The 115,343-nt window shown below is 59.1% G+C and carries 74 protein-coding genes, 7 tRNA genes and 13 pseudogenes; 51 read left to right on the top strand and 43 right to left on the bottom strand.

Annotated features, from left to right (window positions below):
• Positions 1 to 24 precede the first annotated feature (24 nt).
• The 3 genes from sixA to WBR25_RS11635 all read left to right on the top strand — a co-directional run bounded on the left by sixA (position 25) and on the right by WBR25_RS11635 (position 1,914).
• Positions 25 to 492: a phosphohistidine phosphatase SixA gene (sixA, locus tag WBR25_RS11645; RefSeq protein WP_021230584.1), complete on the top strand. Its 468-nt coding sequence runs from the start codon at positions 25 to 27 to the stop codon at positions 490 to 492.
• Between the two features lie 133 nt (positions 493 to 625).
• On the top strand, positions 626 to 832 hold the full coding sequence (locus tag WBR25_RS11640; protein WP_005336998.1) for a DUF1107 domain-containing protein: 207 nt from the start codon (positions 626 to 628) through the stop codon (positions 830 to 832).
• A gap of 164 nt (positions 833 to 996) precedes the next feature.
• Positions 997 to 1,914: a DMT family transporter gene (locus tag WBR25_RS11635; protein ID WP_064338113.1), complete on the top strand. Its 918-nt coding sequence runs from the start codon at positions 997 to 999 to the stop codon at positions 1,912 to 1,914.
• A 103-nt stretch (positions 1,915 to 2,017) separates the two neighbouring features.
• Here the strand turns inward: WBR25_RS11635 and WBR25_RS11630 are convergent, their stop codons facing one another.
• Entirely contained in the window at positions 2,018 to 3,634 is a 1,617-nt protein-coding gene (locus tag WBR25_RS11630; RefSeq protein WP_429106726.1) for a peptide ABC transporter substrate-binding protein, read from the bottom strand.
• A gap of 382 nt (positions 3,635 to 4,016) precedes the next feature.
• Here WBR25_RS11630 and fbp point away from each other — a divergent pair, with 382 nt between their 5' ends.
• Positions 4,017 to 5,051, top strand: a complete 1,035-nt coding sequence (gene fbp, locus WBR25_RS11625) for a class 1 fructose-bisphosphatase (protein WP_005336993.1) — start codon at positions 4,017 to 4,019, stop codon at positions 5,049 to 5,051.
• Positions 5,052 to 5,297: 246 nt separating this feature from the next.
• Here the strand turns inward: fbp and mfd are convergent, their stop codons facing one another.
• Together mfd and WBR25_RS11615 are read right to left on the bottom strand one after the other, a co-directional pair.
• A complete protein-coding gene (mfd, locus tag WBR25_RS11620; protein WP_479749908.1) occupies positions 5,298 to 8,765 on the bottom strand; it encodes a transcription-repair coupling factor in 3,468 nt (1,155 codons plus the stop codon).
• Positions 8,766 to 8,799: 34 nt separating this feature from the next.
• Entirely contained in the window at positions 8,800 to 9,375 is a 576-nt protein-coding gene (locus tag WBR25_RS11615) for a hypothetical protein (protein ID WP_005351323.1), read from the bottom strand.
• A gap of 76 nt (positions 9,376 to 9,451) precedes the next feature.
• Between WBR25_RS11615 and WBR25_RS11610 the strand changes: the two genes are divergently transcribed.
• The 3 genes and pseudogenes from WBR25_RS11610 (at position 9,452) to lolE (ending at position 12,723) form a co-directional block, all read left to right on the top strand.
• A complete protein-coding gene (locus tag WBR25_RS11610) occupies positions 9,452 to 10,687 on the top strand; it encodes a lipoprotein-releasing ABC transporter permease subunit (protein WP_005345085.1) in 1,236 nt (411 codons plus the stop codon).
• 97 nt (positions 10,688 to 10,784) lie between these two features.
• A complete protein-coding gene (lolD, locus tag WBR25_RS11605) occupies positions 10,785 to 11,483 on the top strand; it encodes a lipoprotein-releasing ABC transporter ATP-binding protein LolD (protein ID WP_005336988.1) in 699 nt (232 codons plus the stop codon).
• Positions 11,483 to 12,723, top strand: a pseudogene (gene lolE, locus WBR25_RS11600) (lipoprotein-releasing ABC transporter permease subunit LolE). The gene lolD and the pseudogene lolE overlap by 1 nt, the downstream one beginning before the upstream one ends.
• Positions 12,724 to 12,810: 87 nt before the next feature.
• On the opposite strand, the gene yfbR reads toward lolE, so the two are convergent.
• Together yfbR and WBR25_RS11590 are read right to left on the bottom strand one after the other, a co-directional pair.
• Complete coding sequence (gene yfbR / locus WBR25_RS11595) at positions 12,811 to 13,401, bottom strand: 5'-deoxynucleotidase (protein WP_429106725.1); 591 nt, start codon at positions 13,399 to 13,401, stop codon at positions 12,811 to 12,813.
• Between the two features lie 92 nt (positions 13,402 to 13,493).
• Positions 13,494 to 13,928, bottom strand: a complete 435-nt coding sequence (locus WBR25_RS11590) for a YccF domain-containing protein (protein WP_005336982.1) — start codon at positions 13,926 to 13,928, stop codon at positions 13,494 to 13,496.
• Positions 13,929 to 14,369: 441 nt separating this feature from the next.
• Between WBR25_RS11590 and tig the strand changes: the two genes are divergently transcribed.
• From tig to ppiD, 6 genes are all read left to right on the top strand, one after another.
• Positions 14,370 to 15,680: a trigger factor gene (tig, locus tag WBR25_RS11585; protein WP_005345092.1), complete on the top strand. Its 1,311-nt coding sequence runs from the start codon at positions 14,370 to 14,372 to the stop codon at positions 15,678 to 15,680.
• Positions 15,681 to 15,766: 86 nt separating this feature from the next.
• Positions 15,767 to 16,390: an ATP-dependent Clp endopeptidase proteolytic subunit ClpP gene (gene clpP / locus WBR25_RS11580; protein WP_005336979.1), complete on the top strand. Its 624-nt coding sequence runs from the start codon at positions 15,767 to 15,769 to the stop codon at positions 16,388 to 16,390.
• 70 nt (positions 16,391 to 16,460) lie between these two features.
• Entirely contained in the window at positions 16,461 to 17,735 is a 1,275-nt protein-coding gene (clpX, locus tag WBR25_RS11575; protein WP_005336977.1) for an ATP-dependent protease ATP-binding subunit ClpX, read from the top strand.
• A 141-nt stretch (positions 17,736 to 17,876) separates the two neighbouring features.
• Entirely contained in the window at positions 17,877 to 20,231 is a 2,355-nt protein-coding gene (lon, locus tag WBR25_RS11570) for an endopeptidase La (RefSeq protein WP_479747976.1), read from the top strand.
• A 240-nt stretch (positions 20,232 to 20,471) separates the two neighbouring features.
• The gene (gene hupB, locus WBR25_RS11565) at positions 20,472 to 20,744 is read left to right on the top strand and encodes a nucleoid-associated protein HU-beta (protein ID WP_005315375.1); all 273 of its coding nucleotides are present in this window, start codon (positions 20,472 to 20,474) and stop codon (positions 20,742 to 20,744) included.
• A gap of 150 nt (positions 20,745 to 20,894) precedes the next feature.
• On the top strand, positions 20,895 to 22,808 hold the full coding sequence (ppiD, locus tag WBR25_RS11560) for a peptidylprolyl isomerase (protein ID WP_479747974.1): 1,914 nt from the start codon (positions 20,895 to 20,897) through the stop codon (positions 22,806 to 22,808).
• Positions 22,809 to 23,059: 251 nt separating this feature from the next.
• Here the strand turns inward: ppiD and WBR25_RS11555 are convergent, their stop codons facing one another.
• The 5 genes from WBR25_RS11555 to WBR25_RS11535 form a co-directional block, all read right to left on the bottom strand.
• On the bottom strand, positions 23,060 to 24,652 hold the full coding sequence (locus WBR25_RS11555) for an ABC-F family ATPase (protein ID WP_479747972.1): 1,593 nt from the start codon (positions 24,650 to 24,652) through the stop codon (positions 23,060 to 23,062).
• Positions 24,653 to 24,818: 166 nt separating this feature from the next.
• Positions 24,819 to 26,471, bottom strand: coding sequence for a cation acetate symporter (locus WBR25_RS11550; RefSeq protein ID WP_069553998.1), 1,653 nt, complete (start codon positions 26,469 to 26,471; stop codon positions 24,819 to 24,821).
• 11 nt (positions 26,472 to 26,482) lie between these two features.
• Complete coding sequence (locus tag WBR25_RS11545) at positions 26,483 to 26,794, bottom strand: DUF485 domain-containing protein (protein WP_005336970.1); 312 nt, start codon at positions 26,792 to 26,794, stop codon at positions 26,483 to 26,485.
• Positions 26,795 to 26,899: 105 nt separating this feature from the next.
• On the bottom strand, positions 26,900 to 27,526 hold the full coding sequence (locus WBR25_RS11540) for a 3'-5' exonuclease (RefSeq protein ID WP_227273814.1): 627 nt from the start codon (positions 27,524 to 27,526) through the stop codon (positions 26,900 to 26,902).
• Positions 27,527 to 27,528: 2 nt separating this feature from the next.
• A complete protein-coding gene (locus WBR25_RS11535; RefSeq protein ID WP_479747970.1) occupies positions 27,529 to 29,316 on the bottom strand; it encodes a putative nucleotidyltransferase substrate binding domain-containing protein in 1,788 nt (595 codons plus the stop codon).
• Between the two features lie 168 nt (positions 29,317 to 29,484).
• Between WBR25_RS11535 and WBR25_RS11530 the strand changes: the two genes are divergently transcribed.
• Positions 29,485 to 30,291 carry a crotonase/enoyl-CoA hydratase family protein gene (locus WBR25_RS11530; protein ID WP_479747968.1) on the top strand — a complete coding sequence of 269 codons (807 nt, stop codon included), beginning with the start codon at positions 29,485 to 29,487 and terminating at the stop codon, positions 30,289 to 30,291.
• A 204-nt stretch (positions 30,292 to 30,495) separates the two neighbouring features.
• On the top strand, positions 30,496 to 30,747 hold the full coding sequence (locus WBR25_RS11525) for an Ogr/Delta-like zinc finger protein (protein WP_042067783.1): 252 nt from the start codon (positions 30,496 to 30,498) through the stop codon (positions 30,745 to 30,747).
• 137 nt (positions 30,748 to 30,884) lie between these two features.
• On the opposite strand, the gene WBR25_RS11520 is transcribed toward WBR25_RS11525, so the two are convergent.
• Positions 30,885 to 32,771, bottom strand: a complete 1,887-nt coding sequence (locus WBR25_RS11520) for a UvrD-helicase domain-containing protein (RefSeq protein WP_479749907.1) — start codon at positions 32,769 to 32,771, stop codon at positions 30,885 to 30,887.
• Between the two features lie 68 nt (positions 32,772 to 32,839).
• On the opposite strand from WBR25_RS11520, the pseudogene WBR25_RS11515 reads away from it, so the two are divergent.
• A pseudogene (locus WBR25_RS11515) lies at positions 32,840 to 34,001 on the top strand (IS3 family transposase).
• A gap of 69 nt (positions 34,002 to 34,070) precedes the next feature.
• Here the strand turns inward: WBR25_RS11515 and WBR25_RS11510 are convergent.
• The 3 genes and pseudogenes from WBR25_RS11510 to WBR25_RS11500 all read right to left on the bottom strand — a co-directional run bounded on the left by WBR25_RS11510 (position 34,071) and on the right by WBR25_RS11500 (position 39,661).
• Entirely contained in the window at positions 34,071 to 36,371 is a 2,301-nt protein-coding gene (locus WBR25_RS11510; protein ID WP_440016962.1) for an ATP-dependent nuclease, read from the bottom strand.
• Between the two features lie 240 nt (positions 36,372 to 36,611).
• Positions 36,612 to 37,871: pseudogene (locus WBR25_RS11505) on the bottom strand (replication endonuclease); the annotation flags it as partial.
• Positions 37,872 to 38,161: 290 nt separating this feature from the next.
• Positions 38,162 to 39,661 carry an alanine/glycine:cation symporter family protein gene (locus WBR25_RS11500; protein WP_005360093.1) on the bottom strand — a complete coding sequence of 500 codons (1,500 nt, stop codon included), beginning with the start codon at positions 39,659 to 39,661 and terminating at the stop codon, positions 38,162 to 38,164.
• A 348-nt stretch (positions 39,662 to 40,009) separates the two neighbouring features.
• On the opposite strand from WBR25_RS11500, the gene WBR25_RS11495 reads away from it, so the two are divergent.
• The 3 genes and pseudogenes from WBR25_RS11495 (at position 40,010) to WBR25_RS11485 (ending at position 42,455) form a co-directional block, all read left to right on the top strand.
• Positions 40,010 to 40,447: a GNAT family N-acetyltransferase gene (locus WBR25_RS11495; RefSeq protein ID WP_479747966.1), complete on the top strand. Its 438-nt coding sequence runs from the start codon at positions 40,010 to 40,012 to the stop codon at positions 40,445 to 40,447.
• A 76-nt stretch (positions 40,448 to 40,523) separates the two neighbouring features.
• The gene (locus WBR25_RS11490; RefSeq protein WP_479749906.1) at positions 40,524 to 41,285 is read left to right on the top strand and encodes a M90 family metallopeptidase; all 762 of its coding nucleotides are present in this window, start codon (positions 40,524 to 40,526) and stop codon (positions 41,283 to 41,285) included.
• A gap of 123 nt (positions 41,286 to 41,408) precedes the next feature.
• A pseudogene (locus WBR25_RS11485) lies at positions 41,409 to 42,455 on the top strand (IS481 family transposase).
• Positions 42,456 to 42,548: 93 nt separating this feature from the next.
• On the opposite strand, the gene WBR25_RS11480 reads toward WBR25_RS11485, so the two are convergent.
• From WBR25_RS11480 to phnR, 6 genes and pseudogenes are all read right to left on the bottom strand, one after another.
• Positions 42,549 to 43,613, bottom strand: a complete 1,065-nt coding sequence (locus WBR25_RS11480) for a hypothetical protein (RefSeq protein WP_479747964.1) — start codon at positions 43,611 to 43,613, stop codon at positions 42,549 to 42,551.
• Positions 43,614 to 44,176: 563 nt separating this feature from the next.
• The gene (locus WBR25_RS11475) at positions 44,177 to 45,583 is read right to left on the bottom strand and encodes an FAD-dependent oxidoreductase (RefSeq protein ID WP_479747962.1); all 1,407 of its coding nucleotides are present in this window, start codon (positions 45,581 to 45,583) and stop codon (positions 44,177 to 44,179) included.
• A gap of 18 nt (positions 45,584 to 45,601) precedes the next feature.
• Positions 45,602 to 47,337, bottom strand: a pseudogene (locus WBR25_RS11470) (putative 2-aminoethylphosphonate ABC transporter permease subunit).
• Entirely contained in the window at positions 47,334 to 48,428 is a 1,095-nt protein-coding gene (locus WBR25_RS11465) for a putative 2-aminoethylphosphonate ABC transporter ATP-binding protein (RefSeq protein ID WP_479747960.1), read from the bottom strand. Before WBR25_RS11465 ends, WBR25_RS11470 begins: the two are co-directional and overlap by 4 nt.
• A 272-nt stretch (positions 48,429 to 48,700) precedes the next feature.
• Positions 48,701 to 49,720 carry a putative 2-aminoethylphosphonate ABC transporter substrate-binding protein gene (locus tag WBR25_RS11460; protein WP_139440599.1) on the bottom strand — a complete coding sequence of 340 codons (1,020 nt, stop codon included), beginning with the start codon at positions 49,718 to 49,720 and terminating at the stop codon, positions 48,701 to 48,703.
• A gap of 120 nt (positions 49,721 to 49,840) precedes the next feature.
• Entirely contained in the window at positions 49,841 to 50,548 is a 708-nt protein-coding gene (gene phnR, locus WBR25_RS11455) for a phosphonate utilization transcriptional regulator PhnR (protein WP_479747957.1), read from the bottom strand.
• A gap of 293 nt (positions 50,549 to 50,841) precedes the next feature.
• Between phnR and phnW the strand changes: the two are divergent.
• The 4 genes and pseudogenes from phnW to phnX all read left to right on the top strand — a co-directional run bounded on the left by phnW (position 50,842) and on the right by phnX (position 54,220).
• Positions 50,842 to 51,981 (top strand): annotated as a pseudogene (gene phnW, locus WBR25_RS11450) (2-aminoethylphosphonate--pyruvate transaminase).
• Complete coding sequence (locus WBR25_RS11445; protein WP_479747955.1) at positions 51,978 to 52,793, top strand: aminotransferase class III-fold pyridoxal phosphate-dependent enzyme; 816 nt, start codon at positions 51,978 to 51,980, stop codon at positions 52,791 to 52,793. Before phnW ends, WBR25_RS11445 begins: the two are co-directional and overlap by 4 nt.
• Positions 52,757 to 53,388: pseudogene (locus WBR25_RS11440) on the top strand (aminotransferase class III-fold pyridoxal phosphate-dependent enzyme). Before WBR25_RS11445 ends, WBR25_RS11440 begins: the two are co-directional and overlap by 37 nt.
• Positions 53,381 to 54,220, top strand: coding sequence for a phosphonoacetaldehyde hydrolase (gene phnX / locus WBR25_RS11435; RefSeq protein WP_447836436.1), 840 nt, complete (start codon positions 53,381 to 53,383; stop codon positions 54,218 to 54,220). The pseudogene WBR25_RS11440 and the gene phnX overlap by 8 nt, the downstream one beginning before the upstream one ends.
• 98 nt (positions 54,221 to 54,318) lie before the next feature.
• Here phnX and WBR25_RS11430 read toward each other — a convergent pair whose 3' ends face one another.
• The 9 genes and pseudogenes from WBR25_RS11430 to nrfA all read right to left on the bottom strand — a co-directional run bounded on the left by WBR25_RS11430 (position 54,319) and on the right by nrfA (position 63,261).
• Entirely contained in the window at positions 54,319 to 54,771 is a 453-nt protein-coding gene (locus tag WBR25_RS11430) for an NUDIX hydrolase (protein WP_479747953.1), read from the bottom strand.
• A 54-nt stretch (positions 54,772 to 54,825) separates the two neighbouring features.
• The gene (locus tag WBR25_RS11425; protein ID WP_043824168.1) at positions 54,826 to 55,455 is read right to left on the bottom strand and encodes a DUF2268 domain-containing putative Zn-dependent protease; all 630 of its coding nucleotides are present in this window, start codon (positions 55,453 to 55,455) and stop codon (positions 54,826 to 54,828) included.
• 91 nt (positions 55,456 to 55,546) lie between these two features.
• Positions 55,547 to 56,746 (bottom strand): annotated as a pseudogene (gene nrfF, locus WBR25_RS11420) (heme lyase NrfEFG subunit NrfF).
• Positions 56,743 to 57,318, bottom strand: coding sequence for a DsbE family thiol:disulfide interchange protein (locus WBR25_RS11415; RefSeq protein WP_479747951.1), 576 nt, complete (start codon positions 57,316 to 57,318; stop codon positions 56,743 to 56,745). The pseudogene nrfF and the gene WBR25_RS11415 overlap by 4 nt, the downstream one beginning before the upstream one ends.
• Positions 57,315 to 59,282, bottom strand: coding sequence for a heme lyase NrfEFG subunit NrfE (gene nrfE / locus WBR25_RS11410; protein ID WP_479747949.1), 1,968 nt, complete (start codon positions 59,280 to 59,282; stop codon positions 57,315 to 57,317). Before nrfE ends, WBR25_RS11415 begins: the two co-directional genes overlap by 4 nt.
• Before the next feature lie 173 nt (positions 59,283 to 59,455).
• Positions 59,456 to 60,409, bottom strand: coding sequence for a cytochrome c nitrite reductase subunit NrfD (gene nrfD, locus WBR25_RS11405; protein ID WP_236272385.1), 954 nt, complete (start codon positions 60,407 to 60,409; stop codon positions 59,456 to 59,458).
• Positions 60,410 to 60,496: 87 nt separating this feature from the next.
• A complete protein-coding gene (nrfC, locus tag WBR25_RS11400; protein ID WP_479747946.1) occupies positions 60,497 to 61,177 on the bottom strand; it encodes a cytochrome c nitrite reductase Fe-S protein in 681 nt (226 codons plus the stop codon).
• Complete coding sequence (gene nrfB, locus WBR25_RS11395) at positions 61,174 to 61,773, bottom strand: cytochrome c nitrite reductase pentaheme subunit (protein WP_479747945.1); 600 nt, start codon at positions 61,771 to 61,773, stop codon at positions 61,174 to 61,176. Before nrfB ends, nrfC begins: the two co-directional genes overlap by 4 nt.
• A 51-nt stretch (positions 61,774 to 61,824) precedes the next feature.
• Positions 61,825 to 63,261, bottom strand: a complete 1,437-nt coding sequence (gene nrfA / locus WBR25_RS11390) for an ammonia-forming nitrite reductase cytochrome c552 subunit (protein ID WP_479747943.1) — start codon at positions 63,259 to 63,261, stop codon at positions 61,825 to 61,827.
• Between the two features lie 726 nt (positions 63,262 to 63,987).
• Here nrfA and WBR25_RS11385 point away from each other — a divergent pair.
• Positions 63,988 to 74,682, top strand: coding sequence for a retention module-containing protein (locus WBR25_RS11385; protein ID WP_479747941.1), 10,695 nt, complete (start codon positions 63,988 to 63,990; stop codon positions 74,680 to 74,682).
• A 97-nt stretch (positions 74,683 to 74,779) separates the two neighbouring features.
• Here the strand turns inward: WBR25_RS11385 and glpC are convergent, their stop codons facing one another.
• The 4 genes from glpC to WBR25_RS11365 all read right to left on the bottom strand — a co-directional run bounded on the left by glpC (position 74,780) and on the right by WBR25_RS11365 (position 79,660).
• Entirely contained in the window at positions 74,780 to 75,982 is a 1,203-nt protein-coding gene (glpC, locus tag WBR25_RS11380) for an anaerobic glycerol-3-phosphate dehydrogenase subunit GlpC (protein ID WP_075115084.1), read from the bottom strand.
• Positions 75,983 to 76,033: 51 nt separating this feature from the next.
• On the bottom strand, positions 76,034 to 77,299 hold the full coding sequence (gene glpB, locus WBR25_RS11375) for a glycerol-3-phosphate dehydrogenase subunit GlpB (protein ID WP_429107232.1): 1,266 nt from the start codon (positions 77,297 to 77,299) through the stop codon (positions 76,034 to 76,036).
• Positions 77,289 to 78,962, bottom strand: coding sequence for an anaerobic glycerol-3-phosphate dehydrogenase subunit A (glpA, locus tag WBR25_RS11370; RefSeq protein ID WP_043824090.1), 1,674 nt, complete (start codon positions 78,960 to 78,962; stop codon positions 77,289 to 77,291). The genes glpB and glpA overlap by 11 nt, the downstream gene beginning before the upstream one ends.
• Positions 78,963 to 79,204: 242 nt before the next feature.
• Positions 79,205 to 79,660 carry a YchJ family protein gene (locus WBR25_RS11365; protein ID WP_429107235.1) on the bottom strand — a complete coding sequence of 152 codons (456 nt, stop codon included), beginning with the start codon at positions 79,658 to 79,660 and terminating at the stop codon, positions 79,205 to 79,207.
• A gap of 123 nt (positions 79,661 to 79,783) precedes the next feature.
• On the opposite strand from WBR25_RS11365, the pseudogene WBR25_RS11360 reads away from it, so the two are divergent.
• From WBR25_RS11360 to WBR25_RS11345, 4 genes and pseudogenes are all read left to right on the top strand, one after another.
• Positions 79,784 to 81,450 (top strand): annotated as a pseudogene (locus WBR25_RS11360) (methyl-accepting chemotaxis protein).
• Between the two features lie 132 nt (positions 81,451 to 81,582).
• Positions 81,583 to 82,793: pseudogene (locus WBR25_RS11355) on the top strand (ROK family protein).
• 174 nt (positions 82,794 to 82,967) lie between these two features.
• Positions 82,968 to 83,723: a tRNA-uridine aminocarboxypropyltransferase gene (locus WBR25_RS11350; RefSeq protein ID WP_429107237.1), complete on the top strand. Its 756-nt coding sequence runs from the start codon at positions 82,968 to 82,970 to the stop codon at positions 83,721 to 83,723.
• A gap of 199 nt (positions 83,724 to 83,922) precedes the next feature.
• Complete coding sequence (locus WBR25_RS11345; RefSeq protein ID WP_005333472.1) at positions 83,923 to 84,699, top strand: TSUP family transporter; 777 nt, start codon at positions 83,923 to 83,925, stop codon at positions 84,697 to 84,699.
• A 76-nt stretch (positions 84,700 to 84,775) separates the two neighbouring features.
• Here WBR25_RS11345 and WBR25_RS11340 read toward each other — a convergent pair whose 3' ends face one another.
• Together WBR25_RS11340 and WBR25_RS11335 are read right to left on the bottom strand one after the other, a co-directional pair.
• Complete coding sequence (locus WBR25_RS11340; RefSeq protein WP_058058469.1) at positions 84,776 to 85,642, bottom strand: LysR family transcriptional regulator; 867 nt, start codon at positions 85,640 to 85,642, stop codon at positions 84,776 to 84,778.
• 69 nt (positions 85,643 to 85,711) lie between these two features.
• Positions 85,712 to 86,629, bottom strand: coding sequence for a DMT family transporter (locus WBR25_RS11335; RefSeq protein WP_335832394.1), 918 nt, complete (start codon positions 86,627 to 86,629; stop codon positions 85,712 to 85,714).
• A gap of 173 nt (positions 86,630 to 86,802) precedes the next feature.
• Here WBR25_RS11335 and WBR25_RS11330 point away from each other — a divergent pair, with 173 nt between their 5' ends.
• The 3 genes from WBR25_RS11330 (at position 86,803) to WBR25_RS11320 (ending at position 90,499) form a co-directional block, all read left to right on the top strand.
• Positions 86,803 to 87,681, top strand: a complete 879-nt coding sequence (locus WBR25_RS11330; protein ID WP_005352438.1) for a helix-turn-helix domain-containing protein — start codon at positions 86,803 to 86,805, stop codon at positions 87,679 to 87,681.
• A gap of 262 nt (positions 87,682 to 87,943) precedes the next feature.
• Positions 87,944 to 89,581, top strand: coding sequence for an ATP-dependent endonuclease (locus WBR25_RS11325; protein WP_069555949.1), 1,638 nt, complete (start codon positions 87,944 to 87,946; stop codon positions 89,579 to 89,581).
• A 198-nt stretch (positions 89,582 to 89,779) separates the two neighbouring features.
• Positions 89,780 to 90,499: a hypothetical protein gene (locus WBR25_RS11320; RefSeq protein WP_167556567.1), complete on the top strand. Its 720-nt coding sequence runs from the start codon at positions 89,780 to 89,782 to the stop codon at positions 90,497 to 90,499.
• Positions 90,500 to 90,593: 94 nt separating this feature from the next.
• On the opposite strand, the pseudogene glgX reads toward WBR25_RS11320, so the two are convergent.
• Positions 90,594 to 92,656: pseudogene (gene glgX, locus WBR25_RS11315) on the bottom strand (glycogen debranching protein GlgX).
• Positions 92,657 to 92,852: 196 nt separating this feature from the next.
• Here glgX and WBR25_RS11310 point away from each other — a divergent pair.
• From WBR25_RS11310 to yjjG, 9 genes are all read left to right on the top strand, one after another.
• A tRNA-Met gene (locus WBR25_RS11310) sits at positions 92,853 to 92,929 on the top strand.
• Between the two features lie 95 nt (positions 92,930 to 93,024).
• Positions 93,025 to 93,101 (top strand) — tRNA-Met (locus WBR25_RS11305).
• Positions 93,102 to 93,189: 88 nt separating this feature from the next.
• A tRNA-Met gene (locus WBR25_RS11300) sits at positions 93,190 to 93,266 on the top strand.
• 88 nt (positions 93,267 to 93,354) lie between these two features.
• Positions 93,355 to 93,431, top strand: a tRNA-Met gene (locus tag WBR25_RS11295).
• An 87-nt stretch (positions 93,432 to 93,518) separates the two neighbouring features.
• A tRNA-Met gene (locus WBR25_RS11290) sits at positions 93,519 to 93,595 on the top strand.
• A gap of 88 nt (positions 93,596 to 93,683) precedes the next feature.
• Positions 93,684 to 93,760: transfer RNA gene (locus WBR25_RS11285), tRNA-Met, on the top strand.
• An 88-nt stretch (positions 93,761 to 93,848) separates the two neighbouring features.
• Positions 93,849 to 93,925 (top strand) — tRNA-Met (locus WBR25_RS11280).
• A 171-nt stretch (positions 93,926 to 94,096) separates the two neighbouring features.
• Complete coding sequence (locus tag WBR25_RS11275) at positions 94,097 to 95,596, top strand: M17 family metallopeptidase (protein ID WP_335832404.1); 1,500 nt, start codon at positions 94,097 to 94,099, stop codon at positions 95,594 to 95,596.
• Between the two features lie 14 nt (positions 95,597 to 95,610).
• Positions 95,611 to 96,291: a pyrimidine 5'-nucleotidase gene (gene yjjG, locus WBR25_RS11270; RefSeq protein WP_005333455.1), complete on the top strand. Its 681-nt coding sequence runs from the start codon at positions 95,611 to 95,613 to the stop codon at positions 96,289 to 96,291.
• A 117-nt stretch (positions 96,292 to 96,408) separates the two neighbouring features.
• Here the strand turns inward: yjjG and WBR25_RS11265 are convergent, their stop codons facing one another.
• From WBR25_RS11265 to dusC, 3 genes and pseudogenes are all read right to left on the bottom strand, one after another.
• Positions 96,409 to 97,128, bottom strand: coding sequence for a substrate-binding periplasmic protein (locus WBR25_RS11265; protein ID WP_302245941.1), 720 nt, complete (start codon positions 97,126 to 97,128; stop codon positions 96,409 to 96,411).
• Positions 97,129 to 97,288: 160 nt separating this feature from the next.
• Positions 97,289 to 97,657 (bottom strand): TraR/DksA family transcriptional regulator, encoded by a 369-nt coding sequence (locus tag WBR25_RS11260; RefSeq protein ID WP_005333451.1) that lies wholly within the window; start codon positions 97,655 to 97,657, stop codon positions 97,289 to 97,291.
• 97 nt (positions 97,658 to 97,754) lie between these two features.
• A pseudogene (gene dusC, locus WBR25_RS11255) lies at positions 97,755 to 98,697 on the bottom strand (tRNA dihydrouridine(16) synthase DusC).
• Between the two features lie 123 nt (positions 98,698 to 98,820).
• Between dusC and WBR25_RS11250 the strand changes: the two are divergent.
• From WBR25_RS11250 to nfo, 5 genes are all read left to right on the top strand, one after another.
• On the top strand, positions 98,821 to 99,198 hold the full coding sequence (locus tag WBR25_RS11250) for a YbaN family protein (RefSeq protein ID WP_100645745.1): 378 nt from the start codon (positions 98,821 to 98,823) through the stop codon (positions 99,196 to 99,198).
• Between the two features lie 134 nt (positions 99,199 to 99,332).
• Complete coding sequence (gene apt / locus WBR25_RS11245; protein WP_005352403.1) at positions 99,333 to 99,878, top strand: adenine phosphoribosyltransferase; 546 nt, start codon at positions 99,333 to 99,335, stop codon at positions 99,876 to 99,878.
• Positions 99,879 to 100,050: 172 nt separating this feature from the next.
• On the top strand, positions 100,051 to 102,642 hold the full coding sequence (gene dnaX / locus WBR25_RS11240) for a DNA polymerase III subunit gamma/tau (RefSeq protein WP_429107290.1): 2,592 nt from the start codon (positions 100,051 to 100,053) through the stop codon (positions 102,640 to 102,642).
• A gap of 114 nt (positions 102,643 to 102,756) precedes the next feature.
• Positions 102,757 to 103,086: a YbaB/EbfC family nucleoid-associated protein gene (locus tag WBR25_RS11235; RefSeq protein ID WP_005333445.1), complete on the top strand. Its 330-nt coding sequence runs from the start codon at positions 102,757 to 102,759 to the stop codon at positions 103,084 to 103,086.
• A gap of 318 nt (positions 103,087 to 103,404) precedes the next feature.
• Positions 103,405 to 104,247, top strand: coding sequence for a deoxyribonuclease IV (nfo, locus tag WBR25_RS11230; protein WP_005333444.1), 843 nt, complete (start codon positions 103,405 to 103,407; stop codon positions 104,245 to 104,247).
• Between the two features lie 94 nt (positions 104,248 to 104,341).
• On the opposite strand, the pseudogene WBR25_RS11225 reads toward nfo, so the two are convergent.
• Positions 104,342 to 105,245, bottom strand: a pseudogene (locus WBR25_RS11225) (LysR substrate-binding domain-containing protein).
• 102 nt (positions 105,246 to 105,347) lie between these two features.
• Between WBR25_RS11225 and WBR25_RS11220 the strand changes: the two are divergent.
• From WBR25_RS11220 to WBR25_RS11205, 4 genes are all read left to right on the top strand, one after another.
• Positions 105,348 to 106,340 (top strand): TDT family transporter, encoded by a 993-nt coding sequence (locus WBR25_RS11220; RefSeq protein WP_005352390.1) that lies wholly within the window; start codon positions 105,348 to 105,350, stop codon positions 106,338 to 106,340.
• 258 nt (positions 106,341 to 106,598) lie between these two features.
• A complete protein-coding gene (gene lpxM / locus WBR25_RS11215) occupies positions 106,599 to 107,588 on the top strand; it encodes a lauroyl-Kdo(2)-lipid IV(A) myristoyltransferase (RefSeq protein WP_429107293.1) in 990 nt (329 codons plus the stop codon).
• A 150-nt stretch (positions 107,589 to 107,738) separates the two neighbouring features.
• Positions 107,739 to 108,734, top strand: coding sequence for an LpxL/LpxP family acyltransferase (locus WBR25_RS11210; protein ID WP_162515105.1), 996 nt, complete (start codon positions 107,739 to 107,741; stop codon positions 108,732 to 108,734).
• 195 nt (positions 108,735 to 108,929) lie between these two features.
• Positions 108,930 to 109,790: a PA4780 family RIO1-like protein kinase gene (locus WBR25_RS11205; protein WP_021231339.1), complete on the top strand. Its 861-nt coding sequence runs from the start codon at positions 108,930 to 108,932 to the stop codon at positions 109,788 to 109,790.
• A 60-nt stretch (positions 109,791 to 109,850) separates the two neighbouring features.
• Here the strand turns inward: WBR25_RS11205 and WBR25_RS11200 are convergent, their stop codons facing one another.
• From WBR25_RS11200 to WBR25_RS11190, 3 genes are all read right to left on the bottom strand, one after another.
• A complete protein-coding gene (locus WBR25_RS11200) occupies positions 109,851 to 110,375 on the bottom strand; it encodes a GNAT family N-acetyltransferase (RefSeq protein ID WP_479747932.1) in 525 nt (174 codons plus the stop codon).
• Positions 110,372 to 111,610, bottom strand: coding sequence for a GGDEF domain-containing protein (locus tag WBR25_RS11195; protein WP_429107297.1), 1,239 nt, complete (start codon positions 111,608 to 111,610; stop codon positions 110,372 to 110,374). Before WBR25_RS11195 ends, WBR25_RS11200 begins: the two co-directional genes overlap by 4 nt.
• Before the next feature lie 263 nt (positions 111,611 to 111,873).
• Positions 111,874 to 112,368, bottom strand: coding sequence for a prolyl-tRNA synthetase associated domain-containing protein (locus WBR25_RS11190; RefSeq protein ID WP_429107299.1), 495 nt, complete (start codon positions 112,366 to 112,368; stop codon positions 111,874 to 111,876).
• Positions 112,369 to 112,534: 166 nt separating this feature from the next.
• Here WBR25_RS11190 and WBR25_RS11185 point away from each other — a divergent pair, with 166 nt between their 5' ends.
• A complete protein-coding gene (locus WBR25_RS11185; protein ID WP_479747930.1) occupies positions 112,535 to 114,961 on the top strand; it encodes a DNA polymerase II in 2,427 nt (808 codons plus the stop codon).
• 74 nt (positions 114,962 to 115,035) lie between these two features.
• Positions 115,036 to 115,287 (top strand): DinI family protein, encoded by a 252-nt coding sequence (locus WBR25_RS11180; protein WP_005333426.1) that lies wholly within the window; start codon positions 115,036 to 115,038, stop codon positions 115,285 to 115,287.
• Positions 115,288 to 115,343 lie beyond the last annotated feature (56 nt).

The following is a 115,343-nucleotide window of genomic DNA, read 5'->3' as shown; positions in this document are numbered from 1 at the left end:
ACAGGCCCGTTGGGCGAGGTTGTAATGAAGATCTATATCATGCGTCATGGCCAGGCTGGCATGAATGCGAAAACAGATGAACAGCGTCCATTGACCGAGCAGGGTATTGAAGAGTCTATCCAGATGGCCCGCTGGCTGGCGCCTCAGCTGATTGGCCCGCTGGATCGGGTGATCCACAGCAACTATCTGCGGGCACGCCAGACCTGGCAAGCCATATGCAGTGAATTACCTGACGCAGCAGCCGTTGAAGAGAGTGGCGACATTACCCCGTACGGTGATCCCGCTTTCGTGGCCAGCTACCTCACCACTTTGGCTGAACAACATGACCAGATCCTGATGGTCAGCCATCTGCCGCTGGTGGGTTATCTGGTGCAAAGCCTCTGCCCGGCCGCAGGAGCACCCATGTTCGCCACCTCGGGGATCGCCTGTATCGAGTGGCACGATGGCAAAGGAGCCTTGCTCTGGCTCGAAGGGCCGCATACAATAGGCTAAAAGTTAATAAAAAGTTACAGATTGAATTTTTTGGGAAGAGATGGGCGAGTTTTCCGGATTTTTATAAATAATTTACGGAATTAATTCGCAGAAGCTGCTGTCATACGGATACAACTGCAAGAGGTTGCAAACGATGAGAGTGTTCAAGAAGTACCTGCCACTGATGGTGGCAAAGCATGTCAAAACCTTCTTTAAAGGTCGGATTTACATCCATGGTCGGGGGCGGTTTGATTTCCAATCCGGTTTGTTGCTGATGCCGAATCCGGCGGATATTCCCCACCGCCAGACAGTCACCGAAGTCAACGAGCTGATCTCCAGACTGCACATGGATGCCGCGTGATGCGCTTCTGAACCTGTTTCTGCACTGATATGCCCGCACTTTTGCGGGCATATTTGTTTCTGGCGACTGGCGTTCACCGCGTGGCTGTTCAGGCCCACACCTTTGTTTATCTCCCATCGCCCTCTATACTGGCCCGCTGTTGTCTCTTCGGTCTGGATCCTCTCATGCCCCTTGCCTTTCTGTTTCCCTTCTCCTGCATTGCCATCTGGGCTGGCAATGGCATCGTCAGCAAACTGGCGGTTGGTGTGTTGTCCCCCGCAGCCTTGGCCTGGTCGCGCTGGGTGGTGGCTGCGCTGGTATTAAGTCCGTTTCTGGCCCGTCGGGTATGGCGTGCGCGTGCCCGTCTGCGCGCTGGCCTTTGGCAGATCGCCATGCTGGCCTCGCTGGGCATGGTGCTCAACCAGACTTTTGGTTACTACGCGGCGCAAACCCTGGGAGCCACCGAGATGGGGTTGATGATGGGACTGACGCCGCTGCTGACCGTGTTGTTCAGCATCTGGCTGCTGCGCGAGCGGCCCACCTGGGGCGCTGTACTGGGGGCGCTGCTCTCCATCCTTGGCTTGTCTATCTTGCTGGGGCAGGGAGATCCTACCCGGCTGTTTACCCAAGGCATTCATATCGGCTCTGTCTATATGCTGATTTCGGCGGGTACTTACGCCCTTTACAGTGTGCTGCTCAAGAAGTGGGATCTTGGGCTCGACAACTGGTCGCTGCTCTACGGTCAGGTGATCTGCAGTGTGGTGATCCTGACCCCCTTCTTTTTGCTGGTGGATGGCCAGTGGCCTGATAGGCGGGCCCTGTGGCTGATCCTCTATGCGGGTATCCCCACTTCGGCGCTCTCACCCTGGCTTTGGATGCAGGGTATCGCCCTGCTCGGTGCCAACCGTACCGCCATCTTTATGAACCTGCTGCCGGTTATGACGGCTGGCCTTGCCATCACCCTGTTGGGTGAGCGGTTGACCAGCTATCACCTGATCGGGGGCGGTCTGACCCTGCTGGGTGTCTTGCTGGCACAGCTGCTGGTGCGTCCGGTGGTGATGGGTCGCCGCCGGGTGGTGCTGGCACCCTGTCCCGAAGAGTAATCTTGCGCGAAAGCGTAGAGGGGCCAAGTGGCCTGCTTGGCCGCCAATGAAAAGCGCCTGCAGCAATGCAGGCGCTTTTTTATGGTTACATCTTCCTAGCCGGTTACTGGGCAACCAGATAGAGCTCCTTGCTGTAGACCACATCCTGCGGGTTAAGGTGGGGATAGCCTTTCACGAAAGGCTTGAGCAACCTGGATTTGACCGAGAAATAGATGGGGGCGATGGGGGCATCCGCATCAATGAGTGCCTCTGCCTGTTGATACAGGGCATTGCGTTCAGCGGGATCCAGCGAGTCGTGGGCCTTGGCCAGCAGGGCGTCGTACTCCTTGTTGAACCACTTGCCGCTGTTGGCACTGCTGCTGGAGGTCATGATGTCGAGGAAGGTGGAGGCATCGTTATAATCCCCGTTCCAGCCATAGCGGCTAACCCCGAAATCCCCCTCGTTCAGTGCCGAGACCATGGTCTTCCACTCCATGTTGTTGAGGGTGGCAGTGACCCCCAGGTTGTGTTTCCACATGGAGGAGACGGCCAGCGCAATCTTTTTGTGGCTCTCGTTGGTGTTGTAGAGAATGTCCACTGTGAGTGGCTTGTCCGGGCCATAACCTGCTTCGGTCAGCAGGGCTTTGGCCTGCTTGATCCGCTCCTCTTTGCTCTGCAGCTGGCTAGCCGGTTTTTTCAATTCAAAACCGTCCACAATGGGGGGCGTGAAGCTATATGCGGCAATTTGTCCCTGCCCCAGGATCTTGTCGGTGATGGTCTCCCGGTCGATGGCGAGCGAGAGCGCCTTGCGTACTTTCGGGTCATCGAACGGTTTGCGCTGGGTATTGAAGACATAGTAATAGCTGGCCAGCGTGGGGACGCTGACCAGTTCTTCCGGGCTCTTGCTCTTGAGCTGCTTGTACTGCTCCAGCGGATAAGTGGTGTAGTGCAGTTCACCGGTGCGATAGCGGTTGTAGGCGGCGGTTTCCGAGACGATCTCCAGATAGATCACCTTGTTCAGGACGGTGTGCTGGTTGTTCCAGTAGTGGGTATTGCGCTCGGCGCTCAGCCGCTCGTTGGGGGTCCACTCCTTGAGTACAAAGGCGCCGTTGGAGACGATATTGCCCGGTTTGACCCAATCCTTACCGAATTTTTCAATGGTGGCCTTGGGGGCCGGGAACGTGGTGTAGTGGGCCAGCGTTTTTAGGAAGAAGGGAACCGGATTTTTCAGGGTGACCTGCAGGGTGTGGTCATCGAGCGCCTTGATCCCGAGCTCTGACGGGCTCTTCTTGCCCTGTGTCACCTCGCTTGCATTGACCACTCCGGTCAATTCGATAAACCAGGCGTAGTTGGAGGCGGTCTTGGGATCGGCCGCCCGTTGCCAGCCGTAGACATAATCGGCGGCGGTGACCGGTTCACCGTTTGACCACTTGGCCTCGGGCCTCAGTTTGAAGGTGTAGATGGTACCTGTCTTGTCGACGTCGTAGCTGACGGCACCTGCTGGCTTGATCTTGCCGGTATTATCCAGCTCATAGAGCCCTTCAAACAGATCGTTGACGATGGCACTACCGGCACTCTCTTCCACCAGCTGGGGGTCGATGGTGGTGGGTTCGGTGCCGATATTGGTCACGTAGATTTGTTGGGCATCCGGCAGCAGCTTGGTACCGGCAGGCACCTGGGCAGCCCAGGCGGGAAGGGCAAACAGTCCGGCTACCATGCCGGCAATGAGAGTCTTGTTCATTGATAATCCTTGAGTTTTATTTGCTTCCAAAGCGAAATCAGTGTGCTGGATTGGCGATCGGATCTCAAGAGGCAATGGCTGAGGGAACGGCAGGCCCATCAGACTCCATTTTTAATGGCTCAAGGCCAGTCAACTCATGGCTTGCAGCAGGTTATTGCCACGAATTAAGGGTCCGAAAGTTATCGAATGAAACCGAATAAAACGCGTCTTTTACCATAACGTTAGGCGAGATAGCCTATTTAATAGGCCGCTTAATTCGCTGCAAAAACAAAAAACAGACGTTACATTAGGTTACAAATCAAGGCCGCCGGTGATCGGCATTTTTTTTGCTGACGCCTGCAAACGTTTTCAATGCCAACGGATGCGATCTAAAGGAACAAAAATGCGAAACATGATCACCATGGGTGAGTTCATCGTCAAAAAGCAGGCGGATTATCCTACCGCGACCGGCGAGCTGACCTCGTTGCTCAGCTCGATCCGCCTTGCTGCCAAGGTGGTAAACCGGGAGATCAACAAGGCGGGACTGGCGGATATTATCGGTTCCATGGGCGCTGAAAACGTACAGGGCGAGGTGCAGCAGAAGCTGGATGTTTACGCCAACGAACGCTTCAAGGCGGCGCTGGAAGCGCGCGGCGAGGTGTGTGGCATGGCCTCGGAAGAGGAAGAGGACTTCGTCGCCTTTGACTCACCGCTCTCCAAAAACTCCAAGTATGTGGTGCTGATCGACCCGCTCGATGGCTCCTCCAATATCGACGTCAACGTCTCGGTCGGGACCATCTTCTCCATCTACCGCCGTTTGAGCCCGCAAGGTTCGCCGGTGACCCTGGAGGACTTCCTGCAGCCGGGCAACCGTCAGGTCGCCGCCGGTTATGTGGTTTACGGCTCCTCCACCATGCTGGTCTACACCACTGGTTTTGGCGTCAACGGCTTTACCTACGACCCCTCCATCGGCTGCTTCTGCCTCTCCCACGAGAACATCCGTATTCCGGAAGAGGGCAAGATCTACTCCATCAACGAGGGTAACTACATCAAGTTCCCGGACGGGGTGAAGAAGTACCTCAAATATTGCCAGGAGCGCGATGAGGCGACCCACAGACCCTACACTTCCCGTTATATCGGCTCCCTGGTCTCTGATTTCCATCGCAACCTGCTCAAGGGTGGCATCTACATCTATCCGTCCGGCACCAACTCGCCGAACGGCAAGCTGCGCCTGCTCTATGAGTGCAACCCGATGGCGTTTTTGGTGGAGCAGGCCGGCGGCAAGGCCTCCGACGGTTTTGGCCGGATCATGGATATCCAACCCACTGCGCTGCACCAGCGCACCCCTTACTTTGTTGGCTCGACCAAGATGGTGGAGCGGGCCGAGGCCTTTATGCGCGAGTTCTCCGCCCATGAGGATCCAGCCAACCAGGGCTGATCGTCAGAGGTGTAGGTTGGTGCTGAGCACAGCGAAGCCCAACATTTACCGGCGCGACTCCCTCTCCCCCCTGGGATAGGGCTGGGTGAGAGGAATAGTTTTCACTGTCCCCTCATCCCCGACCCTTCTCCCACAAGGGGAGAAGGGAGACGCTAGTCACCAGCCAACATAAACAAAACGGGAGCCGATTTGGCTCCCGTTTTAGTTGGCATTATCTCTCTGGCTCGCCGCCAGCGTTGCAGATATTCACAGGCTGTTGTTGGCCAGATCAGCCAGCAAGCCATCCACTAGCTTGAGGCGCATCGCACGATCCTGGGTCGGCACCTGGAAGCGCAGCCGGGTCGGCCCGTCCATCTTGTAGACCCGTGGCTGGCTGGAGAGCAGCTTGACCAGATAGGCCGGATTGACCTTGGTCTCCTGGGTGAAGTCGAGATAGCCGCCACGCTCGCTCATCTCCACCCGGCGAATGCCAAGGGCGGTGGCACGCTGGCGGAAGGCGGCCAGCTCCAGCAGGGTTTTGGTTGCCTCCGGCAAGAGGCCAAAGCGGTCGATCAGCTCCACTTTCAGCTCGCGCAGCTCCTGCTCGTCCGCCGCACTGGCGATCCGCTTGTACATGGAGAGGCGCATATTGACGTCCGGGATGTAGTCATCCGGCAGCAGTGCAGGCAGGCGCAGTTCCACCTCGGTGTGCTGGCTCATCAGCTGCTCCAGCGACGGCTCCTTGCCATTTTTCAGCGCCTCGACCGCCTGCTCCAGCATCTCCATGTAGAGGGTGAAGCCGACCGATTCGATCTGGCCGCTCTGATCGTCGCCGAGCAGTTCGCCCGCGCCACGGATCTCCAGATCGTGGGTCGCCAGCGCAAAGCCGGCGCCGAGATCTTCAAGCGAGGCGATCGCCTCCAGCCGCTTGGCCGCATCCTTGGTCATCAGCTTGGGATGGGGGGTGAGCAGGTAGGCATAGGCCTGATGGTGAGAGCGGCCAACCCGACCCCGCAGCTGGTGCAGTTGGGCCAGACCCAGGTGATCCGCCCGATCCATGATGATGGTGTTGGCGCTCGGCACGTCGATGCCGGTCTCGATAATGGTGGTGCAAACCAGGAGGTTGAAGCGCTGGTGGTAGAAGTCGGACATGATCCGCTCAAGATCACGTTCGCGCATCTGGCCGTGGGCGATGCCGATGCGGGCCTCGGGTACCAGCTCCGCCAGATCGGCGGCGCACTTCTCGATGTTCTCGACATCGTTGTGCAGGTAGTAGACCTGACCACCACGCTTCAATTCCCGCAACACCGCCTCGCGAACCACCGCCGGTTCGTGCTGGCGCACGAAGGTCTTGATGGCGAGTCGCTTGGCGGGTGGAGTCGCGATGATGGAGAGATCCCGCATGCCGGACATCGCCATATTGAGGGTGCGCGGAATGGGTGTAGCGGTGAGAGTGAGGATATCCACATCAGCCCTCAGAGCCTTGATCTTCTCCTTCTGACGCACCCCGAATCTGTGCTCCTCATCGACGATGAGCAGTCCCAGATCCTTGAAGGTGAGTTCGGAGCCGAGCAGCTTGTGGGTGCCGATGATGATGTCCACCTTGCCTTCAGCCAGCTCTTTCATCACAGCGTTCTGCTCCTTGGCGGAGCGGAAGCGGCTCAGCACCTCGACCCGCACCGGCCAGTTGGCGAAGCGGTCGCGGAAGTTGTCGTAGTGCTGTTGCGCCAGCAGGGTGGTGGGCACCAGCACGGCGACCTGTTTGCCGCCATGCACGGCCACAAACGCCGCCCGCATAGCCACTTCGGTCTTGCCGAAACCCACGTCGCCGCACACCAGTCTGTCCATGCTCTTGGCCTGACACATGTCCCCCAGCACCGCATTGATGGCGTTGAGCTGATCGTCGGTCTCCTCGAACGGGAAGCTAGCGGCAAATTGGCGATAGGCCTCTTTGTCGTGCTTGAAGGCAAACCCGGCTCGAGCGGCGCGATGAGCGTAGACATCCAGCAACTCGGCTGCCACGTCGCGCACCTTCTCCGCCGCCTTGCGCCGGGCCTTGCTCCAGGCTTCACCGCCGAGTTTGTGGCTGGGCGGGTTATCAGAACCGGTGTAGCGGCTGATAAGGTGCAAACTGGTAACCGGCACGAACAGCTTGTCGCCGCCGGCATATTCGAGAGTCAAAAACTCGGTGGGCAGACCACCGGCGTCGATGGTTTCGAGCCCCAGATAGCGGCCGACCCCGTGATCCAGATGCACCACCGGCTGGCCCTGGGTCAGCTCACCCAGGTTTCTGATCACCGCATCGGAGCTCAGGTTCTTGCTCTTCTCCCGCGCTCGCTTGCTGCGTACCTTGCCGCCCAGCAGTTCGGTCTCGGTGATCAGCGCCAGTGGATCCTGACCGACCTCCTGCCACAGGAAGCCACGCTCAAGCGGTGCAACCAGCAGGCCGTGGCGATCCGGGCTCGCCATAAAGGCGTCGAGGGAGGGGAACTCTTTAGGTTGCAGCGAGATACGCGCCAGCAGATCGCCGAGCACCTCCCGCCGTCCTTCGGACTCCACCGCAAACAGGGTGCGCCCGGCAAAACCTTGGAGGAACTGGTTGAGCGCCAGCAGGGGTTGCTCCTTGCTGTGATCGAGTTGCAGATCCGGCAGCGCCTCGATGGGCAGATCGTGCTGACCGGCATCGCCCGCGGTGGCGGCCTCTTGCAGCCGCACCGCGCCATATTGGCCCAGAGAGGCAAAGAGCTGCTCCACCGGCAGATAGAGCTGGGCCGGGGGTAGCAGGGGGCGAGTGTTGTCCCAGCGTCTGTCTTCATAGCGCTGGCCGATATCGTTCCAGAAACGCTGGGCGGCGGGGTAGATATCCCCCACAGTGAGCAGCAGGGTCTCTTCCGGCAGGTAGTCAAACAGGCTGGCGGTCTGGTTGAAGAAGAGCGGCAGATAATACTCGATGCCAGCGGGCCAGCGCCCCTTGCTCACCTCCTGATAGACGGAGCCCTCGGCCCGCGACAGCTCGAACTGCTCGCGGAACTGGCCGCGAAACAGTTCGATGGCCGCCTCGTCGGTAGGGTATTCCCTGGCGGGCAGCAGGCTGACCGTCTTGACCGGTTCGCTGGAGCGCTGGGTTTCGGGATCGAATGGGCGGATGGAGTCCACTTCATCGTCGAAGAAGTCGATGCGATAGGGGCTGCTACTGCCCATGGGGAAGAGATCGAGCAGGGAGCCGCGAGCGGCAAATTCGCCATGTTCCAGCACCTGATCCACTGCCACGTAACCCGCCTCGGCCAGCCGCCCGCGCAGCTGTTGCAGGTTGAGGCGCTGACCGGCCTTCACCATCAGGCTGTATTTGTCGAGATAGACCCGGGGGGCGCAGCGCAACATCAGGGTGGAGATGGGGACAATCAATACCCCCTTGCTCATTTGCGGCAGCTTGTAGAGGGTCTCGAGCCTTTGGGAGATGATGTCCTGATGGGGAGAGAAGGTGTCGTAGGGCAGGGTCTCCCAATCGGGGAACAGCAATACGGGGGCGGGCTGATCGGCTAGCTGCTTGTCTGCCAGCAAATACTGAAGCTCCTGCTCCAGGCGCAGGGCGCTCGGGGTATCGGCGGTGATAAGCAGTACCGGCCCCTTGGCTTCATTGGTGAGGCGGGCTGCAATCAGCGAGAGGCTGCTGCCGACCAGCTGGCCGAGCGTGATCTTTTGGCCCGCTTTGGCGGGCAAGGCGGGGAGTGTCATTGGCATGGTTCGATTCTTTTAACGTTGACGTTATCTAGCGCTGACGTTCTTGGGCGCGCAGCTTGAGCTGCTTCGATTGCACGTGGAGGCTGGCACGAACCAGCAGTTCACGGTCATCTTCGCGGATCCGCACATAGTCGAGCTGCACATGGGTGCCATGTTCACCGCCGTCGAGCTGTTTGACCTGGCCATAGCAGTAGATGGCGGCCGCCTCTTCCCGCAGGAAAATCTTGAGGCGGACGATCTGGTGCAGGTGCGGCGCATCCCCGTGATCATGATAGGGGTGCAGGTAGGTGAGCTGGCCAGCCCCGAAGCGCAGGGTGTGAAAGCGCTGCTCCGGATGGTCCTGCAGGGAGAGCACATAGCCCATGATCATGTCGATCTTGCGGGACTGCTGATTGACGATCTCGATCAGATCGTGCATCGACTCGTTCTGGTTGCGCAGCAGTCGAGTGGTCACCAGATCGATGGAGGTAATGGCCGAAGAGATCCGAAAGGGCTCCGGCAGCTCAGCGTCCAGCTCCTCCAGCGAGGGGAGGTGGAAGTCGGCCGGCATGGGGATCACATTGACCGGCGTGGCATGAGTGACGCTGAAGAACTGTTCCTGCATGGAGGCTATCCCTTGTTGTCATGGACGGTTTCCCTTTATTATCCGGTATCTTATTTTGTTGGCAACGTACATATCCTTGAAGACCGGACTTTTTCAGCCCCTTTCGCTGGCCATCGGCCTGCGTTATGCAGGCTCGAAGCGCAGCAATCGCTTCGTCTCATTTATCTCCCTGTTCTCTACCTTTGGCATCGCCATCGGGGTCGCCGCCCTGATGGTGGTCATTTCGGTGATGAACGGTTTCGAAGGGCAGCTCAAAGGGCGCATCCTCGGGGTGATCCCCCATGTGGTGGTGACCAACCAGGCTGGCCGTATTGATGCCGACCCGCAAGGTTTGCCGGATCTGGCCAAATTACCCCATGTGGTCGCCTCGGCCCCCATGCTCGACAGCGAAGGGATGCTGCAAAGCCCCGGCCAGCTGACCGGGGTGAGCGTGCAGGGGATCGACCCTGCGAAGTGGCCCAAGGATGACATCCTCCATAGCCAGATGTTGGGGGGACGCCTCGATACCCTGCAGGCGGGTCACTACCGCATCGTGCTGGGGCAGGGGGTGGCACGCCGCCTCAATGTCTCCATCGGCGATCAGGTTCGCCTGATCCTGACCGAGGGGACCCGCTTCACTCCGTTTGGTCGGGTACCGGCCCAGCGCCTCTTTACCGTCTCCGGTATCTTCGGGGTCGGCGCCGATGTGGATAACCAGATTGCGCTGATCGCGCTGGGGGATGCCCAGCGACTGCTGCGCCTGCCGCCAGAAACCGTCGGTGGCATTCGCCTTTGGCTCGATGATCCCTTTGCCGCTGACGAGGTGATCAAGACACCGTTGCCGGATGGGCTGCTGTGGCAGGATTGGCGCCGCGAGCGGGGCGAGCTGTTCCAGGCGGTCGCCATGGAAAAACGGATGATGGGGCTGATGCTGGTGCTGATCATCGCCGTCGCCACCTTCAACATCCTCTCTGCGCTGGTGATGGTGGTGACGGACAAGGAGGGCGAAGTGGCCATCCTGCGCACCATGGGCATGAGTGAATCAGGTATCGTCAAAATCTTCATGGTGCTTGGTGCCTCCAGCGGGGTGATTGGTGCCCTGTTTGGCGGGCTGGCTGGCCTTGCGCTCTCTTTGGGTCTCAACCCTCTGCTCAATGCGGTGGGGCTCAACCTCTATATGGCGGCGGGCGGCAGTGGCCTGCCGGTCATCGTCGAACCGGCTCAGGTCATCACCATCTTGCTGGGCGCCGTGCTGCTGAGCTTCAGTGCCACCCTCTATCCGGCGGCCCGCGCCGCACGGGTGAAACCGGCCGAGGCGCTGCGTTATGAGTAATGCCGTGAATAATACATCTTCTGTTGTTACCTCCGGTGCGAGTACCGGCGTTGTTACTGGTGCCTCTGTGGTCACTGGCGTAAGTGGAGCCCCTGTTATGAATGAAGCCGTATCTCGTGAACCTCTGCTGCGCTGCCAGGCGCTCAATCATGTCTATAAAGAGGGGGAGCTGGAGACTCAGGTGCTTAAGGGGATCGATCTCTGCGTCGCGCCCGGTGAAATGCTGGCGGTGGTGGGGAGCTCCGGCTCCGGCAAGACCACTCTGCTGCACCTGATGGGGGCGCTGGACAACCCTTCCAGTGGCGCTGTGTTGTTCAAGGGGGAGGATATCCACCACTGGGACAGCCGCACCCAGGCCCGTTTTCGCAACCGAGAGCTGGGCTTTGTCTATCAGTTCCACCACCTGCTCTCCGAGTTCAGTGCGCTGGAAAATGCGGCCATGCCGCTGCTGATCGCCGGTGAGTCGGTGGCGGTTGCCACCGAAAAGGCGACCAAAATGTTGGGTAGAGTGGGGCTCTCCCATCGCTTGAATCACCGTCCCTCCGAGCTCTCCGGTGGCGAACGTCAGCGGGTGGCGATCGCCCGGGCGCTGGTCAACGAACCGAGTCTGGTGCTGGCGGATGAACCTACCGGCAATCTGGATCACGCCAGTGCCACCGCGGTGTACGAACTGCTGTGTGAACTGAACCGTGAGCTGGGCACTGCGTTTGTGGTGGTGACCCACGACCTGAGCTTGGCGGCCAAGCTTCATCGCCGGGTGACCCTGGTGAGCGGCGTGATGGCGGAGGTTGCCTGATGTTCAAACCGCTGCCCCTCTTTCTGGGCCTGCGTTACAGCCGCTCCCGCCGTCGCAACGGGTTTATCGCCTTTATCTCTGCCTCTTCCCTGATCGGTATTGCCCTCGGGGTGATGGCGCTGATCCTGGGCCTCTCCGCCATGAACGGTTTCGAGCGGGAGCTTAAAGATCGGGTGCTCTCGGTCGTGCCGCAAGGTGAGCTGGACGCCGTCGAGCGGCCGCTGCCGGATTGGCCACGTCTGCGCGACTACCTGCTGGCTCAGCCGGGCGTTGAGGCGGCAGCGCCGGTCATTCGCCTTAATGGCCTGCTGGAGCATGGCTCTGCCCTCAAGGGGGTCCAACTGCGCGCTGTGCTGCCCGATCTGGAAGCCAATTTGTCGGATGCCGGCAAATACATGACGGGCCGCGGTCTGCGTGAGCTGCAACCGGGTGAACGTGGGGTGATCCTTGGCAAGACCATCGCCGACAAGTTGGGGGTCAAGGTGGGGGATTCGGTCGCCCTGCTGCTGCCGCAAGGGGTGATCAGGCGGGGATCAAGAATCCTCGGCGCGAAGCCCTGACCGTGGTGGGGCTGCTGGAAATTGGCGGTCAGCTCGACGGTCTGCTCGGCTTTATGCATCTGGCCGATGCGCAAGCGATCACCGGCATGGGCAGCGATGTGGAGGGCTTCAGCCTGCGGGTGAGCGATGTGCTCAAGGCGCAATCCATCACCGTAGCCGCGGCGCAGCAGTTCCCTCATCATGTTTACATCCGCAGCTGGATGAACAGCCAGGGCTACCTCTATCAGGACATCCAGATGGTGCGTACCGTCATGTATGTGGTGATGCTGATGGTGGTGGCCGTCGCCTGTTTCAACATCGTCTCCACTCTGGTGATGGCGGTGAACGAGAAGCGCAGCGAGATCGCCATCCTGAAGACCATGGGGGCGAGCCCCGGCCAGATCCGGCTTACCTTCGTCATTCAGGGGATGGTCAACGGCGTGGCCGGTGCCCTGCTCGGTGCCCTGCTGGGCGGGCTGCTTTCGAGCAAGCTGACCCAGCTCCTGAGCGTTGTCGAAAAGCTCATCGGCCACCGCTTCCTCAATCCGGATATCTATTTCATCGACTTCTTGCCGACCGAGTTGCATATGCAGGATCTGCTTATCGTGACGGGCGCCGCCATCCTGATGAGCCTGGTGGCTACCCTCTATCCCGCCTGGCGGGCGAGCGGTCTGGTACCGTCCCGCGAGCTGGGTCACTGATGCGCTGCATCTAATGCGCCATAAATAACGAAGGGCCCGCCGGTGCAAACCGGCGGGCCCTTCTGTTTTCAAGTCGCGTGGACTGGCTTAGTGAGCATTAAGCTCATCGAGCGGCAGGGAGAAGCTGGCCACAAAGGTGTCGATAAAGTAGCGCATCTCATCGCTCATCCGCGCTGCCAGCATGGCTTCAAGGCGCTTGCGAGCCGGTTCGAACTCCCGGTTGCCCGCGTTGATCTCCTCCAGACACTTGGTATAGGCGCAGAGGGTGTCGGCATCCTTGACCAGTCTGGCCAGTTCGCCATCCTGGGCTGCCGAATCGAGCAGGGGGCGAAAGTCATCGATCAGTTCTGGCGGCAGCATGCCAAGGAGGCGCTGCTCGGCGGCCAGTTCTATCTTCTTGTACTCGCGGGCAATTTCGGGGTTGAAGTATTTGACCGGGGTAGGCAGATCGCCGGTCAGCACCTCACTGCTGTCGTGGTAGAGGGCCATCACGGCGGCGCGGTCGGCATTCACGCTGCCGCCAAACAGCCGGTTTTTGATGATGCCGAGGGCATGGGCCACCATGGCCACCTGCAGGCTGTGCTCGGCGATGTTTTCCGGCTGGATGTTGCGCATCAGGGGCCAGCGGTAGATGAGTTTCATGCGGGCGAGATTGGCGAAAAAGTGGCTGGGTAACATGATGGCCTCAACAAAAGAGAATAAAAAAGGGCAGACTCTAGTCTGCCCTTTTTTTCGTTGCTGGGCAGCGTCTGCCCGCGCATTTCCCGTGTTTAGCGGATATAGCGGCCCGATTCAGCCTCCTGGTTGGTCACAATCATCTGGCCGATGGGCGCCAGACTGATGAGTGCCAGCTTGAGGTGCTGGATACCGAACGGGATACCGATAATGGTCACGAAGCAGGCCAGCGCGGAAGCGATGTGGCCGATGGCCAGCCAGACGCCGATCAGCACGAACCAGAGGATGTTGCCAATCAGCCCCAGAGTACCGGTGCCGATATCGCTCTGGCCAGTCATGGTCTTGCGATTAACGGCCTGCTTGCCAAACGGGAAGAAGGTAAAGGTGCCGATCACGAAGCAGGCACGTCCCCAGGGGATGCCGACCAGCGAGATAAAGCAGACAAGACCGGCCAGCCACCAGGCCAAGCCCATAAAGACACCTCCCAGTACAAACCAGAGCAGATTGAACAAGAAGCGGAAAAAGGCCATGTGAGTGACTCCAGATCATCAATTTGGTTGCCACCATAACGAGGGAGGGGTAGGGACGCAATGGTTGATTGGCCCAATCGCCATTTGGCTGGTCAAATTGAGTCGCCGCCCGCAACGGCGGGCTGTTTTTCGGCTAAAAATGGGCAATAAAGCGGCGTTCGGATGAAAAAAGGTGAGCAAACGCAAAATTATTGCCATCGGATAGTTGAAGTCGGGCACCTCTCTCCCCATATAAAGGGCAGTTTTGCACGAATTGTGCTTGCACGCCGCTCAATGTGGGGGATGTGTGGCTCGACTCGACCAAAGTGCGCCGCTATAATGCCGCGTCATATTTTCTCATCACAAAGACATATCGTTGTCTTTATAAACAGGAAGACTCCGGGCTTTGCCCAGGGGCAATAAAGGGTCAGCACACAGTGCTGAGTTGAACGAGGTAGAAGAATGCAAGTTTCTGTAGAGACAACCCAGGGTCTGGAACGCCGTCTTACCATCACTGTACCGGCCGCTACCGTAGACGCCGCTGTGCGTAAAGAATTGAATGGCCTGGCCAAAACTCGTCGCATCGACGGTTTCCGTCCTGGCAAGGCTCCGGTTGCCATCATCAAGAAGATGTTCGGCGCCATGGCTCACGCCCGCGTTGCTGATGAAATGATGCAGAGCAACTTCATCAAAGCCATCATCGAAAACAAACTGAGCCCGGCCGGTGCCCCGACCATGGATCCGAAAGAGATCAAAGAAGGTCAGGATTTCGAATTCACCGCCACTTTCGAAGTGTATCCGGAGTTCGAAGTTGCAGGTCTTGAGACCATCAAGGTCGAGAAGCCGGTTGCGACCGTGAAGGATGAAGATCTGGCCAACATGATCGACACCCTGCGCAAGCAGCACGCTACCTGGGCTGATGCCGATGTTGCCGCTGCCAATGGCATGCGTGTGACCATGGACTTCGTCGGTTCCATCGACGGTGAAGAGTTCGACGGCGGCAAAGCTGAAGGCTTCAACCTGGTGCTGGGCGCTGGCCGCATGATCCCGGGCTTCGAAGACGCCATCCTGGGCAAGAAAGCGGGCGACGAGTTCACCATCGAAGTGACCTTCCCGGCTGATTACCACGCTGAAAACCTGAAAGGCAAAGAAGCCAAGTTCGCTTCCAAGCTGATCAAGGTTGAAGAGCAGATCCTGCCTGAGCTGACCGAAGAGTTCGTGAAGCGTTTTGGTATCGAGAGCGGTTCTGTTGAAGAGCTGAAAGCCGAAGTGCGCAAGAACATGGAGCGCGAACTGGCTCAAGCCCTGAAAAACAGCGTGAAAGAGCAGGTTCTGAACGGTCTGGTTGAAGCCAACCAAATCGACCTGCCGAAAGCTGCCGTTGCTCAAGAGATCGACGCACTGCGTCAGCAGGCTCTGCAGCGTTTCGGTGGCTTCCAGGGCGGCAACGCTCCCGAGCTGCCGGCTGAACTGTTCCAGGCTCAAGCCGAGCGTCGTGTACGCGTAGGCCTGCTGCTGGGTGACGTGATCCGTACCAACGAAATCAAGGCTGACGATGCCCGTGTAAACAGCATCATCGAGTCCATGGCAACTGCCTACGAAGATCCGAAGGAAGTGATCGAGTACTATCAGAAGAACGAACAGATGCTGAACGGCGTTCGTAACCTGGCAGTAGAAGATCAAGCCATCGACCTGATCCTGTCCAAAGCGCAAGTGACCGAAAAAGAAGTTGCCTTTGACGAAGTGATCAACAAGTCTGGCGCCGCTGCCTAAGAACATTTGACTTAAGGTCAAGACTGTTAAGTATAATGGCTCGTGTGATCTCCACTCGGGCCATTTTATTTTAGGGACAATGCCTTATGTACAAGAACTATAACGATATGACCGATTCTCCCAGCAATGCGCTGGTCCCCATCGTGGTCGAACAGACTGCCAAGGGTGAACGTTCCTACGATATTTACTCCCGTCTGCTGAAAGAGCGGGTGATCTTCCTGACTGGTCAGGTTGAAGATCACATGGCCAATCTGGTGGTTGCCCAGCTGCTGTTCCTCGAGTCCGAGAATCCGGACAAGGACATCTATATTTACATCAACTCGCCGGGTGGTTCGGTGACTGCGGGCATGTCCATCTATGACACCATGCAGTTCATCAAGCCGGATGTCAGCACCGTCTGCATGGGGCAGGCCTGCTCCATGGGTGCCTTCCTGCTGGCTGGTGGCGCCAAGGGCAAGCGTTTCTGCCTGCCTAACGCCCGCGTGATGATCCACCAGCCACTGGGTGGCTTCCAGGGTCAGGCATCTGATATCCAGATCCACGCCCAGGAGATCCTGAAGATCAAAAATACCCTGAACGAGCGCCTGGCGTTCCACACCGGTCAGGACATGGCTACTATCGAGCGTGACACCGATCGTGACAACTTCATGTCCGCCGAGCAGGCCGTGGCCTATGGTCTGGTAGACGGTGTCCTGAGCCAGCGTAGCTGAGCAGGGTGTCCCGGTCTGTTGTAAACTCAACAGGCCGATCCATCCTCTATTGATAAAACGAGGTTGCTGAATGACAGAAAAACGCAAGGGTGAGGGTGATAAGCTGCTCTACTGCTCTTTTTGCGGCAAAAGCCAGCATGAAGTGCGCAAGCTGATCGCTGGCCCTTCCGTCTACATATGTGATGAGTGCGTCGAGCTGTGCAACGACATCATCCGCGAAGAGATCCGCGAGATCTCTCCCAAGCGCGATGGTAACGAGCTGCCGACCCCTCATCAGATCCGCGCTCATCTCGATGACTATGTGATCGGGCAGGAGTACGCCAAGAAGGTGTTGGCCGTTGCGGTTTACAACCACTACAAGCGTCTGCGTAACAGCGGCGAAAACAGTGGTGTGGAGCTCGGCAAATCCAACATTCTGCTGATTGGCCCGACCGGTAGCGGCAAGACCCTGCTGGCTGAGACCCTGGCTCGTCTGCTGGATGTGCCGTTTACCATGGCCGATGCGACCACTCTGACCGAAGCCGGTTATGTGGGCGAGGACGTGGAGAACATCATCCAGAAGCTGCTGCAAAAGTGCGACTACGACGTAGAGAAGGCCCAGCGTGGCATCGTCTATATCGACGAGATCGACAAGATCTCCCGCAAGTCGGACAACCCCTCCATTACCCGCGATGTCTCCGGGGAAGGGGTACAGCAGGCACTGCTCAAGCTGATCGAAGGGACCATCGCTTCCGTGCCGCCGCAAGGTGGTCGCAAGCATCCGCAGCAGGAGTTCTTGCAGGTTGATACCTCCAAGATCCTCTTCATCTGCGGCGGTGCCTTTGCCGGTCTGGACAAGGTGATCGAGCAGCGTTCCGTGAAGGGAACCGGTATCGGTTTTGGCGCCGAGGTGAAATCCAAGGATGCCAAGGCCACCCTAAGCGAGACCTTCGCCAAGGTGGAGCCGGAAGATCTGATCAAGTATGGTCTCATTCCCGAGTTCATCGGCCGTCTGCCGGTGGTCGCGACCCTGACCGAGCTGGACGAGTCTGCCCTTATCCAGATCCTGAAAGAGCCGAAAAACGCGCTGACCAAACAGTACGCGGCGTTGTTCGATCTGGAAGGTGTTGAGCTGGAGTTCCGTGACGACGCACTCAACGCCATTGCCCGCAAGGCGATGGAGCGTAAGACCGGTGCTCGTGGTCTGCGTTCCATCGTGGAAGCCGTGCTGCTGGATACCATGTATGACCTGCCTTCTCTGGAAGGGGTCAGCAAGGTGGTGATCGACGAGACCGTGATCAAAGGGGACTCCGCGCCCTTGATGATTTACGAAAATCCCGAAACCCAGGCTGCTGCATCAGAGTAAATGTCTGATTTTTAATCGAATGGAAGGGGCTTTTTGCCCCTTTCATGCTTTTTACGGTTTCGGCGATTGAATCTCATCTCTGCGCCCCCATATACTCAGCCAAGCGCTTTGCCAACGGTATAACAAGCCGAGAGGACATATATGAACCTAGAGCGTTCAGAACGCATCGAGATTCCCGTCCTGCCTCTTCGTGACGTGGTGGTTTATCCCCACATGGTCATTCCACTCTTTGTGGGGCGGGAAAAATCCATTCGCTGTCTGGAAGCGGCCATGGAGCAGGACAAGAAAGTTCTGCTGGTGGCCCAGAAGGATGCGTCAACCGATGAGCCAACGGTGGAGGAGATCTTCACCGTCGGGACAGTGGCCAATATTCTGCAGATGCTCAAGCTGCCGGACGGCACCGTCAAGGTGCTGGTAGAGGGTGGGCAGCGTGCCCGCCTGGAGCGGATGATCGACGACAAGGATTTCTTTGTCTGCGAGGCCCAGTACATCCCCTCCCAAGCCATTGAGGAGAAGGATCAGGAAGTACTGGTTCGCTCCGCCATCGGCCAGTTTGAAGGCTATATCAAGCTCAACAAGAAGATCCCGCCCGAGGTACTGACCTCGATCTCGGCGATCGATGATGCTGCGCGTCTGGCTGACACCATGGCGGCCCACATGCCGCTCAAGCTGGAAGACAAGCAGAAGGTGCTGGAGATCGTCTCGGTTTCCGAGCGCATCGAATTCCTGATGGCGATGATGGAGTCGGAAATTGACCTGCTGCAGGTCGAGAAGCGCATCCGTACTCGCGTCAAGAAGCAGATGGAAAAGAGCCAGCGCGAGTATTACCTCAACGAGCAGATGAAGGCCATCCAGAAAGAGCTGGGTGAGCTGGAAGATAGCCCGGATGAGTTTGAAGCCCTCAATGGCAAGATTGAAGAGGCTGGCATGCCGGAAGATGCCCGTGAAAAGGCCCAGGCCGAGCTTGCCAAGCTGAAGATGATGTCTCCCATGTCCGCCGAGGCTACCGTGGTACGCAGCTATGTGGACTGGATGGTACAGGTGCCGTGGAAGGCGCGCTCCAAGGTCAAGAAAGACCTTGGCAAGGCGCAAGAGGTGCTGGATGCCGATCACTATGGCCTCGAGAAGGTCAAGGATCGCATCCTCGAATATCTGGCGGTACAGGCACGGGTGAACAAGCTCAAGGGCCCCATCCTCTGTCTGGTTGGGCCTCCCGGTGTGGGCAAGACCTCGCTGGGCCAATCCATCGCCAAGGCGACAGGCCGCAAATATGTGCGGATGGCTCTGGGTGGGGTGCGTGACGAAGCGGAGATCCGCGGTCACCGCCGTACCTATATTGGTTCCATGCCCGGCAAGCTTATCCAGAAGATGGCGAAAGTCGGCGTGAAGAACCCGCTGTTCCTGCTCGACGAGATCGACAAGATGAGCTCGGACATGCGTGGCGATCCCGCATCCGCCTTGCTAGAAGTGCTGGATCCGGAACAGAACAACAGCTTCAACGATCACTATCTGGAAGTGGATTATGACCTGTCGGACGTGATGTTCGTGGCTACCTCCAACTCCATGAACATCCCCGGCCCCTTGCTGGACCGGATGGAAGTGATCCGTCTCTCCGGTTACACCGAAGATGAGAAGCTCAACATTGCCAAGCAGCATCTGGTTGCCAAGCAGATCCAGCGCAACGGCCTGAAAGAGTCCGAGATCACCATCGAAGATTCTGCGCTGGTCGGAGTGATCCGTTACTACACCCGCGAGGCGGGCGTGCGGAGTCTGGAGCGCGAGATCTCCAAGATTTGTCGCAAGGCGGTCAAGCGCATCCTGCTGGACAAGAGCATCAAGCATGTTCAGGTCAATCAGGAGAACCTCAAGGAGTTCCTCGGGGTGCAGCGTTTCGATTACGGCAAGGCCACCGACCAGAACCAGGTGGGTCAGGTGTGTGGTCTGGCGTGGACCGAAGTGGGGGGCGATCTGCTCACCATCGAGACCACCAACATGCCGGGCAAGGGCAAGCTCACTTATACCGGTTCTCTCGGTGACGTGATGCAGGAGTCCATCCAGGCGGCCATGACGGTCGTGCGGGCCCGTGCCGAGAAGCTGCGCATCAATGCCGACTTCTACGAGAAGCGCGATATCCACGTGCACGTACCGGAAGGGGCAACCCCGAAAGATGGTCCGAGCGCCGGTATCGCCATGTGTACCGCCCTGGTCTCCAGCTTGACCGGTAATCCGGTTCGTGCTGATGTGGCGATGACAGGGGAGATCACCTTGCGCGGCGAAGTGCTGCCCATCGGTGGTCTCAAGGAGAAGTTGCTGGCAGCCCACCGTGGCGGCATCAAGCGAGTGCTTATTCCGAAAGAGAACGAGCGTGACCTTGAGGAGATCCCGGCAAACGTCAAACAAGACCTTGAAATTTATCCGGTTCGCTGGATTGACGAGGTGCTGGAATTGGCGTTGCAGGACAATCCACAGGGGTTTGAGCGCGTTTCTGTCGTGTAAATGTTGATGCGCCGCAAATTTGGCGCATTCGGCGGGTGGTTAAGGCTTGCATGCGCCCGATAACGGAAGTAGCCTTGACCACCGATCGGGTACTCGTGATGAGTCGCAATGCGTTGTGTGGCGCGGGTTTGCGCCAGATTGTCACTTGCAACTGATCAGGAGGCTTGCTATAAAACCTCCACTTGTTGTGGCCAGGGAAATCAGCGCCGCAGCGGTGTTTGATAAAAGGGGAATATAAGAGTGAATAAATCTCAACTGATTGACAAGATTGCAGACGGTGCCGATATCTCCAAAGCTGCCGCTGGCCGTGCGTTGGATGCCTTCATTGATGCTGTTGGTGAAGCGCTGAAAGAGGGTGACCAGGTTGCTCTGGTTGGTTTCGGTACTTTCGCTGTACGCGAGCGTGCTGCCCGTTCAGGCCGTAACCCGCAGACTGGCGCGACCATCGAAATCGCTGCTGGTAAAGTTCCTGCCTTCAAAGCCGGTAAGGCCCTGAAAGACGCTGTTAACTAAGTCGGTCGCTGATATCCGTCGGCTACCGTCCTTGGTCGCAGACCAGACAAGTTAGAGAGTCTTCTCTCATACTGATTGACCAAGGCGCATCGCAATCGGTGCGCCTTTTTATTGTTTACGCCCATCGAGTTCGGGAGCATAAGTACAAACATGATGTTGGATAAACTACGCGAAGGGGCGCAGGGCAAGGTAGCCAAGGTTATCTTGGGCCTGATCATCCTCTCCTTTGCCTTGGCTGGTGTAGGTAGTTACCTGAACGGCCCGGCCCGTACCGCCCCCGCCACCGTCAATGGCACCGAGATCAGTGCTGCGGCACTGGAAAATGCCTACCGTAACGAGCGCGCCCGCATGGAATCCCAGATGGGAGAGGCATTCAGTCAGCTGGCCGCGAACCCCGATTACATGAAACAGTTCCGTCGCGGTGTGCTGGATCGGCTGATCGATCAGGCGCTGCTGGACAGCAAGGCCCGTGAACTGGGTCTGCGTATCAGTGACGAACAGATCAAGCAAGCCATCGTGGCCATGCCGGAGTTTGCCGAGAACGGCAAGTTCAACAATGACCGCTATCTGCAGCTGATCCGTCGTGCCGGCATGACTCCCGAAATGTTCCGTGACTCCCTGCGTCAGGACATGGTGCGTCAACAGTTGATGAGCGCCCTGCTGGGCACCGAATTCTCCCTCAAGGGCGAAGCGGAGCAGCTCGACAAGCTCTACAACCAGACTCGCGATCTGCGTCTGGTGCGTCTGGCTGCCGCCAACTACATGGCTGACGTTCAGGTCTCCGACAACGAGCTCGAGCAGTACTACAAGACCAATGGCGCCCGTTTCATGAACGACGAGCAGGTCAAGGTCGACTATCTGCTGCTGGACGCCGCCAACCTCGCCAAGGATATCAAGGTCACCGAGCAGGATGCCCAGGATTACTACGATCAGCACCAGGATCTGTTCCAGCGTGCCGAGCGTCGCCACGTGGCTCACATCCTGATCCCGTTTGGCAAGGACGAGAAAGCGGCCGAGCAGAAAGCAGAAGCCGTGCTGGCCAAAGCCAAGGCGGGCGATGATTTCGCTGCGCTGGCCAAGGCTGACTCTTCCGATACCTTCTCTGCCAAAAAAGGCGGCGAGCTGGACTGGTTCGAGAAAGGGGTGATGGATCCGGCCTTCGAGAAAGCCGCGTTCGCCCTGGACAAGGCTGGCGATCTCTCCGGCGTGGTGAAGAGCCCGTTCGGTTTCCACATCATCAAGCTGCTGAGGGTTGAAGCAGCCCAGACCAAGCCGTTTGCCGATGTGAAAGAAGAGACCATCACTCGTCTGCAAGCTGACAAGGCCAAGGAGAAATTCTTCGCCGAGCAGCAGAAGATGGCTGACAACAGCTTCGAAAACCCGGACTCGCTGGATCTGACCGCTGATGCCATGGGGATGAAGGTTCAATCTTCCGATTTCTTCACCCAGGCGACTGCTCCGGCTCCGCTGAACGATCCCAAGGTGCTCTCCGTGGCGTTCTCCGAACAGCTGCGCGATGACAACACCAACTCCGATGTGATCGAGCTGGCTGATGGCAAGGCGCTGGTGCTGCACATCACTGGTCACAAGCCCAAAGCGGTCAAGCCGCTGGCCGAGGTGAAAGAGCAGGTGATTGCCGCCATCAAGCATGACAAGGCTAGCGAAGTGGCCCGTGGCAAGGCCCAGGGCCTGCTGGACAAGCTGAAAGTCGGTGAGAGCATCACCGCCGATCTGACTGCACTCGGTCTGAAAGTGGAGACCCACAAAGGGGTTGCCCGCTTCGATCGCGAGCTGGATCAGAACCTGATTGCCCAGGCGTTCACGCTGCCCCATCCGATCGACGGCAAGCCGAGCGTGGCTTTGGTTGCCGAGACCAATGGTGACCGCGTTGTGGTTGCGCTGGACAAGGTCAACGTCCCTGCCGCCGCATCCGGCATGGCCGCCATGCTGCAAGCTCAGCTGGGTCAGGGCAAAGCTCAGGTGGATTACAAGTCTCTGATCGACGAGTTGCGCAAAGCAGCCAAGATCGAGTACTTCACCAGTGTGGAAGCGACCGTCGAGTAATCGGCACTGCACAACCCATTGAAAACGGCTCCTTGATGGAGCCGTTTTTTTATCTGTGGGAAAAGAGGGGGATACTCAAGCTCTGCTCTCTGCTCTCTGCTCTCTGCTCTCTGCTCTCTGCTCTCTGCTCTCTGCTCTGTGGCGTGTAGTCACACCACTGCTATACGCCATCTCCGTCGACTAAAAACGGGATATAAAAAAACCGGCACCTGAGTGCCGGTTTTGCATTGTGCACTTGCGCAGGAGCGGGGTTATACCACGCCCTGGGTGCGCAGGTAATCCTCGTAGGTGCCGCCGAAGTCGCGGATGCCATCTTCAGTCAGCTCCAGGATGCGGGTCGCCAGAGAGGAGACGAATTCGCGGTCGTGGGAGACGAAGATCAGGGTCCCCTGGTAGAGCTCGAGTGCCATGTTCAAGGATTCGATGGATTCCATGTCCAGGTGGTTGGTCGGCTCATCCATGATCAGGATATTGGGGCGCTGCATCATCAGCTTGCCGAACAGCATGCGACCCTGTTCACCACCGGAGAGCACCTTGACCGGCTTCTTGATGTCGTCCTGAGAGAACAGCAGACGGCCCAGTATGGAGCGTACAGCCTGCTCGTCTTCGTTCTCCTGTTTCCACTGGGCCATCCAGTCGAACACGTTGAGATCAGTGTCGAAGTCTTCGGCGTGATCCTGAGCGTAGTAACCGATCTGGGCGTTCTCGGACCACTTGATGGTGCCGGTATCCGGTGCCAGTGCGCCGACCAGGGTCTTGATCAGAGTGGATTTACCGATACCGTTGGTACCCAGAATGGCGACCTTCTCGCCCACTTCCATCATCATGTTGAGGCCCTTGAACAGGGGGCCGTCGCCATAACCCTTGGATACACCTTCCACTTCCAGGATGTTGCGATAGAGCTTTTTGTCCTGCTCGAAGCGGATGAAGGGGTTCTGGCGGCTGGAGACCTTGACGTCCTCAATCTTGATCTTGTCGATCTGCTTGAGACGGGAGGTCGCCTGACGGGACTTGGAGGCGTTGGCGCTGAAACGGGAGACGAAGGATTGCAGATCGGCGATCTGGGCCTTCTTCTTGGCGTTGTCAGCCAGCAGGCGCTCGCGCGCCTGGGTGGCGGCCAGCATGTAGTCATCGTAGTTGCCCGGATAGACGCGCAGCTCGCCGTAGTCCAGATCCGCCATGTGGGTACAGACAGAGTTAAGGAAGTGACGGTCGTGAGAGATGATGATCATGGTGCTTTCACGTTCGTTGAGCACCTGCTCCAGCCAGCGAATGGTGTTGATATCCAGGTTGTTGGTCGGTTCGTCCAGCAACAGGATATCGGGGTTGGAGAAGAGGGCCTGTGCCAGCAGCACCCGCAGTTTCCAGCCCGGCGCCACTTCGCTCATCGGGCCGTTGTGCTGCTCGAGCGGAATGCCGACACCCAGCAGCAGCTCGCCTGCGCGCGCTTCGGCGGTGTAGCCGTCATACTCGGCAACCAGACCTTCCAGCTCGGCGGCCTTCATATAGTCTTCGTCGGTGGCCTCGGGGTTGGCGTAGATGGCATCGCGCTCGGCGATGGCCGCCCACAGCTCGGTGTGACCCATCATGACCACGTCCAGTACGCGCATCTCTTCGTAGGCGAACTGATCCTGACGCAGCTTACCGATGCGCTCGTTGACGTCCAAGCTCACATTACCGCCAGTGGGCTCCAGATCACCACCGAGGATCTTCATAAAGGTGGACTTGCCACAGCCGTTGGCGCCGATAAGGCCATAGCGGTTGCCGCCGCCAAACTTGACGTTGATGTTCTCAAACAGCGGCTTGGCGCCGAACTGCATGGTGATGTTGTTGCTACTTAACAAGGTATGTGTCCCGATTGGTCTGTCAAATGGCGCGCATTATGGCACAGATCCCCCGAAAGTTTTAGCGAGAAGTGTGATCTTGATCGGGGCAAGCGGGGCGTGCAGCCGATTGATGGCAATAAAAAAAGCCGGCATGAAGCCGGCTTGGAAGTATGAACTTGATCTGTTAGTGGGAGGTGGCGCCAGAGGCCCCCAGCCCGGTCTGGGAGCGAACGAACTGCGGCAGGAATTTGGCATGTTCGTCGGCGGCGTTCTGGGAGCTGTCGGTGATGGAGAAGAACCAGATCCCGACGAAGGCCAACCCCATGGAGAAGAGGGCAGGGTATTCGTAGGGGAAGATGGCCTGGGCATGACCCAGCACTTTCACCCATACGGTCGGACCCAGGATCATCAGGGTCACTGCGCTCGCCAGTCCCAGCCAGCCCCCGTAGACGGCACCACGGGTGGTCAGGCGTGACCAGAACATGGAGAGGAACAGCACCGGGAAGTTGCAGCTGGCGGCGATGGAGAAGGCCAGACCGACCATGAAGGCGATGTTCTGCTTCTCGAACAGGATCCCCAGACCAATGGCAACCACACCCAGCACCAGAGTCGTCATCTTGGAGACGCGCAGTTCATCGGTTTCGTTGGCCTTGCCCTTCTTCAACACACTGGCATAGAGGTCATGGGAGACCGCAGAGGCACCGGCCAGGGTCAATCCGGCAACTACCGCCAGAATGGTGGCAAATGCCACGGCGGAGATGAAGCCGAGGAACAGACTGCCACCGACCGCATTGGCCAGATGGACGGCCGCCATGTTGGTGCCGCCCAGCAGGGCGCCGGTGGCGTCCTTGAAGGCCGGGTTGGTGCTTACCAGCAAGATGGCGCCAAAGCCGATGATGAAGGTGAGGATGTAGAAGTAGCCGATAAAGCCGGTGGCGTAGAACACCGATTTACGCGCCTCTTTGGCATCGCTCACGGTGAAGAAACGCATCAGGATATGGGGCAGACCGGCGGTACCGAACATCAATGCCAGACCGAGCGAGATGGCGGAGATGGGGTCAGCAACCAGGCCACCCGGGCTCATGATGGCGATCCCTTTCTCGTGCACCTTGACCGCTTCGCTAAACAGGGCACCGATATCGAAGTTGACCGATTTCATGACCATGATGGCCATGAAGGACGCACCAGAGAGCAGCATCACAGCCTTGATGATCTGAACCCAGGTGGTGGCCAGCATGCCGCCAAACAGCACGTAGAGCACCATCAGGATGCCGACCAGCACCACGGCCACATGGTATTGCAGGCCAAACAGCAGCTCGATCAGCTTGCCGGCACCGACCATCTGGGCGATCAGGTAGAGGGCGACCACCACCAGCGAACCACAGGCTGAGAGGGTACGCACTTCAGTCTGCTTGAGACGATAGGAGGCGACATCGGCAAAGGTATATTTGCCGAGGTTGCGCAGCCGCTCGGCGATCAGGAACAGAATGATGGGCCAGCCCACCAGAAAACCGATGGAGTAAATCAGACCATCGTAGCCGGAGGTGTAGACCAGCGCGGAGATCCCGAGGAAGGAGGCGGCGGACATATAGTCACCGGCGATGGCCAGACCGTTCTGGAAGCCGGTGATACGGCCACCGGCCGCATAGTAGTCGGAAGCCGAGCGGTTGCGCTTGGAGGCCCAGTAGGTGATGAACAAGGTGGCGGCTACAAAGACCACAAACATCACGATGGCCGACACATTGAGGGGTTGGCGTTGTACCTCGCCGGTCAGCGCATCCGCTGCCAGCAGGGGGGAGGAGGCCAGTGAGGCCAACAGCAGCCACTTGCCTTTCATGCTTTTTGCGCTCATGACTGCACTCCCTTGAGGATCTTCTGATTCAGCTCGTCAAACTCGCCGTTGGCCCGAAACACATAGATGCCGGTCAACACGAAGGAGGAGAGGATCAGTCCCACCCCGACCGGAATGCCACGGGTGACGGTGGTACTGTCGCTGAGCGGGGTGCCCAGCCAACCGGGGGCAAAGGCGATGAGCAGAATAAACGCCAGGTAGAGTCCCAGCATCAGAGCCGAGAGGGCCCAGGCAAAACGCTGGCGCTTGGCGACCAGCTCCTGGAAGTTGGGATCTTGCTGGATCCTCAGATAGCTTTGCTGTTCCATTGCAGTTCTCCATGACATGAGTGTCAGCGGTGGATGGGGTAACCCCGACGAGCAGGCAATCTGCTCATGTAAGCAAAATGTGAATTAAATGTTATTTGTCGACAATTAGACTTTGGGATAAGTGAGCGGCGAGCCGCAGGTCAGGCGCAGGTAGATGAGCGCGGCCGTGGTGGCATCGGCAAGGGCATCGTGGGCGGGCAGGGATGGGAGTTCAAGGTGGCTGCAGATGGCACTCAAATGGAGGTCAATAGCCGCATCGGGATAGCGGCGATAGAGGTGGTCGTGATAAAGCTGGCTCACCTCGATCCCTCGCTGGGGCAGGGTCAATCCCCACAATTTCTGGCAGGCGAGATTGAGAATGCGCAGATCGTAGGCGATGTGATAGCCCACCAGTTCACGGGGGCCGATAAAGTGAAGCAGCAGGCGCAGCGCGGCTTCCAGCTCCATCCCCTGTTGCAGATCCTGATGGCGCAGACCGTGGATCACCACAGATTGGCTGGTCAGGCTGGCCGGTGGCTGTACCTTGATGGCGAGGGCCTCGCCGGTCAGCAGCCGGTTACCCTGAATGCGCACCGCCCCGATGGAGACGATCTCGGCCTGCTCGGGATCGAGACTGGTGGTCTCGAAATCGAGGGCGATCCGTTCATCTTCCGGTGGGGTGGCAAAGAGCGGCGCGAACTCGCCCGTTCGGAACGCACGGCCATACCAGTAGCGTCGAGCGCGGCTCAACATGGCTATTGTCTCAGACGAAAGTGCAAGGTGAGCCACTGCTGGAACTTCTTAACCTGATGCAGCGCCTGACGCAGCAGATCCCGCTCGCTGTGGCTGAGCTCGCTTGTCTGCACCCGACTATTACCCCCCTTGAGCTGGCTGCGCAGCCTAAGCCGGATAAAGAGCCGGAACGCCTCCGCCAGATTGCTGCCATAGTCGGCACTGAGCCGATCGGCGGCCACCAGCGCATCGATACGCCCCAGGGTTGAAGTCTCCAGAATGCCTGCCTCAAGGGCCAGCATGCGGATGCCGTGCACCAGCGGGAACAGGCCGCCCCGCTTCAGATCCAGCCCTTCCGGTGGCTGTTCCAGCCGGCCAAACAGGGTGAGCGGGGCATGGAAGGCCACCGCCGGCCGCACCATCTCCGCCAGCAGATCCCGTCTGTCCGCCAACTGCTCGCGCAGCGCTCTGGCAACCGGCAGATGCAGTTTGCGATCCCCCGCGATGGGGTGAGCATCGGCCAGGGTGGCGAGCCAGAGCAGCTCATCCTCTTTTGCCGTGGTGCAGGCGCAGGCAATGGCGCTTTGCCACTCGATGCCTGTTTTTACCCAGGCCGGATTGTTCACCATCACCTGCCCGGGGCACAGCGGGTAGCCGAGGTGTTCCAGCAGGGCGCTGAATTCGGCCAGATCGGCTGCCTGGGTGGGCCATGTCAGCCCCTCTGACAGGATCAGGGCGTTGTCCTGATCGGTTTTGAGGATCTGCTCGCCACGCCCCTCCGAGCCCAGCATCAACAGGCAGACGTTATCCTGCACCTCGGGGGGGATCACCAGCGCAAAGGCTTTGGCGATCAGCTGCTCGTTGATGGTGGCGATGAGCTTCATCAAAAAGGCGGTGTGGATCCCCTGGGCAAACAACGATCGGGTCAGTTGTTGCTGTTCGCGGGCCACCGCCTCCAGCGCTGGCAGGCTGTCGGCGCGGGCGATACGCAACGTCAGCACATGGGAGTGGGTCGAGAAGAGCCCCAGCACCTGAGTCAGTTGTAGGATCCCCGCCACCTCGTTGCCACGCCATACCACCAGTCGCTTGATGCGATGGCGGGTCATCAGCAGCAAGGCATCAAACAGATAGCTCTCCAGCGGCAGACCAATCAGCGGTGTAGGGGTCAGCACCGAGAGGGGCGCCGTCAGCGGCAATCCCTTGAGGGTCAGGGCGTGGAGCAAGGTCTTGCGGGTTGCCAGCGTGAGGGAGCCGTCGTGGGCCGGGTAGAGCAGGCAATCGGTCCCTTTGCTCACCATGGCTTCGGTCGCTGCGAGCAGTGACAGCTTGCTGTCGACGATAAGCGGTGCCTGCAGGTGGCCCGGTTCGATGCGGGTCAGGATAAATTCCGCCAGATTCTTCTGACCCAGCTGTTCGCGCTGCTCCTGCTGGCGCTGCCGCTCGGCCAGATTGGCGGTGAAGTAGCTGGCAAACTGCGGATCCTGCTCACAGAGCGCCAGAAAAGTGTGGCGAGGAATGAGCTGACAGAGGCTATCTTCCAGCGTGGTGAAGCGGTGGCGGCAGCGGCCATCAAACTGGGCGCGCACATCGAACAGGTCATCGACCCCGTAATCACCAAACTGGTGGTGAGGGGCCGACTCTTCCACCGCCCCCTTGATGATGAGATAGAGGCCGGGAGGCTCGTCCCCCTCCTTGAGCAGAATATCGCCAGCGCGAAAATAGCAGAGCGAGAGGTGACGGGAGAGTCGCTCGCGCGCCTCCTCATCCAGTCGGTCGAACGGTGGTCTGGCAAAATTGAACAGGGTTGACATGACAGCGTCCTCTGCTGGCTTGCGGCACTCATGCAGCTCCCAGTGTGACAAAGGGAGGGGGAGGCGACCAGCCGACTTTAGTCTCAGCTGTACCGCTTGTTCACACTCTGATAACGTGGTGGTATGACCAGTGAGTCAGTTTCAAGGATCAAGGAGAGGACAAGGGAGATGGAAAAATCAAGGGTCAAGTGCGAGATCCACGACGGGATTGCCGAAGTGATGCTGACGCGGGGGGATAAACTCAATGCGCTGGACCGCGCCATGTTCAGTGCCATCGATGAGACATTGACGCAGCTCACCCGGCACAAGGGGCTGCGGGCGGTGATCCTGCATGGCGAGGGGCGGGCCTTCTGCGCCGGGCTGGATGTGAAATCCATGCTGCGCCAGCCGGTGGCGGCGCTCGATATTCTCAAGCGTGAAGCGGATGAAGCGACCAATCTGGCCCAGCGGGTTGCTTATGGTTGGCACCAGCTGCCTGTGCCGGTGATTGCGGTGACCCAGGGAGTCTGTTTTGGGGGGGGGTTGCAGATTGCGCTCGGCGCCGATTTTCGCTTCAGCACCCCTGATTGCCGCTTCTCGGTGATGGAGATCAAGTGGGGCATCATCCCCGATATGAGCGGCAGTGTCACCATGCGCAACTTGATGGGGCTGGATACCGCCATGGAGCTGGCCATGAGCGGGCGTGAGCTGGATGCCGTTGAGGCCAAATCCCTCGGGATGGTGAGCCGGGTCTGCGCCGATCCGCTGGTGGAGGCGCGGGAGTTTGCCCGTACCCTTATCACCAAGTCGCCGGATGCACTGGCGGGGATCAAGCAGCTCTACAGTCAGGCCTGGGCCCGCAGCGATGAGGCGATGCTGAAAGAAGAGACCCGGTTGCAAAAGCAGATCCTGGGACGACCCAATCAGTGGCGGGCCACCCTTAACAGCCTGTTTCGCTGGCGGCTGCCCTTCGGGCCGCGCCGCAATCCGCTCTGACTGCGAGCTGCACGAGCGATCTACGGTATGCCCGACTACTTGGGTGGCTTGCAGTCGGCGCTGCTTAACCAGGATGCCATCAACAGCGCGGGACTCCCGTCTCCCTGCGGGTCGATTTTCGGGAGAATATCGGTTCAACCGTATAAACAAACAGTGTTTGCTGTGGCAAGATAGGCTGTTGATTTGGATAGAAAAGGGGGAGTAATGCGGGTTTATTGCAAAGTGTGTGGCCAGCGGGGCCGCATTACCAAGACCAACCGACTGAGCGATGATGTCTCGGATCTCTACTGCCAGTGCACCGATGCAGAGTGTGGCCACAGTTGGGTAGCCACCTTGTCGTTCGCCCACACCCTAAGCCCCTCGGCCAAGACCACCAACCAGCTGGTGCTGAGCTTGATGGGGTCGCTGACGCCAGAGGGGCGGCAATTGGTACTGAAAGGACTGGGGGCGCAATAGCGCCCCCGCATGTCTATGCGCATTATGTGTTGAAAATAATGCAGGTGAAGGGTTGGGGCGGGTATCTGCTACCAGTGCCAGCATCCGCCGCGGGGGAACCAGATCATATGTGTGATCCTTCACTATCGACGCTCGATTTATCTCCTTTCGAAAACAGCTGCAGTGTGAATGCTGTCTTCTTCAAAAAGACTCAGCGTACGTATATGTGCCTCCGCCGATTCAGGATCTTCGGTAAATAGGACGACAGCTAAGTCTTTCAACGCCCTTGTGCAGCTTACATAGAAAAGACGGCGTGTTCGGTCCATTGTCGTTTCTTCACCCGCATCAATGTGCGTTTGGTCGGTATCGGATGGTTCTTGAAGGCCTAGGTATTTTTCGTAGGAGAACTGGAAGTGTCTACTCTCCGCATCATCCAGGACTACGATCACCCGATCGAACTCCGCCCCCTTGATGCCCTGTTGAGTCCAAAATGGTGAGCGTTCAGAGATGTAAGTATGATATGCCAGAAGCTGACTAGCAGGGCATGCTAGAAAGGCGTCCATAGCCGTCATCTCTTTTTCAGATTCATCATCTTCATAGATGCCGTCATACTCTTCTTCTTCTTCGTGGCTCGGTTCGTTTGGATTCCTTTCTTCTGGGGCCAAATACGATACCAACCGGGAGTCAAAAGTCAGTAATTCAGCTTCATGTACCTGATTTAGAAGTTCGCCGATCGTTATCTGGGAAGTCCCCGTTATGCCAGCTGCAATTGAAGAAACAAGTTCTCCAATTGTTCTAAGACGTTCTGCTATGTCCACTCCGTTGAGGGATTCTCTATTGAGAAGAGGTGAATACACACGGAGCAGTCGCATGACTTCGAGTTGTTGGTTGGCCGTATGAGCAATTGCTATTGGAATAAGGAATTTCACACACAGTGAAATCGGCCATGCAGAGCCGTCTAAAAAATTATCTTTGAATACTGATGGTGCTCTGGAGTTAAGCGCAGCGTATAGGTCTCCGAATCCTAGGCGTCTTGCCGCCATCTGGTGAACAATTACGAGCAGTTTTATCCGCTCTTGGTCATTAGAAGCAGGTAGCCAATAATCATCACCAGTTCGTTCTGCCATCCATTCGCGAACTCTAGTCAGATTCTCATCCCGTGTATCATCCGCAGGTAAAACAAAAAGATGGGCTGAGCCTTCATGGTTCTGAATGATACCCTCAGGGCCGAGTCGTTGACCAGGTACCTGAACGAGGTCATCTCCATCGCGGCGAATTGCGTTGGCGAGATTTAGAACCTTTGTCGAACATCGAAAGTTTTCAGGTTTCGGAATGTCCGCCCATGTAGTTTCCGGCTCAACTAACCCGGTCCCCGTAGCGTAAATTCTTTGCATAGGATCGCCGAAGAAGCCGAGACAAAGTTGAACTCCGAGTTCTCTCTCTACAATCTTCAACGCTTCCACAACCTCCGTAGTCGTGTCTTGGCTTTCGTCCACAAATACAAAAGGGAATTGTTGTGCGAGAAGTTTTCGGAAGAGGGGGCGCTCGATAATAAGATGAGGTACGAGCTTCAGAATGTCATCGTGACCTAAAATCCCCTTTGCGTAGTTACTGCCAGTCCCGTATTGGAAGCTTTTGACTGATGGGACCCGCCCCGACTGCCATTGGAGACGCTCTAGATCTCTGGCATCCTTGTCTTTTGTGCGCTGTCGCACCCTAGAACTGTAGGTTGCCATTTTTTCTTCAAGTGAGTCGATTTTTTCCTCGATGCGCTGAGATACCCAATCACGAATGTCATTCTGGAACGGCTTGGCTAATAGCCACATGAAACTGTGGATAGTTGAGACGTGCACCAAGGGATTATTACCTACATCCCTCCAGATTTCTCCTGCTGCAATATCGGTATAGGTTATACATGCCACTCGCTGCCTTGTTCTCTTTAGTCTGTCTCCGTGTATTTGAATCACTGACGATAGACATTTAATAAGAGAAGTCGTTTTGCCGGAGCCTGCACCGGCCTTCATGATGAAGCTACGCGGTGGGATTGTAGTGGTCTAATCATCCCGGACACCATTTTAGGTGGTACAGTCGCCACCGTGACCTGAGGTTTTCAATGACAAGATTACGTCGCTCATTTACTGCCGAATTCAAACTCGAAGCCGCATCCCTGGTGCTCGACCAGGGATATTCTGTCCCTGAAGCCAGCCGTTCACTGGATGTCGGTGAAACCGTGCTTCGTCGCTGGGTTCAGCAGCTTCAATCCGAACGCTGTGGTACAACCCCCACCGGAAAAGCACTGACTCCTGAGCAGCAGAAAATCCAGGAGCTGGAAGCCCGTATCAATCGACTCGAACGTGAAAAGGACATACTAAAAAAGGCTACTGCTCTCTTGATGGCGGACGAGTTCACACGTACGCGCTGATAGACCGATTAAGGGAGCAAGCCCCTATCACCCTGGTCTGTTGCGCTTTCGATGTGCCCACTTCCTGTTTTTACGATTATCTGGCCCGCAGGCGGACGATTAACCGTGAGCGCATGCAGCAGCGCTGTGAGTTGCGCCGGTTGTTCAAAGAAAGCAGGAGCTCGGCAGGCAGCCGCGCCTTGATGTCGATGATGCGGGAGCTGGGGTATCAGATTGGCCGATTCAAAGTACGTAACCTGATGAAGGAAGCCGAGTTGGCATCCAAACAGCCAGGCGCACACCGCTACAAGGTGGCACGGTCTGAACGACCGGACATTCCCAATCTGCTGGCCCGCGAATTTGATGTCCAGCAACCCAATCAGGTGTGGTGTGGCGATATCACCTACGTCTGGGCAGGTGACGTTGGCATTACCTGGCAGCGGTGCTTGACCTGCATACCCGACGGGTTGTGGGGTGGGCGATGTCAGATAAACCAGATGCCGAGCTGGCCATCAAAGCACTTGAGATGGCGTATCAGCAACGAGGTTGTCCGTCAGGCGTGCTGTTTCACTCTGACCAGGGCAGCCAATATGGTAGCCGGGCATTTCGGCAACGACTGTGGCGCTATCGCATGACCCAGAGCATGAGTCGGCGTGGCAACTGCTGGGATAACGCCCCGATGGAGCGGTTGTTCAGAAGCCTGAAGTCAGAGTGGCTGCCGGCAACGGGATACATGAGCGTACGGGAGGCAAAGCGGGATATCAGTTATTACCTGATGGATTACTACAACTGGCGGCGTCCACATCAACACAATGACGGGATACCGCCAGCAAAAGCCGAAGAACGGCCTAACCAAGTGTCCGGATTTAGTTGACCACTACAGATGCTACTTAAGCAGGCTCGCAAAGCGATGTCTGCTGGGGTGTCCGGTTTATTCGCCCGGCTACTCATTCTCGCCTCCTAATACGACCACTGCGGTATTAATATTCTGATTCGGTGAGATGGGCTCTACTTCAAGTTGGACAGCGTTTTTCAGCCAAACAAGTCCATCATGGATGTATTTGGGAACATTCCACGTGGCATCGTCTTCGGTCAGAACTGCGAGTGCAAATTTCGTTTTATCGAAGCCTTTACGTGAAACATTTTTATGAAGACCTTTGGCAAGAGCAGTAGGACTGTCAGGACCCCCTTTCACGATTAAGCCGAGTAGTTTTCTTGCCTCAGCTTGAGTCCATTCGGGGTTTTCTAGACCAAAATCCTCCTCTAGTGTTCGCCCGCACAAGGTTTCAGTAACGCCGTTGTAAGTGACTGGGCGTTCAGTCTGATAGGCCACACGGACCTTATAACCGTCTGCACGCTCGAGCGTTTTGCTTGCATCGTCGGCATTCCGTAGGTCTTCGATCGTGCGTTTCCCGGGGAGCCATTTAATGAGAGTTTGATTCGAGGTAGCAGCCTCAGGTTCACTTGGCAAACATGCTTTGCCGTACTTCTTCGGCGTAGAAGTAATAGTTTCATCGGTTGATAAAGTTGTCCCTTCTTCTGCAGTTGCATCCAAATCTGCGGGCACTTCAAACTCTTCGACGTCTTCCTCATTGCCAACTTCACCATCTGCTTCAGGAACAACGAGAGCAACGCTATCAATGTCGGTGATAATCAATGTTGTCAGGCCGAGAAACTCGATAAGCGACTGGAAGCGATGCCCGAAGGCACCACCTACCTCCAGAATACAGAGACAGGCAGAACGTAGAGTATTTGCACTCTTCTTGATCATGATGGGCAAGAGCAACCGCTCTACATTGCCTTCCACAAGGATAGCTGCATCGGAGAAGAAAAGATCGCAGTGCGTCAGCTTCAAGTATCGCTCTAGAAAATCACGGTCATGTGGCTGGGCTTGGTAAAAAGCGGATAGATTAAGAACTTCAGTCTGCTGCTCCGTGTCGATTTTTTTGCGCCGGAAATAGCGAATTGGTTTGAATCCTCGCTCGTAAAGAATGTGCGGTGAATGGGTTGTAATAACCATTTGACTGCCGAAGATATTTTCATCATCACCTTCGACTTTTAGTAATTCGAGAACATTCCGAATGAAGACTTGTTGTAGTTGAGCGTGGAGATGTGCCTCCGGCTCTTCTACGAAGATTAGATGCAGTGGAGGGCGGTTCTCCATGGTTGCCCATCTTGCTTGTGCGTCAAGAATCTCAACAACCATATAAATCAAATTTTTGAATCCTAGCCCATTGTAACTGTCTGGAAGTGTGACTGCATTGGCTCCATTTCCGATCTGGTAATGGACTTGAGCGTCTTGGCTCATTATGTGAGCTGGATTTAACGCTGACATGATCTTTAGTTGGGGATTATTGACGCCAGGATAACCAAGTCTAGCGAGTCGATTAAGCAACGGTTCAAAAACTTCACCTAAGTGAACGTTCAGTGCTTGTTCTGAGTCGAATAGTGCCTTGAGCGCCGTATGATCGTCCTGTCGCTGACTCAGGTTACGTTTGTAGAAACGGCTAAGGCGTTTTGACAGGTCTTCCGATCGACCACCTCCTTCAAGATTGGGGTCAGCAAGGTGTCTCTGAGCACTGAGATTGTCGATCTGGATGAGTGATTTCAGAATTGCCCCGCCACCTGGTTCTCCACTTAACTCGTTGGGGATATAATCGTTGATTTCATCGAAGTTTGCGTCAAATTGATTACGATCTAATATAAAATAACGCAATTCGTATTCACTTTTGAGCTCTTGCTGAAGATATTCGGTCATAGAACGGGGCCAAGGGGTATATTGTGAACCTTGCGGCAGTTCAGCTACCTGCTCTGCACCTCGTGCTTTGGCATTTTGATAGTTTTTAATTAGCTCCAATGGGTCTCGAGCAGTCAGGGAAACTCGTATTCCAACTTGAGTTCCCTCCCAAGCTGTACTCGGAAGCAAAGGAATCACTAGATAGAGATCTGATGCTGCGACCTCGAACCAGAGGTCAAGGTCTATGCTTGGAAGCGAGAAATCTGGAGGGAGCGGGTTTGCTAAATTAATATTCCCAGCCGTCTCAAAGTCGTCCCAGCATGAAGAATTAAAGTCGTAAAGGTTAAAACGGTCCTTTCCACCAGTAATGAACGAATGGATGGCCTGAGTTGCTGATGTTTTTCCGCTATTATTCGAACCGACGAATATAGATATATCTTTGGCTAACTCAATATGAGCGCGTTTTAGACGGCGAAAATTACTCAGCCTATACGAATGAAGATGCAAGAAAACCCCCGTGTCATTGATAGCAAGTGATAGATGAAATCGATTCGATGAAGAACCAAGTCCAGTATGTGAAAGTTGAATCTCATCGTATCCACATGCACTTTGTATCTATTTGACGCCCAGAGATCAATAAGTATGCGAGGCGATTGAATCGACTCAACCAGTTTAGACACTTAGTTGGTGAGAAAGAAAAACACATTGGTGACTAGACTGGCGCCTTGGTTATAGTTGCTTACGTTATTATTCCCATTCCTGTTTGCTGTAGTCGTCTTGTTCTTGCACCCACTCCGGCGTATCCAGCCCTTCCAGTACCCGCCACATCTCTGACTGATAGGGCTCAGGCAGCATCTCGATCCAGCGGTGTGTCTCGGCGTGGCCTTGTGCTTGGTAGACCTCGCCGCACAACTCAACCAGCATCGGCCAGTCCGGGTCGCCTTCTGGTAGTGCGTATTCATCCGGCTGGTCCTGTTTGGGAGGCTGTAGTCCCTCCAGCTGCCAATCCGGCTCGCTTGGTAGCGATCTGCAAGATTGCAGCTGGCCGTTCTCTAGCCAGAGGGTGAAACCGTCCGTGCTGACACTGGCACCACCCCGCAATCGGTCGATAGAGAAGGGTGATAACCCCCATTGTTCCCTCATGATCTGGTCTGTGAAGGCATCAGGATCTGGTCGCGTACAGTTATTGTCAGAGCTCCAAGGTGCCGGGCTGTCGCCCGTCTTAACCCCAACCCCCCTCGCTGCAGCCTCGGCGGCTTTCCTGGCTTCATGGGTGCCGGCGGGCACAATTTCCCACCCTTGCAGGCGGGTCTTGATGCCAAGGCGAGCGGAGGTAATGCCCATCAGGCGTTTGATGTCTTCACCATAGCTGTTGGCCTGCTCCTCGATGAGGTGGGCCAGTCTGATGGGATGTTCGGCACGGGTCGCCAGTGCGCCGCCCATGGCGTGCAGGTAGCAGCGAAAGATGCCGTTATCAGCGGCAAATCGGGCTGCCTCAAAGCGTGGGTCTTGCAGCACTGGCTTGGGTGGGCCAACCAGTTCGGCATTCTTCTTGGCGTTGCTGATGCGGCGCAGCTCGCGCCATACCCCGACCGGGGCGCCGCCGATCTGCTGGAAGGTGCGAATGCCCCACCAACTGGCCCAAGCCACGGCATGAAGGGCGCCCTCATCGGCGGCAGTGCCGGCCTCTTCGTCATCGTCCAGGTAGGCGCCGTCGATGTTCTTGGCAATGTATTTGGCGATATAGCCTGCGGCATCCCCCTTGGCCGGATCTATCTCTTTCCAGTCGAAGCGGGGAGTAAAGTCGGTAAAGGGTGGGGCGCCCTTCATATCCCGTACCAGCTCGTCATGGTCATCGGTCAGGGCATAGCGTTGCAGGATGCCGATCACCCGGTTGCGATCTTCCGGGCGCATAAATAGCAGCAGGTGCCAGTGCGGGGTGCCGTCGTGGTGAGCCTCGCACACGCGAAATCCATAGACGGGGGCGTTCCACCGTTTGAGGGCGGCCACTTGATATTTCATCAGACGATGACCTATGCCCACTTTGCACCGGATTATCTCAATGACGCTGTCCGCTTTAACCCGTTGGAAAACCATCTTCAACCAGCGTTATTTCCCACGGGAATGGGCAGAAAAAAGTGTCCACATTTTGCCAATTTTGGTGTCTTTTCACGTCCAAAAGTGTCCCCTTGTGTGGTACTTAATTCCTTGGCTTGAATGTAACTTGTTGAAATTAAATAAATAAAAAATGGCAGCCGAGGCTGCCATTTTTTATTGATCTCTTATGTCGTTCTGGTTCAAGAGGTCTTGCGATCCTGATCCGGCTCGAACTGATGGCCCGATTTCTCCCGCTCCAGGTTCTCTTCGGAGCGTTTGCCCACCCAGTAATCGGCGTTCTTGATGCCGAGCTTTTCCGGGTGGAATACGGGGTCAATCCCTTGTGCCTGCTGCGCTTCATAATCCTTCAGACAGGTGAAGGCGGTCTTTTGCAGCAGCAGGATGGCGATGATGTTGAGCCATGCCATCAGGCCAACCCCGATATCACCCATGCCCCACGCCAGATCCGCCGTCTTGACGGTGCCGTAGACAGTGGCAGCCATCAGCGCAATCTTCAGCAAGAAGGTGAGCCAGGGGCGATTAATCTTGCGGTTGATGTAGGCGATGTTGGTTTCGGCGATGTAGTAGTAGGCAACGATGGTGGTGAACGCGAAGAAGAACAGCGCGATAGCCACGAAAATGCTGCCAAAGCCCGGCATCATGCTCTCCATGGCGGTCTGCACATAGCCCGGGCCTGCTGCGATACCGGCAATCCCCGTGTAGATGGCGGCGCCGTCCGGCCCTTGTACGTTATAGAGGCCGGTGATCAGCAGCATAAAGCCGGTGGCGGAGCAGACGAACAGGGTGTCGATATAGACGGAGAACGCCTGAACCAAACCCTGCTTGGCCGGGTGACTCACTGCCGCAGCAGAAGAGGCGTGCGGCCCGGTACCCTGACCGGCTTCGTTGGAGTAGACCCCGCGTTTTACCCCCCACATGATGGCTAGACCCAGAATGGCACCGAAACCGGCATCCAGACCGAAGGCGCTCTTCCAGATCAGCAGGATCACGCCCGGCAGCTGGCCGATATTGAGGGCGATGATGACGCAAGCCACGATGATGTAGCCCAGCGCCATAAAGGGCACCACGGTACTGGCGAAGCTGGCGATACGCTTGACGCCGCCGAAGATAATAAAGCCGAGCAGCAGCGCCAGACCGGCGGCGGTGACGTTCGGATCAATATTAAAGGCGGTCTGCAGGCTGGAGCCGATGGAGTTGGCCTGCACGCCCGGCAGCAGCACGCCGCAGGCGAAGACGGTAGCGATGGCGAAGGTCCAGGCGTACCACTTCATGCCAAGCCCTTTCTCGATGTAGAAGGCCGGGCCGCCGCGGTATTCACCGTTGATCTTCTCTTTGTAAACCTGACCCAGGGTGGACTCCACGAAGGCGGAGCTGGCGCCGAGGAAGGCGACCATCCACATCCAGAACAGGGCGCCCGGGCCACCGAAGGTGATGGCGGTGGCCACACCGGCGATGTTACCGGTACCCACGCGACCGGCCAGGGTCATGGCCAGCGCCTGGAAGGAGGAGACACCGGCATCGGTGCTCTTGCCATCAAACATCAGGCGCACCATCTCTTTGATATGACGCAGTTGTAAAAAACGGGTGCGCAGGGAGAAGTAAAGACCGACCCCCAGACACAGGTAGATGAGCGCAGGGCTCCAGATTACACCATTGATGGCATTGACGATTTCATTCATGTACAACAACTCCTTTGTTGTGTTTGTGGCGCTGTCTTGGCGAGATCTTGGCCTCGCTCTCTGTCACTGTCTTCGGCCCTGTTTGTTAACAATCCAGTTAACAAATGAGCACGAGGTTGAGGGGTTAAGCAGAGCGCAAACACGCGCCATGCATGGCTTGTAACATATCGAGTTGTATCGGTGCTTCCCAGCGAAAAATGTTGCCTTGTTGCAAATTTGTGAATTGACAAGGGTGGGGGGATAATGGCAGGCAGCGTTTTCTATGAGTAAAGATGAGATCCTCCTTGTTGATCTGCGCCAGACAATGTGACGGGCGTAACACAATGGAAAGCAAACATGAGGCCAACAATGAAAAATGACCCTGAGACCTTGACGATCCGTCCCCCTGAGGCCGACGACGGGAGTGCCATCGCCCACCTGTTCAGCCAATTGGGGTATCCTGCCGAAGGCGCTGACGTGACGGCACGCCTGTTGGCGCCGGATCCCGCGAGCGTTGTGCTGCTCGCATCCCTGGCCGACAAGGTGGTCGGCGTGCTGGTGTGGCACAAGCTGGCACCGTTGCATGTTGCACCAGCTTGGGGCCTGATCTCGGCGCTGGTTGTCGATGAAGGGGCAAGAGGGGCGGGAGTGGGCGCAGCCTTGCTCAAGGGAGCTGAAGCAATGGCGCGGGCCGCAGGTTGCGCCCAGCTGGAGCTATCCAGCAGTCTCAAGCGCGAGGAGGCCCACCGTTTTTATCTGGCGCAGGATTATCTGGAGCGGCCGAAACGGTTCGTCAAACTGCTGTGACCTGTTGTTTGCATCAAAAGAAGGAGTAGGCGTGCTGGGATGGTTCAAATGGCTGGGTGGTCGCCCGCAAACACCCATGAGTGAGGATGAGTTGGCGCTGTGGCGTCAGGCGCTGGTGGCTGTGCCCATCTTGCAAGGGCTCAGCGACACCGAGCAGACAACGCTTATCGGCTTGGGGCAACAGCTGCTCAAGCGCAAGACCCTGACCCTGATCGGGGTCGAGCTCAGCCGCCGTCAACAGGCGGTGCTGGCGCTGCAGGCGGCGTTGCCCATCTTGCACCTCGGCCTTGACTGGTATCGCGGCTTTCACGAAATCATCATCATCCCCGAGCCCGTGACACGGCGTCAGGAGGTGCAGGATGAGTTCGGGCTGGTGAGCGAGTTTGAAGAGGAGAACGCCGGCGAATCCTGGCCGCAAGGGCCGCTGGTGCTGGTCTGGAGCGAACTGCAGCAAGATGGCGACTGGGACGGCTTTAATCTGGTGATCCACGAGCTGGCTCACAAGCTCGATATGCTGGGCGGTGAGGCGGACGGTGCGCCGCCGTTGCCGGGGGCGATGAGCAGCCAGCTGTGGCAGCAGGCCTTTCAGGCCGCCTTCGATGCGCTCTGCCAACAACTCGACCGGGACGAAGTGACCGATATTGATCCCTATGCCGCCGAACATCCCGCGGAATTTTTCGCCGTCAGCTGCGAATGTTTCTTTACCGATCCGCTGCGGCTGCAGCAGGTCTATCCCGCGGTATACCGGCAACTGAGCCAGTTCTTTAGCCTAGATCCCGCACTGCGTTTCCCCGCGACCCGCTTGCTGGCGGGGGAGGGAGGTTACGGAGTTCTGTGACATCAATGCACAACAAAAGTGGTAAAACAGTGGAAATGCTTAATTGTGGTCAGTATGGAGATGGTAGGGAGTGGTCATACGGCTTCAAACCGGTAATCCTACCGTGTTATCCGGAGTCACCGTATGACCACCAACGAGAAAGTAGCACGTCGCAAACTCAGCCTGCTAGAGCTCGCCAAAGAGCTCAATAACGTCAGCAAAGCCTGCAAGCTCATCGGCTACAGCCGTCAGCAGTTCTACGAAATTCGCCGTAATTACCAGACCTATGGCGCCGAGGGCTTGCTTGACAAATTGCCTGGCTGTAAAGGGGCTCATCCCAACCGGGTTGCGCCCGAGATTGAACAGCCATCCTCGATTACTCCCTCACCAGACCAACTCAAGGCCCGCTGCGGGTCGCGCAAGAACTGGCTCTGCAAGGCATCAATGTCAGTGCGGTCAGTGCGGGCGGTGTGCGTGGCGTGTGGCAACGGCACGACTTTCTCTCTAAACACGACCGCTTGCTGCGCCTTGAGAAAACTCACCGTGAGCAGACCATTGAGCTCAATGACGAGCAAATTCGCCTGTTAGAACGATTCAGTCCAGAGTTCCGAGAACGCCAGATTGAGGTTCACTACACCGGAGAACTGGTGGCGGTCGACACCTTCTTCGTCGGCGCGCTCAAGGGGTTGGCAAGGTGTATCTACAAACCGTGCTGGACTGCTACAGTCGCCACGCCTGGGGACGGCTCTACACCAGCAAGCTGCCGGTGACCTCGGTTCATGTGCTCAATGAAACGGTGCTGCCGTTTTTCGAGGCCCACGAGGCGCGGGTCTATACCATCCTGTCGGACAACGGGCGCGAGTTCTGTGGGCGCCCAGACCACCATCCCTACGAGCTGTTCCTGCAACTGGAGGGGATTGAGCACCGGACAACCAAGGTGCGCAGGCCGCAGAGCAACGGCTTTATCGAGCGGCTGCATCGCACACTGCTGGATGAACACTTCCGTATCAAGGGGAGGACGACCTGGTATGAGTCGGTAGAGCAGATGCGACAGACCTGGATAACTACCTGGAACACTACAACACCCAGCGGCCACATCAGGGCAGGATGATGGAGGGTCAAACCCCCTACAGCATGTTCAAAAAGGGTCTGAAATTGATACCGAAGGAAGTGCGCACTAAAGTAGCGTAAACAAGACACCGGTTTGAGGCCGGTGTTAGGTGATAACTAGAACTGTACAGGTATTTTTTTACACCAGCTTACGAGTGTATATTACCATTGAAGTTATTTTGTCAAAAACATGAAGCCATAGATACCTATAATTCCAGCGGCAATACTTGCAACATATGAAAATATTATAATTATCGTAGTGTTTTTACTTTTCTTATCTATAGAGTCTTTTAACTTAATTGCTTTGCTGGAAAGTAATACATGTGATTGTCGTGCGCTACTAGTGAAAGCTAAAAACAAGGCAGTGATTATCGGTGCGAAAAATAGGCAGGCCAGCCACCAAAGAGTCTTTGATCTTTTTGACGCTTCAATCTGAGAGACAGCATCAAATATAGTGTCTAGTTTTTTATTTATGATCGAAATATCAATATTTTCAATTTTTATAAGAGATTGGTATTCTTGTTGTAGGGTATGTAGTGCATCATTTCCAGAATTTATTTCGTTATAGATAGGATAAAATGTCATTAGTCCGAATATAGCCAATGCCATAATTAGTCGGGATAATTCAACTATCGTATCTCTCAAACGGCGAGATTCTGTGACCTCTTTAATACAGGTGGAAATAATGTTTTCTATATCATCATCCCATGTCCGTTCTGTATGGTCAATCTGAATATTAATAAGGGAATCTTTAGTGCTAAATAGGAAAAGATCCGTGTACCTCTCGACGAGTAGAGATTTCTCTGATGGTTTTTTATTGTAAATTAAGGCAGTAAACGAAATCTGTTGTTTTTCTGGGTGAGGCCGGTTAGGAAATTGAACAAGATATTCCCAGACAATCTTCACACCGTTTGAAATTTCTGGTTTTGTTTCATTATAAGCGCGAAATGAGTTAACTGTTGTGATAGTTCTTTTTACCCCATTGTCGAAGTAAACAACAGCAGTAAAATTTATTAAATGTGAGTTTGCTTGTTGTGAAATACGTTGATCTATCATCTCATGTAAATTTATAAGCCATGAGTGATCTATTTCAAATGTAACATCGTAAGTTCTTTCAAGAGATTGTTTTTGACCTAGCAGATCACTTATAAAGCCACCTAAGTCTCTTTTGCTGACAGGTATTGATAATACAGTGATTGATTCATCGTCATAAGTATTGGAAGTAATGCTAGTATTCACGGCTATATATCCCTTGTTATTTTTAGAATGCTCTGTATGTTGTATATTTTTAATTTGTTAAATATTACGTAGTCATTATTAGTTATCCCCGATTTTAGTGGGTGAGGATTAGCATAAATAAAGATCGATGACCGAAGTGATGATTTTCAAATGAGGCGTGTTAACTGAGCTCTTTGGCGTATGAAACTCCTGAAAACAAAAAAATCAAAAAACAAAATAAATTATTGATATAAGTCATTTTTGTTGATGAGTAGTACAGTTTTTATCTCGTATATTGGGCTAAAAAGGGTAGGTTGGTGCCGAACGAAGTGAAGCCCAACGTTTACCGTGAAATATGCCTATCAATCATGCTCGCCTGTTGGGCTTCGCTTCGCTACGCTCTGCTCCAACCTACACATCACGCTATCTCAACCCTGCCGCCACAGGGGCCCATCAGCGGATCACGCGTGGCGATAATGCTCCCTCAAATTTCACCTGTAAAAATGCCGACCCTCGGGTCGGCATTTTCAAGAAATTGGCTGTAGGGCGAACAGTATGGGAAATGGTTGCCCTCTATGACCGGGCTATTTATCCGCCTTGCCCGCCGCATCGGCAAGTTTGGCCAGCTGTTTGTCATACCAGGCCACCGGGCGGTTCTCATCTTCCGCTCGCTCTTTGCGCCGGATGGCATTGCGCACCGTCATGGCCCCCAGCCAGCGGAATGGCTCGGGCGGAAAATAGCCGCGCGGGCCGCTGACTAGGGCGCATTCGCGCCACGGTTTGTCCTCCTCCCGCACTTCATCGCGCACCAAAGCCGCTAGGATCTGGCCGCCGATCCAGCTCTGGGCCACTCCGTTGCCAGAGTAGCCGAGGCCATAGACGATATTGGGCTGCCCTCGCCAGTGGCCGAAGAAGGGGAGACCGTCCACCGAGCGGTCGGAGGCGCCGCACCAGCTGGCGGCGATGGGCACCTCTTTGAGCGCCGGAAAGAAGCGGCGCAGGGTGCGGGTGAGGGGGGCAAGATAGCGGCTAGGGGCATCGAACTCGGCCAGATGGCGGTTGGCAAAGGCGAAGGTGTTGCCCCCCTTGCCCAGCATCAGCCGCCCTTGCGCGGTGGTGCGATAGTAATGGACAAAGGTGCGGCCATCCACCACGCTGCGACCGTGCTCAAGCTGCTGGGCGGCCAGTGCATCCGGCGCGGGGGCGGTTATCACCATATCGGAGGAGACCAGCACGATACTGCGGCGAAACTCGCGAAAGTGCTGCACCATGGCGCTGTTGAGGGCCAGCACCACCTTGCGGGCACGCACCTCACCTTGCGGTGTTTGCACCCGTGCCGGCTGGCCCGCCTCAAGGCGCTGCATGGGAGAGTGTTCATAGACCTCGACCCCCAATTCCCGCGCTACCCGCAGCAGGCCGCGCACCAAGAGCGCCGGTTGCACCGAGCCCGCGTGGGGGCTGTAGAGCCCCTCCAGATGAACGTGGGAACCGCACTGGCTCGCCAGTTCACCCTCTTCAATAACCTGCCACTGGTTAAGGTCTGCGCGTTTGAGTTCCTGCAATACCGGCTCCATCAGGCCGCGCTGGGCCTCGCTGGTGGCGGTGTAGCAAGTGCCCTCGACCCTCAGCTCCGCTTCTATGCTGTGCTGTTCGCAGAAGTGGGCGATCTCGTGTACCGCCTGCTCGGATCTTTGTACCAGCCAGGCGGCCTGCTCTTCGCCAAAGAGGCGCTTTAACGTCAAATACTTGGCCGACCAGGTGAGCAAACAGCCGCCGTTGCGCCCGGAGGCGCCGCTGCCGCAGCGATCTTTCTCCAGCACTATGACGTGCAGGTGGGGCTCGGCCTGTTTAAGGGCGATGGCGCTCCACAGCCCGGTAAAGCCGCCACCGACGATGCAGACATCGACCTCGTGGTGGCCGTGAAGTGGCTTGGGGGGCGCGGGTTGTTCGGCGGCGAGCGCCTCGGCCAGCCAGAAGGGGAGAGTGGACATGATGACTCCTCGATAAGGTTATTGGTGGCGCCAGCGCTGGGTGCGATCCAGCAGGGCGCGACTTAAAAAGAGCTGGAGCAGCTTGACGGTGGCGGCGGCCAGCAGGATCAGGGTGGCCATGGCGGCGGCCGCGGCGGTATCGCCGGAATCCTCCATATTGAGCACGGCGATGGAGGCGAGCACGCTGTCGCTCGAATAGAGGAAGATCACTGCCGAGGTGGTGGTCATGGCGTTGACGAACAGATAGATGAAGATCTCCAGCAGCGCGGGCAGGGAGGCGGGCAGGGTGACTCGCCAGAACGCCTTCCAGAGCGGAATGCGCAATGAGATGGCCACCAGCTCCAGCTCCTTGGGCAACTGCTTGAGGCTGGTCAGCGCCGTCATATGGCCCACGGTGTAGTAGTGAATGACGCAGGAGAGCACCATCAGCGGCAGAGTGCCGTATAGGCCGCCAAAGAGCGGATTGCCGTTGAAAAAGAAAATGTAACCGAGCCCCAGCACCATGCCGGGCACCGCCAGCGACAGCATGGCGAGCAGATGCAGCAACTGGCGAAGCCATGCGAAGTGGCGCCCCTTCTCCTGCGCCCAGGCCAGCACCATCACCAGCACGGTGCCGATAAGCGCGGTATAGAGGCCCAGCTGCAAGGTGTTGGTAAAGGGCTGCCAGCCGTAGACGCTGTTGCTGTCAAAGGCGTAGTGATCCAGCGTCAGCCCGAGGTTGTAGGGCCAGAACTGCACCAGGGAGCCGTAAACGGCCATCCCCACCAGCGCCAGAAACAGCAGGGCCCAGAGCGTGCACCAACCGAGCGCCAGCAGATCCCGCAGCCGATGGGGTTTGGGTTGATAGGGCACCGCCTTGGTGCTGCTCTGCTCCTGCATCTTGCTGCGCACTCTGTGCTCCAGCGCAAAGCTCAACAGTGCCGGCAGCAGCAGGGTGACGCTGGCAACGGCGCCCAGCGAGAAGTTCTGCATCCCGATCACCTGCCGGTAGATATCGGTGGCCAGCACGCTGTACTGGCCGCCAATCACCTTGGCCACCCCGAAGTCGCAGATGGTGAGGGTGAAGACCGCGATGGCGGCGCTGAGCAGGCCATAACGGGCGGTAGGCAGGGTGACGGTGACAAAGGTGCGCCAGCCGCTGCTGCCCAGCACCCGGGAGGCTTCATAGAGTCGGGCGTCGCTCTGACCGAGCGCCGTGATAAGGATCATCAGGGCGTGGGGGAAGCACCAGAAGCCCAGACCAATGACGATGCCGATGGGGCCGTAGATGCTCTCGCCGCCGAGCAGCCCCTTGGCGATCCCCTGATTGCCAAACCAGTAGACCAGACTGATGGCGGGCAGCAGGGAGGGCATCAAGAGCGGAATAAGGCCAATGAGGCGAAACAGGGGCTTGCCCGGCATACAGGTGCGGGTGAGGGCATAGGCGTAGCCAAAGGCGATGGTCACCACCAGCGCGGTGATCAGCACCCCGAGCCAGAGGGTGTTGCCTATGGTGCGCCCCAGATGGGGGAGTCGAAGTAGGCGCTGAAGTTGGCAAGGCCTATCCAGAGGCCATTTTCATCCTGCAGGCTCTTTTGCAGCATGGTGAGCAGCGGCAGCAAAAGGCCCCCCACCAGCAGGGCGATGCCGAGCGCAAGCAGGAACAGTTGCAGCAGCTGATCCCGGCTCCAGCCGCGACAAAGCCGCTGCCAGCGAGAGTCTTGCCGGGCTGTCGCTGGCGGCAGCAGGGAAGAGGTCGCAAAGGGGGCAGTCATGGGCGCTCTCCTTCAAACAGCTGCATCGCCCCGGCAGGCCAGTGCAGCGAGCAGCGCATGCCGCTGCGCCAACCACCCTGTTCGTGGCGGGGTAGCTCGTGGGTCGGGCGCTCCACCAGAATTTGCTGCGGGCCCAGATAGGTGTCGGCGGTGCAGATAAGACGCTGGGCAGCGCCGAGAAACTCCACCTGATCGATGGTTGCTTCAACGCCATGTTGCCCAAGATACGGCTCGCTCGGCGCACTCAGGGTGATTGCCTCGGGGCGGATCGCCACCTGCAATTTGCTGCCAGCTGCGGCCTGATTGGCGAGTTGCAGCGGTTGTTCGTTGAGGCGCACCTGATTGGGGCTCAGCACCAGGGTCTCGAGGAAGTTCATGGTACCGACAAAGCTTGCTACGAAACGGCTGGCAGGCTGGTGGTAGATCTCCTGCGGAGTGCCCACCTGTACGATGCGGCCGCCCTCCATCACCACGATGCGGTCGGCCATGGTCAGCGCCTCTTCCTGATCGTGGGTCACCATGATGGTGGTGATGCCAAGGCGCTGCTGTAGGGCGCGGATCTCGCTGCGAAGATGGGTGCGCACCAGTGCATCCAGCGCGCTGAGCGGTTCGTCCAGCAACAGCAGGCCGGGGGAGAGGGCCAAGGCCCGGGCCAGCGCCACCCGCTGCTGCTGGCCGCCTGAGATCTGGCTCGGGTATTTGTGGGACTGGGCAGTGAGATCCACCAGCCCCAGCCAGTGATCGACCCGCTCCTTGATGAGATCCCGCGCCAGCCCCTGATTCTCAAGGCCGAAGGCGATGTTCTGGGCCACCGTCAAGTTGGGGAAGAGGGCATAGGACTGAAACACGATGCCAAAGTCGCGCTCCTGGGGCGGCAGGCGGGAGATATTGCGCCCTCCTTGCCAGATCTCGCCGTTGTCCGGTAGATCCAGCCCGGCGATGGCTCTGAGCAGGGTGGTTTTGCCGCAGCCGGAGGGGCCGAGAAAGCAGATAAACTCCCCCGACTCAATGGTCAGAGAGATCCCCTTGAGGGCCTGAAAAGCACCGAACTGCTTGTTGATATGTTGAATGTCCAGATAGGGCTGGGTCATGGTTCGACTCGCTACTGATTTGGTATATACCAGTTTGCGGGTGAAGTGTGACGGTCAGGTGATCGGGGGATGACAGCTTGATGACAGTCAAATGACATCGGGTCGCCAGCAAGTGGTTGGGCCCTGTGTGGATGGGCGAAGCGTCGCTAATTGAAGACAATACACACTCGGGAAGTTAAAACCAAAAAGCGAAGGCCAACACCTGTTGGCCTTCGACTGGCAGTTTATTGGCTGCGGTGTGTCTGGCGTGAACAAACCGCCGCTCTTCACGCTTACTGCTTGGCTTCGGTCTTGCCGTCGAAGCTGGCACTCCACTGGGCCAGGATGGCGTTACGCTCGCGGGCTGCCCAGCTAAAGTCGTTGTCGATCATCTGGCCTTTGATATCCGCCGGATAGCCCGCTCTCGGTTGGGCCACATCGGGTATGGCGACCACGGCGAACGATTTGTTGTAGAGGGCGTTGGCCTGTTCGGTGGCGGCAAAGTCGAGCAGCTGTTTGGCGGCATCCAGCTTGGGGGTGCCTTTGATGATGGCGGCAGCTTCCATATCCCAACCTGACCCCTCTTTCGGGAACACCACCTCGATGGGGGCACCCTTGGCCTTGAGGCTGGTGGCCGGGAAGTCGAAGGAGATCCCGATCACCGTCTCGCCGCTGGCGGCCAGCTTGCAGGGGGCGGAGCCCGAGTGGGTGTAACGGTCGATGTTCTGGTGCAGGCCGTTCATGAATTGCCAGCCCTGCTGCTCGCCCATGGTCTGCAGCCAGCCAGCAACGCTCAGGTAACCGGTGCCGGAGGAGCTGGGGTTGGGCATGATCACCTTGCCCTTGTAGATGGGCTTGGTGAGGTCGGCCCAGCTGGTGGGGGCCGGGATCCCCTGTTTCTCCGCCTCTACCTTGTTGAAGCAGATGGCGCTGAAGAAGGCGTCCAGACCGATCCAGTGCGGCTCGGCCTTGCTGTCGCGAAAGCGGCTGTCGAGCTTCTCCAGACCTTTCGGTGCATAGGCATTGAGCATCTGCTGCTGATCGAGCTGCATCAGGCTGGTGGCGGCCAGTCCCCACACCACATCCGCCTTGGGCTGGGCTTTTTCTGCCAGCAAGCGGGCGGTGACCACGCCGGTGGAGTCACGCACCCATTTGATGTTGATATCCGGATGCTGGCGTTCGAACGCGGTTTTCAGCTCGTTGAGCTGCTCCGGTTCGAAGGCGGTGTAGACGGTGAGATCGGTCGCGGCCAGTGCCGGGGCGGTCATGGCAGCCAGCACGGCGGCGGCCAGCAGATGGGTTCCCTGTTTCATCCTCTTCTCCAGTTAAATTGGTTTGGTATAAACCAGATTGGTCGAGAGAGAGGCTAGGGGATCTTTATGACGTGACCGTGACAGCCCCGTGACGTTTTGTCGTTCCTGATTTGTCCGTGACTAATCCTGGGTATCCACTTCGATCTCCAGGCTGTCGTGGCGCCAGTACTCCAGATCGAAGTCGAGCACCCGGCCGTGCTGATCGAAGTTGAGCCGCTCGAGGCGCAGGGCGGGTAGGCCGGCGGTGGCTCCCAGCGCCTTGGCCACTTCGTCCGGCAGGGCGGTGGGGAAAAAGCGCACCTGCATGCGGGCGTAGTGGAGATCGTAATGGGCCTGGTAGATCTCGGTCAGACTGCCGTTGAGATCCAGTGCCAGCAGGCCGGGCACCCGCTCAGGCAGGCAGTGGTTCTCGCAGTAGCAGATGGCACGCCCGTTGGCGTAGCGCAGTCGCTTGAGCAAAAAGAGGCTGTCAAACGGCTTGAGCTGCAACTGCGTCATCAACGCGGGCGGCACCGCCTGGCGGCTTTTCTCCAGCAGTTCGGTGCGCGGCTCGCCCCCTTGTTCCCGCACTATCTGGTGAAAGTTGGAGGTGCGTCTGGGGTTCAAGCGAAAGCGCGGCGGGGTGACGAACCAGCCGCGGCGATCCTCCCGATAGATAAGGCCGTTCGCCTCAAGCTGCACCAGTGCCTCGCGGATGGTAACCCGGGTGGTGCCATAGAGTTCCCCCAGCAGCCGCTCGGAGGGAAGCTTGTCGTTGGGGGCCAGACCCCCCGCCAGGATCTGGTTGGCGAGGGCATCCTTGATCTGCAGATATTGCGGTTTGCTCATAAAAATCCCTGGTTTTGCAATAAGTTGTGCAATGAGTTGGGCATTGGGCATTGGGCATTGGGCATTGGGCAATGGGCTGGGCACAGGGCAGGTCATCTGCCCGGCCGTTAAACGGCGACATAAAAATGCGTTGGTAGATACCAGAATCGCCCCTGCTGTTCAGGCTTCCTAGATTATCGCGATCCCTGCGCTGAAAATGAATTTTTTGTTGCACGTAGCCCCACCCCTTTGACCTTGGCGGGGCAGTTACCCACAATGCGCTTATTCTGGTATATACCAAAAGGAGCGAAGTCATGACCCATATTCCTGCGGCCCCCGCCGCCGTCGATTACCTGCTGCTGACCCCGGGCCCCCTCTCGACCACCGCGACGGTGCGCGCCGCCATGTTGCAAGACAGCTGCACCTGGGATGCGGACTACAACCAGGGTGTGGTGGAGCCCATTCGCCGCGAGCTGGTGCGGCTTGCAACTGGCCCTGAATATGAAAGTGACTACAGCGCCGTGCTGCTGCAAGGGAGTGGCAGCTATGTGGTGGAGAGCGTGCTGGGCTCGGCGATAGGCGTCGATGAGTGTCTGCTGATCATCAACAACGGCGCCTACGGTGCCCGCATGGGGGAGATGGCCCGCTGTCTTGGCTTGCGTCACCACGAGCTGGACTGCGGCGAGACAACCCGCCCCGAACCCGCCGCCATCGAGGCGATGTTGGCACGCCACCCCGAGATCACCCATCTGGCCATGGTGCACTGCGAGACCACTACCGGCATGCTCAACCCCTTGAGGAGGTGGCTGCGCTCTGCCAGCGCCGCGGCATTCGCCTGATCGTCGATGCCATGAGCAGCTTTGGCGGCATCCCCATCGACATGGGCCGCCTTGGCATCGAGTTTCTCATCAGCTCTGCCAACAAGTGTATTCAGGGGGTGCCGGGCTTTGGTTTCGTCATTGCCCGCCGCGTCGCGCTGGGCCTGCGCCGGTCGCGCCCGCTCGGTCTCCCTCGACCTGCATGCCCAGTGGCAGACCATGGAGCAGCAAGGGGGTAAGTGGCGTTTTACCTCGCCCACCCACACCGTGCTGGCCTTTGCTCAGGCACTGCGTGAGTTAGATGAAGAGGGGGGCATTGCCGCCCGCCATCAGCGCTACCGCGAGAACCAGCGCACGCTGGTGGCGGGGATGGCTGCCCTCGGCTTTGCGCCACTGCTGCCCGAGCAGTGGCAATCCCCCATCATCACCGCCTTCTACTCTCCGGCCCACCCTGACTACTGCTTCGCCGACTTCTATCAGCGGCTCAAGGCGCAGGGCTTTGTCATCTATCCAGGCAAGGTCTCCCAAGCTGACTGCTTCCGTATCGGCAATATCGGCGATGTGACCCCGGTACGGGTGCGCGCGCTGCTCGCCGCCATGGCCAGCGCCTGCTACTGGCAAGGGGACGCGCGATGACCAGCCTGCCGGTTCAGGGGCGAGATCTACTGCACGGCAGTGGCCGCGCCGACAGCGAAGGGGATATCAACCTCGGCGAGGGGCGGGCACGCTGGTGGGCGGGCCAGAGCGAGGCGGTGCAGACTGGATTGGCGGAAGATAGCCGCTACTTTCTCCATCAGGCCCTCTCTACCCCCTGTCTCGATCTGCTTGAGGGGGCGCAGGGGAGCTGGCTGACCAGCGCATCGGGTGCGCGTTACCTCGATTTTCACGGCAACAGCATTCATCAGTTGGGCCACGGCCACCCCAAGGTGGTGGCCGCGGTGCAGCAGCAACTTGCCGACTTGCCGTTTACACCCCGCCGCTACACCCATCAGGTCGCCATCGATTGCGCCCGCACCTTAGCCGAGCTGGCCCCCAGCGATCTCAACCGGGTGCTGTTCGCCCCCGGTGGCAGTGAGGTAGTGGGGATTGCCTTGAAGCTGGCCCGCTTTATTACTGGCAACAGCAAAGTGGTGTCCCTGTGGGATGCCTTTCACGGCGCCTCCCTCGATGCCATCTCGGTCGGCGGCGAGGCCTGTTTTCGCACCGGTATGGGCCCGCTGATGGCAGGGGTGGAGCGCATCCCGCCGCCCACCCGTTATCGCGGTGTCTGGTATCGAGGGGAGGGAGATGACCTGCACTACGCCGACTATCTGGAGTACGTCATCGAAAAGGAAGGGGGCATTGGCGCCTTTATCGCTGAGCCCATCCGCAACACCGACGTGCAAGTGCCCTCGAAGCCTACTGGCAGCGGGTGCGGGAGATCTGCGATCGCCACAAGGTGCTGCTGATCGCTGATGAAATTCCCAACGCGCTGGGCCGCACCGGCCACTGGTTCAGTTTCGAGGAATTCGGCATCGAGCCCGACATCATCTGCCTGGGCAAGGGGTTGGGGGTGGGGTGGTGCCATTTGCAGCGCTCATCACCCGCGATCGTTTCAATCAGGCGGCGGCCATCTCTTTGGGTCACTACACCCATGAGAAGAGCCCGATCGGCTGCGCGGCGGCGCTTGCCACGATCAGTACCATCCGTGAAGAGGGATTGCTGGCCAAGGTGCAGGAGGATGGCCGCTTTATGGCCGCCGAGTTAGGTAAGCTTGCCGAGCGCCACCCGCTGATCGGCCAGGTGCGCGGTATCGGTTTGCTCTGGGCGCTCGATCTGGTGGTCGATCACCAAAGTCGCACCCGCAATAGCCAGGCCGCCGAGCGGCTGCTCTACCGCTGTCTGGCACTGGGGCTCAGCTTCAAGGTCTCCCAGGGCAACGTCATCCAGCTCTCGCCGCCGCTCAACATCGCCCGCGCCGATCTGGTGCGCGCCATCACCATTCTTGATCGCGCCCTTGGCGAGATCGCATATTCACCGAAACAGGAACATCACCATGACTGATTTGCAGATCGCTGTAGACCCGACCACCGACATAGAGGCGCTGATCCTCGACTGGGCCGGTACCGTCGTCGATTTTGGCTCCTTCGCCCCCACCTCCATCTTCGTCGAGGCCTTCGCCCGCGCCTATGACTTTCCCGTGACCCTGGATGAGGCGCGCCAACCCATGGGCCTTGGCAAGTGGGATCATATCGCCGCGCTGGGGCGTCTCCCCTCGGTGGATGGGCGCTGGCAGGCTCGCTTTGGCCACCCCATGAGCCACGCTGAGGTAGATCACATTTATCACACCTTTATGCCGCTACAGATCGCCGCCGTGACCCGCTTTGCCGCCCCCATCCCCGGTGTGCTGGCGGTGCTGGACGCTCTGCGGGGGCAGGGGCTGCGCATCGGCTCCTGCTCCGGTTACCCCCGTCCGGTGATGGAGGCGCTGGTACCGGCCACGGCCGATCACGGCTATCGCCCGGATCACTGGGTCGCTACCGATGACCTCAAAGCCGGTGGTCGCCCCGGCCCCTGGATGGCGCTGGCCAACGTAATTGAGCTGGGAGTGAGCGCGGTGCATCGCTGCATCAAGGTGGATGACGCCGTGCCGGGTATCAGCGAAGGGTTGAACGCGGGCATGTGGACGGTGGGATTGTCGGTTTCCGGCAACGAGTTTGGCGCCACCTGGGAAGAGTTTGCCGCCATGAGCGAGGCGGAGATCGCCGCCCGGCGCGCACCGGCCGAGGCCAAACTGCGGGCGGCGGGGGCGCACTACGTGATTGATACCCTGGCCGACATCGCCCCGGTTATCGCCGATATCAACCGCCGTCTGGCTGCTGGCGAGCGGCCGTAGGCCATCTGTTTGGTCGAACAAAAGCGCTTGGCTGGCTTTAGATACAACACGCCCCCATCCGGGGGCGTGTTGCATTTACAGGGGGAAGCCGTGCGCAGTCAGCAGATATCGACCCGCATCAGGGGAGAGGGGGCGTTGTCGACAAAGTGGTGCCAGATATGGTCGTAGAGCGCCTTCTGGCCGGGGAAACTCACCAGCGCTTTTGCTTCGGCCAGGGAACACCAGCGATAGTCTGTGTGCTCGTCGTTGAGGATCACCGCCTGATTGGGCGGGCAATAGACTACAAAGACCGGCACCACCTCCACCGTATTCAAGGCGGCATCGTAAAACTGCTCCAGATACTGGCCGTTGTAGAGTTCGGTGACCCGGATCCCCGTCTCTTCGCCAAACTCCCGAATAATGGTCTGCCAGCCGGTTTCACCCGCCTCCACCGTGCCTGCCACATGACACCAGAAGCCCCCCTTGACCAGTTTCATCACCAGCAATCTGGTTTCGCCATCGACAGTGGTAAGGGCAACGCCAGAGACGGCCTTGCAGCGAATGGGGATCATGATCTTCTCTCCGGGTTTGGGCTCTGTGATAGCCATGAACAGTGTGAAGGCGTGTTAATTGAAATACGCCTCGGCGGGCAGGCCCATGACCTCTATTTCATTCAGGCCATTTTTGGCCAGATAGTTGGCCACCAGATTGAACCCCACCCAGTAACCGGCATATTTGGGAAATGGCCGGTTATCACGGCAGTAGAAAAAGTCTAAAAAGTTGAACTGCTTGCTGGATAGATGGGGCGTCATCTCTGCCAGGAGCGATTGCCAGTCATGATGATGAGACTCCTTGAACAGCGAGGGGAGTGTGCCACCATTGAACCTCTGCTCAAAGTAGCAGGCCAGCCCTTCAAAAATCAGGTTTTCGGCCAGTGTTTCTGCTTCCACCTTGTTCTTCTTTTGCACGATATGGTGGACTTCGTGGGCCAGCACGGCAGGCAATTCGGTGATGATCACCTCTTTTATGTCGGGCCGTTCCAGATCAAGCTGGAGTTCTATCCGATACATGTTGATGGCCCAGCCACCGATACCCGAGTCGGGAGCATCCCCCTCGGCAAAAGGGCTGAAGGTGACATCCAGTTGGGAGAGATCGAACAAGGCATTCAATTTGTGCGCCGTCTCGGCAAAAACGTGCCTAATGGTGTCATCGAGCCCATCGAATTTGCCCGAGTCGTTTAACAGGGTGAGTTGCATCCAGACATCCTTGTCTATTGAAAGTGAGTGCTGAGCCACTTGCGTGGTCGCGGCGCCATATCACCACGATTACCCTCCTTCAATCAAGGGGTTACCCGCCCATTATGCTTGCCGTCTGGATCGCCTCGATCAGCGCGGCCCGGTTGATGCGAGGGCGCTCGCCATCGAGCAGTTGCTGCCACAGCGCAATGGCCTGACTGTAGCGGCCATGCAGAAAGTGATCGGAGGCGAGCAGCATCAGGGCACTCACTTCCCCCGCGTCCTGCTTGAGGGCGCTCTCCAGCAGGCGGGTTGCCTCGGGAGTCAGCTGCTGGCCCGCCTGATAGTAGAGCACGGTGGCTTGGGCGGCCTGGGTCGCCGCGCTGGCGCCCCCCTCCAGCAGAGCGAGGCGCTGGTAGGCGAGCAGGGCGTTGTCATATTCGCCCCGATAGAGATAGAGCTGGCCGAGCGCCGCCCAAGCGTCGAGATCGGCAGGGCTGCGTTGAAGCTTCTGATGCAGACTCCCCAGCTCCTTGTCTTGCAGGTCCCGCGGGCTCAACCCCGCCAGCGGATCGGGACGGGATGCATAATCCTGCCATGCCTGATAACGGCCGGTGCTGAGATAGACAGCGGCCACGGCTACGAATGCCATGATGCCAAGCAGCAACAAGGCCCACCCGTGCCGGTTATTGCGGCCGCGATTGTCATGCTGGTTGGCCAGTCGCTCGCGCAGGGCCAGCTCAGCCGCCGGGATGGCGTTGGCCAGGGGGCGGCGCTCAGCTCCCTGTAGAGTGGCTGGTCGGGGGAGAGGCCTGCCTGCTCCCCGTGCATGATCAGCAAATTCAATTCGCTGCGCGGATCGGCGGCGGGTTGAGGGGGGCCTCAACGATGGCCTTAACGACAGGGATGGGTTGCGCCTTTGTGCGCGTCAGGCGGCGAAACAGGGTCAACAGCGCCAGCCCCAACAGCAGCAGGGGACCGCCCCACAGCAGCGCCGTGCTGGCCTTGAAGGGGGATCGTAGCGGACGAAATCGCCGAAGCGCTCCGTCATGCGGGCGATCACCTGCTCATCTGACTGCCCCTCGTCCACCCAGCGGTAGACCTCTAGCCGCAGATCCCGGGCGATGGGGGAGTTGGACTCCACCAGGTTTTGGTTCTGGCACTGGGGGCAGCGCAGGGCGCGGGCCAGCTCTTGCGCCCGATTTTGCAGCTCGGGATGGCGAAATTGATAGGTATCGACCCCGCTGGCAAGGGCCCCTAGGCTCAAGGCCAGCAAGAGCTGCGCGATCAGGGCGTGGCCGAGACGGCTCATGGCTTGCTCTCCTGCACTTCTCTCTCCACATCGGGCTGGCTAGCGGTGTTGCTGCGGGCCTTTGCAAGCAGGGGGGCAAACTGGCGTTGCCAGATCCCTTTGGTAAGCTCGCCGGTATGGCGGACGAGCAGGGCACCATCGGCATCAAACAGATAGGTCTCAGGCGTGCCGTAGACGCCGAGCTCAAGGGCCAGTTTGCCGTCGGGGTCGGCCAGTACGGCGCGATAGGGGTTGCCCGCCTGGATAAGCCAGGCGCGGGCGGCATCCCTCTTGTCCCGGTAGTTGAGACCGTAGAGGGGTACTGTACCCGCGAGTTCGCTGAGCAGCGGATGTTCGGCGCGGCAGTTGACGCACCAGCTGGCCCAGACGTTAAGCACAAAGGGCTCCCCCTTGAGGCTGGCGGTCTGGATCGGGCTCCCGTCCAGCAGATTGTCGCTCTGCCACGCAGGCAGGGTACGGCCGAGCGTCGCCTCATCCTGACTGTAGGGATTGTTGCCAAGGCCGAGCCAGAGCAGGACGCCAAGTCCCAGAGTGAGCACGAGCGGCACGAACAGGCGCAGACGGGCATTCATAAGGACTCCTGTTCAAGCCGAGGGTAAGGGGCGGTAGCTGGCGCAGAATGGCTAGCCAGCAGCGGCCGGCGGGCGAGCAGGCGCAGGGTGCCGCCTGTCATCATCAACAGGCCACCGAACCAGATCCAGCGCACCAGCGGCTTGTAGTGCAGCCGCATGGCATAGGCATCTGGTCCCATCTTCTCACCCAGCACCACGTAGAGATCGCCGGGCATTCCCCACGCGATGCCGGGTTCATTCATGTTCATGGTGCGCACGCTGTAGTGGCGCCGCTCCGGTGTCAGCCGCGCCACCTCTTTACCGTTCTTGTGCACGCTAAGTGTGATCCGCTCGGCGGTATAGTTGGGGCCGATCACCGGCTCGCGCCTCTCATAACGAAACTCGAACGCGCCGAGCTGGTAGGGCTGGTTGGCACTTAGCACTGTGCCTCCTTCCTGACTTTGGTGACTCACCTGCGCGATGCCAAGGGCGCACACCGCCACCCCGAGGTGGGCCAGCAAGCTGCCAAACCGATTGAGGGTGAACTCGCGCAGCAATGTCGGTTGCATGAGCGGGAGTAACAGACTGGCCATCAGCCAGAGGCTCACCATATTGGCGAGGATGCCAATCCAGCTACCGGAAAACGATCCCTGTTCCAGATAGGCAAGGCTAAGCAGCCCGCCGCCAAGCAGGCCAAACAGCGGCGGTAACAGAGCGTTTAGTCGGCAATGTGGCGCAAGCTGCTGCCAGCGCAGGCGCGGCAGCTGGGTCATCAGCGCCATCATGCAGAGGGCCAGCGGCACGAAGATGGAATTGAAATAGGGGGCGCCCACCGAGAGCGAGCCCAGATGAAGCGACTGGAACACCATGGGGTAGAAGGTGCCGAGCAGCACGCTGGCGCAGGCCACGCAGAGCAGCAGGATGGAGGCGCCGAGCAGCCCCTCCTTTGACAGCAAGCCAAAGCGGGCATAGGGGGCGCGAATGTCCGCCCGCAGGGCAAACAGGGTGAGGGCGCAGGTCAATAGCAAGCCGAGCAGTAACAAGAGGGTGAGGCCGCGGCTGGGGTCCACCGCAAAGGCGTGTACCGAGGTGAGCACCCCGGAGCGCACTACAAAGGTGCCGAGCAGGCTCAAGGCGAAGGTAAAGATGGAGAGCAACAGCACGGCGTGGCCGTAAGCGCCACGCTTCTCGCAGACAATCAGGGCGTGCAGCAGGGCAGTGCCGAGCAGCCAGGGCAAGAGGGAGGCGTTTTCTACCGGATCCCAGAACCACCAGCCGCCCCAGCCGAGCTCGTAGTAGGCCCACCAGGAACCTAGCACTATGCCGGCGGTGAGAAACACCCAGGAGCCGAGCGCCCAGGGGCGGCTCCAGTGGGCCACGGCGCCATCCAGTCTGCCCGAATGGAGCGCCGCCATGGCGAAGGCGAAGTTGACCGCAAAGCCGACGTAACCGAGATAGAGCAGGGGCGGGTGGATGATAAGGCCGATATCCTGCAGCATGGGGTTGAGATCGCGCCCCTCCAGCGGCCCCGGGAACTGGCGGTCAAACGGGCTGGAGAAGATCAGGGTATAGAGGGCGAACAGCCCGACGATCAGCCCCATGATGGCCAATACCCGAGTTGTAATCAGCGGATCGACCCGCCTGGAGCAAAGGGCCACCAGAGCGCCCCACAGCCCCAATGCAAAAACAAAAAAGAGCATGGAGCCTTCATGGCCGCCCCATACCGCCGCCAGCTTGAAGCCCAGCGGCAGGGCGCTGTTGGCGTGTTGAGCCACATAGCTGACGGTGAAATCATCCTGGCCAAAGCAGCTGGCGAGCAGCAGCAGGGAGGCCAATAGCAGGATGGCATTGATCAGCGCCAGCGGCGCTGCGCTGCGCAGCAGAGTCGGGGAGGCGAGCCGTAATCCCAGCCAAGGCAGTGTGCTCTGCAGCAAGGAGAGTGTCGCCGCCAGCAACAGTGAGAGATAGCCGAGCTCCGCCAGCACATAACCTCCGGTTCAATCTTTGATCTCATTCATGTCATGGCACACACGTCGTGTCGTCTCCCTTTAGCGGGGAATATTGCCAAGCAACGGGTGTGGCATCACCAGAAATTCATTGGGCCAGCAACAAGCTAGCGCCAGTCACCCGAGGGCGGCTGGCGCTGGTGATCATACCGTTATACGACCGTCATTTGACCGGCATAAAGCACGAAGTAGCGCAGCAGCAGGATCCCCACCAGGGTCAGGCTGCAGACCAGCACCAGATGGCCATTGCGCTCCCGAAGGGGGGCCGGGGTCAGCAGGGCCAGCAGCTGGGGCAGCAGCATGCCGAAGCCCACCACCCCTATCCAGAACACCTGAGCCCAGAAGCCGCTGCCGATGGCCGCCCACATCGCCACCTCTTTCTGGCCGCCACCGAAGTAGAGGCCGGTAAAGAAGCAGACCAGCAGCAGCACCTCCACCGCCAGCACCGGCCGCTCGAAGCGATGCACGAAGCTCACCCCCTGGCTGTGGTGGTTCTCCTTGAAGAGCGTCACCGCCAGCAAGATGGTGGAGGCGATGCCGGAGCTGATGCCCGAGACCAGAAACAGCACCGGCAACACCGGGTTGTTCAAGAGCGGATAGGTCTTGAGCGCCGAGAGCAGAAAGCCGGTGTAGGCCCCCAGCAGTACGGCGAGCAGCAGCAAGAGCGGCGCCAGCAGCCGTTCGATGCGGGCGAGCAAGCCAATCAGCCCATCCACAAATGCGAACTTCTCTTTCAGCAACCGGCTGCGCATTGTCTCGATCTCGGTGCGAAACACCACCGCCAGCCAGGCGAACAGCACCGCCATATAGAGCTGAAACAGCATGACCCCCATCGACATCACTGAGTCGAACTGGTAGTGGAACATCAGCTTCCAGAAGGTCCAGGGGCGGGCCAGATGGAAGATAAGGATCAGCAGCCCCAATATCACGCTCGCTGGCGCCAGAATGGCGGTCGCTTTGATGATGCCGCTCTCGCTGCCTGCCCCCTTGCGGCGCAACAGCACCGAGAGGGTGGTGGCCCCGGCGGAGATGCCGAGCAGAAAGAGATAGATAGCGATGGGCCAGTCCCAGACAAGGGAAGGGAAGTGAAATGCGTCATGCAACATGATCCATTCCTCCCTCTGTTACTGCGGTAGATGGCGATCGGACAAATCCCCAGACAAGGGAGGGAAAATAAAATGCCGCTTGCATGGTCATGACGTTATCTCCCCTTTGGGCACGCGGTACATCTTGGGCGAGGTGCCGAGCGCCTGCTTGTAGCGATAGGTGGTCTCCTTCACCAGCCGTTGGGCGATGGGGCTGTCCGGATCATCCAGATTACCGAACACCAGCGCCTTGGTGGGGCAGGATTCCACGCACGCCGGCTCCTTGCCCGCCGCCAGGTTGGTCTTGCGGCAAAAGTCGCACTTGTCTGCCACCCGGGTCACAGGGTTGATAAAGCGTACCTGATAGGGGCAGGCGGCGAGGCAATACATGCAGCCGACGCAGAGATCCGCGTTGACATCGACGATGCCATCCTCCTTGCGGATATGGGAGGCGCCGGTGGGGCAGACATGCACGCAGGGGGCGTTGTCGCAGTGCTGGCAGGACTTGCGAAAGAAGCGGTACTCGGCGTCTGGAAATTCACCGAGGGGGCCTGAGCGGATGATCTCGAGGCGCGAGACCCCTTCCGGCACTTTGTTTACCTCCCGGCAGGCGTCCATGCAGGCGGTGCAGCCGATGCAGGCCGTCTCATCGTGGATCATGCCATAGCGGATCCCGTCGATGGTCTGGCTGTGGGCGAGGGGGGTGGCAAGGGAGCGAGTCGACCCCGTCATCATGATAAGGGCCCCCGCGCCCATGCCCGCCATAAAATTACGGCGAGAGCAGCTCATGAGGCCTCCTTGCCGGTAGCCGGTTTGGACTGCTCCTGCCGGGCCTTGCTGGCCTCATGCTGCTTGCTGTGGCAGTCGACGCAGAGCTTGATGCGGGATTTTTCCGGGATCCCCACCATGGGCTCTTTGGCCGGATGCAACTGGTGGCAGCTGGTGCAGGTGAGCTTGGTGGCGTGCATGTCGTGGGCCCAGAGCGCCTCGCGCAGTGGTTTGGGCTCGTGGCAGCTCATGCAGACTCCATTCTGCTCGCTGATGGGATAAAGCTTGATGCTCTCTTTATCCTTCTGGCTGTGGCTAAAGCGCATCACATCCTTGACCCCTTCCCTGTGCTGGGGGGAGGGCTGGCCGTGGCAGTTGGTGCAGGTGACAGGTGCCAGGTTGTTGGGATTGGTCGCCTGACCATGCTTGCCGTGCATCCCCTCGCTCTGCTCTTTGTGACAGTCGGTACAGGCCTTGTCGGGATTGCGTAAAAATTCCACCTCATGTGTAGCTGGAACAGGGGCTGCTGCCGACTCGGCCGCCTGACCCTGCAGGCTGGTGAGCAGCATGGCTGCCATCAGCATCAGTCGTAAAAAATCCATCGTTAAATCACCCATAGGAAGCCTCCATCCATTGCGGGCCTGGTCTGGCCGGGCCCGCAGGCGCCGTTACTGTGCCAGCCGTCCGGCCGCTTTGGCCTCGGCATCCCAGGCGGGGACCGTGGTCTTGAGGAACTTGGCCTTGTCGCTGTTGAACTGCTTCATATCCATGCCAAGGGCGGCTTGCGCTTTCTCCTTGGTGGAGATGTCGGGGATGGCGATCTCGTGGCTGATCCCCTTGCTGGCCAACAGGCGCGCCAGCTTGGTGCGGGCGTCAGCGGCTTTATCCAGCGCGCTGCCAAGTACCTTGAGGGCCACTTCGGGGGCGTGCATCTGCACCCCGTGGGAGGCGATGGCGTAGTCCCAGCGCCACTGGGCGTGACGGATGTCCTGCAGAATATCCTTCATCTCTGCCTCGGTGGCGCCGGCATCCCAGGCCGCCTTGGCTTCAAAGTGGGCGTGTACCAGCTGCTTCTCGACCTTCAGCTTGGTCTCGATCACCGCCTCTTTGCGCTGTTTGACAATCCCTTGCAGCATCTCCTTGCTCTGGGTGTGGCAGTTGCGGCAGGTCTGCTCGAAGCGATCGAAGGGGTTACCCACCTTGTGATCGGTGTAGACCTTGCCCTGCTCGCTCTGCACCTTGGGCATGTGGCAGTCGACACAAGCGACGTTGTTCTGGCCGTGAATGCCGGCGCGCCAGGTCTCGTACTCGGGGTGCTGGGCTTTCAGCATAGGGGTTTTGGAGAGGGCATGGGTCCAGTCGGCAAAGCCGATTTCATCGTAATAGGCCTCCATCAGCTCAACCGTGGTGCCCTTGTCCCAAGGGAATTTGACCGCCTTGGTGGGGCCGCTGAAGTAATACTCCACGTGGCACTGGCCGCACACCTGGGACTGCTGATCAAAGCGCCCCTGATCCTTGAACGGCTTGCCGATGGCGGTCATGGCCCGATCGGCATAGGGACGGGAGAGGTGCAGGGCAGGTTTGCCCTCCTTGAACTCCTTCGAGGCGGTGTCGTGGCAGTCGGCGCAGCCGATGGTGTTGACTACTTCCGGCCCACCCTTGGCCCACATCCCTTTGAAGTAGCCATCTTCACCCTTCTCGTCGATGACGCGGGCCACATCCGGGCCTTTGCAGCTCCAGCAGGCCATGGGCAGCGGACCATCTTCGGCTGTTTTCGGGGCTCCGGTACGCAGGGTTTCGCGCACATCGGTCAGCGCATAGAAGTGACCGCGCGGCTTGTTGTAATCCTTGGCGAAGGGGTAACCGTCCCACAGCACCACCATGTTGGGATCTTCCGCCAGCGCATCGGTGCGCTCCTTGCTTTCGCTGGTGGCTTGCCAGCTGGTGAACTGATCGGCGTGATCCTTGGCGAACAGCTCGCTGCGCGCCTCTATCTTGCCATTGGTGGTTGCGTCATCAGCCAGTGCCCAGCCGCTGGTACCAAGGCTGGTAGTCAGCAGCAGGGTGGCGAGGCCCAGTTTGATATGCCTGTGTTGTGAACCCACGTTTATCACTCCCAGATAAATGTTTTGGTCTCGTCTGACCCGTTCCATCTTGGTGTGGATCCTCCCCCCGTCGGGCGGGGTGGGCAGACATTCGCTTGCGGGTGAATAAAACCGCGCAATATATGATTGCTCGAGGGTTACCCTAACAAATAGGTAAATTTAATGATGATTTATCGGAGGGAGAGTTGTGCCAGATCAATTGGTGCACAGGATTGATCGCTGAAATGAGATCTGGATTAAATTTTATGGAAACTCAACTTCTTGTTAACTGCCGAGCATTCGATGGCAGGAGTTTGAACGGTACAGCTACGTACTGGCACTTTTTGCTGCTGATCCTGATTGCTGCCGTATTGTTCACACATTCTGGCAATGACTTATGCTAATAATTGACTAAATATGCAAATTATCGGTGTTGTGGTGTGAGCTTTTGACCTTCGGATTATGATCCATTTATTGAGGCTGCAGTGGATTTATCGCCAAGCGATAGAAATGCTCACATGAAGTCTGATAGACCTATTAATAAAGGTGATGGAATTGGGTCCATCCAAATCTCATTTTATTTAAAAAGGCCTATTCGATGCACAATCTTGTAAGTTATGGCCATTTTATGGCAATCATTGTCGAAAATAGCGAAAAGACCCACTTAGTCTGGTGCGGTATGATTATTGAACAGACAAGTACCCTGTAGGTACTGATGTTGGTGGTTAAGGTTTTGCTGGAGGTTGTATGGCAGAGTTGCAAATTGAAAAGTCCACGGTGATCTCCCAACTCGAGGGCTCCGTGTTTGTCATCAGTGCAGATGGATCTGTCATACGAGCAAAGGTGGGGATGGCATTGCAGCTGGGGGACCGCCTGCAAACTGCCCAAGGGGGCCACTTTCAACTAGCCGAGCCGGGCAGTGAGCCTGCTGGTGAGCAAGATATGGCCGCCAAACCTGAGCCCGCCACACCTGCTGCTGATGGGCAACCGGCCGATCCGGAACTGGCCTCGTTGCAAGAGGCGATCCGTCAGGGTATTGACCCGACCGAATTGTTCCAGGAGACCGCCGCCGGCAATGCAGCCGCTGCCGGTAATATCGGTGGTGTAGCCGGTTCCAGCTCGGGTGGATTCGTTGTGGTCGATCGTACCAACGATGCCACCCTGGCCGAGGCCGGTTTTGATACCGACCATGCGGTGCAACCTGTTGGCGATGAGCTGCTGTTTTCCGAAGAGCGCGATTTCTTTGCCGCCATCACCATCACCGAACCCCAAACCAGCGACAACATTATCAACGCCGATGAAGCGGCTGGCGTCATCATTCGTGGTGTGGTGGATGATGTGGAGGTAGGCCAGCCAGTCACCGTCACCCTTATCGATCAGGCGGGAAATTCACTGACGGTGACGACAGTGGTGCTGCCCGGCCTGGTGTGGGAAGCCAATTTTGGCGATGTGACCGGCAAGCTGGTGGATGGCCCGTTGCAGATTGTGGCTAATACCCAGGATCAGGCGGGCAACAATGCCAGCGACACCGGACAGACCCTGCTCGATACCATCACCACCATTACCCTCGATCTCGCCGATGAGAGCGACACTGGCGCCAGCCAGACCGATGATCTGACCCGCGACAATACCCCGCTGCTGCAAGGGAAGGGGGAGCCCGGTGCCACCGTAACCCTGAGCCTTGGCGGCAGCGTGCTCACCGTCCTGACGGTGGATGCCGCCGGTAACTGGCAATATCAGCTGCCGCAGACCCTGGCCGATGGCCAGTACCAGTTTCAGGTCAATTCCGTGGATATTGCCGGCAACCGTGCCAGCGATACCCTCGTTATCAATGTCGATACTCAGGCATCTATCGACATCGGTGATCTCGATACCACTGCCCTGTTTGGCAACAGCAGCGCTACCCTGAGCGGTTCCACCAGCAATGTGGAGGCGGGTCAGAGTGTCATCATCACTCTGGTCGACAGCAATGGCCAGCCGCTGTTGACCACCTCGGCACAGGTGGGGGCCGATGGCCGCTGGCAGGTATCAGGTCTTGATCTCTCCGGTATCAATCAATCCTTTGAAGTGCGTGCCAGTGTCACCGATCTGGCGGGCAACAGCGCCAGCGATGGTGCACCGCTGATCGGTCAGAGCGAAACCCTGACGCTCTCCGAAGCCGGATTGGCCGGTGGCCCGATCTCCGCGACCGGTAGCCTCAATACCGGTGCCGGTCAGGATGGCAATCTGCAAGTCCAGTTCGCCGCTGATCAGAGTGCCTTGGAAGGGCTGGGGCTCGTCAGCCATGGCGCGCCCCTTGGCTATACCATCAACGGTCAGACCCTGACCGCCAGTGCTGGTGGGGCGACTGTCTTCACCCTGACCCTCAACAATGACGGAAGTTACCGCATCGTCTGGAGTCAAAGCCTGGATCACGGTCAGGACGTGTTGCGCCTGCCGTTCAACCTCGAATATCGCGACAGCGACGGCGATCTGGTGAAGGCGCCGCTGGTGATCAATCTGGTGGACAGCAATCCGCCCAACTTTGACGTTGATCTCCCGCCCATTACCCTGACCGAAGATGCCTTTATCAACGGTGCTGCCGTAGTGGGTGAGAGCCGTTTTGTAGTCAAACACGGTGTCGATCCTTTGTTGGTGGATTCGCTGGTGTTCAGTAATCAGAACAGTACCCTGACTACCCTCAACGGCTCGGGTCTTGCCAGCGATGGTCATCCGCTGACCTTTGAATTTGCCGATGATCGCACCTTGGTGGGTTACTACCTGGATGGCAGTGGCCAACGGGTGGAGGTGCTGCGCGCCGAATTGAATGCGCAGCAGCAGGGCAGCGATCTGGCTGGGCGGGTGGTGGTCACCCTCACCGGCCCGCTCGATCATCAGGGGAGCGACATGCTTTCCCTCGATTTGCAGGTGAGCGCCAACGAGATAGATGGGGACAGCACCAGCGCCAACCTGACCCTGACCGTCAATGATGGCAGTGATCCCGCATTGGGCATCGACAAGGGGGTCGCCCTGCAAGAAGGGGGCAACCAGAGCATCGATGGTCAACTGCCGGTGACGGTGGGGAGTGATCGTCTGGTCTCCCTCAACTTTGAGGCTAACCAACCGGCGCTGGCGGGGCTCACCAGCCAGGGCAAGGCGACGAGTTACGAGGTTCAAGACAACCAGCTGATCGTCAAGGATTGGCTGGGCAAGACGCTCCTCACTGTTACCATCGGGCTGGATGGCAAATACAACGTCTCGCTGAACGGTGTGTTTGACGAACCGGAAGCGACCAACAGCCTCAATCTAGGCCTGAAAGTACAGGGCACCGATTTTGACGACGACAAGAGCAACCTCGGCACCCTCAATATCACCATTACCGATGGTGCCTTGCCGCAGGTCGATCCTGTCTCCCTCACTCTCACCGAAGATAGCAACTGGCAGCAGGGCCAGACTCTTGACGGTGATCTGACCATCACCGCAGGCAGCGATCCGCTGGCCAGCATCACTTTCGACGCCAATCAGCCTGGGCTGCAAGGGTTCACCTCGGGCAAGCAGGCCGTGACCATCACGGTGGCCGATCATCGTATCGAGGGGCGTACCCCAGATGGCAAGCTGGTGTTTGAGCTGACCCTCGGCAACGATGGCAAATACATCTTTACTCTCCATCAACCGCTGGATCAGGGCAGTGCCGACAGCCTGCTCAAGGCGGGCTTTACCCTGCTCGACAGCGATGGTGACAGGGTCTCCTCCACTATTACCGTGGCGGTGGGTGATGGTGCCAATCCGACCATCTCCGCCGTGACTGGCACCACCATCACCGAGATGGCGCAAGGGGAGACGGCTGCGGTCAGCACCATGAGTTTCTCGGTCGCGCACGGCAGTGATGCCCTTGACCCAGCATCCCTCGGTTTTGACATCGCCGCTATCCAGAGCACCCTGACCGGACTCACCAGCCACGGCAACCCGGTCACTTTCACCGTCGATCCCGCAACCGGCCAGCTGGTCGGAACTGCCGGTGGCCAGGTGGTGCTGCGCGCCGAGCTGAGCCTGGTCGATAACAACGGCAACTGGAGCGTTACCGCCAAGGTCACCCTGAGCGGCGAGCTGGATCATAAGGGGAGTGAATCCCTCAACCTGCCGCTGGCCGTCACCCTGGCTGACAAGGATGGCGATCGCATCGGTACCACGCTGCCGCTCACCATTGCGGACGGCAAGGCGCCGAGCTTTATCCCGGGCACCGGTGTGACCCTGGATGAGGGGAACCTCACCGGCAGCAACAGCCTGAGCCAAACCGGTCACTTCGATGTACAAGCCGGGTCGGATCGGGTGGTCGAGGTGGCCTTTGCCGATGGCAGCCAGCAACCGGCGCTCACTGCACTTGGCCAGCCCGTCAAATACGAGCTGGTTGATGGGGACCCCGCCATCCCCGGTAGCCAGCTGATCAAGGGCTATGTGATGGTGGATGGCCAGCGGGTCGAGGTGTTCGAGGTCAAGCTGATTGGCAGCCTCGATCAGGCGGGCAAGAACGGGTTTGACTATCAGGTCACCCTCTATCAGGGGCTTCATCAGGGCGGCAACGCCGTGACCGAGCTCCCCATCAAGGTGATCATCAACGACTACGACAAGGCGGGCGGCAACAACGACAGCACCAGCGGCACCCTCAATATCCAGATTGGGGAAGGGGAGAAACCAACCCTCACCCTGACTGGCGTCACCTTAAGCGAAGGGCGCTTCGATGGCGCCAACTCGGCCGTGGATGACCAGCAGGCGAGCGGCAAGATCACCATCAAGGCTGACTCGGATCCGGTGACCGATGTACGACTGACCCTCTCCGGTCAGGTTATGGATGCCAGCGGCAAGCCCATCACCCATAACGGCGAAACCCTGACCTGGAAAGTGGTTGGCACCGATGGTCACACCTTCCAGGCGGTGACCAGCGGTGGTCTGGTAGTGATGACGGTCTCCATCCCCACTGTGCCCGCCACCATCGCCGCTCACACCAGCGCAGAGATCGGTTATCAGGTGACGGTGCATACCAACCTGGATCATGGTGCAGACAATAAGCTGGAGCTGAATCTGCCGGTCGAAGTCACCGACAGCGATGGCAGCAACAATCAGGGAACCGCCACTGTCACGGTGACTGATGGCGTCAACCCGATCATATCCGCCATTGAACCGGTTCGGGTCGAGGAGTCGGATCTCGATGCAGTGAACGGTCAGCATCCGGGGACCACACCAACAGAGAGTGGAGAAACCGATAGTGGCAAGGTGACCATCACTGCCGGTTCGGATCGGGTTGCCTCCCTTGAGCTGGATGTGGCTGCATTCAATCAGGCCAATCACCTCACGTCGGGTGGCAAAGCGGTTACGCTGGCTGCACACAGCACCGGCTGGTATCTGGCTACGGCCGAGGGGGGCAAACCCGTTTTCTGGGTTCACCTCGATGTTAACGGCAGTTACAGCATCCATCTGGTAGGCCAGCTTGATCACGGTGCACAGGGCAAGGATGAGTTGACCATCGAAGTGCCGCTGTTTGTCACCGATCACGAGGGCGATCGTAGTCCCAATGTCAGCGTGACCGTGACGGTACAGGATGACATGCCTATCGGCACTGTGCTGGCACATACCCTGAGCGAGGGGAGCAGTACCGTGACCGGCGATCTGCTGCCTACTGCCAATGAAGGTGCGGATGGTGCCCGTGTCGAGTCGATTACCATCAATGGCCAGACGTACGCCATCAATGGCTCATTGATACAAGATGTGATGAGCCCCGATGGCAAGCAGGTGATGGGAACCCTGACCATCTCTGCCGATGGCTCCTACTCCTTCAATCCTGCGGCCGGTTTCAATCACGATGCAAGTCAGCTCAGTCAGGTGGTGACAGCCCATCTGGTCGATGGCGATGGCGATCGTGCAAACAGCACACTGACCCTCAATCTGCAGGATGAAGCGGTGCGCTTTACCGTTAGCGCAGCCATTGGTAACGAAGATCAGGGGGCGCAAGACCCGAGGCTGGGTATCCCTATCAACATGCAGCTCGATATTGGCGATTTCGATCGCGGTGAGCATGTGGATCAGTTGCTTATCCAGGCGCCTGCCAATGCCCATGGCACCTTCTATTACAACGGCGTTGCCCTTACCACCACGGCTGATGGCAAGTGGTTGATCGTGCCGCCAGCGGCCATGGTGACCAGTGATAATGTTCACTACACCACTCAGGGGGTGACCTTTGTGCCTTCAAGCAACTGGTCGAGCTGGAGCAATGGCGGTCAACCACTGCACTTCCAGGTGCAACTGCAGGTCGGTGTCACCGAAGGGGCAGCACCTGCGGCTGTAACGGGGGATCTGGCTGTGACAGTACGCGGTGTGGCCGACAAGCCGATGTGGGACACAGCCAACACCACTCGCCACTATGACACCAATGAAGACAGCACGGGTATCAAGCTGGACGTCAAGGCGAGCCTGATGGATACCGACAGATCCGAGACGTTGACCTATCAGATCAAGCTGGAAGCGGGCAAGGGAACCCTGATGCTCAACGGAGTCGAGCTCAAGCCAAATAGCAGTGGCATCTACACCGTTTCGGCAGGCAACATCAACAAGGTAACTGTGGTTCCGGGCAAGGATTTCAGTGGTGACATCAAGCTGTCGGTGACGCCGATCAGCACCGAGAAGAACCCGATCGCTCAGGGTCAGGGTACGGCTCAGGGAGACAAAATTGATCTGGTGATCAACGTCAATCCGGTGGCAGATGACGCCAAGCTCACCGTGCGTGACATTCAGGGCAAGGAAGACACCCTGCTCGATCTGGGCAGCAAGTTCGCCCTTGCTCATCTGGGTGACAAACTCGATGGCTCCGAGCAGATGTTTGTCCGCATCAGTGGCCTGCCTGACGGTGCAACCTTATTGCTGGGTGGTTCCGCTGTTGCACAGAACATAGCCGGTTACTATGAGGTTCCTTTTGATCGGATTGGCGAACTCAAGCTGCAACCGCCGAAAAACAGCAACGTCGATTTCGACCTGACCATCAAGGGGGTGGTGAAAGACACGGCGACCTTGACCGATGCCAACGGCCAGACCCATACCGTGGTGAACGAGAAGGAGACCGGCTCCCAGACCCTTCATGTGGATCTGGTGGGGGTGGTGGATCAGCCTCACTTCGAGCTTGGCAATACCGGCTGGGAGGCCGAAGGGACAGGCTATGCCATTACAGTGGGCGAGGATGGACGGGCACCGCTCAACTTTACCCTCACCTCGGGCGAGTGGGTCGATACCCCGTACGACACTTCCGAGAGCCTCAACGTTGTGCTGCAAGGGCTGCCGGAAGGTGCCCAGGTCTTTGATGCCAGCGGCAAGGAGCTGACCCTTACCTTTGCCGGGCTCGATGCTCATGGCAAGCCGACCTATCAGGTCGATGTCTCCAATTTTGGCAACCTGCTTATTCAGCCGCCCCATAACAGCACGGCGGATTTGAACCTAATCGCCAAGGTGGTGGTGACTGAGAACGATGGCGATCACAAGAGCTTCGATGTGCCGCTGCATATCAAGGTGGAACCGGAGATTGACGCCACCGACTACAGCAAAACCAGCCATGGCCTGGAAGATCAGTTCACCGTGCTGGACTGGCATCCGACCTTCACTGACGGCGCCGAGAAGGTCACGGCGCTGAGCCTCTCCGGGGTGGAGGATGGCTACCAGATCTGGCTGCGAGTCGGCGGTATCGAGAGCCAGTTGACCGTGGTCAGTGGCAAGGTCACCCTGACTGCCGCCCAGCTCGACAGCCTGCTCAACGGGGGGCGCCTGCTGGTGAAGGCACCGGAGGATAGCGATCGGGATACCACTATCCAGAGCCATGTCACAGTGACCCAGCACGATGTGGATTCGGGAGCCGTGGCCGAGAAGGTGATCGATGGCAATCTGCATGTCGATATCCAGGCCGTGGTGGAGCCCGATGGCGTGCTGACCCAGAACGGTGGAGCTCTCGTGGGGCAGAGCGGTGCTGATATAGACCTGACTGGACGCTTCGTCTTTACCGACCTCGATCCCTCGAGCGTGGAGGAGATCGACTATCTGGTGATCAACCTGCCGGTGTTGAATGGTGGTGCAGGCGATCAGTTCGTGGTGGTTGGCGGTATCAACAACGGTAACGGCAGCTGGATCGTGCCGGCGGGCAATCTCGGTAGCTTCAAGCTGCATGCGCCGGACGGGTTTGTCGGCAAGGTCGAACCGATCCGCATCGATGCCATGGTGATCGACCGGGGCGATGATGGCGATGCCAGCGCCCATGTCAAAGTGAGCCTGGAAACCAGTGCCGAATTTGAAAACAAGCCAGTGACGCCCAAGACGCCGGCGGCGACTGTCGATATCGACGACAACGCCGTGCTGGTGGGCAAGGAGGATATCCGGGTTGATTTTGGTCAGCAGCTCAAAGGCGTGATCCATATCGGCGCCGCCGACCAGGCGAGCGACGAGGTGACCATTGTCCTCAAGGGGCTGCCAGCGGGCGTCACTATCAGCGGGGCCGAGTACAACATCTCGACCGGTGAGTACGTCATCAAGGTGCCGCCGTCACTGGCGGGCCTGGAAGGGTTGACCCTCGGCTTGCCGCAAGACTTTGCCGGTTCGCTGAATATCGAGGTGAAGGTGGTCAACACGGATACCGCCAGTGGCGACATCAAGGTCGACAGCAGCACGGTACGGGTCGATGTGGCCCCCGTGGTCGATGTGAATGGTGGTCGTGGCGAGCATCCGGAACTGACTCTGACCGTGCAGGACACCAACCATGACGGACAGCCGGACAATCTGGAAGATAGCGAGATCCACCTCGATCTCTCGGTGAAACTGGCCGATATCAGCCCCTCCATCGCGGGTGGCGGCCTCGAAACCGTGGAGCGGGTCACCATCACTGTGGATGCCAAATATGGTTACTTCCTCGATGGCAGCGGCCAGCCGGTTAACACTCTGGTTGTGAGTGATATGGCGGCACTTAAGGATTTGGTGTTTGTGCCCAAAGAGCACTTCAGCGGTCAGGTACCGCTCGACATCAAGGTCGATATCGTCGATACCGCGCTGGTCGGCGGCCAACAGGTGACTGACAGCGGCAGCTGGAGCGGCCAGGTCGGCTTTGAGGTGAGACCGGTCAACGATCCGGCCCAGCTTTCGGTGCACAGCGTCACGGGGAGCGAGGATGGCACGGTCAACCTTGCCGGATTTGGCGCAACCCTAATCGATAACGATGGCTCGGAGCAGATCGTCGCGCTTCAGATCAAGGGGGTACCGGATGGCTTCACCCTGTCGGCTCCGGCGGTCAACAATGGTGGCGGCGTCTGGCAGATCCCGGTGGGGACCTATTTCTCCAAGCTGATCCTGATCCCGCCAGCTGATTTCAGCGGCACCGTGGAGCTGTCGCTGAGCGCCTTTACCTTGGACAAGGGGCTCACCATCCCGCTCGAAACCAGTGGCAGCTTTACCGTCACCGTCAATCCGGTGGGGGATGCCCTTATCGCCGACATTCAGGGTCAGGCGAGCGGTACCGAAGGGGATGTGATTACTCTGGATCTGGGGCTGGAGACCCGGGATTCCCAGCCAACCGGCGGCAGTGCGGGTAATGTGCATGAGAACAAGCCCGAGCAGGTGCGGGTCACCATCGAAGGGGTGCCTGATGGTGCCGAGATCCGATTGCCACATGGCGTGGCGGGGACGGTTGTTGATCTGGGTGGCGGTCGCTGGCAGGTCACCACCGAGGGCGGCAAGCTGGGTGCAGTCGAGCTGGTGACCAATGATGCCAACGGTGCACTGGATCTCAAGATCACCGCCCAGAGCCTCGACAACGGCGCCCTTGGCCCCGAGGTCAATGGCACCATCCATGTGGATGTAAGCCCGGTCAACGATGCGCCAATCAACGTATTGCCAACGACCCCTCAGGTCGCGCAGGAAGATCAGCCCTTCGTCATCCACGGTTTGCAGGTGAAAGATGTGGATGCGGGCAACAGCCCCATCAAGATCACCCTGTCGGTGGAGCATGGCACCCTGACGCTGCCTGCTGGCAGCGGCGTGACGGTGGTCGGCAACGGCACCGGTTCGCTGGTGCTGACCGGCACGCTGGCCGATCTCAATGCCTTGCTCTCTGGCGGGGTCACCTATCAGGGCAACAGTGATTTCTACGGCAATGACGCCCTGACCATGGTCACCAACGATCAGGGGAACACGGGTAGTGGCGGGGCACTCAGCGATACCGATGTGCTGCCCATCGAGGTGCAGCCGGTCAACGATGCCCCGGTCAATCAGCTGCCTGGCAGCATGACGGTGAAGGAAGATGGCTCCCTGTCGCTCTCCGGCGTCAGCGTGAAGGATGTGGATGCAGGCAGTGCGCCTGTCTCCATGGTGCTGCGGGTCGAGCATGGTGTACTGACCTTGATGGGTGCAACCGGTGCCGTGATGGTGCAGGGGGCGGGTACCAGCGAGATCACCCTGGTGGGGTCGTTGGCTGATCTCAACCAGTTGCTGGCAAGCAACCTGCACTATGAACCGGTCAAAGATTTCTGGGGAGAGGATACCCTTACCGTCACTACCTCCGATCAGGGCAACACTGGTGCGGGTGGCCCGCTGAGCGACACCGATCAGGTGACCATCACGGTCACTCCCGAGCCGGATATGCCGGGTCTGACGGTGGATCAGCATGCGTTCCATGCCTTGCAGGGGGCCGTTATCCCCCTTGGCATCAATGCCAGCGTGGTCAATCCGGCCACCGGTGAGCTCTCCATCCGCATCAGCGGCCTGAATGGGGCGCAGGTGCAGGACGAGCATGGTCAGATCGTTGGTCATGCCGATGGCAATGGCGACTGGCTGATCCCGGCCGATCACTCGGTTCCGCTCTACTTCAGCGGTTTTGGCAACGGTGACCATGTGCTGGGGATCAGTGCCGAGTCGAGTGTCGGCGGCTCAACCGTCAGCACGCCCCTTGAGACCATCACGGTGCACGGCCAGAGTGGTCATGAGCTGGTCGGTTCCGATCAGGGGGATTGGCTGTTTGGCTCCTCTGGCGATGACCGTCTATTTGGGGGGCATGGCAACGACATTCTCACCGGCGGGGCTGGCAGCGATCTCTTCGTCTGGCAACACGGGGATGAGGGGAGTCTGGGGCTGCCCGCCATCGATACCATAACCGACTTCCATCCGGAACAGGGGGACAAGATCGATCTGGCTGACATGCTGCAAGGGGTCACTGGCAATGGTGTCGATGATCTGCTCAAGCATCTCTCAGCCTCGGTGACCACGGGGAGCAATGGCCTGAGTGATGTGAATCTCTCGGTTTCGCCCGCGGGTGATGGCCAGATAACTCAGCAGATCACCCTGAAGGATGTGGACCTGACCAGCTGGAATCTCACCAGCACCTCGTCCCACGATATCCTGCAGAGCATGCTGGAAGATCAACATAGCCTGATCATCCAGCACCCCTGATAGCGTGCGTGAAGCGTAAAAAAGAAGAGCCGGCAATTGCCGGCTCTTTGTTTATCTCTGCGTGGATTGTTTTTATGCGGCCGTAAGGGCCGGGGATTCAGGCGAGCGCTTGGGCCAGCAGGTGGATCGGATGTTCACAGCGGAAGCTGGTGCTCATCTCGATCTGCCATTTGCAGGTCTCGCAGTCAGTGATCACCAGGTCGGGGGAGAGGCGGTTGATTTGATCAAACAGCCCCTCGCCGATGGTCTGGCTGGTCTGGTAATTCTCCGACTTGAAGCCGTAGGTGCCGGCGATACCACAGCACTGGGACTCCAGTACCGTCACCTTGACCCCGGGAATGGCGCGCAGCAATTCGAGGGTGTAGATGACGCCCCCCATTTTTTCCATGTGGCAGGGGGTGTGGTAGGCGATGTGCAGATTGAGCGGCTTCATCGCCGGTTTGTTGCCCTTGTAGAACTCGTTCCACAGGAAGCGGGTCACCAGCGAGATGCGATCCCGTACCTTGTGGTTGTCCTGCTCCAGCAGGTGGGGATATTCATCGCGCAGGGTAAAGCCGCAGGTGGAGGAGGTGGCCAGCAGCGGCATCTCGTTGCCCAGCAGGGAGTTCTCCATCTGCTTGATGTTGAAGGCCGCCTGCTGCTTGGCCTTGTCCATGAAGCCGTTGGCAATCAGCGGCACGCCACAGCACTTCTCCCGCTCCAGCAACTGCACGCCTATGTTCATGGCGTTGAGCACCTGCACCAGCTCCTTGCCAAGCTGTGGGTGGTTGTAGTTGACATAGCAGCCGTGGAAGTAGGCGATCTGCCGCGCAAAGCGGGCCTGAGATTCTTTTTGCTTCTTGTACCAGCCGCGGAAGGTGCCCTGGGAGTATTTGGGCAGATCGCGGTGAGATGAGACCCCCAGCGCCTTGTCCAGCACCAGCTTCATCGGCTTGAGACCGGTGGTGAAGTTGACCACCGGGGCCATCAGGGTAGACATGCTGCCCATCAGATCGGTGTGAGAGAGCACGAACTCGCGGATCCCCGGTTTGAAACCGCTGTACTGATGCTTGGCCTTGGCGATGATGTCGCCGATGCGCACTCCGCTCGGGCAGGCTACTTCGCAGCGTTTGCAGTTGGTGCAGTGCTTGAGGGCGCTATCGAACAGCTCGGGGCTCTTGATGCGAAGCCGCTCGCCATCCGGGCCCGCCTGTTTCGGGCCGGGGTAGGCAGGGTTGGCCTTGGCCACCGGACAGTAGGCGGTACAGACGGTGCATTTGATGCACTGATCGAAAGTTTGGTTGGCGTGATCCAGTAGCATGTCAGTTCTCCTCCCGGCGATGATGAAGACACGGGATATGGGACGTAGTAATCATTGGGCCGCGCCCAGAATATGGCCGGCAGCCTGCCAGCCGGTGGCAACGGCAACGCCGGAGCCTGAGCCCTCTTTAATGGGATCGTAATGGGCCAAGACACTGCCCGCGCCATAGAGGTTGGTGAGTGGCTTGCCGCCGCGCAGCACCCGCAGCTTGTCGTCGGTCTTGACCCCGAAGCCCATGAAGGGGTGGTGGTCGAACAGGCGGCGACCGGCCCAGGCGTCACGCTCCTCCAGACTCAGCACATCGGCATCGAAGATGGGCTCGCGAATGCCACGCAGACGGGACTCCAGCCCACGGCTGAAGAAGCTGCCGGAGGCGAGCACGAAGTTGTCCGCTTCAAACAGCTGATCATCGCCATTCTGGGTGTGTACGCCGACCACCCGGTCACCTTCGTAACGGGCGCCCAGCACCCGCTCGCTGGTGAGGAAGGTGCCACCAAGGGCCATAAAGCGGCGCTTGAGCGCCTCCTGCATCCGCATACCTATCAGTGACGGCGGCATGGTGGCCACCTCCTTGATGGTGCAGCCGGTACGCTGCTCCAGCTCCGCCAGACGCGGGCCTACCAGCCCCAGCGAAAGGCAGGCGGGCAGCACGATATGGCGGCAGCCGGGTACACCGCTCTCCTGCACCATGCGGCTGATCTCGCGGGCCAGATCGGCCACCAGATGGTGCTTGTCACACAGGCGCGCGATATCGGCTGAGCGAAACTCGTGGGGGTTGTGGCTGAATTCGGCCAGCTGGGGCAGGCGGATTTCGCCGGTCAGAATGCGGCAGTGGGCAAAACGCGGATGGGTCGCCAGATTGGCGGCCGCCAGTGCCGGATGAAAGTCGCGAAAGCCCTCGAGGGTGGCCAGCAGCAGTACATCCGGGATCGGCGCATCGGTGACGCAGGCACAGGTATCGGGGGAGAGCCAGGTGCGCTTGAGGGTACCGATGGGAGTCAGGCGCTGGTGATTGGTGTCGTGGCGAACCAGCGGCAACCCCTGCTCGGCGCAGTGGCGCTGCAGATCGGCCAGACTCGCTTCGATATTTTGCATTCCCACCTTGCTGTAGGGGTGATCCGGATGGGCTGCCATAAAAGCGGGCAGGGCGGCGCGGGGATCCCCATCGCTTTCGAGCAGATCGACCGAGCCGGAGGAGAAGTGCAGGGCACTCTGGCCGGAGGCCATCAGCAGGGTTTTCTGGCCTGCCTCCACCAGCCGCAGGGCAGCCGAGAGTCCCGCCATACCACCGCCGATAACGATATTGTCAAACTTCATGACGGCTCTCCTTGTGAGTGGTCTCGCTGGTTGGGCTGCGTGGGGTATCGGCAACCAGCTGCGGCGCCGTCCATTCTCCCAGGCCAAACAGCCCTTCGTAGATCCAGTAGGTGAACTCGGCCTCACGCAGGGCATCGCCCCACAGGACGGGGCGGGTTCCCTTGTAACGCTCTTCCAGGAACTGGCGCAGCATGACGCAGGCCTGACGACCGTCAGCCTTGCCATACTCCTGCATCAGACCGGCGGCGCGGTAGGCGCACAGCTCCCCCTGACAGGGCCCCATCCCCAGACGGGTGCGGCGGCGCAGGTCGATGAGGTTGTCCACATCCAGCTCGCGCAGGGCGTATTCGATTTCGCCTGCGGTGACCATTTCGCACTCGCAGATCAGGGCGTTGGCCTTGGGATTGTCACGGAAGAAGGCGATGACCCGCTCGCCGTGGCGGTATTGGGCTGAGCCTTCGACCGGCACCGAGAGGCCGGGGGCGGAGACCTTTTCCGGATCCCGCGAGCCGGGCAGGCTCAGTTCAGCGGTCTGGCAGGGCTTGCTGTTGCCGAGTTTCTTGGCCAGCAGATCGGTGGCCCACTCCGCCATCAGGCGGTAGGTCATCAGCTTGCCGCCGGTGATGGTGTTGAAGCCCTTGAGACCGTCGCGCTCGGCGTGATCGAGCAGCACGATGCCGCGACTGATGTTGCGGCCGGTGTCGTCACCGTCCACCGCTACCAGCGGGCGCACCCCGGCGTAGGCGCGCAGCAGGCGGGTGCGCGCCATGATGGGAGCGAGCTTGATACCTTCGCGCAGCAACACTTCGACCTCTTCGGGTTCGACGGTGAGCTGGTCAATCTTGTTGTAATCGATGCGACTGGAGGTGGTGCCGATGAGGGAGATGGTATCGCCCGGCACCAGAATGTCCGCATCCGCCGGTTTGCGGGCGCGGTTGAGCACCAGCTGGTTGATCCGGTAATCCATGATGAGCAGGGAGCCCTTGGCCGGGAACATGCGGATGCCGAGATCGGCGTATTCGCAAATTTGCTGGCCCCAGATGCCGGCGGCGTTGATCACCTCCTGACACTCCACCTCGAACGCTTCGCCGGTGCGGGTATTGATCGCCTTGACCCCGTGTACCCGATCTTGCGTGCGCAGCAGCCCCAGCACCTTGCAGTGGGTGAAAATGCGGGCGCCGTGCTCTTTCGCGTCCAGCACGTTGGCGGCGGCGAGGCGGAACGGATCGACCGTGCCATCCGGCACATGGATGGCGCCGATCATCGCCGGGTTGGCGTTGGGCTCCATGCGCAGGGCTTCACCGGGATCAAGTTGGCGAGTTTCGATACCGGCCAGGGCGCAGGCATCCATAAAGGTGGTTTGGAAATTGATGTCATCTTCCGGCAGGGTGAGGAAGAGGCCGCCCGTGTCCTCGACACAGTGGCTGGCAATCCGCTTGAGGATGCGGTTTTCCTGGATGCATTCGCGGGCGGACTCCTGATCCGTTACCGCGTAGCGGGCACCGGAGTGGAGCAGGCCGTGGTTGCGGCCGGTGGTGCCGGCGGCGATATCATCGCGCTCGAGCAGGATGCAGTCGATGCCGCGCAGTGCGCAATCGCGCATGATGCCGGCCCCTGTGGCACCGCCGCCTATGATGACGACTTGTGTAGTTATTCTTTTCATTGTTGCCCGTCTCATCTCTTCCAGATGAGGCCAGTGTGGCCTACTTCTGAGTGGAAATGTTTGATATGGGCCAAATTTGCGCTCGCAAACGCTCATTTTCTCGCGCGTTAATGAGCATTATGTGACATTTGTCACGCTTGTTATCGCAGCGGTTAATGGGCTGGTGGCGAATGGCAGGCACAAAAAAAGGGCATCTGATGCCCCTTGTCACTGTTTGACGAGTCTGGTGGGGGTGTGATGCGTCAGCCGCAGCACTTCTTGTGCTTTTTGCCGCTGCCACAGGGGCAGGGATCGTTGCGTCCTGCCTTGAGGGGGGCTGGATCCTGCTCTCCCTCGGTGTAGACCCAGCGCCCCTGATAACGCACGAAGCGAGAACGCTCATGGAGGCAGTGACGCTCATCTCCTTCCAGAAACCAGGCTTTGAACTCCACCATCCCGGTTTCATCCTCCGGGCCGCCCTGGCTGGCGATGATCTCGAGACCATCCCAGCGGGTGTCGATGCGTGAAAGCTCTTCGGCGGTGAGACCGCCAAGGTGGGCCGGGTGCCAGGTATGGACCAGATACTCCCCCAGACCAAGCACAAAAGCGCTGTAGCGAGAGCGCATCAGCTGTTCCGGGGTGTCAGCCACAGCGCCACTGTGACGTGAGCCACAGCACAATTCGAGAGAAAGGGTTGAGCCGCAAGGACAAAGATTCATGATTTTCACGTTCTGGCCGATTTGTTTAAGGGAATTGTAACGAAAGCTGGGCTCGCCCTGCCAGCACCTATACTGATGAGTAAGCAAGGAATTCCAATAAAAACAGCTGCAAGGATGTGAAAGATGACGCTAAAGCAGAAAATCCTGTTACTGGGTGCAGTCCCCGTACTGTTGATGACCTGGTGGTCAATCTCAGTAACTACATGGTCTCCAAGCGCGATCTGGAGTCTGATCTGGTGGTGGCGAGGGAAAATGCCATCAAGGAGCGTAAAGCGCTGCTCAGCAGTTACATCATGATGGCCAAAACCGCCGTCGATGCCGTGTATTCCCTGCCGGATTCACCGGAAAATCGTCAAAAGGTCAAAGAGTTGCTCAGGCCGCTGCGTTACAGCAGTGATGGCTACTTCTTTGTCTATGACTTCGAGGGCAACACCATACTGCTGCCGGTGCGTACCGAGCTGGAGGGGAAAAACCGCTGGAACGACAAGGATGCCAAGGGCAAATTGCTGATCCAGGAGATCCTCAAGTCAGCGCGCCAGGGGGATGGTTTTACCGAATACTGGACGGCCAAGCCCTCCATCGGTCGCGATGCTCCCAAACTGGCCTTTACTCTGGTGCTGGACAAATACCAGTGGGCCATTGGCACCGGTTTTTATATCGATGATATTGACAACGAGCTGGCGGCCTTGCGGGCAGAGCGCGAGAGCAATATGCACGAGTCGCTGCAGAGCAGTGTGCTGGTGATCCTGTTGATCCTCGGTATCACTCTGGCGGCGACCGTTATTGTGGGCAACCGGGTCACCAAGCCGCTGGCGGATGCGGTGCTGGCATTGAACGATATTGCCAACGGCGACGGGGATCTGACCCAGCGCCTCAAGGTGCAGAGCCAGGACGAGATTGGCCAGCTGGCCAGCGCCTTCAACCGCTTTGTCGAGCGGATCCAGTCGGTGGTGAGTCAGGTGGGCGAGACCAGCAACCACCTCTTTAGCGCGGTGGACAAGTTGCACCATCTGAGCGAGCACTATGACCATCAGATGCAGGGTCACAGTCGCGAGACCGATCAGGTGGTCACCGCGGTGACCGAGATGAGCTCCACCGCGCAGGAGGTGGCGGCCAGTGCCTCCAATGCCGCGACGGCAACCAGCGATGCGGCCCGTGAATCGGACGCCGCCCGGGGTGTGGTGAGCGGGGCCATCAACAGTATCAACCGGCTGGTGGGGGAGGTGCATACCGCCTCCGGCGTTATCGAACAATTGGCGCAAGAGACTGCCAAGATTGGCTCGGTGGTGGAGGTCATTCGCGGCATTGCCGAACAGACCAACCTGCTGGCGCTGAACGCCGCCATCGAGGCGGCCCGCGCCGGTGAGCAGGGGCGGGGCTTTGCGGTGGTAGCGGACGAAGTGCGTTCGCTGGCCGGTCGTACCCAACAGAGCACCAAGGAGATCAACGAGATGCTGCAACGTCTGCAGGGCGGGGTGAAGCAGGCGGTGGAGGTGATGCAGGCGAGCGAGGATCGCAGCCAGGAGACGGTGCAGGAGGCGAGCCATATCGCCAGCTCCCTCGACAGCATGGTGATGGCGGTCAGTACCATCAACGACATGAACATCCAGATCGCCACCGCCGCCGAGGAGCAGCACGCGGTATCGGAGGAGATCAACAAGAACCTGGTGGCCATTCAGCAGATTGTCAGCGAGCTGACCAGCGCGGCGGTGGAATCCAACAGCACCACCCGGGATCTGGCCAGTACCGGCGACAAATTGCGCAAACTGGTCTCGCAATTCCGTTATTGATCTTGCAATGGTCCGTGACGGCCACCACAAGATGCGGCCTGACCCCCGGTTCAGGCCGCACTTTATTTGGGGATTGACCAATAATGTGTGAAAATTGCCAGCCTCTTTTTTTCAGCCTTTGCCCCATACCCTATGAATGAGATCGTGAAAGGTAGTATCGATTTGATCCGGCAGCTCAACTACGGCCTGGTCTATGCCAGCCTGGAAGAGCACAAGGAGCTGTCGCGCACCGATCTCTCCCGCCTGACCGGCCTCTCGCCTGCCAGTATCACCAAGATCACCAGGGAACTGCTCGATGGCGGTTTGGTGGTCACCTGTGGTGAAAGTTCAGTGGGGCGCGGCCGTCGTCAGACCTTGCTGCGCATCAACGAACGCCGCTTCCAGTTTCTCTCCATGCGTCTCGGCCGTGGCTACGTGGATATGGCGCTGTTTGACTTTTCCGGCCGTTCGCTGGCTCGCCAGCGCCACCTCTTTACCGAGGAGGAGCGCGCCGATCTGCTGGGCAGTCTGGTACACGCCATCAAGGTGTTTTTGCCGAGAAAATCTCTCAGTCTGGCCTGTATCGCCCTCTGTCTGCCGGGTCAGGTAGAGCGCCACTCCGGTATGGTCAAGCACTTCCCCTTCTACGATCTGCGTAACTGGCCCCTTGGCCCGACTCTGCAACAGGCGTTCTCGGTACCTGTGCTGGTGAGCGGTGACGTGCGCACCTGGATCCAGGCCGAGCGGGAGTGGGGGCCGCCAAAAATTGCGCCGACGCGGTGCTGGTGTTTGTCCACAACGACATCGGGGTCGGCATGGTGGTCAATGGTCAGCTCATCGAGAGCGAGAATGCGCTGCTCGGGGATCTCAGCCACCTGCAGCTCGAGCCCTATGGCCAGCGCTGCTACTGCGGCGGCTTTGGTTGTGCCTGCACCCTGGTGACCAATCAGGCGCTGGAGGCGCAATACCGGGATCTGCGCGAGCGGATGCAGGAGCACGACTTGCCCGAGAGCGTCACCATCCGCGAGCTGTGCGAGCTGGCGCTGGCAGGCAACAGCCTTTGTCAGGATATTCTCCATCAGGCGGCGGGTCGTCTCTCCAAGGTGCTCTCCAATCTCATCTGCCTGCTCAATCCGGGCAAGCTGCTGCTGGGTGGGGAAATCACCCGTGCCGATCGGCTGCTGTTCCCCATGTTGCACCAGTCGCTGGCCAGCCAGTTGCCCGCCGAATATCTGGTGCGGCTGCAGATTGAATCCACCCACTTCTACGAAGATCCCACCAAGCCCACTTCGGTGCAGGTGCACAAGGCACTGCGCGATGGCAGCCTGTTGCTGGAGCTGCTGCGCAGCTGTCAGGAGTCGTAAGACAAGAGGTGTTGGCACTGCGTCTGGCGAAAGGGGCAGGGATTGCTGTTCCGCCAGCGCGTAACTCGGTACAATCTTGCCCTTTTCCGGCAGCCCCCCTGTTATCGCGCCCTGTGGCGGCGTGACTTGTTGGCATCGCTGCCGTTCCTGTTTTGACTCCAGTTGTGAACCTAGATGAAGCCTGTTCCTGATCACGCCGTCAACCGCCTGCGGGCCTGGCGCAAGAGTATCTCTACCCGACCGTTTCTTGCCCGTGGCGGCACCCTGGCCCGCTGTCCGGCCTGTCAGCTGCGCGAGGATTGGTGTGCCTGCGAGTGGCGCCCCGAGCTCAAAGCGGAGGCCGGTTTCTGCCTGCTGATGTATGACAGCGAGCCGATGAAGCCCTCCAACACCGGTCGCCTGATCGCCGATGTGTTGCCGGATACCACCTGGGCGTTTCTCTGGTCACGCACCCAGCCCCATCCCGAGTTGCTGGCCCTGCTGGCCGATCCCGCTTGGCAGCCCTATGTGGTCTTTCCCGCTTGCGAGAAGGAGCCTGCCCGCCTGACCGGCGAGGTGACGCTGGCACCGGGTAAAAAACCGCTCTTTATCCTGCTCGACGGCACCTGGCCGGAGGCGCGCAAGATGTTCAACAAGAGCCCCTATCTGGACGGTTTTCCGGTGCTCGCCATCAAACCCGATGTACTCTCCACCTATGGCATGCGGGTGGCCAACTGCGATGAGCACCTCTGTACCGCCGAAGTGGCGGCCTGCGTGCTGGAAGTGGCGGGGGAGCTCAAGGCTGGGCAGGCACTGCAGCACTGGTTCAATCTGTTCAGCAGCCGCTACATGGCCGGGCGGGTCAGCCGTTTCCCCGGTGCCGATGAGGATCATCTCTGTGAGGCGCTGGCGGCCATCAAGGAAGCGAGCGTCGCTTCAACGGCTTGCTAACTGGCCTTCTGAGGGGGCAGGGGCCTGACAGCTCAAATCAATGAAAATCAGGAATCAATTGGCTGCCACTGTTTCGTTAGATTCATGGTCAGTGGCCCGTTAGGATAGCGGACAGCCTGTGCAGCCCCCCGCACAACGTCGTTTTGGTTATATCCGGTTGCTCGACCCTTCGGGCAACCCACTCTCGTGAGGTCTATGGATGGAATTGGAACTGGTTACCCTGTTTGCCCTGTTCGGTGTGGCGCTTGTCGCCGGCTTTATCGATGCCATCGCTGGTGGTGGCGGCCTGTTGACGGTGCCTGCTCTGCTGGCCACCGGCATGCCCCCCGCGCTGGTGCTTGGCACCAACAAGCTGCAGAGCAGTTTTGGCTCCTTCTCCGCCACCTGGTTCTATGCCCGCAAGGGGCTGCTGGAGTGGGCCATGATCTGGCCTGCGGTGATCTGCACCTTTATCGGTGCGGCCATCGGCACGCTGGCGGTGCAGACCATAGACGCCGCCATTCTCGAGCGCCTGCTCCCTTTCCTGCTGATGGCCTTTGCCTGCTACTTCTACTTCTCGCCGCGGGTAAGCGATGCCGAGAGCTCCCGCCGTCTGACTCCCATGCTGTTTGCGCTGCTGGTGGGGGGCGGTGTCGGCTTTTATGACGGCTTCTTCGGGCCGGGCACAGGTTCGTTTTTTGCCATCGGTTTCGTGGCGCTGGCGGGCTTTGGCATGGCGCGCGCCACCGCCCATACCAAGCTGCTCAACTTCACCTCGAATATTGCCTCCCTGCTGTTCTTTGCTCTTGGTGGCAAGGTGGTGTGGAGTGTCGGTTTTTGCATGGCGTTGGGGCAGTTTATCGGCGCCCGCTTTGGCTCCAAGATGGTGCTGAAAAAAGGGGTGAAGCTGATCAAGCCGCTGCTGGTGACCGTCTCCTTGCTGATGTCTGCCAAGCTGGTGTGGAGCCAGTATCCGGAGCTGTTTGCCTGGATCTGATGTGCGCCTTGCTTGCCGCATCGCAATTGTTAACGGGGCCCAAGGGCCCCGTTGTCACATCTGGTGTTTTACATGGCTAGCGCGGCGTGTCGCTGCGGTGGCGAAAGTGTTGGTGCAGGGCGCTCACCAGCCGGGCAATGCGTTCGCGCTTTAGGCTGTTTGGCCGGTAGACCAGATGCAGGGGGCGGCCCAGCCCGGGCAGTGGGCGGGCCATCTCCCCCTGTTCTCCCACCAGCCCCAGCAGGCCAGCGGGGAGCAGCACAGGGCCAATACCTGCCTTGGCGAGTTCGATGAGCGCCAGATAGGAGTCGAGCTCCATGGCGGGCTCCAGCCCCAAATCAGCCAGCGGTTCGCGCAGGTAGCGGTTGGAGGGGTTCTCCAGATCCATGGTGAGGATCTTGCGCCTGCTTTCTACGCTGGCTGGCGGCAGGCTCGGCTGCGCCTCGCCCACCAGATAGAAGGGCTCCTCAAGCAGCAGATCGGCGCCGAGGCCATGGCCGGGCGGGAGCCGACCGGCGCAGATGCCGAGCAGGGCATCGCCGCTGCGCACCCGCGCCAGAATGACCGGGGTGTGGTGGGTAGAGAGGGCAAGGTGGGGATCGCGCTCCAGATAGTCGCGCATAAAGTGGGCGAGATAACCGGCCAGCAGGGTTTCGGAGCAGGCGATGGGGAGGGGACTCTGATCCGCCAGATCCTGACTATCGGCCAGCACTCCTTTCATCTCTGCCAGACTCGGGGCCACTCGCTCAAGCAGCTCCTTGGCCTGCGGGGTGAGGCGGATCTGGCGCCCCTCCGGCTCGATCAGCTTCTTGCCAAGGCGCTGCTCCAGCTGGGCAATTCGCTTGCTCACCGCCGACTGGCTGATATAGAGGCGACTGGCCACCTTGGCCATGGTCCCTTCACTTGCCAGCAGGCTCAGCGTCTCCAGCCCTTCCAGTAACATCTCGCCCCCTTGTTTATCGCCATCAGGATCGTCACAGATTGATCAGCGCTACCTTAGGGGCTGACTGGCTCAGGAGCAAGGGTCGTTTGCTGCCTTGGCCGGTCGAATGCGCCATTCGCTTAAGGGCGGCGCGAAGATCACCAGATTGCCGATGAGGCTGATCACCACTCCGGCCACAGAGACCGGCTGCCAGACAAAGCCTTCATAAAAGTTGGAGAGGGTAAGCGCCACCAGCGGAAAGAGCACGGTCGCGTAGGAGGCCTTGCTGGCCCCGATGCGCCCCACCAGCGTCAAGTAGGCGGTAAAAGCGATCACCGAGCCAAACAGGGCGAGGTAGACCATGGCCGCCAGATAGTGGCCATCGGTGGGCACCACCAGTTGCTGGCCGAGCAATGTGACCCAGCCCAGCAACAGCACCACGCCGTAAACCATGCCCCAGGGCACCAGTTGCAGTACGTGGTAGCCTTGGCGCTGGCCCCGTGCCGAGACCAGATTGCCCAGCGAAAAGCAGAGGGTGCCGCCGCAGGCGAGCAGTAGCCCCTTCCAGCCGTTTGCACCCAGTTGCGCATCCGCCAGCACCGGCCAGAACAGTAACAGGGTGCCAAAGAGCCCCAGCAAGGAGCCTTGCAACCAGCGCAGGGTGGGGCGCTTGCGCTCGAACAGCCAGAGGTTGAGGCCGTTGAAGATGCTGGCACTGGCGAAGATCACTGCCGACATGCCGCTCGGGATATAACGGGTGGCGTGGTAGAAGCAGAGAAAGTTGGTGGAAAAGAGCAGGGCACCGAGCAGTGCTGCGTAACGCTGGCCGTGCCAGGGGAGGCGTGGAAAGCGGCCGCTGGCGGCGAGCAGTGCAAACAGCGCAACTGCTGCCAGCAGGAAGCGGTAGAGCACCGACACCTCGATGGGGATGGGGCCAAGTTGCCAGGCGATGGCAATCCAGGTGCTGCCCCAGATAAGCACGGTGGCAAGATAGAGCATCAGATTCATCACAGTTCCGGTGAGTCAGGGAGAGATGACCCACTATGGGGCGAGCCCTGATGGCTGGATTGCACCATCTTGCGGTTTTTCATCGCCCTGCGCTGTCATCTGCGGGCGCGGTCGGTAAGATGGATGGCAGCGGGATAACCCGTACACATAACCGGAACAGGTGGCAGGGGCGAATGAAAACAGCAGGGGTATTTGATGCACTGGTCAGCACCGGCGCCCGGCTAGAGGACGCTTGCTGGCTCGAACCCGGGCTCGGGGTGGCCAGTTGGCGCAACTGCTATGACCAGACCCGCTATCACAAGCCGGGCCACCACACCCTGAGCGTCTATCTGCAGGGGGGCGAGCAGACCGAGCGACTCGATGGGCCGGGTGGCCACGGCGGCACCGGCAAGGTGTGCATCATGCCGGATCACCACAGATCCGAGTGGTTGGTGCGCGAAGAGTTTCGCTTCTTTCATCTCTACTTCACCCCGGCTCACCTCACCCGTATTGCCGAGGAGGTGTGTGACAAGGAGGGGCGCCACCTGCAACTGGTGGACAAGACCTTTATCGACGATCCGCAGGCTGCTTCGCTGGTGCAGCGCCAACTGATGCAACTGCAGTGGCAGCACGGGGTCGATCGGCTGGCGCTTTCCCATGGCGCCTGGATGTTGATCCTCCACGCCTACCGCCACCACACCGAGGAGGCTCCCGGTCTGCCGCCTCTGCGCGGCGGGCTGGCGCCCGTGGTGATCAAACGGGTGCAGGAGTATCTGCAGGCCCATCTGGCCGATTCGGTCACGCTGGCAGAGCTGGCCCAGCAGGCGGGGCTGAGCGAGTACCACTTCGCCCGCATGTTCGGCCAGAGTCTCGGTTGCCCGCCCCACCGCTATCTGCTGGGGCTGCGGCTCAAACGGGCCAAGCAGCTGTTGGCTGGCCCCGAGCCGCTGGCCAGCATCGCCAGTCAGTGTGGCTTCTCTTCCCAGGCCCATTTCGGTAATCGTTTTCGTGAGGCGTTTGGTTTGACGCCGGGGCAGTGGCGGGCGCAATTGTCATCTTCTCGTCACAGATAACCCTGAGACTTTGGGTAAAAGAGGTGTACTCTCTACCACTTATCCATTGAAAGGAATGCCCATTGAATTATCGCAAACGTCAAATCCGTACCCGTCATCTCTGGTTCAGCCACTGGAATGCCCCGCAAGATCGCACCGCTGTCGTTACCCCTCCCGAACCTGCAGTGCCTCACAGTTCACGTTGAAAAAGCCCCGCCTGCGATAGGATTTTTCCGGTAACTTTGCCACTATTGCCCCATCACAATGATGTGGACATGGCTGGATGTTTCTGGAACGTATTGAAGTCAAAGGTTTTCGCGGTATAAATCGCCTGTCGCTCGGGCTGGATCAGACCACAGTGCTGATCGGTGAGAATACCTGGGGTAAATCGAGCCTGCTGCGCGCCCTCTGGTGTCTGCTGGGGCAGGATGCCGAGCCCTATCAGTTCACCGCCGAGGATTTTCACCAACCGGAAGATCCCGAATTGGCCCCGGCGCGCCACCTGCAACTGGTGCTCACCTTCAGTGAGCACAGACCCCAGATGTGTCAGCACTCCCGTCGGCTGGCCCGTCTTTGCCCCTCCTGGGTGCTGCACAAGGACAAATTTCACCGCATTCACTATCGCGCCAGCGCTGAGCTGCAGGCGGATGGCTCTGTGCTCACCATTCACGACTTTCTCGACGGGGTAGGCAAGAGCTTGCCCATCGCCAATACCCACGAGCTGGTCTGCCTGCTCATCACCATGAACCCGGTGTTCCGGCTGCGGGACGCCCGTACCGCTCGCAACGGGGTGGAGACATTGCAGTGGGGAGATCTCTCCGAACATCGCCTGAGCGAGCTGGCGGACAAGCTGATCGACGAACCCCAGCGGATCGGCGAACCGGAGCTCAAAGAGGCGTTGCAGGCGGTGCGCCAGCTGATGGATCACTACTTCAACGCTCTGGCCCCCATCAAGAACAAGCCGCGCAGTCAGCGCGACATCATCAATCGCCCCATGACATTGCGCAATCCTGGCAACCTGCATACCCTGCTGCGCCGCGCCGATAACCGCGCGCTGCAGCTGGCGATGGCGGGGATGGCGGCTACCTTGTTGCAGGCGCGTGGCAACCGTGAGCTGGAGGAGGGGGCCCGCCCCATCATGATCCTGGAGGATCCGGAGAGCCGGCTGCACCCGACCATGCTGGCGCTGGCGTGGGGGCTGCTGGAACAACTACCGGGCCAGAAGCTGCTCACCACCAACTCGGGAGATCTGCTCTCTTCCCTGCCGCTCAATCAGGTGCGGCGGCTGGTGCGTCGTCAGCAGGATATCCTCTGTCACCAGTTGGGGGGCGAGCGTTACAGCAGCGACGATCTGCGCAAGATCGCCTTCCACGTGCGGATCAACCGCCCCATGTCGCTGTTTGCCCGTTGCTGGCTGCTGGTGGAGGGGGAGACCGAGATCTGGCTGCTCTCCGAGTTGGCGCAGATCTGTGGTTACAGTCTGCGGGCCGAAGGGGTACGGATCATCGAGTTTGCCCAGTGCGGCCAGTCGCCGCTCATCAAGGTGGCGCGGGATTTTGGCATCGAGTGGCACCTGCTGACCGATGGCGACGAGGCGGGGCTCAAGTATGCCACCTCGGCCCGGGGCCAGCTCAAGGGAGAGCGGGAGCGGGACCGACTGACCCAGCTCCCTGCCGCCGACATCGAGCACTACCTCTATCACAACGGTTTTGAAGCTGTGTTTCGCCGCGAGGCCGGGGTGGGCGGGCGCGCCATGTGGAGTGCCAGTCACATCATCAACAAGGCGATCCATCACCGCAGCAAGCCGGGAATGGCGCTGGCGGTGGTGGAAGAGGCGGAGCGGCTCGGCGCCGAACATATTCCGCCGGTGATCCGCCAGATGTTTGCCCGGGTGGTGGCGCTGGCCCGCGGTCAGGGCTAAAGCCAGCGCAGCATCCCGTCACTATGGATATGGCTGCCAGCAGGGCGCCCCTCAAGGTGGGCTCTGCTGGCAGCAAATTGCCCCGGATTGTTTGCCCACGATTGTTTGTCGCGATTGGGGATAGCCGCCGGTTTGGGTATACTCGCCCCTCTCTGGCGCCCCGGTGGCGCACCTCGAATCTTTACTGCTGGAGGCATCGTGTTCGTCCAACTCCCTTTTTGGCTCTTTCCCCTCACCGGATTGATGGCGCTTGGCGCCCTGATCGCCCTCGGTATCGTGCTGTGGCGCGGTGATATCTGCCCTGGCCAGCGCTCGCGCATCAGTCAGCAGCTCTTCTCCATCTGGGTCATTACCGCGCTCTCTCTGATGCTGGCGGTAGAGGCCAAGGCGGCCAGCTGGCTCATCTGGAGTGGTGGGGGCGCATTGGTGCTCGGAGTCGGCTTGTCACTGGCCCAGTCACGGCTGGAGGGCAAGCGTTCAGTCCCCTCGACACTGCTCTGGCTACCTGCGTTGCCGCTCGCTCTCTATGGCATCGGGCTGCTGCAACTGCAGGGCTGGGTGAGCGGTTTGCTGCAGATGGCGATGCTGGGGGCGGCCTTTGCCCACCTGATGCTGCTGCGGGCCCGTCATCGTCTCAAAGCATTCAACACCCTGTTGCCGCTGGCCGGTCTGGTGGGGGCGATGGCCAGCCTTGTCTGGCTGGCAGTGCTGGTGGGCTGGCAAGGGGGTGAGGCCAATCTCGATGCCCTGATCCCGGCGGTGGTGACCCAGGCAGCGCTGCTGGTGGCCTCTCTGCTGCTCTGGTTCAGCCCGCTCTACTTGCAGCGTGATACCGCGCCTGTTGTGGTCTCCACCTCCCTGTGTGGCCTGCTGATCGCCCAGATTGCCGCTACCAGTGTGTTGCACCAGCTGATCTGACACTGGCGCTGAAAAGAGAAAGCCCCGAGCCAACACTCGGGGCTTTTGCCTATCTGGCTTGCAGGTATCGCTGCTATCAATTCACAGCAATCGATCAATAGAAATCGTCTGCCCCGCAGATAAAGAGGCAGCTGCTGCGCGGCTGGGCTAGATATTCGCGGGTCAGCCCCTCCAGCGGCATGCCGAAGGTGCAGATATCTTGCGGCGAGGGGAGGGCGGTATCGAGGATCCGCCGCCAGTAGCCGCCGACCCCCTTGGGGGGGCTCGGCAGGTTGAAGGTGAGGGGTTCCCAGTAGGCGTTGAACAGCACATAGAGCGCCAGCTTGGTTTCGCTCGACAGCGCCGACATGGCGATGGCGTGGGAGTGGGGGCTGAAATCCGGTTGCCCGGCGTTGACCCCGTGCCAGCAGATCTCGCTGTGGCGCAGGATCTCGGTGAGCGACAGCGGCATGCTCTCCTGCTCCGGGCGCTGGAACAGGTGTTTGCGGTACTGGATCAGCTCCTTCATAAAGCGGAACATCTCCTGACTGCGGGCATTGGGCAGCCAGTTCATCCAGCAGGTGGCGTTGTCCTGACAGTAGCCGTTGTTGTTGCCCCGCTGGGTGCGCAGCAGCTCGTCTCCCATTAGCAGCATGGGGGATCCCACCGAGAGCAGGGTCGCTACCATCATGTTTTTGGCCTGGCGCATCCGCAGGGCGTTGATCTGGGGATCTTCCGTTACCCCTTCATGGCCGTGGTTCCAGCTGAAGTTGTGATCGCAGCCGTCACGGTTCTCCTCCCCGTTGGCCTCGTTGTGTTTGCTGTTGTAACTGGCCCAGTCCCACAGGGTAAAACCGTCGTGGCAGGTAACGAAGTTGATGCTCTTCTCGGGATCGGCGTGGTGATAGTGGTAGATGTCGGGGCTGCCGCAGAGCCGCTCGACAAAGGCGGTGACGCTGTTGTCATCCCCGCGCAGGAAGCGGCGCACATCATCCCGGAACTGGCCGTTCCACTCACGCCAGCGGGCGCCGGCCAGTGACCCCACCTGATAGAGCCCCCCGCGTCCCAGGCTTCGGCAATCAGCTTGATGTCGGCGATGTTGGGGTCGGTATCTATGGTGCGTAGAGTGGGTGCATTGGCCTGCGGTTGACCCGATTCATCCCGTGACAGAATGGCGGCCAAATCGAAGCGGAAGCCATCGACGTGCATCTCCTGACGCCAGAAGTGTAGGCTGTCCATGATCATCCGAAGCACCACCGGATGAGCGCCGTTGAAGGTGTTGCCGCAGCCCGAATAGTTGGTGTCCTTCTGGTTGTTGTCGAGGATGTAGTAGGCCTCGTTGTCGATGCCGCGAAACGAGAAGGTGGGGCCATCATCACCCCCTTCGGCGGTGTGGTTGTAAACAACGTCCAGGATCACCTCGATATTGGCCTTGTGCAGCGCCTTGACCATGTCGCGAAATTCGGTCAGCGGATCATCGCCGCAGGCGTATTGGGCGTGGGGGGCGAAAAAGGACATGGGGCTGTAACCCCAGTAGTTGGAGAGTCCTTTGGGCGCATCCTGAGGATCGAACTGGAACACCGGCAGCAGCTCGACGGCGGTGACACCGAGAGATTGCAGGTAGGGGATCTTCTCAATCAATCCGAGATAGGTGCCACGCAGCGCCGGATCGACCCCGGAGCTTGGGGACTTGGTAAAGCCCCCCAGATGCAGCTCGTAGATCACCGAGCGGGAGAGGGAGTGAGCGGGCAGTTTGTCTCCTTCCCAGTCGTAGTGGCGAGTATCGACCACCTTGTTTTTGGCGCAACAAGCCAGATTGCTGCCTGGACGGGCCGCCGCCCATCGATCGTAATTGGCGCCAAGCTCGATGCTACGGCCGTAAGGGTCGAGCAACACCTTCTCGGCATCGAAGCGGGTGCCGCCATATGGGCGCCACGGGCCCTGAATGCGATAGGCGTAACGCTGCCCGACCGAGATCCCCTCCACATGGATATGCCAGTAGTAGGCGGTGCGGTTTAGGCGCGGGGAGAGGGGGATCACCTCGGGGGTCGCATCGTCTGCGCTTGCGAAGAGCAGCAGTTCGACTCGGCTGGCGAGGCGTGCCCAGATCGCAAAGTTGACGCCGTGACTGTCGGGTGTGGCCCCCAACTGACGGCAGTGACCGGCGGAGATGCGCATATTCTACCTACCCAAAATGAGGAGTGTTCACCTTATTGAGTGTAGTGCCGGATGCCTGGCAAGGACTCGATTGCCTGAAAAAACAGCATGATGCTGCTAATGACCGCACTATTTGTCCGATTAATCTACGAATAAACTTTTTTTGAGATATTTACTTGCAATCTGTGCGCTGGCGCCTATTATTGGCGACCTCAGACGCGGGGTGGAGCAGCCCGGTAGCTCGTCGGGCTCATAACCCGAAGGTCGTCAGTTCAAATCTGGCCCCCGCAACCATCTGAGATCCTGACCAGTAAAGCCGGTGTAACCGGTTGGTGGGAAAGGAGAAATCGAACTGGCTACTGCTCGGCCACTTCGAGAAAAAATTCGGACGCGGGGTGGAGCAGCTCGGTAGCTCGTCGGGCTCATAACCCGAAGGTCGTCGGTTCAAATCCGGCCCCCGCAACCAACTCTTTCGTCAGCTTGCGATTGTGTAAACAGTCGAAAGCAGACAAACGCCATCAAGCTACTGCTCGGCTTGAGGGTGACAATTCGGACGCGGGGTGGAGCAGCTCGGTAGCTCGTCGGGCTCATAACCCGAAGGTCGTCGGTTCAAATCCGGCCCCCGCAACCAACTTTTTCGTCAGCGTTCGATTGTGTAAACAATCGAAAGCAGACAAACGCCACCAAGCTACTGCTCGGCTTGAGGGTGATAATTCGGACGCGGGGTGGAGCAGCTCGGTAGCTCGTCGGGCTCATAACCCGAAGGTCGTCGGTTCAAATCCGGCCCCCGCAACCAACTTTTCGTCAGCCTGCGATTGTGTAAACAGTCGAAAGCAGACAAACGCCATCAAGCTACTGCTCGGCTTGAGGGTGACAATTCGGACGCGGGGTGGAGCAGCTCGGTAGCTCGTCGGGCTCATAACCCGAAGGTCGTCGGTTCAAATCCGGCCCCCGCAACCAACTCTTTCGTCAGCTTGCGATTGTATAAACAGTCGAAGGCAGACAAACGCCAACAAGCTACTGCTCGGCTTGGGGGTGACAATTCGGACGCGGGGTGGAGCAGCTCGGTAGCTCGTCGGGCTCATAACCCGAAGGTCGTCGGTTCAAATCCGGCCCCCGCAACCAACTCTTCCGTCAGCTTGCGATTGTGTAAACAGTCGAAAGCAGACAAACGCCAACAAGCTACTGCTCGGCTTGAGGGTGACAATTCGGACGCGGGGTGGAGCAGCTCGGTAGCTCGTCGGGCTCATAACCCGAAGGTCGTCGGTTCAAATCCGGCCCCCGCAACCAAATTTCTGAACGTTCCCTTCCTGTATCGCCAATCATTGAACAATCCTTCTTGATGCTCGTCACCATCTGGTGATTGCTGCTATTTCTGACGCTTTTTCAAGACCAAAACTGGTCGTATCAACCATTTGTTGGGTATCATCAGGTATCTCTTCATGGATGAGGCACGCGCCTGTGATCACTCCCTTCACCTATCTTCCTCCTGCTATTGAAAGCCGGGATGCCACGCTGGCCGAAGCCCTTGCCCAAGGGCTGCCGTTGCAACTGCTGCTGATCGCCGAAGAGCAGAAGGAGTCCTTGCTTTCGCTGCCCGCCCTTGCGGGTCTCCAGACCCAGCTTGCGCTGGGGAAAAAAGCGCCCTTTACCCTGATGCATGGCAATACCCTGTTGCAGGTGATGTTTGTGGCCGGCAGTGTGACGCGGGATCACCGCCTCTATAAACAGATCAGAGGCTGGATTGCTCCTCTTTCTGGGCTCAATGTGGAGCGGCTCGGGCTGCATCTGGAAGGTTTTTCTCCCTCCGAGCGAGTGATGCTGGCCGAAGTGATGTTGTCAGCCCTGCTTGCCGCCAATATTTCGTTGCCCACAAGCAAGCGACGCAGTGAAAGCAGCTGGAGCTATCAGCAGATCAAGGTTTCACCCGCAGTGGTGCTGGACTTGGCACGCCTTTACAGCGAAGCGGGGGGCAACGGGCTGGCTCGCCATCTGGCGGTGTTGCCTGCCTCCGAGCTGACGGCCGCCAGCTATCGCGAGTTTGTCAGCAAGCTGGCGCAAGATGAGGGGTGGCAGTGCCATCACTATGATCAGGCACAGCTGGCCGAGTTGGGGGCGGGGGCGTTTCTGGCCGTTGCTCGTGGCTCGGAAGACAATCAGGGGGCCATGGTCAAGCTCAGCTACTATCCACCCAAGCCGGTGCGCCGCATTGCACTGGTAGGTAAGGGGATCTGTCACGACTCCGGCGGTTACAACCTCAAGGTCTCTGGCAGCATGTATGGCATGCATCTGGACATGGGGGGCAGTGCAGTGGCGCTCGGCACCCTCTACGCCATCAGCCGAGCCCGGTTGCCCTACGAGGTACACTGCTGGCTGGCCATTGCCGAGAACCATATCGGCCCTCACGCCTATCGCCCCGGCGAGGTGGTGACCGCCATCAATGGCACCTCCATCGAGGTGGTCGATACCGATGCCGAAGGGCGAATGGTACTGGCCGATACTCTGGCGATGGCGGTGCAGGATACCCCGGATCTGCTGCTCGATTACGCGACCCTGACCGGAGCCTGCAAACGGGCGCTGGGTAGCCGCTACAGCGGCGTCTTTACCAATCGCAGCGAATGGATGACATCGCTGGTCAATCTGGGTCAGCGCAGCGGCGAGCGGATCTGGCCCTTCCCGCTTGATGACGATTACGACGACAACATCGAGAGCGAGTGGGCCGATCTGTTGCAGTGTGCGCCGGGCAGTTCGCCGGATCACATCGATGCGGCCCGTTTCCTCGCCCACTTCGTGCCCGAGCAGACCCCCTGGCTGCACTTCGACCTTAGCGGTTTTCGCAACAAGGGGGGCAATGGGGTGGTCTCCAGCGAAGTGACCGGCTTTGGCGTGCGTCTCACGCTGGATCTGCTGGCCAGCCCGCTTGGCAGAGTTGGTCGCCAAGCCTCTGAACAATCTGAATGATTACAAGGATTTCTGTGAAACAACCAAGCTATGACTGGGTGCTGTTCGATTTGGATGAAACCCTGCTCGATTTTCCGGTCGCCTCTGCGCTGACGCACACCTTGCAGATCTATGGCGTACAGGCTGATGACGCCAGCATGGCGCAGTACCACGCCCTCAACCACGGGCTCTGGCAGCAGTACAACGACGGCGAGATCGATGCAACGGCGTTGCAGCAGACCCGCTTCTCCCTCTTTGCCCAGCAGGTTGCCGCCGATCCCATGGCGATGAACAACACCTTTCTGGAGCAAATCATTGCCCTTAGCATGCCTCTCGAAGGGGTGGTCGAGACCCTGCAGCAGCTGCGCAGCAAGGTGCGGATGGGGATCATCACCAATGGTTTCAGCGTGCCTCAGCGGGGGCGGCTCGGCAAACTGGGCTGGAGTGAGTGGTTCGAGCCGCTGGTGATCTCCGACGAGATCCGGGTGACCAAGCCGGCGCCAGCCATATTCCAGCACACCCTCTCCCTGATGGGGCAGCCAGATCCGGCCCGGGTGCTGATGGTGGGGGATAATCCGAAAACCGATATTGCCGGGGCGGCGGCGCAGGGGCTGGCAACCTGCTGGTACAACCCGGCGCGGCAAGCGGGCGAGTGCGATGCCACCCACGAAATCCACCACTTCGCCCACCTTGCCGACATTGTGCTGGGACGCTGATAGCCAGGTTTAACCCATCACGTTATCGGTGACCAAAATGTCCTGGCAAGTCGCAACCCGGGTTGTTCGAGACAGGATTGGGTTTGCTTGAGACAGTAAGGGGAGCTGATGCTCCCCTTACTTATGAGTATTTTCCTGTGAATGCAGGGATCTGAACTGATAGCGATCCAGGATCTGCTGATAGTCGGGACTCTGTTTCAATTGATCGATAGCCTGATTGATCCGCTGCAGTTGCGCCTCAGTAGTGCTCTCTTTGCTCAGCATCAGGTGAACCGGTGTGACTTCGATACGCAGCAGGGTATGCAGCTGAGCCAGCGCTTCATCCTTATCCTGCCACCCCTGCAGTCCGTGGGGATCCAGAATAAACCCCTGAATCCGACCCCCTTGCAGCATTTTCAGCAGCTGATCCAGCCGCAGGCGCATCTGCAAGCGAGGTTGCAGCTCGGGCCTTGCCATCAACTGGCGGAAGGTATTGCCGTAATCAAAGCCCTTGAGCACCCCGATATGGAAGTCGGGGGTGTTGATCAACTGCTCGAGGGTGGTGATCCCGCGCCAGCGTTCGGCATCTTGCCGGCGGATGATGATGGCCGTCTCCTCTTCCCGATAGGGGTGGCTGAAGCGGGCATATTGCTGCCGCTCGGCGGTGATATTGGCTGACATGGTCAGCTGAACCGTGCCGAATTTCAGCTCGTGCAGCACGCGAGCCCAGGGCATTTCACTGAATTTGGCCTGATAACCGGCCCGCAGGAAGATGGCGTTGAGCAGCTCCACATCCAGTCCGCGGAGCTGTTGCTGTTCATTGCGATAACTGAAGGGCTGCCAGTCGACCCAGCCCACGACCAATGACTCCTGTGCCGTAGCCTGGCAACACAAACACCATAACAACAAGAGTCTGTACACAACGCATACCCTCGAACAGGCTGATACGGTGAGTATTGGACAGGAACGACGGAGTAACCAGTGCTGAGGGTTGAGCGGATGCACAGATGTGCATCCCTCACAGTTCGTGGGCGTGGAATCCCTTGCGATAGCGGGTTTCACAGCGCGGGCAGCGTTGCAGGGTCGGATCCTGTTCCAGCTGTTCGATGGACAGTGGCTCTTCACAATCGGAGCAGAGGCCATAGAGGCCGAGATCCATCTGGCAGAGTGCCGCATCGATCCGCTTGAGGCGGGCCACGCTCTGCTCAACCTTCGGCAGATCCAGCCGGCTGGTCAGTTCCACCAGTTGATCCTGCTCGCAGTGACCGACCTGCTCGGCCCACTCGTCACGGCGGCAGGCTTTAAGCTGACCGATCAGCGTTTCTCGTACTTGGGCCCAGTCTGACAGCAGGCGATTACGCCAGACAGTCAACTGTGCTTGCGTCATTTCACACACATTATCCCCCACAGGACAGACGACAGATTCGGGGCAGTATAGGGATCCGATAACTTTATCAAGATGATATGCGTCAAGTTAAATGTGGTTAGCCGTGGCTTTTGGCTGCTTGCAGCAGGGCATCGCGGATCGGATCCGTCTCTTTGAGCACCCGGATCTCCTGAAACAGCAGGTCCGCTTCGGGATATTCCCGCTTGAGATAGCTGAACCACTGTTTGATGCGGCTGGGGTAGTAGTCGGCTTTTTCGCTGGCCAGATCCTGCTCGGTATAGCTCACCATCAACTGCAGCACCTCGGCCCAGCTCATGTGCGGGCAGCCGGTTTTCATCACGTTGGCCAGATTGGGCAGGGAGATGGCGCCGCGCCCGACCATCAGGGCATCGCAACCCGAGACCCTGGCGCAGGCGAGGGCATCTTTGTGATCCCAAATCTCGCCGTTGGCGGTGACGGGGATGGGCAGGGCGCGGCGAATGGCATCCACATACTCCCAGTGGGCGGGGGCCTTGTAGCCTTCGCGCTTGGTGCGGGCATGAACGGCCAGCTCGTTGGCGCCCCCTGGAAGACTGCCTGAGCGTTCTCCAGATAGAGATCCTTGTCGTCGTAACCGAGGCGAATTTTGGCGCTCACCGGCAGATGGGCAGGCACCGCCTCGCGCACCGCCTTGACGATGCGGTAGATGGTCTCGGGCTCTTTGAGCAGCACCGCACCGCCCTTGCTCTTGTTGACCGTAGGGGCGGGACAGCCGAAGTTGAGATCGACGCCGGGGAGCCCAGCTCGATGGCGCGCACGGCGTTCTCGGCCAGCCACTCGGGGTGTTGCCCCAGCAGTTGTACCCGCACCGGGGTGCCTGCGCGGGTTTTGCCATCTTGCAGCAGTTCAGGGCAGAGGCGGTAGAATACCTTGGCGGGCAGCAGCTGATCGACGACCCGGATAAACTCGCTCACGCAGAGATCGTAATCATTGACGGAGGTGAGTACCTCCCGCATCAGGTGATCCAGTACCCCCTGCATGGGGGCCAAAATAACGCGCATAACGGCTTTCCGACGAGAGTGGCAAGAAAAAAGAGCGCAGATTGTAGTGGGGTTGCGGCCCGCTGTCAGCACCCGCTCAAACTCTGTTAGGCTAGAGGGAGATAAATCACGCAAGGAGACGGAATGAAGCGTTGGTGTCTGATGGCGCTCGGGTGGCTGGCATTTGCCACCGGTATCGTGGGTATTGTGCTGCCCCTGTTGCCGACTACCCCCTTCATGTTGCTGGCTGCCGCTCTGTTTGCCCGCTCGTCGCCCCGTTTTCATCGCTGGTTGCTGACCCATCCCTGGTTTGGCCCGCCCATCGTCGATTGGCAGCGATATCGCGGTATTCGTCGTCAGGCCAGACGGCGCGCGATTATCTTCATTTTGCTCACCTTTTCGGTGTCGCTGGCGGTAGTGCCACTGCTGTGGGTCAAGGGGCTGCTGGTTATCATAATGGTGATCCTGCTCACCTGGTTAATGCGCCTGCCGGTGCTGGAGCCAGTTGCAATGGTGAAGTGAAGTCCCTAAGCTATTGCAGCAATAATGCTATGGAGTCGGCCTGTCATTTTTGCGTGACAGGCTTTTTTATTTCCCGCAGAAGGGAATTGAGAAAAAATGGCCACCCTTGGGTCAAAAAAATAAGCGGTCAACACATGAATCCGGAAACCCTGAAATTTATCGAAGCAAGCATCAAGACCATTCCCGACTATCCGAAGCCGGGCATTCTGTTTCGTGACATCACCAGCCTGATCGAGAACGCCGAGGCCTTCAAGGCCACCATCGATCTGCTGGCCAATCATTATCGTGATCAAGGGATCACCAAGATTGTTGGCACCGAAGCCCGCGGCTTCATCTTTGGCGCGCCGGTTGCCTATGCCATGGGGCTGGGCTTCGTGCCGGTCCGCAAGCCGGGCAAGCTGCCGCGCGAAGTGATCGAGGAGTCCTATGCCCTCGAGTACGGCACTGACACCCTGCAACTGCACACCGATGCCATCGTACCTGGTGACAAGGTGCTGGTCGTGGACGATTTGCTGGCGACCGGCGGTACCGTCGATGCGACCGTCAAGCTGATCCGCCGTGCCGGTGGTGAAGTGGCCGATGCGGCCTTCATCATCTCCCTGCCGTCTCTGGGTGGCGATGCCCGCCTGACTGCCGCTGGCATCAAGGTGGTCTCACTGGTCGAGCTGGCCGGCGAGTAATGCCTCTTCGGCCTGATCCTCTGCATCGGGCCTGCGTTGAACCGGTGCCCTTGCGGGCATCGGTTTGAAAATCAAGCGATCCCTCCCGCTCTGACCGATAGCCGATACAGCCAGCCCGCCATTTGTGTTAGCATCCGGCCTCAATGCCCTGTCTTCCCTGCATGATGGATTTATGAGCTATCAGGTTCTGGCGCGTAAATGGCGCCCCCATACGTTTGAACAAGTGGTAGGCCAGCAACATGTGCTGACCGCCTTGACCAACGCCCTGGATCAGGGACGGCTGCATCACGCCTATCTGCTGAGCGGTACCCGCGGGGTCGGCAAGACCACCATCGCCCGTATTCTGGCCAAGAGCCTCAACTGCGAGCAGGGGATCAGCAGCCACCCGTGCGGCGTCTGCGATACCTGCCGCGAGATCGATCAGGGCAACTTTGTCGACCTGCTGGAGATTGACGCGGCGTCCCGCACCAAGGTGGAAGATACCCGCGAGCTGCTCGACAACGTGCAGTACCGCCCGGCCCGTGGCCGCTTCAAGGTCTACCTCATCGATGAAGTGCACATGTTGTCGCGCCACAGCTTCAACGCGCTGCTGAAAACCCTGGAAGAGCCGCCCTCCTATGTGAAGTTTCTGCTGGCCACCACGGATCCGCAGAAGCTGCCCATTACCATCCTCTCGCGCTGCCTGCAGTTTCATCTGAAGAGTCTGGATCAGACCCAGATCGCCAAGCAGCTCGAATGGGTGCTGGATCAGGAGGGGCAGCCCTTCGAGCCCCGCGCCCTGCTGGCTTTGGCCAAAGCCGCTGACGGCAGTATGCGTGATGCCCTGAGCCTGACCGATCAGGCGCTGGCCCACGGTAACGGCAGCGTGCGCCTCGAGAGCGTGCTGGCGATGCTGGGCACGCTCGATCACCGCCATCTGCACCAGCTGCTGGAAGCCATTTTGCGGCAAGATGCGCCAGCGACCATGGCCAAGATCACCGAGATTGCCACCCTGGGCCCCGATTTTGATCAGCTCCACGCCGAGCTGGAAGGCTTGCTCCATCGTATCGCCATGGCGCAGCTGCTGCCTGCCAGTGTGCAGGAGCAGGGGGCGGATGCTGATTCCCTGCTGCAACTGGCCAAGGCGATGAGCCCAGAAGAGGTGCAGCTCTGCTACCAAATTGTGCTAGGTGGCCGTAAAGATCTGCCCTGGGCCCCCGATGGCCGCACCGCGCTGGAGATGACCTGCCTGCGGATGCTCGCCTTCTCGCCAAGGCGCGATGCCCTGCATCCGGCCAGCCTCACTGCGCTGCCCCCGTCAATGACGAGCAATGCCACTCCGGTAGCCTCCTTGCCGGGAAAGCGCCCGGCCGCTGAATCGGCCGCAGTGGCACCGATCAGCGGCGCCGTGCCTGCACCGCTAGCCAGCCCAGTTGCCAGCCCTGTAGCTACCAGTGCCGTGCACGCGGTTGATGTCTCCCTGCCTTCGATGGTGGATGACATCGGCAACCCCGCTGACAGCGAGGAGGAGGCGCAAGCCGCCGAGCTGTTCAGCCAGCAGGATGAGTTGCTGCGTGAAGCCGCAGGCATGGGGTATCAACCCGAGCCCGCGTTGCCACATGCGCAGCCCGATGTGTCTGTGCACTCAGCCGCACAGCCCGTTGATGCTGATGATCGAGCGCCTGCCGCAGCCGATATGGACTATTCCCGTGGCGAGCCGCTGACAGCCCCCTTCGAGCCCGCGCTCGAACCGACAACCGAGCCGGTTAGCGCACCTGAAGCTGTGTCAGCGGTATCGAGCATGCAGAGTCTGCTTGGCAAGCGAAACATGCTGCGCAGTCGCCAGCGTGGTCAGGATGCCCCGGCGGTACCCGCGCCGCGCGCTGTGCCGGTTACGCCAGCGCGCCCTGTCGCGCCCGCCGCCGCACCGGTCGTCGCTCCACAGCCTGCCCCGATCAGCCAACCGGCCGGGCAGGGGATGACGGCGATGGGTCACTATGATGATCTGCCGCCAGTGGATCTCTATAACGACAGTTACGAGCCGCAGGGTGATAACGGCGATTACGAAGAGTACCTCAATCAGGGCTTTGCCGAGCAGACTCAGGTGATGAGCCACGCCCCTGTCACGGCACCGGCCCAGCCAACCGATCTGCCACCTTGGGATCTCGACGGGCAGCCGAGCTATCGACCCGGTGAACGCAGCGCTGCGGCGCCTGCGGTGACGCCCACCCCAGCGACTCAGCCGCCCGTTGCCACCACGGCGGTGGCTGCTGCCCTTGTGACGCAGGATGAGCCCGCTCAGCCGGTGATGGAGACCATCGATTGGGATGAGCTCGAGAGCGACAGCGAGCCGCAAGAGGGAGAGGCGACTCGCCTTATCCCCTCCTCACTGCTCAATGGTTGCGGCGACCCATGGGCCGAGTTGATCGCTCACACTCAGGTGGGAGGGCGGCTGCGCCAGCTCGCCATCAACTCGGTGATGACGCGGGAAGGGGACAAGGTACTGCTAACCCTCAAGCCCGAGCAGCGCCATCTGGTGAGCGACAAGGCGCGCGCCGATCTGGCCGAGATCATCGGGCCAGCGCTGGGTCAACCGGTGCAGGTCGAGGTGACGCTTGGTGTGGTGCCTGACCAGGAGACCCCCCTCGAGATCGAACATCGCCTTTATCTCGGGGTGCGCGAGCAGGTGACCCGGGATCTGGAGCAGGATCCCAACGTGCAGTTTTTAGTTCAGCGGTTTGGTGCCGTGCTTCATCACGAGAGCATCGAGCCCCTCAACCGCTAAATTCCGTGGCCGGGAGCTTGCTTCCGGTTGAAAAGTAGTTTGGCTGTCCCCATCTAGGACAGACAAGCCCACAGCCCGGCGCTGGATGCCGGATTTCAAGACGAGAGACGACATATGTTTGGTAAAGGTGGAATGGGGAACCTGATGAAACAGGCCCAACAGATGCAAGAGCGTATGCAGAAGGCGCAGGAGCAGCTGGCTCAGATGGAAGTGACCGGTGAAGCCGGTGCTGGCATGGTCAAGGTCACCATGACCGGTAGCCACAGCGTCCGTCGCATCGAGATCGACCCCTCCCTTATGGAAGATGACAAGGAGCTGCTGGAAGATCTGGTTGCCGCCGCTTGCAACGATGCCGTGCGTCGTGTGGAAGAGCAGAACAAGGCCAAGATGGGCGAGCTGACCGGTGGCATGCAACTGCCGCCAGGCTTCAAGATGCCGTTCTAAGGCGACTCTCCCCGCGCATTCTTGCTCCCTTGTCGCTGGCCATTCGGGCCACGGCAAGGGTGACGGCCGAGAGACCCAAAGACGCAGCCGTTATCGCCTAGGCGATACGCTGCGTTTTTTTGTGGGCGCCATGCTGGCGTGGACGAGTTCTACTTATCCCTTCTGGGGAGAGGTTGCTACAGCACAGGCCGATTGCGCCATGAAACGCAGCACCTCGCTAAGGCAGCACTTTTTGTCGATACCCGCTATCGGATATCCCGGTTTGGCGTGGCCGGGCTGGATCGGCATAATGGCGGCTTGCCGTATTGAGGAGATTGTATGAAATATATTGGAGCCCACGTCAGTGCGGCCGGCGGGGTGGAGAATACCATCGCCCGCGCCCAGGCCATCGGGGCCAACGCGTTTGCCCTCTTTACCAAGAATCAACGTCAGTGGCAGGCGGCACCCTTGTCGGATGCCACCATCCGCGCCTTCAAGGCGGCCTGTGACAAGGCCGGTTTTCTGCCGGAGCAGATCCTGCCCCACGACAGTTACCTCATCAATCTGGGCCACCCGGATCCCGATGGTCTGGCCAAATCCCGCGATGCGTTTCTCGACGAGATGAAGCGCTGCGAGCAGCTGGGGCTTTGCTATCTGAACTTCCATCCCGGTAGCCATCTCAAGCAGATCCCTGAGGCGGCCAGCCTCAAGTTGGTGAGCGAGTCCATTAACTGGGCGCTGGAGCGCAGTGAAGGGGTGACGGCGGTGATCGAGAATACCGCCGGCCAAGGTACCAACCTCGGCTGGTCGTTTGAGCACCTCGCCACCATCATCGAGGGAGTGGAGGACAAGAGCCGCGTCGGGATCTGTTTCGATACCTGCCACGCCTTTGCCGCTGGCTACGATCTGCGCACTGCCGAGAGCTGCGCTGCCGTCTTTGCCGAGTTCGACCGCACGGTGGGTTTTCACTATCTCAAGGGGATGCATATCAACGGCGCCAAGTGCACCTTCGGTAGCCGTGTCGATCGCCACCACAGCTTGCGGGAGGGCAATCTGGGGGAGGCTGTTTTCCACCACATCATGAATGATGATCGCTTCGATCGCATTCCGCTGATCCTCGAGACCATAGACGAGTCCATCTGGGGCGAGGAGATCAGCTGGTTGCGCAGTCTGGCGAAGTGATACTCAGAAGCGAATCAAAGAGAGGGAGCCGTGGCTCCCTCTCTGTTTTTTTCCCATAGGCATGCAGGTCTGCCAGCGGCGCTCCGAGCGGGCGTTACTCTGCACGGCTCACCTCGGCATCCTTCACCTGAGCCCGGCAGAAGTGGATAAAGTGGCGCAGGGAGGTGGAGTGGTACTTCTGCTTGTGCCAGATAAGGGAGAGCTGGCGCGGGAAGCGGCGGGAGAGGGGCAGGGCGATCAGCCGCCCATCTGCCAGGCGATCCGAGGCTGCCAGCCGGGAGATAAAGGAGATGCCAAGCCCCTTCTCCACCGCCAGCATCACCGCCTCCAGGGTGTTGAGTTCAAGCCCTGGTTGCCAGCGGGGCAGCTCGGGCTGGATCTGCTGGATAAATTGCTCGCGGCTGCCCGATTGCGCTTCACGCAATACCCAGGTTTCGCCCCCAGTCGGGAGAGGGAGAGCTCCTTCTTGTTGGCAAGCGTGTGACCGGGTGGGGCCACCACCAGCATCTCGTCCTGCAGCCAGGGTTCGGCGAGCAGGTCGGGGTGGTGGTTCTCCCCCTCGATCAGTGCCATATCCAGCTCGAAGTTGGCCAGCGCATGGCAGAGCAGGTGAGTGTTGTTGATGGTCACCTTGGGGGGAGTCCCAGCTCCTGTTTGCTGCTGGCGAGCAGGGTGGGGAGCAGGTAGTTGCCGATGGTCTGACTGGCACCAAGGCGCAGTTGGCCGCTCGGCTCGGCATCTGGGCTGAACAGGTTCTCGATATCCTGCATCCGGGTCAGCAGCTCTTCGGCGGCCGGTTGCAGCAGGCGCCCCTCGTTGTTGAGCTGCAATCTGGGGTGAATGCGGTCAAACAGCGGGGTGGAGAGCTGGCGCTCCAGCTCCTGCAGCGACTGGGAGACAGCCCCCTTGCTCAGGCAGAGCTCGTTGGCGGCAAGGCCAAGGTTTCCATAGCGGGCAATGGTGGCGAACACTTTCAGCTGCTGCAGGGTCAGTTTCATCGTGTTTGGTTTTCCTGAATGATTGATTTAATTCATTTAGATATCGTAAACGATAAGGGGCCATTATCCTATCGCCATAGTCATCAATAGAAAGGTGTCATCATGATCGCAAGAACCCGTAAATCACTGGCTGCCGCCCCAACCCCCATGGCGGGTCTGGCGCTGGGCATCGCCAGCCTTGGTTGGTGTTGGGAAAATGCCGGTCACTTCGATGGCCGGATGCAACTGCTGGGTGCTGCCATTGCGGCCGTGCTGCTGGTGATCCTGACCTTCAAGTTTCTGCTTCACCCCCGCCTGCTGTTGCAGGATCTCGCTCACCCCGTGGTGGGCAGTGTGGTACCGACCTATGCCATGGGTACCATGGTGGTCTCCAAAGCGCTCGGTATGATTGCGCCGCAAGCGGGCGAGGCCCTCTGGCTGTTTGCCGTAGCTGTTCACCTGCTGTTCCTGGCCACTTTTATCTGGCATCGCGCCAAAGAGTTTGAAATCCACCACATGGTGCCGAGCTGGTTCGTGCCGCCGGTGGGGATCATCGTGGCTGACGTCGCCTTCCCGGGTGGTCAGTTTGCCCCGCTGGCCAACGGTCTGCTCTGGTTCGGGATCATCTGCTACGGCCTGATGCTGCCGCTGATGCTCTATCGCCTGATCTTCAGCCATGAAGTGCCGGATGCCGCCAAACCGACCATCGCCATTCTGGCTGCCCCTGCCAGCCTCTCTCTGGCCGGTTACCTGACCGTCAGCCAGGAGCCGTCACTGCTGCTGGTGGCCGTGCTGTTGGGGATCGCCATCCTGATGACCGGCATCATCTATCTGGCCTTTATCAAACTGCTGCGTCTGCCTTTCTCGCCCGGTTATGCCGCCTTCACCTTCCCGCTGGTGATCGGTGCCACCGCCCTGTTCAAAGTGGCTCATCTGGTTGAAGGGTTTGCGCAAGGCAGTCACTACGTCGAGCAGATCAGACTGCTGGCCCACTTCGAGCTGGGGGTGGCTACCGTGATCGTCGGGTATGTGGCACTGCGTTACCTGATGTTTTTTCTGCCGCAGCGTAATACCGAAATGAATAACGGCATGGCCCGCCAGGGGGCTCACCGTTAAATCTTGAAGACGATGTGATATCGGGAAATGGATAAGCAGTGCGCTCCGAGAGCGACGGGATAAACGACCAGTCATACGATGGATGGACAAAGAGCCTCCACCCTGGTTGTGTAACGAGCAAAATGCCCCGCGGTGCGGGGCATTTTTTTATGGTTTTTTGATGTGGCGCCCGTGGCGGGCTATTTGCCATGGATTTAACTGGTATTACCTGTCAGGACGACTACAATACAGCACCACTTTTTCGCTCGACCCCAATACATGTCGTCCCAAGATCCCGTATTTGACTCCTCCTTTGAAGCCCGTTTTCTGCATCCCCGCTACTGGTTCAGCTGGCTGGCGCTCGGTGTGCTGATGCTGCTCGCCTTTGTGCCGGTGCGATTGCGCGACCGTTTGGCCGAAGCCTTGGCACCGCTGGTGTTTCGTATCTCGAAAAAACAGATCTATATCGCCAGAACCAATCTGGAGATCTGCTTCCCGGACAAGAGCCCGGAAGAGCGGGATGCCATTGCACTGACCTCGATCCGGGTCGGCCTCAAGAGTCTGTTGGGATTTGGCGAGTTCACCATGCGCAGTCAGCGTTATATGATGAGCCGGATGCAGGTGATCGGTTGGGAGCATATCGAGGCTGAACGCGCTGCCGGCCGTCCGGTGATCCTGGTGGTGCCCCATACCTGGCCGGTGGATGCCGCCGGTTACTGCTTCACCCAGCGCGGGGTGCCCATGTGCACCATGATGAAACGGGCGCGTAATCCGGTGTTTGACTGGCACCTCAACCGTGCACGAGCCAAGAACGGTTGCCGCGTCTATGAGCGCAGCGCCGGGATCAAGGCGGTGATCAGAACCATCAAGAGCGGTCGCAGCTTCTTCTATCTGCCGGATCAGGATCATGGCCGCGAGAAGAGCATCTTCGCCCCCTTCTTTGGCTATCCCAAAGCGACCCTGCCTGCCTTGCCCCGTCTGGTGCAGGTCAGTGGCGCCAAGGCGGTGCCGCTGCTCGCCTGCTATGACGAAGCGAACCACTGCTACCGGCTGGAGATTGAGGCACCGTTCGACAACTATCCCACCGAGGATGTGATGGCCGATACCTGTCGGATGAACGACATGGTGCAACAGCAGCTGATGCGCCATCCTGGCCAGTATATGTGGTTCCTCAAGATCTTCGATACCCGTGAAGATCAGGAGGGGCTAGATGGCCTTTACGAGGCGGGGATCCAGCGGATCCGCAAGGGATTGTCGCCCCACGGCTGACCCAGAATTTGGATTGATTGAAATGGCCCCAGGTGGGCCATTTTTTATGATAACTAGTCTGATCAGTGCCTTGCAGGCTGATGGCTAGCCTCCCCAGGGTAGAAAAAAATGTCAGGATAACTACAATAACCGTTTGTTTTTGATGACTTGATGGCCGCCATGTCTGCGTTAGATCCGGTATTTGATACCTCATTTCATAGCCGCCTGCTGCATCCCAAATGGTGGGGCAGCTGGTGTGCGCTGGGCCTGCTTTCCCTGCTGGCATTTACCCCCGCGAGACTGAGAGATCGCTTTGCCGATCTGGTCTCTCCGACCCTGCTACGTTTTTCGAAAAAGCAGGCCTATATCGCCGATACCAACCTCAAGATCTGCTTTCCCGAGCTGGATGCCGCTGCACGGCAGGCGCTGCTGCTCAAATCGATCCGGGTCGGGCTCAAGACCTTTATGGGCTTTGGCGAGCTCAGCTGGCGCAGCAAGGCGCGGCTGACCCGCCGCATCAAGGTCACCGGCTGGGAGCATGTGCAAGCGGAGCAGGCTGCGGGCCGCCCGGTGATCCTGGTGGTGCCTCATACCTGGGCGGTCGACATGATTGGCCGCTACTTCTCCATGATGGGCATCGAGATGTGCACCATGATGAAGAGCCCGAAAGATGAGGTGTTCGACTGGTACATCAACCGCGAGCGGGCCAAAGGGGGCAAGGTCTATGAGCGCAGTGCCGGGATCAAGCCGGCGATCAAGTCGATCCGCGCCGGTGCCAGTTTTTTCTACCTGCCGGATCAGGATCACGGCCGCGAGGCGAGCGTGTTTGTTCCCTTCTTTGGTCGCCCTAAAGCAACCCTGCCTGCGTTGCCCAAGCTGGTGAAACTGACTGGCGCCAGAGCCGTGCCCATCTTCGCCAGCTATGACGAGGATGAGGGACGCTATCTGCTGGAGATCGAGCCGCCGTTTGACCCTTATCCCACCGCCGATCTGCTGGCAGACGTCAATGCCATGAACCGGGTGGTGGAGATGCAGGTGGCGCGCCATCCCGAGCAGTACATGTGGTTTCTCAAGATCTTCGAAACCCTGGAGCATCAGGAGGGGGATGACGGACTCTATGAAGCGGGGATCCAGCGCATTCGTCAGGGCTTGCCGCCCGAACCTTGAAAATTGGCCCGCTTGCGGGCCATTTTTGTTGGCACAGGCGCCTTTCGTATTTGGTCTGCTGCTGGTGGTTTTTAAGGCGAACGGGTGGACAAAAACAGCGCAAACAGGGGATAACAGGGTGTCTTATGAAAGGGAGAGGCAGGTGAGCGTGCGCGGAGCTATCTTCGAGAGCGGAAATAGGGTAAAAGGGCGGCCATGAAAATTCCAAATCGAATCCAACCTCTGGTTGATGACGGCCTGGTCGATGAGGTCGTCAGCCGGTTGATGAGCGGCAAAGAGGCCGACGTCTATGTGGTGCGCTGTGGCGACGAGATCCGTTGCGCCAAAGTCTATAAAGAGGCGTCCAAGCGCAGCTTCAAGCAGGCTGTGGTCTATCAGGAGGGGCGCAAGGTGCGTAACAGCCGCAGCGCTCGCGCCATGGAGAAGGGCTCCAAGTACGGCCGTAAACAGCATGAAGAGGTGTGGCAGAACACCGAGGTCGACGCCCTGTTCAAGCTGGCGGCGGCCGGTGTGCGGGTGCCGCAGCCCTATGTTTGCCTCGATGGCGTCCTCTTGATGGAACTTATCACCGATGAGGATGGCAATGTCGCGCCGCGCCTTAACGATGTGGCACTCACCCCCGAGCAGGCGGTCATCGACCATGCCAAGGTGATCCGCTATGTGGTGCGGATGCTCTGCGCTGGTCTTATCCACGGGGATCTCTCCGAGTTCAATGTGCTGGTGGATGAACAGGGCCCGGTCATCATCGACCTGCCCCAGGTGGTGGATGCCGCCGCCAACAACCAGGCCAAGGCGATGCTGGAGCGGGACGTCAACAACATGCGCAACTACTACGGTATGTATGCCCCAGAGCTGCTCAAGACCCGTTATGCCCAGGAGATGTGGGCGCTGTTTGAAGATGGCAAACTCACCCCCGATAGCGAGCTGACCGGTCACTTTGAAGAGAGTCGCGCCGCCATCGATCTCGATTCGGTGCTGCAGGAGATTGAGAGCGCCGAGGAGGAGGCCTATGCCCGTCAGGCCCGGATGAAGGCGGAGCAGGAAGACAGCTACTAACGGTCTTGCCACGTTCGCAAAAAGAGCGCCTTCGGGGCGCTCTTTTTATTGCTGCTGCGGCTATGGTCGGCTGGGGCTGGGGGCTAGCTGATACATCTCCAGCCAGTGGCGATCCCCCGGATGGAAGCGCCGCCCCAGCAACACGCCACCGGCTGCTGTAATGACCTTGCGGGAAGCCAGATTATCTTCGCCGCAGCTGATCAGCACCGGCGCTGCCAGCACCTGTTGTTGTACCCAGCGCAGCAGCACGGTCGCGGCCCCTTCGCCACGGCGAGAGGGGCGAGTTTCGTAACCGATATGACCCAGCCACTGGCGGGTTGCCTTATTGTCACCGTGACGAAGACGCAGGGTGGCGATGATCTCCTCGCCATCGAGGGCAAAATAGGTGGTGGTCGGCAGGTATCCACTGGGCAAGTTGCGCCCTTTAGCGTGATCCAGCAGGCTCTGTAGCCAGCCGTCCGGGTCAAATTGCGCCACCTGATAGAGCGGCTGTCCGCCCTCGGCGCATTCGGTGACATAGCGCCGGTAAGCCGGGGCATCTGCCAGCCTGGCTGGTCGGCACTGCAGAGCGAGCACTGCGCTCATGACAGGAGCGCGCAGGGCGGCAGCGGTTGCGGCTCGTTGTGGTGGAGCTCCTGTACGCAGGCCCGTTGCCTTCCAGCCTGTTTGGCGGCGTAAAGGGCCCGATCCGCGCGCAGGTAGGCCGCTTCAAACCCCTCGTCAGGGTGTAGCGAGGTGAGGCCGATGCTGAGGCTGATGGGGCCACCGGCCAGCGTCCGGGTCGCCTCGGCGATCTGCTGTTGCAGGCTGTGGCAGTAGTCGGGCAGGGTCTGCGGGTCCGCCATCAACAGCAGGGCCAGCTCATCGCCGCCAAGCCGACCGGCCATGCCCTCAGAAGGCAGGGTATTGGTGATCACTTGACCCACGGCCCGCAGCATGGCATCACCGGCGGGGTGGCCGTGGCGGTCATTGATCTGTTTGAAGTTGTCCAGATCGATCAGCAGCAGCTGGCTAGGGCTAGCCATCTCGCGGGCACGCAGGGCAACCTGGCGTTCGAAATAGTGGCGGCTGAACAGGCCGGTCAGCTCATCCTGATTGGCGCGCCGCTCCAGCGTGCGCTGGGTGTCCAGCAAGGCTTGCTGCTGGCGAGTGTGGACTAGGCTCAGCAGCAGATAACTGCGGGCGATGGTAAAGAGCAGGCTGAGCAGGATCACAGGTCCGAGCAGCGGATCGGTGAAGGAGTTGGCCGCCTGCTCCGGCTGCCAGAGGTGTTTGGCGATCCGCAGTAGTTGCAACAGCAGTTGCAGGCCGAGCAGCAGAATGGCAAAGCGCAGCACCCGATAGACAGGGGCCAGCCGCTGGTAGCGCCAGAGCTGCCAGATAAGCAGCGCAATCTGCAGCGAGAGCACGCCGGAGAGCACGATGATCCGGCTGTGCACATCAAAGAGGGGTTGCTGCAGGGCGGTCAGGGCAAACAGGACGAAACCGCCGAGGGTAACGGCGGGCAGCTGCCAGCCCAGTTGGTCGGCTTCACGGCGAAAGAAGTGGCGCATACCCCGTTCATAGAGCAGGGTGGTCGACATCAACAGCAGGTTGGTGCAGAGAATATTGGCAAGGGATGCATTTCCCTCGAGGGGGCGCAGCAGCAGGCAGCAAAAAGCCCCAGCGATAACCAGTTCCCCCGCTGACCAGTAGATCAATGCCCTGATCTGGCGATGAGTGTGCCACATGGCGGCGAAAATGGTGGCGACCCCCACATGTGACAGCGTGACGAACAGCACCAGACTCAACAACTGGGCCGAGGAAAACAGACTTGGCATCAAAGGGCTCTCTGGGAAGTCACCTGTGAACGAACAGGCGATGGGGTATCGCCCGCTGGCAGTGGCCGATCACAACATGAATCCAACCTATTATCAATTGGTTAAATGGCTGAATATGCTTACCTCCGACTTCTTGCACGATGGCAATTGCTGACTCGATTTATCAGCGTACAAGGAGCCATTTTATTGTCTTGTCAGTCAATTTCGCTGCGTGAAAGGTGGTTGTGTTGGCGGCAGGGTGAACCCAACCGCCAGACGTTGTGCTAATCGCAGGTTGCAACAGGCAAGCGCATTACGATGGCCTCCCTGTCCAGATGGGTCAGCAGACGGCGCACGTCGTTGAGGCGGATGATCAGGGTAGCGGTGTTGACCAGCGGATGGCACTGCACCTGTTCGGCCTGCCAGATGGCCTCGTCCACCACCAGCTCTACCGCTTTTTCCCTGTCGCGCACCATGGCGAGCAGGGTCACCGAGCCCGGTGTAAGGCCGAGCACCGCATCGAGCCGCTCGGGGGAGCCAAAGCTCAGCCGCTTGACGCCGAGCATGGCTGCCAGCGCCTTGAGATCGACCCGGTGATCCTCCTGACTCACCACCAGAAACAGCCGCTCGCTTTTCGGATCGCGCAAAAAGAGGTTCTTGGTCTTGGCGGCGGGCAGGTCGGGCAGCAACTTGCTCGCCTCCTCACAGGTAAACACCGGGGGATGGTCAAAGCGCTGGTAGGGGATAGCCAGCTGATCCAGCAGGGAATAGATTGCCACAAAGACTCCTTTTGTCGGCGAAGAGTGGTCAGAACGGGATGGGCGCGAATAACGACCGGATCGAGCTTACCAGTTTGACCCCCGCCTCGCAGCCAGCGTGATGATTGCGAGCTGGCACTGTATGAACGTACAATAGTCCCATTCTCGGACAGCCCCTTTACGCTTCATGACTGCAACCCAGCCCACCGTACCCGCCACTCCGCCCCTCGACGGTTTTATCCTGACCCGCCACGGTCGGGACGTGCGCGGCCGCAACGGGCTGCCTGCAACCACCGAAATCGTGATGTGGCTCTGGAGCGCGCAGGGGCCGGTGCGGCTGGTGGTGCCGGGGCAGGAGCCGGTGTTCTTCCTGCCGCAGAGCCATATGGCAGAAGCCGCCGATCTGTTCAAAGGCGCCGGGGTGAGCGGACGGTTTCGCCGCCTGCCGATGCACACTTTCGATGGCCGCCCTGTGGTGGGCTGCTATTTCGCCACCCTGAGCGCCTTTCACCGCGCCATCGAGCTGCTGCTCATTCGCGGGCTGGAGCACTTCGAGGCGGATATCCGGCTGCCGGAGCGCTTCCTGATGGAGCGCTTCATCACCGCTGGTGTGCGCTTCGATGGCCGGGCGGTAAAAAAGGGGGGCAAGCAGGGATACTGGGAGGTGAACGAGGCGCGCTGCGCGCCGCAGGCGGTGACGCCAACCCTCTCCTGGGTGTCGCTCGACGTGGAGTGCGCCATGGACGGGGCCCTCTTCTCGGTCGGTCTTTACAGCGAACAGGATGCGCGGGTCATCATGATCGGCCCCCCGGAAGCGGATGCCGAGAGCTGGGGCACCGAGGTCCAGTGGGTGGCGGACGAGAGCGCCCTGCTGAGTGCGCTGGAGAGCTGGTTCAGCCTGCATGACCCCGATCTGGTCATCGGCTGGAACGTGGTTAATTTTGATTTTCGCCTGCTGCTACGCCGCGCCGAGCTTAACAAGCGGCGGCTGCGGCTCGGGCGGGGGCGCGAGCTCTGTTTCTGGCGCTCGTCACGGGGCGATCCCCAGACCGGCAACGTTATTATCCCCGGGCGCATGGTGCTCGACGGCATCGATACCCTGAAAAGCGCCACCTGGCAGTTTGCCAGCTACAGCCTGGATGCGGTGGCGAGCGAACTGCTTGGCCGTGGCAAGGATATCGAGGACGTGGCCAATCGGGGGGAGAAGATCACCGAGCTGTTCCACTCCGACAAGGAGGCGCTCGCCCGCTACAACCTGGAAGATTGCAAGCTGGTGTGGGAGATCTTCGACTACTGCCACCTTATCCCGTTTGCCATCGAACGCGCCTCCCTCACTGGCCTTGAGCTGGACAGGGTAGGGGGCTCGGTGGCGGCCTTTACCAACCTCTATCTGCCGCGGCTCCATCGTGGCGGCTACGTGGCCCCCAATCTGCCGGCCGACGGTGGGCTCGCGAGCCCCGGCGGTTATGTGATGGACTCCAAACCCGGTCTCTATCGCCATGTGCTGGTGCTCGATTTCAAGAGCCTCTATCCCAGCATCATCCGCACCTTCTGCATCGACCCCATGGGGCTCATCGAAGGGCTGCAGCATCCCGAGCACGCCATTCCGGGCTTTCGCGGCGCTATGTTCTCCCGCGAGCGGCATTCCTTGCCGGAACTCATCGCCACCCTGTGGGCGGCGAGGGACAGAGCCAAGGCGGCCAGCAACAAGGCGCTCTCCCAGGCCATCAAAATCATCATGAACTCTTTCTACGGCGTGCTGGGTTCAGGGGGCTGCCGTTTCTATGATCCGCGCCTAGCCTCGTCCATTACCCTGCGTGGCCACAGCATCATGCAGCAGACCCGCGAGTGGATTGAGGCGAAGGGGTTCGAGGTGATCTATGGCGACACCGACTCCACCTTTGTCCATCTGGGGCGCGAGACCAGCCCGGATGAGGCGGACGAGATTGGCCAGCGACTGGCGCAAATGATCAACGACAACTGGGCTGCACTGATCAGGCGCGAGTTCGATCTGCCGAGCTATCTGGAGATCCAGTACGAGACCCACTATCGCCGCTTTCTGATGCCCACCATCCGCGGGCTGGAGAAGGGCAGCAAGAAGCGCTATGCGGGGCTGGTTGGCAAAGCCAGTGAGGGGAGTGAACAGCTGGTATTCAAGGGGCTCGAATCGGTGCGCACCGACTGGACCATGCTGGCCAAGCAGTTTCAGACCCGCCTCTATGAACTGGTGTTTCACGATGAAGATCCCAGCGGCTATGTGCGCACCATGGTGGATGAGACTCGGGCCGGTCGTCACGACGATCTGCTCATCTACCGCAAACGGCTACGCCAGAAGCTCGAAGAGTATCAGAAGAATGTGCCGCCCCATGTGCGGGCAGCGCGGCTGGCCGATGAGGAGAACCTGCGCCGCGGTCTGCCCCAGCGCTATCAGCATCGGGGCGCCATCGCCTATCTGATGACCCTCAATGGCCCAGAGCCGCTGGAATACAGGCGCAGCGCCATCGATTACGAACACTACATAGACAAGCAGTTGCGGCCCATTGCCGATGCCATCCTGCCCTTTATCGGCGAGTCGTTCGACCGGATCTGCGGTCAGCAGCTGGATCTTTTCTGATTGGTGCAAGTTGGCACTTTACTTCCCATGAATACTGGATAAAAATACAGTTATAAATCATGGAGAAGTTTCCTATGCGTCTTGAAATCATCATCGACAGAAAACATCAGATCCCGACCTCGACCATGGAGGCGCTACGTCAGGAGCTGCTCAAGCAGCTTGGCGAAAAATTTCCCGACATCCATGTGCGGGTCGCGCCAGGCAGTGCCATGGCTCTGACCGTCAGCCGTGCCAGCAAGGAAGACAAAGAGCTGGCCGAAGCCATGGTGCAGGAGGTGTGGGAGAACGCCGAGAGCTGGATGCCGGAAGAGAACGTCGCCTCCTGATCCCGCACGGTCAGTGGATAACTCGGACGTTGGATAAATGGGTTGTGGATAAACGT

The organism is Aeromonas sp. MTB, assembly GCF_056632455.1.
Note: the sequence above shows the minus strand (reverse complement) of the source record. Positions and strands in the feature narration are given on the sequence as shown.

Bases quoted from the DNA above. Each gene is read 5' to 3' on its own strand.
- WBR25_RS11635 (WP_064338113.1), top strand. From the start codon at position 997: ATGCCCCTTGCCTTTCTGTTTCCCTTCTCCTGCATTGCCATCTGGGCT.
- ppiD (WP_479747974.1), top strand. From the start codon at position 20,895: ATGATGTTGGATAAACTACGCGAAGGGGCGCAGGGCAAGGTAGCCAAG.
- WBR25_RS11475 (WP_479747962.1), bottom strand. From the start codon at position 45,583: ATGTCCACTCTCCCCTTCTGGCTGGCCGAGGCGCTCGCCGCCGAACAA.
- WBR25_RS11200 (WP_479747932.1), bottom strand. From the start codon at position 110,375: ATGAGCGCAGTGCTCGCTCTGCAGTGCCGACCAGCCAGGCTGGCAGAT.
- WBR25_RS11615 (WP_005351323.1), bottom strand. From the start codon at position 9,375: ATGCAGGAACAGTTCTTCAGCGTCACTCATGCCACGCCGGTCAATGTG.
- glpA (WP_043824090.1), bottom strand. From the start codon at position 78,962: ATGAAAAGAATAACTACACAAGTCGTCATCATAGGCGGCGGTGCCACA.
- WBR25_RS11345 (WP_005333472.1), top strand. From the start codon at position 83,923: ATGGAATTGGAACTGGTTACCCTGTTTGCCCTGTTCGGTGTGGCGCTT.
- WBR25_RS11195 (WP_429107297.1), bottom strand. From the start codon at position 111,610: ATGCCAAGTCTGTTTTCCTCGGCCCAGTTGTTGAGTCTGGTGCTGTTC.
- WBR25_RS11220 (WP_005352390.1), top strand. From the start codon at position 105,348: ATGATCGCAAGAACCCGTAAATCACTGGCTGCCGCCCCAACCCCCATG.
- phnR (WP_479747957.1), bottom strand. From the start codon at position 50,548: ATGAGCAAACCGCAATATCTGCAGATCAAGGATGCCCTCGCCAACCAG.
- apt (WP_005352403.1), top strand. From the start codon at position 99,333: ATGAATCCGGAAACCCTGAAATTTATCGAAGCAAGCATCAAGACCATT.
- WBR25_RS11500 (WP_005360093.1), bottom strand. From the start codon at position 39,661: ATGAATGAAATCGTCAATGCCATCAATGGTGTAATCTGGAGCCCTGCG.
- WBR25_RS11425 (WP_043824168.1), bottom strand. From the start codon at position 55,455: ATGCAACTCACCCTGTTAAACGACTCGGGCAAATTCGATGGGCTCGAT.
- WBR25_RS11445 (WP_479747955.1), top strand. From the start codon at position 51,978: ATGACCAGCCTGCCGGTTCAGGGGCGAGATCTACTGCACGGCAGTGGC.
- glpB (WP_429107232.1), bottom strand. From the start codon at position 77,299: ATGAAGTTTGACAATATCGTTATCGGCGGTGGTATGGCGGGACTCTCG.
- WBR25_RS11350 (WP_429107237.1), top strand. From the start codon at position 82,968: ATGAAGCCTGTTCCTGATCACGCCGTCAACCGCCTGCGGGCCTGGCGC.
- WBR25_RS11335 (WP_335832394.1), bottom strand. From the start codon at position 86,629: ATGAATCTGATGCTCTATCTTGCCACCGTGCTTATCTGGGGCAGCACC.
- WBR25_RS11630 (WP_429106726.1), bottom strand. From the start codon at position 3,634: ATGAACAAGACTCTCATTGCCGGCATGGTAGCCGGACTGTTTGCCCTT.
- clpX (WP_005336977.1), top strand. From the start codon at position 16,461: ATGACAGAAAAACGCAAGGGTGAGGGTGATAAGCTGCTCTACTGCTCT.
- lpxM (WP_429107293.1), top strand. From the start codon at position 106,599: ATGTCGTCCCAAGATCCCGTATTTGACTCCTCCTTTGAAGCCCGTTTT.
- WBR25_RS11545 (WP_005336970.1), bottom strand. From the start codon at position 26,794: ATGGAACAGCAAAGCTATCTGAGGATCCAGCAAGATCCCAACTTCCAG.
- phnX (WP_447836436.1), top strand. From the start codon at position 53,381: ATGACTGATTTGCAGATCGCTGTAGACCCGACCACCGACATAGAGGCG.
- WBR25_RS11535 (WP_479747970.1), bottom strand. From the start codon at position 29,316: ATGTCAACCCTGTTCAATTTTGCCAGACCACCGTTCGACCGACTGGAT.
- WBR25_RS11460 (WP_139440599.1), bottom strand. From the start codon at position 49,720: ATGAAACAGGGAACCCATCTGCTGGCCGCCGCCGTGCTGGCTGCCATG.
- WBR25_RS11540 (WP_227273814.1), bottom strand. From the start codon at position 27,526: ATGTTGAGCCGCGCTCGACGCTACTGGTATGGCCGTGCGTTCCGAACG.
- WBR25_RS11590 (WP_005336982.1), bottom strand. From the start codon at position 13,928: ATGGCCTTTTTCCGCTTCTTGTTCAATCTGCTCTGGTTTGTACTGGGA.
- clpP (WP_005336979.1), top strand. From the start codon at position 15,767: ATGTACAAGAACTATAACGATATGACCGATTCTCCCAGCAATGCGCTG.
- WBR25_RS11330 (WP_005352438.1), top strand. From the start codon at position 86,803: ATGAAAACAGCAGGGGTATTTGATGCACTGGTCAGCACCGGCGCCCGG.
- nfo (WP_005333444.1), top strand. From the start codon at position 103,405: ATGAAATATATTGGAGCCCACGTCAGTGCGGCCGGCGGGGTGGAGAAT.
- WBR25_RS11465 (WP_479747960.1), bottom strand. From the start codon at position 48,428: ATGACCCAGCCCTATCTGGACATTCAACATATCAACAAGCAGTTCGGT.
- yfbR (WP_429106725.1), bottom strand. From the start codon at position 13,401: ATGTTACCCAGCCACTTTTTCGCCAATCTCGCCCGCATGAAACTCATC.
- lolD (WP_005336988.1), top strand. From the start codon at position 10,785: ATGAATGAAGCCGTATCTCGTGAACCTCTGCTGCGCTGCCAGGCGCTC.
- glpC (WP_075115084.1), bottom strand. From the start codon at position 75,982: ATGCTACTGGATCACGCCAACCAAACTTTCGATCAGTGCATCAAATGC.
- dnaX (WP_429107290.1), top strand. From the start codon at position 100,051: ATGAGCTATCAGGTTCTGGCGCGTAAATGGCGCCCCCATACGTTTGAA.
- WBR25_RS11260 (WP_005333451.1), bottom strand. From the start codon at position 97,657: ATGACGCAAGCACAGTTGACTGTCTGGCGTAATCGCCTGCTGTCAGAC.
- sixA (WP_021230584.1), top strand. From the start codon at position 25: ATGAAGATCTATATCATGCGTCATGGCCAGGCTGGCATGAATGCGAAA.
- lon (WP_479747976.1), top strand. From the start codon at position 17,877: ATGAACCTAGAGCGTTCAGAACGCATCGAGATTCCCGTCCTGCCTCTT.
- mfd (WP_479749908.1), bottom strand. From the start codon at position 8,765: ATGACACTCCCCGCCTTGCCCGCCAAAGCGGGCCAAAAGATCACGCTC.
- WBR25_RS11250 (WP_100645745.1), top strand. From the start codon at position 98,821: ATGAAGCGTTGGTGTCTGATGGCGCTCGGGTGGCTGGCATTTGCCACC.
- nrfB (WP_479747945.1), bottom strand. From the start codon at position 61,773: ATGGGTGATTTAACGATGGATTTTTTACGACTGATGCTGATGGCAGCC.
- WBR25_RS11235 (WP_005333445.1), top strand. From the start codon at position 102,757: ATGTTTGGTAAAGGTGGAATGGGGAACCTGATGAAACAGGCCCAACAG.
- WBR25_RS11530 (WP_479747968.1), top strand. From the start codon at position 29,485: ATGGAAAAATCAAGGGTCAAGTGCGAGATCCACGACGGGATTGCCGAA.
- WBR25_RS11365 (WP_429107235.1), bottom strand. From the start codon at position 79,660: ATGAATCTTTGTCCTTGCGGCTCAACCCTTTCTCTCGAATTGTGCTGT.
- nrfC (WP_479747946.1), bottom strand. From the start codon at position 61,177: ATGAGCTGCTCTCGCCGTAATTTTATGGCGGGCATGGGCGCGGGGGCC.
- WBR25_RS11550 (WP_069553998.1), bottom strand. From the start codon at position 26,471: ATGAAAGGCAAGTGGCTGCTGTTGGCCTCACTGGCCTCCTCCCCCCTG.
- nrfD (WP_236272385.1), bottom strand. From the start codon at position 60,409: ATGTTGCATGACGCATTTCACTTCCCTTCCCTTGTCTGGGACTGGCCC.
- WBR25_RS11185 (WP_479747930.1), top strand. From the start codon at position 112,535: ATGACTGCAACCCAGCCCACCGTACCCGCCACTCCGCCCCTCGACGGT.
- WBR25_RS11430 (WP_479747953.1), bottom strand. From the start codon at position 54,771: ATGATCCCCATTCGCTGCAAGGCCGTCTCTGGCGTTGCCCTTACCACT.
- WBR25_RS11415 (WP_479747951.1), bottom strand. From the start codon at position 57,318: ATGAATGCCCGTCTGCGCCTGTTCGTGCCGCTCGTGCTCACTCTGGGA.
- WBR25_RS11340 (WP_058058469.1), bottom strand. From the start codon at position 85,642: ATGTTACTGGAAGGGCTGGAGACGCTGAGCCTGCTGGCAAGTGAAGGG.
- WBR25_RS11385 (WP_479747941.1), top strand. From the start codon at position 63,988: ATGGCAGAGTTGCAAATTGAAAAGTCCACGGTGATCTCCCAACTCGAG.
- WBR25_RS11210 (WP_162515105.1), top strand. From the start codon at position 107,739: ATGGCCGCCATGTCTGCGTTAGATCCGGTATTTGATACCTCATTTCAT.
- WBR25_RS11325 (WP_069555949.1), top strand. From the start codon at position 87,944: ATGTTTCTGGAACGTATTGAAGTCAAAGGTTTTCGCGGTATAAATCGC.
- WBR25_RS11525 (WP_042067783.1), top strand. From the start codon at position 30,496: ATGCGGGTTTATTGCAAAGTGTGTGGCCAGCGGGGCCGCATTACCAAG.
- WBR25_RS11205 (WP_021231339.1), top strand. From the start codon at position 108,930: ATGAAAATTCCAAATCGAATCCAACCTCTGGTTGATGACGGCCTGGTC.
- WBR25_RS11640 (WP_005336998.1), top strand. From the start codon at position 626: ATGAGAGTGTTCAAGAAGTACCTGCCACTGATGGTGGCAAAGCATGTC.
- WBR25_RS11180 (WP_005333426.1), top strand. From the start codon at position 115,036: ATGCGTCTTGAAATCATCATCGACAGAAAACATCAGATCCCGACCTCG.
- fbp (WP_005336993.1), top strand. From the start codon at position 4,017: ATGCGAAACATGATCACCATGGGTGAGTTCATCGTCAAAAAGCAGGCG.
- tig (WP_005345092.1), top strand. From the start codon at position 14,370: ATGCAAGTTTCTGTAGAGACAACCCAGGGTCTGGAACGCCGTCTTACC.
- WBR25_RS11490 (WP_479749906.1), top strand. From the start codon at position 40,524: ATGAGTGAGGATGAGTTGGCGCTGTGGCGTCAGGCGCTGGTGGCTGTG.
- WBR25_RS11495 (WP_479747966.1), top strand. From the start codon at position 40,010: ATGAAAAATGACCCTGAGACCTTGACGATCCGTCCCCCTGAGGCCGAC.